Annotated in this window: 102 protein-coding genes (2 of these 102 only partly in view); 39 read left to right on the forward strand and 63 right to left on the reverse strand. The window is 68.5% G+C overall.

The window, feature by feature from the left end; genetic code table 11:
* The 7 genes in view from AC0662_RS25695 to AC0662_RS25725 are tightly spaced (at most 33 nt apart) and all read right to left on the reverse strand, a layout consistent with a single transcriptional unit that may run on beyond the window.
* Positions 1–203 carry the start of a hypothetical protein gene (locus AC0662_RS25695; RefSeq protein WP_478303760.1) on the reverse strand. Its footprint begins 439 nt before the window's first position, so 203 of the gene's 642 nt are visible here — the first part of the coding sequence; it begins with the start codon at positions 201–203; its stop codon lies off the left edge, out of view.
* Positions 200–868, reverse strand: coding sequence for a GNAT family N-acetyltransferase (locus AC0662_RS25700; protein WP_478303762.1), 669 nt, complete (start codon positions 866–868; stop codon positions 200–202). Before AC0662_RS25700 ends, AC0662_RS25695 begins: the two co-directional genes overlap by 4 nt.
* Positions 868–1,797 (reverse strand): GTPase Era, encoded by a 930-nt coding sequence (era, locus tag AC0662_RS25705; RefSeq protein ID WP_452203730.1) that lies wholly within the window; start codon positions 1,795–1,797, stop codon positions 868–870. The genes AC0662_RS25700 and era overlap by 1 nt, the downstream gene beginning before the upstream one ends.
* Positions 1,781–2,125, reverse strand: a complete 345-nt coding sequence (locus tag AC0662_RS25710; protein WP_452203731.1) for a cytidine deaminase — start codon at positions 2,123–2,125, stop codon at positions 1,781–1,783. The genes era and AC0662_RS25710 overlap by 17 nt, the downstream gene beginning before the upstream one ends.
* A gap of 9 nt (positions 2,126–2,134) precedes the next feature.
* A complete protein-coding gene (locus AC0662_RS25715; protein WP_452203732.1) occupies positions 2,135–3,439 on the reverse strand; it encodes a hemolysin family protein in 1,305 nt (434 codons plus the stop codon).
* A 33-nt stretch (positions 3,440–3,472) separates the two neighbouring features.
* Positions 3,473–3,952, reverse strand: a complete 480-nt coding sequence (ybeY, locus tag AC0662_RS25720) for an rRNA maturation RNase YbeY (protein ID WP_387784872.1) — start codon at positions 3,950–3,952, stop codon at positions 3,473–3,475.
* The gene (locus tag AC0662_RS25725) at positions 3,949–4,875 is read right to left on the reverse strand and encodes a PhoH family protein (protein WP_452203740.1); all 927 of its coding nucleotides are present in this window, start codon (positions 4,873–4,875) and stop codon (positions 3,949–3,951) included. Before AC0662_RS25725 ends, ybeY begins: the two co-directional genes overlap by 4 nt.
* A 387-nt stretch (positions 4,876–5,262) precedes the next feature.
* On the opposite strand from AC0662_RS25725, the gene AC0662_RS25730 reads away from it, so the two are divergent.
* Together AC0662_RS25730 and AC0662_RS25735 are read left to right on the forward strand one after the other, a co-directional pair.
* On the forward strand, positions 5,263–5,772 hold the full coding sequence (locus tag AC0662_RS25730) for a SigE family RNA polymerase sigma factor (RefSeq protein WP_452203733.1): 510 nt from the start codon (positions 5,263–5,265) through the stop codon (positions 5,770–5,772).
* A complete protein-coding gene (locus tag AC0662_RS25735; protein WP_478303765.1) occupies positions 5,769–6,938 on the forward strand; it encodes a Gmad2 immunoglobulin-like domain-containing protein in 1,170 nt (389 codons plus the stop codon). Before AC0662_RS25730 ends, AC0662_RS25735 begins: the two co-directional genes overlap by 4 nt.
* A gap of 14 nt (positions 6,939–6,952) precedes the next feature.
* Here the strand turns inward: AC0662_RS25735 and AC0662_RS25740 are convergent, their stop codons facing one another.
* From AC0662_RS25740 to AC0662_RS25765, 6 genes are all read right to left on the reverse strand, one after another.
* Positions 6,953–7,282 carry an ArsR/SmtB family transcription factor gene (locus AC0662_RS25740; RefSeq protein ID WP_478303767.1) on the reverse strand — a complete coding sequence of 110 codons (330 nt, stop codon included), beginning with the start codon at positions 7,280–7,282 and terminating at the stop codon, positions 6,953–6,955.
* A gap of 24 nt (positions 7,283–7,306) precedes the next feature.
* Positions 7,307–8,023, reverse strand: coding sequence for a 16S rRNA (uracil(1498)-N(3))-methyltransferase (locus AC0662_RS25745; RefSeq protein WP_478303769.1), 717 nt, complete (start codon positions 8,021–8,023; stop codon positions 7,307–7,309).
* 316 nt (positions 8,024–8,339) lie between these two features.
* Entirely contained in the window at positions 8,340–9,485 is a 1,146-nt protein-coding gene (dnaJ, locus tag AC0662_RS25750; RefSeq protein WP_452194415.1) for a molecular chaperone DnaJ, read from the reverse strand.
* 25 nt (positions 9,486–9,510) lie between these two features.
* Entirely contained in the window at positions 9,511–10,533 is a 1,023-nt protein-coding gene (hrcA, locus tag AC0662_RS25755) for a heat-inducible transcriptional repressor HrcA (protein WP_452194417.1), read from the reverse strand.
* 104 nt (positions 10,534–10,637) lie between these two features.
* Positions 10,638–11,741 (reverse strand): Gfo/Idh/MocA family protein, encoded by a 1,104-nt coding sequence (locus AC0662_RS25760; protein ID WP_478303772.1) that lies wholly within the window; start codon positions 11,739–11,741, stop codon positions 10,638–10,640.
* Positions 11,726–12,367, reverse strand: coding sequence for a ThuA domain-containing protein (locus AC0662_RS25765; protein WP_452194421.1), 642 nt, complete (start codon positions 12,365–12,367; stop codon positions 11,726–11,728). The genes AC0662_RS25760 and AC0662_RS25765 overlap by 16 nt, the downstream gene beginning before the upstream one ends.
* Before the next feature lie 92 nt (positions 12,368–12,459).
* Here AC0662_RS25765 and AC0662_RS25770 point away from each other — a divergent pair, with 92 nt between their 5' ends.
* The 4 genes from AC0662_RS25770 to AC0662_RS25785 all read left to right on the forward strand — a co-directional run bounded on the left by AC0662_RS25770 (position 12,460) and on the right by AC0662_RS25785 (position 16,101).
* A complete protein-coding gene (locus AC0662_RS25770; protein WP_452194422.1) occupies positions 12,460–12,846 on the forward strand; it encodes an EF-Tu/IF-2/RF-3 family GTPase in 387 nt (128 codons plus the stop codon).
* A gap of 21 nt (positions 12,847–12,867) precedes the next feature.
* Complete coding sequence (locus AC0662_RS25775) at positions 12,868–13,638, forward strand: MBL fold metallo-hydrolase (protein WP_452194423.1); 771 nt, start codon at positions 12,868–12,870, stop codon at positions 13,636–13,638.
* A gap of 93 nt (positions 13,639–13,731) precedes the next feature.
* Complete coding sequence (locus AC0662_RS25780; protein ID WP_478303775.1) at positions 13,732–15,267, forward strand: NCS1 family nucleobase:cation symporter-1; 1,536 nt, start codon at positions 13,732–13,734, stop codon at positions 15,265–15,267.
* 9 nt (positions 15,268–15,276) lie between these two features.
* Complete coding sequence (locus tag AC0662_RS25785) at positions 15,277–16,101, forward strand: DUF3097 domain-containing protein (protein ID WP_452194427.1); 825 nt, start codon at positions 15,277–15,279, stop codon at positions 16,099–16,101.
* Here the strand turns inward: AC0662_RS25785 and AC0662_RS25790 are convergent.
* Positions 16,076–18,670: a DUF3376 domain-containing protein gene (locus AC0662_RS25790; RefSeq protein ID WP_478303777.1), complete on the reverse strand. Its 2,595-nt coding sequence runs from the start codon at positions 18,668–18,670 to the stop codon at positions 16,076–16,078. The two genes, AC0662_RS25785 and AC0662_RS25790, sit on opposite strands and share 26 nt — an antisense overlap.
* Positions 18,671–18,795: 125 nt before the next feature.
* Between AC0662_RS25790 and AC0662_RS25795 the strand changes: the two genes are divergently transcribed.
* Both AC0662_RS25795 and AC0662_RS25800 read left to right on the forward strand, forming a co-directional pair.
* A complete protein-coding gene (locus tag AC0662_RS25795) occupies positions 18,796–19,413 on the forward strand; it encodes a hypothetical protein (protein WP_478303778.1) in 618 nt (205 codons plus the stop codon).
* A gap of 3 nt (positions 19,414–19,416) precedes the next feature.
* Positions 19,417–20,253, forward strand: coding sequence for a hypothetical protein (locus AC0662_RS25800; protein ID WP_452194432.1), 837 nt, complete (start codon positions 19,417–19,419; stop codon positions 20,251–20,253).
* 19 nt (positions 20,254–20,272) lie between these two features.
* Here AC0662_RS25800 and AC0662_RS25805 read toward each other — a convergent pair whose 3' ends face one another.
* From AC0662_RS25805 to AC0662_RS25825, 5 genes are all read right to left on the reverse strand, one after another.
* A complete protein-coding gene (locus AC0662_RS25805; protein ID WP_452194433.1) occupies positions 20,273–21,292 on the reverse strand; it encodes a LacI family DNA-binding transcriptional regulator in 1,020 nt (339 codons plus the stop codon).
* Positions 21,293–21,424: 132 nt separating this feature from the next.
* A complete protein-coding gene (locus AC0662_RS25810) occupies positions 21,425–22,744 on the reverse strand; it encodes an extracellular solute-binding protein (RefSeq protein WP_452194434.1) in 1,320 nt (439 codons plus the stop codon).
* Positions 22,745–22,956: 212 nt separating this feature from the next.
* Positions 22,957–24,057 (reverse strand): LacI family DNA-binding transcriptional regulator, encoded by a 1,101-nt coding sequence (locus tag AC0662_RS25815; RefSeq protein WP_452194436.1) that lies wholly within the window; start codon positions 24,055–24,057, stop codon positions 22,957–22,959.
* Positions 24,017–25,876: a DUF2264 domain-containing protein gene (locus AC0662_RS25820; RefSeq protein ID WP_478303780.1), complete on the reverse strand. Its 1,860-nt coding sequence runs from the start codon at positions 25,874–25,876 to the stop codon at positions 24,017–24,019. The genes AC0662_RS25815 and AC0662_RS25820 overlap by 41 nt, the downstream gene beginning before the upstream one ends.
* A gap of 412 nt (positions 25,877–26,288) precedes the next feature.
* Positions 26,289–27,395, reverse strand: a complete 1,107-nt coding sequence (locus AC0662_RS25825) for a hydroxyacid dehydrogenase (protein ID WP_478303782.1) — start codon at positions 27,393–27,395, stop codon at positions 26,289–26,291.
* 152 nt (positions 27,396–27,547) lie between these two features.
* Here AC0662_RS25825 and AC0662_RS25830 point away from each other — a divergent pair, with 152 nt between their 5' ends.
* The 4 genes from AC0662_RS25830 to AC0662_RS25845 are packed head-to-tail and all read left to right on the forward strand — an operon-like array spanning position 27,548 to position 32,364.
* A complete protein-coding gene (locus AC0662_RS25830) occupies positions 27,548–28,552 on the forward strand; it encodes an ABC transporter permease (protein WP_452194440.1) in 1,005 nt (334 codons plus the stop codon).
* Positions 28,549–29,442, forward strand: a complete 894-nt coding sequence (locus tag AC0662_RS25835; protein WP_478303785.1) for a carbohydrate ABC transporter permease — start codon at positions 28,549–28,551, stop codon at positions 29,440–29,442. Before AC0662_RS25830 ends, AC0662_RS25835 begins: the two co-directional genes overlap by 4 nt.
* A gap of 10 nt (positions 29,443–29,452) precedes the next feature.
* Positions 29,453–31,108 carry a type 2 periplasmic-binding domain-containing protein gene (locus tag AC0662_RS25840; protein WP_478303787.1) on the forward strand — a complete coding sequence of 552 codons (1,656 nt, stop codon included), beginning with the start codon at positions 29,453–29,455 and terminating at the stop codon, positions 31,106–31,108.
* Positions 31,105–32,364 (forward strand): alpha-L-fucosidase, encoded by a 1,260-nt coding sequence (locus AC0662_RS25845; protein WP_478303789.1) that lies wholly within the window; start codon positions 31,105–31,107, stop codon positions 32,362–32,364. The genes AC0662_RS25840 and AC0662_RS25845 overlap by 4 nt, the downstream gene beginning before the upstream one ends.
* Positions 32,365–32,424: 60 nt before the next feature.
* Here the strand turns inward: AC0662_RS25845 and AC0662_RS25850 are convergent, their stop codons facing one another.
* From AC0662_RS25850 to hemW, 3 genes are all read right to left on the reverse strand, one after another.
* On the reverse strand, positions 32,425–33,747 hold the full coding sequence (locus AC0662_RS25850; protein ID WP_478303791.1) for a M60 family metallopeptidase: 1,323 nt from the start codon (positions 33,745–33,747) through the stop codon (positions 32,425–32,427).
* A 102-nt stretch (positions 33,748–33,849) separates the two neighbouring features.
* Positions 33,850–36,213, reverse strand: coding sequence for a polysaccharide lyase 8 family protein (locus AC0662_RS25855; protein ID WP_478303793.1), 2,364 nt, complete (start codon positions 36,211–36,213; stop codon positions 33,850–33,852).
* 118 nt (positions 36,214–36,331) lie between these two features.
* Complete coding sequence (gene hemW, locus AC0662_RS25860) at positions 36,332–37,603, reverse strand: radical SAM family heme chaperone HemW (RefSeq protein WP_452194450.1); 1,272 nt, start codon at positions 37,601–37,603, stop codon at positions 36,332–36,334.
* Positions 37,604–37,804: 201 nt separating this feature from the next.
* Here hemW and AC0662_RS25865 point away from each other — a divergent pair, with 201 nt between their 5' ends.
* From AC0662_RS25865 to AC0662_RS25890, 6 genes are all read left to right on the forward strand, one after another.
* Positions 37,805–39,811, forward strand: a complete 2,007-nt coding sequence (locus AC0662_RS25865) for an MDR family MFS transporter (RefSeq protein ID WP_478303795.1) — start codon at positions 37,805–37,807, stop codon at positions 39,809–39,811.
* Positions 39,812–40,175: 364 nt separating this feature from the next.
* A complete protein-coding gene (locus AC0662_RS25870) occupies positions 40,176–41,717 on the forward strand; it encodes an extracellular solute-binding protein (RefSeq protein WP_478303797.1) in 1,542 nt (513 codons plus the stop codon).
* Between the two features lie 7 nt (positions 41,718–41,724).
* Positions 41,725–42,714: an ABC transporter permease gene (locus AC0662_RS25875; protein WP_478303799.1), complete on the forward strand. Its 990-nt coding sequence runs from the start codon at positions 41,725–41,727 to the stop codon at positions 42,712–42,714.
* Positions 42,714–43,604 carry a carbohydrate ABC transporter permease gene (locus AC0662_RS25880; protein ID WP_452194458.1) on the forward strand — a complete coding sequence of 297 codons (891 nt, stop codon included), beginning with the start codon at positions 42,714–42,716 and terminating at the stop codon, positions 43,602–43,604. The genes AC0662_RS25875 and AC0662_RS25880 overlap by 1 nt, the downstream gene beginning before the upstream one ends.
* A gap of 4 nt (positions 43,605–43,608) precedes the next feature.
* Entirely contained in the window at positions 43,609–44,214 is a 606-nt protein-coding gene (locus AC0662_RS25885; RefSeq protein WP_478303802.1) for a YesL family protein, read from the forward strand.
* A complete protein-coding gene (locus AC0662_RS25890) occupies positions 44,211–44,993 on the forward strand; it encodes a DeoR/GlpR family DNA-binding transcription regulator (RefSeq protein WP_452194462.1) in 783 nt (260 codons plus the stop codon). The genes AC0662_RS25885 and AC0662_RS25890 overlap by 4 nt, the downstream gene beginning before the upstream one ends.
* On the opposite strand, the gene pdxA is transcribed toward AC0662_RS25890, so the two are convergent.
* From pdxA to AC0662_RS25905, 3 genes are read right to left on the reverse strand one after another with little or no spacing between them, the layout of a single operon-like run.
* Positions 44,982–46,010, reverse strand: a complete 1,029-nt coding sequence (pdxA, locus tag AC0662_RS25895) for a 4-hydroxythreonine-4-phosphate dehydrogenase PdxA (protein WP_452194463.1) — start codon at positions 46,008–46,010, stop codon at positions 44,982–44,984. The two genes, AC0662_RS25890 and pdxA, sit on opposite strands and share 12 nt — an antisense overlap.
* The gene (locus AC0662_RS25900) at positions 46,007–47,092 is read right to left on the reverse strand and encodes a four-carbon acid sugar kinase family protein (protein ID WP_452194465.1); all 1,086 of its coding nucleotides are present in this window, start codon (positions 47,090–47,092) and stop codon (positions 46,007–46,009) included. Before AC0662_RS25900 ends, pdxA begins: the two co-directional genes overlap by 4 nt.
* Positions 47,089–47,913 carry a DeoR/GlpR family DNA-binding transcription regulator gene (locus AC0662_RS25905; RefSeq protein WP_452194466.1) on the reverse strand — a complete coding sequence of 275 codons (825 nt, stop codon included), beginning with the start codon at positions 47,911–47,913 and terminating at the stop codon, positions 47,089–47,091. Before AC0662_RS25905 ends, AC0662_RS25900 begins: the two co-directional genes overlap by 4 nt.
* Before the next feature lie 108 nt (positions 47,914–48,021).
* Between AC0662_RS25905 and AC0662_RS25910 the strand changes: the two genes are divergently transcribed.
* The 3 genes from AC0662_RS25910 to AC0662_RS25920 are packed head-to-tail and all read left to right on the forward strand — an operon-like array spanning position 48,022 to position 50,928.
* The gene (locus AC0662_RS25910; RefSeq protein ID WP_452194468.1) at positions 48,022–49,185 is read left to right on the forward strand and encodes a sialidase family protein; all 1,164 of its coding nucleotides are present in this window, start codon (positions 48,022–48,024) and stop codon (positions 49,183–49,185) included.
* Positions 49,182–50,129 (forward strand): aldo/keto reductase, encoded by a 948-nt coding sequence (locus tag AC0662_RS25915; protein ID WP_452194470.1) that lies wholly within the window; start codon positions 49,182–49,184, stop codon positions 50,127–50,129. Before AC0662_RS25910 ends, AC0662_RS25915 begins: the two co-directional genes overlap by 4 nt.
* A 10-nt stretch (positions 50,130–50,139) precedes the next feature.
* Complete coding sequence (locus AC0662_RS25920; RefSeq protein WP_478303807.1) at positions 50,140–50,928, forward strand: HpcH/HpaI aldolase family protein; 789 nt, start codon at positions 50,140–50,142, stop codon at positions 50,926–50,928.
* A gap of 1 nt (position 50,929) precedes the next feature.
* On the opposite strand, the gene AC0662_RS25925 is transcribed toward AC0662_RS25920, so the two are convergent.
* The 6 genes from AC0662_RS25925 to AC0662_RS25950 are packed head-to-tail and all read right to left on the reverse strand — an operon-like array spanning position 50,930 to position 56,923.
* Entirely contained in the window at positions 50,930–51,250 is a 321-nt protein-coding gene (locus tag AC0662_RS25925; RefSeq protein ID WP_478303809.1) for a hypothetical protein, read from the reverse strand.
* A complete protein-coding gene (locus AC0662_RS25930; protein ID WP_452194476.1) occupies positions 51,247–52,086 on the reverse strand; it encodes a carbohydrate ABC transporter permease in 840 nt (279 codons plus the stop codon). The genes AC0662_RS25925 and AC0662_RS25930 overlap by 4 nt, the downstream gene beginning before the upstream one ends.
* Complete coding sequence (locus AC0662_RS25935) at positions 52,076–52,963, reverse strand: carbohydrate ABC transporter permease (protein WP_452194698.1); 888 nt, start codon at positions 52,961–52,963, stop codon at positions 52,076–52,078. The genes AC0662_RS25930 and AC0662_RS25935 overlap by 11 nt, the downstream gene beginning before the upstream one ends.
* Entirely contained in the window at positions 52,963–54,231 is a 1,269-nt protein-coding gene (locus AC0662_RS25940) for an ABC transporter substrate-binding protein (protein WP_478303811.1), read from the reverse strand. The genes AC0662_RS25935 and AC0662_RS25940 overlap by 1 nt, the downstream gene beginning before the upstream one ends.
* Before the next feature lie 41 nt (positions 54,232–54,272).
* Positions 54,273–55,877, reverse strand: coding sequence for an FAD-dependent oxidoreductase (locus tag AC0662_RS25945; RefSeq protein ID WP_452194479.1), 1,605 nt, complete (start codon positions 55,875–55,877; stop codon positions 54,273–54,275).
* Complete coding sequence (locus AC0662_RS25950; protein WP_478303813.1) at positions 55,877–56,923, reverse strand: LacI family DNA-binding transcriptional regulator; 1,047 nt, start codon at positions 56,921–56,923, stop codon at positions 55,877–55,879. The genes AC0662_RS25945 and AC0662_RS25950 overlap by 1 nt, the downstream gene beginning before the upstream one ends.
* A 164-nt stretch (positions 56,924–57,087) precedes the next feature.
* On the opposite strand from AC0662_RS25950, the gene AC0662_RS25955 reads away from it, so the two are divergent.
* Positions 57,088–59,442 carry a hypothetical protein gene (locus AC0662_RS25955; RefSeq protein ID WP_478303815.1) on the forward strand — a complete coding sequence of 785 codons (2,355 nt, stop codon included), beginning with the start codon at positions 57,088–57,090 and terminating at the stop codon, positions 59,440–59,442.
* 30 nt (positions 59,443–59,472) lie between these two features.
* Positions 59,473–60,348, forward strand: a complete 876-nt coding sequence (locus AC0662_RS25960; RefSeq protein ID WP_478303817.1) for an alpha/beta fold hydrolase — start codon at positions 59,473–59,475, stop codon at positions 60,346–60,348.
* Between the two features lie 106 nt (positions 60,349–60,454).
* On the opposite strand, the gene AC0662_RS25965 is transcribed toward AC0662_RS25960, so the two are convergent.
* The 5 genes from AC0662_RS25965 to AC0662_RS25985 form a co-directional block, all read right to left on the reverse strand.
* Positions 60,455–62,290, reverse strand: a complete 1,836-nt coding sequence (locus tag AC0662_RS25965) for an AMP-dependent synthetase/ligase (RefSeq protein ID WP_478303819.1) — start codon at positions 62,288–62,290, stop codon at positions 60,455–60,457.
* Between the two features lie 135 nt (positions 62,291–62,425).
* Positions 62,426–65,122, reverse strand: coding sequence for an AfsR/SARP family transcriptional regulator (locus tag AC0662_RS25970; RefSeq protein ID WP_452194487.1), 2,697 nt, complete (start codon positions 65,120–65,122; stop codon positions 62,426–62,428).
* A gap of 60 nt (positions 65,123–65,182) precedes the next feature.
* Positions 65,183–66,208 (reverse strand): aspartate-semialdehyde dehydrogenase, encoded by a 1,026-nt coding sequence (locus AC0662_RS25975; RefSeq protein ID WP_452194489.1) that lies wholly within the window; start codon positions 66,206–66,208, stop codon positions 65,183–65,185.
* 196 nt (positions 66,209–66,404) lie between these two features.
* Complete coding sequence (locus AC0662_RS25980; protein WP_134118888.1) at positions 66,405–66,590, reverse strand: tautomerase family protein; 186 nt, start codon at positions 66,588–66,590, stop codon at positions 66,405–66,407.
* A gap of 56 nt (positions 66,591–66,646) precedes the next feature.
* Positions 66,647–68,149 carry a sodium:solute symporter family protein gene (locus AC0662_RS25985; protein ID WP_452194491.1) on the reverse strand — a complete coding sequence of 501 codons (1,503 nt, stop codon included), beginning with the start codon at positions 68,147–68,149 and terminating at the stop codon, positions 66,647–66,649.
* A 139-nt stretch (positions 68,150–68,288) separates the two neighbouring features.
* Between AC0662_RS25985 and kduI the strand changes: the two genes are divergently transcribed.
* Genes kduI through AC0662_RS26000 form a run of 3 tightly spaced genes read left to right on the forward strand, consistent with a single transcriptional unit; the run spans position 68,289 to position 70,641 of the window.
* The gene (kduI, locus tag AC0662_RS25990) at positions 68,289–69,113 is read left to right on the forward strand and encodes a 5-dehydro-4-deoxy-D-glucuronate isomerase (RefSeq protein ID WP_452194493.1); all 825 of its coding nucleotides are present in this window, start codon (positions 68,289–68,291) and stop codon (positions 69,111–69,113) included.
* Positions 69,110–69,865, forward strand: a complete 756-nt coding sequence (locus AC0662_RS25995; protein WP_478303824.1) for an SDR family oxidoreductase — start codon at positions 69,110–69,112, stop codon at positions 69,863–69,865. The genes kduI and AC0662_RS25995 overlap by 4 nt, the downstream gene beginning before the upstream one ends.
* A gap of 20 nt (positions 69,866–69,885) precedes the next feature.
* Positions 69,886–70,641, forward strand: coding sequence for an IclR family transcriptional regulator (locus tag AC0662_RS26000; protein WP_452194497.1), 756 nt, complete (start codon positions 69,886–69,888; stop codon positions 70,639–70,641).
* Here the strand turns inward: AC0662_RS26000 and AC0662_RS26005 are convergent.
* The 6 genes from AC0662_RS26005 to lepA all read right to left on the reverse strand — a co-directional run bounded on the left by AC0662_RS26005 (position 70,606) and on the right by lepA (position 77,472).
* A complete protein-coding gene (locus AC0662_RS26005) occupies positions 70,606–71,850 on the reverse strand; it encodes an MFS transporter (RefSeq protein WP_478303826.1) in 1,245 nt (414 codons plus the stop codon). The two genes, AC0662_RS26000 and AC0662_RS26005, sit on opposite strands and share 36 nt — an antisense overlap.
* On the reverse strand, positions 71,847–72,473 hold the full coding sequence (locus AC0662_RS26010; RefSeq protein ID WP_452194500.1) for an MOSC domain-containing protein: 627 nt from the start codon (positions 72,471–72,473) through the stop codon (positions 71,847–71,849). The genes AC0662_RS26005 and AC0662_RS26010 overlap by 4 nt, the downstream gene beginning before the upstream one ends.
* 40 nt (positions 72,474–72,513) lie before the next feature.
* On the reverse strand, positions 72,514–73,875 hold the full coding sequence (locus AC0662_RS26015; RefSeq protein WP_478303828.1) for an MFS transporter: 1,362 nt from the start codon (positions 73,873–73,875) through the stop codon (positions 72,514–72,516).
* 20 nt (positions 73,876–73,895) lie between these two features.
* Positions 73,896–74,462, reverse strand: a complete 567-nt coding sequence (locus AC0662_RS26020; protein WP_478303830.1) for a TetR/AcrR family transcriptional regulator — start codon at positions 74,460–74,462, stop codon at positions 73,896–73,898.
* A 205-nt stretch (positions 74,463–74,667) separates the two neighbouring features.
* On the reverse strand, positions 74,668–75,582 hold the full coding sequence (locus AC0662_RS26025; protein ID WP_452194508.1) for an aminoglycoside phosphotransferase family protein: 915 nt from the start codon (positions 75,580–75,582) through the stop codon (positions 74,668–74,670).
* Complete coding sequence (lepA, locus tag AC0662_RS26030; RefSeq protein WP_452194510.1) at positions 75,583–77,472, reverse strand: translation elongation factor 4; 1,890 nt, start codon at positions 77,470–77,472, stop codon at positions 75,583–75,585.
* A gap of 105 nt (positions 77,473–77,577) precedes the next feature.
* Between lepA and AC0662_RS26035 the strand changes: the two genes are divergently transcribed.
* From AC0662_RS26035 to AC0662_RS26045, 3 genes are read left to right on the forward strand one after another with little or no spacing between them, the layout of a single operon-like run.
* A complete protein-coding gene (locus tag AC0662_RS26035) occupies positions 77,578–78,477 on the forward strand; it encodes a phosphotransferase family protein (RefSeq protein WP_452194512.1) in 900 nt (299 codons plus the stop codon).
* Between the two features lie 36 nt (positions 78,478–78,513).
* Positions 78,514–79,026 (forward strand): RNA polymerase sigma factor, encoded by a 513-nt coding sequence (locus AC0662_RS26040; protein WP_478303833.1) that lies wholly within the window; start codon positions 78,514–78,516, stop codon positions 79,024–79,026.
* Positions 79,023–80,135: a hypothetical protein gene (locus tag AC0662_RS26045; protein ID WP_478303835.1), complete on the forward strand. Its 1,113-nt coding sequence runs from the start codon at positions 79,023–79,025 to the stop codon at positions 80,133–80,135. Before AC0662_RS26040 ends, AC0662_RS26045 begins: the two co-directional genes overlap by 4 nt.
* A 67-nt stretch (positions 80,136–80,202) precedes the next feature.
* Here AC0662_RS26045 and AC0662_RS26050 read toward each other — a convergent pair whose 3' ends face one another.
* Positions 80,203–83,199, reverse strand: coding sequence for a S8 family serine peptidase (locus AC0662_RS26050; protein WP_452194518.1), 2,997 nt, complete (start codon positions 83,197–83,199; stop codon positions 80,203–80,205).
* Between the two features lie 162 nt (positions 83,200–83,361).
* Here AC0662_RS26050 and AC0662_RS26055 point away from each other — a divergent pair, with 162 nt between their 5' ends.
* Positions 83,362–83,820, forward strand: a complete 459-nt coding sequence (locus AC0662_RS26055) for an SRPBCC family protein (RefSeq protein ID WP_478303837.1) — start codon at positions 83,362–83,364, stop codon at positions 83,818–83,820.
* A gap of 156 nt (positions 83,821–83,976) precedes the next feature.
* A complete protein-coding gene (gene rpsT / locus AC0662_RS26060) occupies positions 83,977–84,237 on the forward strand; it encodes a 30S ribosomal protein S20 (RefSeq protein WP_452194522.1) in 261 nt (86 codons plus the stop codon).
* Between the two features lie 167 nt (positions 84,238–84,404).
* Here rpsT and holA read toward each other — a convergent pair whose 3' ends face one another.
* The gene (gene holA / locus AC0662_RS26065) at positions 84,405–85,388 is read right to left on the reverse strand and encodes a DNA polymerase III subunit delta (protein ID WP_452194524.1); all 984 of its coding nucleotides are present in this window, start codon (positions 85,386–85,388) and stop codon (positions 84,405–84,407) included.
* Positions 85,389–85,457: 69 nt separating this feature from the next.
* Here holA and AC0662_RS26070 point away from each other — a divergent pair, with 69 nt between their 5' ends.
* Positions 85,458–86,030 carry an isochorismatase family protein gene (locus AC0662_RS26070; RefSeq protein ID WP_478303840.1) on the forward strand — a complete coding sequence of 191 codons (573 nt, stop codon included), beginning with the start codon at positions 85,458–85,460 and terminating at the stop codon, positions 86,028–86,030.
* Here the strand turns inward: AC0662_RS26070 and AC0662_RS26075 are convergent.
* From AC0662_RS26075 to AC0662_RS26085, 3 genes are all read right to left on the reverse strand, one after another.
* Entirely contained in the window at positions 86,022–88,400 is a 2,379-nt protein-coding gene (locus AC0662_RS26075; RefSeq protein WP_478304214.1) for a ComEC/Rec2 family competence protein, read from the reverse strand. The genes AC0662_RS26070 and AC0662_RS26075 overlap by 9 nt on opposite strands.
* A 136-nt stretch (positions 88,401–88,536) precedes the next feature.
* On the reverse strand, positions 88,537–89,424 hold the full coding sequence (locus AC0662_RS26080; RefSeq protein ID WP_478303842.1) for a ComEA family DNA-binding protein: 888 nt from the start codon (positions 89,422–89,424) through the stop codon (positions 88,537–88,539).
* A 64-nt stretch (positions 89,425–89,488) separates the two neighbouring features.
* Positions 89,489–90,331: a DegV family protein gene (locus tag AC0662_RS26085; protein WP_452194531.1), complete on the reverse strand. Its 843-nt coding sequence runs from the start codon at positions 90,329–90,331 to the stop codon at positions 89,489–89,491.
* 54 nt (positions 90,332–90,385) lie between these two features.
* On the opposite strand from AC0662_RS26085, the gene AC0662_RS26090 reads away from it, so the two are divergent.
* Positions 90,386–90,892, forward strand: a complete 507-nt coding sequence (locus tag AC0662_RS26090) for a pyridoxamine 5'-phosphate oxidase family protein (protein WP_478303844.1) — start codon at positions 90,386–90,388, stop codon at positions 90,890–90,892.
* 710 nt (positions 90,893–91,602) lie between these two features.
* Here the strand turns inward: AC0662_RS26090 and AC0662_RS26095 are convergent.
* The 10 genes from AC0662_RS26095 to AC0662_RS26140 form a co-directional block, all read right to left on the reverse strand.
* Positions 91,603–91,956, reverse strand: coding sequence for a hypothetical protein (locus AC0662_RS26095; protein ID WP_478303846.1), 354 nt, complete (start codon positions 91,954–91,956; stop codon positions 91,603–91,605).
* The gene (locus AC0662_RS26100) at positions 91,919–94,207 is read right to left on the reverse strand and encodes an ATP-binding protein (protein ID WP_478303848.1); all 2,289 of its coding nucleotides are present in this window, start codon (positions 94,205–94,207) and stop codon (positions 91,919–91,921) included. The genes AC0662_RS26095 and AC0662_RS26100 overlap by 38 nt, the downstream gene beginning before the upstream one ends.
* A 171-nt stretch (positions 94,208–94,378) precedes the next feature.
* Complete coding sequence (locus tag AC0662_RS26105) at positions 94,379–94,573, reverse strand: hypothetical protein (protein WP_452194537.1); 195 nt, start codon at positions 94,571–94,573, stop codon at positions 94,379–94,381.
* A 100-nt stretch (positions 94,574–94,673) separates the two neighbouring features.
* Entirely contained in the window at positions 94,674–95,093 is a 420-nt protein-coding gene (locus AC0662_RS26110) for a YjbQ family protein (protein WP_452194538.1), read from the reverse strand.
* A gap of 20 nt (positions 95,094–95,113) precedes the next feature.
* The gene (gene leuS / locus AC0662_RS26115) at positions 95,114–97,594 is read right to left on the reverse strand and encodes a leucine--tRNA ligase (RefSeq protein ID WP_478303850.1); all 2,481 of its coding nucleotides are present in this window, start codon (positions 97,592–97,594) and stop codon (positions 95,114–95,116) included.
* A 188-nt stretch (positions 97,595–97,782) separates the two neighbouring features.
* The gene (locus AC0662_RS26120) at positions 97,783–98,673 is read right to left on the reverse strand and encodes a helix-turn-helix domain-containing protein (protein ID WP_478303852.1); all 891 of its coding nucleotides are present in this window, start codon (positions 98,671–98,673) and stop codon (positions 97,783–97,785) included.
* On the reverse strand, positions 98,670–99,437 hold the full coding sequence (locus tag AC0662_RS26125; protein WP_452194542.1) for a phytanoyl-CoA dioxygenase family protein: 768 nt from the start codon (positions 99,435–99,437) through the stop codon (positions 98,670–98,672). The genes AC0662_RS26120 and AC0662_RS26125 overlap by 4 nt, the downstream gene beginning before the upstream one ends.
* Positions 99,438–99,534: 97 nt before the next feature.
* Positions 99,535–100,389 (reverse strand): hypothetical protein, encoded by an 855-nt coding sequence (locus tag AC0662_RS26130; RefSeq protein WP_478303854.1) that lies wholly within the window; start codon positions 100,387–100,389, stop codon positions 99,535–99,537.
* 65 nt (positions 100,390–100,454) lie between these two features.
* Complete coding sequence (locus AC0662_RS26135; RefSeq protein ID WP_452194546.1) at positions 100,455–100,703, reverse strand: hypothetical protein; 249 nt, start codon at positions 100,701–100,703, stop codon at positions 100,455–100,457.
* Positions 100,704–100,716: 13 nt separating this feature from the next.
* Positions 100,717–102,396 (reverse strand): sodium:solute symporter family protein, encoded by a 1,680-nt coding sequence (locus AC0662_RS26140; RefSeq protein ID WP_478303856.1) that lies wholly within the window; start codon positions 102,394–102,396, stop codon positions 100,717–100,719.
* A 166-nt stretch (positions 102,397–102,562) separates the two neighbouring features.
* Between AC0662_RS26140 and AC0662_RS26145 the strand changes: the two genes are divergently transcribed.
* Genes AC0662_RS26145 through AC0662_RS26155 form a run of 3 tightly spaced genes read left to right on the forward strand, consistent with a single transcriptional unit; the run spans position 102,563 to position 104,818 of the window.
* Positions 102,563–103,048: a hypothetical protein gene (locus AC0662_RS26145; RefSeq protein WP_478303858.1), complete on the forward strand. Its 486-nt coding sequence runs from the start codon at positions 102,563–102,565 to the stop codon at positions 103,046–103,048.
* Positions 103,045–104,184: a sensor histidine kinase gene (locus AC0662_RS26150; protein ID WP_478303860.1), complete on the forward strand. Its 1,140-nt coding sequence runs from the start codon at positions 103,045–103,047 to the stop codon at positions 104,182–104,184. Before AC0662_RS26145 ends, AC0662_RS26150 begins: the two co-directional genes overlap by 4 nt.
* Positions 104,177–104,818 carry a response regulator gene (locus AC0662_RS26155; protein WP_478303862.1) on the forward strand — a complete coding sequence of 214 codons (642 nt, stop codon included), beginning with the start codon at positions 104,177–104,179 and terminating at the stop codon, positions 104,816–104,818. Before AC0662_RS26150 ends, AC0662_RS26155 begins: the two co-directional genes overlap by 8 nt.
* On the opposite strand, the gene AC0662_RS26160 is transcribed toward AC0662_RS26155, so the two are convergent.
* A complete protein-coding gene (locus AC0662_RS26160; RefSeq protein WP_478303864.1) occupies positions 104,807–105,808 on the reverse strand; it encodes an endonuclease/exonuclease/phosphatase family protein in 1,002 nt (333 codons plus the stop codon). The genes AC0662_RS26155 and AC0662_RS26160 overlap by 12 nt on opposite strands.
* A 179-nt stretch (positions 105,809–105,987) precedes the next feature.
* Here AC0662_RS26160 and AC0662_RS26165 point away from each other — a divergent pair, with 179 nt between their 5' ends.
* Positions 105,988–106,602 carry a hypothetical protein gene (locus AC0662_RS26165; protein WP_452194557.1) on the forward strand — a complete coding sequence of 205 codons (615 nt, stop codon included), beginning with the start codon at positions 105,988–105,990 and terminating at the stop codon, positions 106,600–106,602.
* Positions 106,603–106,623: 21 nt separating this feature from the next.
* Positions 106,624–107,064, forward strand: a complete 441-nt coding sequence (locus AC0662_RS26170; RefSeq protein WP_452194559.1) for a carboxymuconolactone decarboxylase family protein — start codon at positions 106,624–106,626, stop codon at positions 107,062–107,064.
* Between the two features lie 339 nt (positions 107,065–107,403).
* On the opposite strand, the gene AC0662_RS26175 is transcribed toward AC0662_RS26170, so the two are convergent.
* From AC0662_RS26175 to AC0662_RS26195, 5 genes are all read right to left on the reverse strand, one after another.
* Positions 107,404–108,417 carry an ABC transporter substrate-binding protein gene (locus tag AC0662_RS26175; protein WP_478303866.1) on the reverse strand — a complete coding sequence of 338 codons (1,014 nt, stop codon included), beginning with the start codon at positions 108,415–108,417 and terminating at the stop codon, positions 107,404–107,406.
* A gap of 26 nt (positions 108,418–108,443) precedes the next feature.
* A complete protein-coding gene (locus AC0662_RS26180; RefSeq protein ID WP_478303869.1) occupies positions 108,444–110,726 on the reverse strand; it encodes a glycoside hydrolase family 95 protein in 2,283 nt (760 codons plus the stop codon).
* Between the two features lie 242 nt (positions 110,727–110,968).
* On the reverse strand, positions 110,969–112,630 hold the full coding sequence (locus AC0662_RS26185; RefSeq protein ID WP_452194563.1) for a type 2 periplasmic-binding domain-containing protein: 1,662 nt from the start codon (positions 112,628–112,630) through the stop codon (positions 110,969–110,971).
* Positions 112,631–112,660: 30 nt separating this feature from the next.
* Positions 112,661–113,611, reverse strand: coding sequence for a carbohydrate ABC transporter permease (locus AC0662_RS26190; protein ID WP_452194564.1), 951 nt, complete (start codon positions 113,609–113,611; stop codon positions 112,661–112,663).
* Positions 113,608–114,609: an ABC transporter permease gene (locus AC0662_RS26195; RefSeq protein WP_478303872.1), complete on the reverse strand. Its 1,002-nt coding sequence runs from the start codon at positions 114,607–114,609 to the stop codon at positions 113,608–113,610. Before AC0662_RS26195 ends, AC0662_RS26190 begins: the two co-directional genes overlap by 4 nt.
* Before the next feature lie 460 nt (positions 114,610–115,069).
* Between AC0662_RS26195 and AC0662_RS26200 the strand changes: the two genes are divergently transcribed.
* A protein-coding gene (locus tag AC0662_RS26200; RefSeq protein WP_478303874.1) for a GNAT family N-acetyltransferase crosses the window boundary here: on the forward strand, positions 115,070–115,343 show its 5' end (the start). It continues 512 nt past the right edge of the window; the window shows 274 of its 786 coding nt (coding positions 1–274); it begins with the start codon at positions 115,070–115,072; the stop codon falls past the right edge of the window.

The following is a 115,343-nucleotide window of genomic DNA, read 5'->3' on the forward strand; positions in this document are numbered from 1 at the left end:
TCGTCCATGTCCATCGCCAGGAACTCGTGCAGGTACGGGCTGTCGGTCGCGGTCGTTCGCGCCGAGTGCTCCCCCATCATCCGGTCCGTGTCGTACAGCCGCAGGCCGAATCGGGCGGCGAGGCGGTTTGCGACTGTTGACTTGCCTCCACCGGTGCCGCCGCCCAGCCAGTGGACGTGGGTGAGGCGGGCGGCGGCTGTCATGCGGGCTCGACGAGGGTGACCTTCATGCGGTTCGAGACGGTGAAACCCATCGACTCGTACAGGCGGATCGCGGCGGTGTTCGTGCCGCCGGTGTGCAGGAACGGGCTGCTGCCGGTTGACGTGATGTGGGCCGCGACAGCTCGGATCAGGCGAGTGGCGAGGCCCTGGCCGCGGGCCGACTCGTGGGTGCAGACGGCGCTGATCTCGGTGTACCCAGGCAGGTTGAACCGCGTGCCGGCCATCGCGATCAGCTCACCCTCACGACGGATCCCCAGGTAAGTGCCGAGCTCAATCGTCCGACTCCGGAACGGACCGGGATCGGTGAGCGCTACCAGCGCGAGCATGTCAGGCACGTCGTCGACGCGCAGCACGACCGCCTCGGGATCATCGGCCGCGAGATCCGCCGGCGCGGTGAACTGCACGAGATCGAACACGCGGTCGAGCTTGAACCCGTCCGGCACCGGGAACTCGGGCCGCATCAACGCGCCGACGGTCCCCTGCCCGAGCAGTACGGCGGCATCCGCCCAGTCCGCCGCCGTCGGCTCGTCCGGAAGACCGAGGAACGGCGCCACCGCGGACGGGTACCGCCGGGCGTTGCCCCGGACCTCGGCGAACGACGCGTGCGGCCCGGTCAACGCGGCGTACACGGGATTCTGCAGGCTCATCAGAAGCCCAGCTTGCGAAGGTTCTTCGCGTCGGTCTGCCAGTTCTTGGCGATCTTGACGTGCAGGTCGAGGTAGACAGGCGTCCCCAGCAGGGCCTCGATCTGCTTCCGTGCGGCCGCGCCGACCTCGCGCAGCCGGGCGCCCTTGTGACCGATCACGATGCCTTTCTGGCTCTCGCGCTCCAGGAAGATGTTCGCGTAGACGTCGAGCAGCGGCTTGTCCTCGGGCCGGTCCTCGCGCAGGTTCATCTCGTCGATGGTGACGGCGATCGAGTGCGGCAGCTCGTCCCGGACACCCTCCAGCGCGGCCTCGCGGATCAGCTCGGCGACCAGCGTCTCCTCGGGCTCGTCGGTGATGTCGCCGTCCGGGTAGAGCGGGAAGCCCTGCGGCAGCAGCTTCACCAGTTCGTCCGCGACCAGGTCCACCTGAAAACCGGACGTCGCCGACACCGGGACGATCGACGCCCACTCGATCCCGACCGACTCGCCGAGCGCCTGGATCTCGGCCAGGTGCTCGACCATCCGGTCCGGCGCGACGAGGTCGGCCTTCGTGGCCAGCGCGACCTTCGGGGTCTTCGCGACCTTCGCCGCCTCGCTCACCAGGAACCGGTCACCGGGACCGATCTTGTCGCTGGCAGGCAGGCAGACCGCGATCACGTCGACCTCGGCCCAGGTCGTCTTGACCAGGTCGTTCAGCCGCTCGCCGAGCAGCGTCCGCGGCTTGTGCAGACCGGGGGTGTCGACCAGGATCAGCTGCGCGTCCGGCCGGTGCACGATGCCGCGCACGGCGTGCCGCGTGGTCTGCGGCTTCGACGAGGTGATCACGATCTTCTTCCCCACCACTGCGTTGGTGAGGGTCGACTTCCCCGCGTTCGGCCGGCCCACGAAGCAGGCGAACCCGGACTTGAAGTTCTCAGGTGTGGACGACATCGCGAACCTCTCCACTTCCTTCGGCCAGGACGACCGGGACGTTCGCCCCGGCGAAGTGGCGTACGACGTTCACGTCGACGGAGTCCCCGGCACCGACCCCGTCACCAACCACCGCGGCGGCCTCCAGCCCCTTCACACCCGACGCCAGCGCCATCGCGACCGCCAGCTGCAACGCGGTCAACTCGACCGTGTCGAGCGCGACGGTGCAGGCAGCGTACGTCCGGCCGTCGGAATCCCGTACGGCGGCGCCCTCAGCAGCCCGGGTACGGGCCCGGGCAGCGCGAGCGAGCGTGACGAGTTTGGCGTCCTCAGCGGAGAGGTCAGGCAACACAGGCTCCTAGGCGTGCTGGTGATTCTGGTCTTGTGGCGCGGGGGTGGGCTCCTCGCGTCGTACCAGAACCGTACCTACCTGGTTGCGGCGACCCGACGGCCGCTCCGCCGTCAGCGACAGACCCTCGAGCGAGACCTCGGCGCCGGGGATCGGCACCTTGCCGAGCAGCTTCGCCATCAGACCGCCGACAGTGTCGACGTCGTCGTCGTCCAGCGGCACGCCGAACAGCTCGCCCAGCTCGTCGATCGGGAGCCGGCTGGAGACCCGGTAGCTCCCGTCCGAGAGCTCCTGCACCGAGTCCGGGTCCTCGTCGTACTCGTCGGTGATCTCGCCGACGATCTCCTCGAGGATGTCCTCGATCGCCACGAGTCCCGCCGTACCGCCGTACTCGTCGACGACGATCGCCAGGTGCATCCGGGCCGCCTGCATCTCGCGCAGTAGCTGGTCGACCGGCTTGGAGTCCGGCACGTACATACACGGCCGCATCACCGACTCGACCCGCTCGGTCGACTCGGCCTGGGCGTTGTCGTAGACGCGACGCATCACGTCCTTGAGGTAGACGACGCCGAGGATGTCGTCCAGCGACTCGCCGATCACCGGGATCCGCGAGTACCCCGAACGCAGGGCCAGCGAGGTGAGCTGGCGGAGTTTCTTGTGCTTCTCGATGTAGACCATGTCGGTCCGCGGCACCATCACCTCGCGGACGATGGTGTCACCGAGCTCGAACACCGAGTGGATCATCTGCCGCTCGCCGGACTCGATCACCGCGGACTTCTCCGCGTAGTCGACCAGCGCGCGCAGCTCGGCCTCGGTCGCGAACGGTCCCTCGGCGAACCCCTTGCCCGGGGTCAGCGCGTTACCGATCAGGATCAGCAGCTTCGGCACCGGCCCGAGGATCCGGGTCAGCGCCATCACCGGACCGGCGGACAGGATCGCGAACCGGTCCGAGTGCTGCCGGCCGAGCGTCCGCGGCGCGACGCCGATGATCACGTACGAGACCAGCACCATCACCACGGCGGTGATCAGGATGTGCTCCCAGGTCACCTCGAAGACGCCGGACAGCGCCTGGGTGACCAGCACGATCGCGGTGATCTCACAGATCAGGCGGAGCAGCAGCAAAGAGTTCAGGTACCGCGGGGCGTCCGACAGCAGGTCGCGCAGCTTGACCGCGCGCAGGTTGCCCTGCTCGACCTGCTCGTTCGCCCGCACCTTCGAGTACGACGACAGCGCCGCCTCCGCGCCGGCGAACAACCCGGCGAGCAGCACGAGCACAGCGGCCACAACCAGCAGAACGAGGTCGTGGTAGGTCATGGGAACGTCACTCCTGACCGGCAGAGGGCGCCATCAGGCACCCTCCAGTCTGTTTCCAGGTGCGCGCCATGCTTCCAGCAGGCGACCCTGAACGTCCCACATCTCGGCTTTCTCGGCGGGTTCAGCATGGTCGTACCCGAGCAGGTGCAGGATGCCGTGCACCGTCAGCAGCTCCAGCTCGGCCCACGTGCCATGCCCGGCCTTCGCGCCCTGCGCGGCCGCGACGGTCGGGCAGAGCGCGATGTCACCGAGGTGGCCGAGCGGCAGCTCGCCGTCGTCCTCCTCGGCCGGCCCCGGCCGCAGCTCGTCCATCGGCCACGACATCACGTCGGTCGGACCCGGCAGGTCCAGGAACTCGACGTGATACCGCGCCATGGTGTCCTCGTCGACCAGCTTGATCGACAACTCACACTCCGGGTGCAGCCGCAGCGACGACATCACGAAGCGGCTCAGCCGCATCAGTCCGTGGGCGTCGATCTCTACTCCGGACTCGTTGTTGACCTCGACGTTCATCGCTGGTGATCAACACTGCCTTCGTAGTTCTCGTACGCGGACACGATCCGGCCGACCAGCTTGTGCCGGACGACGTCGTGCGAGGTCAGCCGGCAGAACGCGAGGTCCTGCACGCCTTCGAGGATTCCCTGGACGACCCGCAGACCCGAGTTCGTGCCGTTCGGCAGGTCGACCTGGGTGACGTCGCCGGTGACGACCATCTTGGAGCCGAACCCGAGCCGGGTGAGGAACATCTTCATCTGCTCCGGCGAGGTGTTCTGCGCCTCGTCCAGAATGATGTAGGCGTCGTTCAGCGTCCGGCCGCGCATGTAGGCCAGCGGCGCGATCTCGATCGTGCCGGCGGTCATCAGCCGCGGGATGGACTCCGGGTCGAGCATGTCGTGCAGGGCGTCGTACAGCGGGCGCAGGTACGGGTCGATCTTCTCCGACAGGGTGCCGGGCAGGAACCCGAGCCGCTCGCCGGCCTCGACGGCCGGCCGGGTCAGGATGATCCGGTTGACCTCCTTGGCCTGCAGCGCCTGGACCGCCTTGGCGACCGCCAGGTAGGTCTTGCCGGTACCGGCGGGGCCGATGCCGAAGACGATGGTGTTCTTGTCGATGGCGTCGACGTACCGCTTCTGGTTCAGCGTCTTCGGCCGGATGGTCCGGCCGCGGCTGGACAGGATGTTCTGGGTGAGCACGTCGGCGGGGCTCTCGACCGTGGCGGCCTTGATCATCGCGATGCTGCGCTCGACCGAGTCGGCGGTCAGGCCGTGCCCGGTGCGGATCACCGCGATCAGCTCGTCGATCAGCCGCTCGGCCAGGGCCAGCTCGGCGGGCTCGCCGATCAGCGTGATCTCGTTGCCGCGGACCATGATGTCGGCGGCGAACTCCTTCTCGACGATGCGGAGGAACTCGTCCCGGGCTCCGAGCAGGGCCACCATGTCGATGCTGTTCGGCACGACGATCTTGTGCGACGCCTGCGTGCTGGTGGCAGCCTCACGAGCGGTGCCGTTCGCGCGCGCCTCCGGTTCGATACTGCGTGGCCTGGACAGGCTCTTCCTCCTGAGTACGGGTGATGTGACTTTCTCCATGCTAGCCGCCTCGTCCGACACCCTCACTCGGAATTCCCCGAGACACGCCTACCCGGGGCGCCGGAGCGCCGTACGAACGGAACCTTCGGTGCTGCGTGACGACCCGGCCACTCCCCGTCAACGCACCTGTCCGTCCGCTGAGAATTGCACTGACCGGGGCCTGCTTGTTGTCAACCTGGGACGCCATCTTCGCGTCGTCTTTTCGTGGCGCAACCGGCTGTGGTGTACGAAGAGTGCGTGACACCTGAGTCCTCGTGGGATGCCGACGAGGCGCTGACGGCTGTGTACACGGCGCACTACACCTCGCTCGTCCGCCTCGGCGCACTGCTGTTGCGCGACACCGGAACGGCGGAGGAGATCGTCCAGGACGCGTTCGTCGCGATGCACGGCCGCTGGAACCGGCTCCGCGACCCTCACAAGGCTCTCGCGTACCTGCGGACCGCGGTGGTGAACCGCTGCCGGTCCCGGCAACGCCACCTGATCGTCGTGGACAAACACACCCCCAAGGCCCTCCCCGACGAGCCGAGCGCCGAACAGGCGGTACTGCGCAGCGCGGAGACGGACCGCGTGATCGAGGCGATGCGGACGCTGCCGGAGAAGCAGCGCACCGTGATGGTGCTCCGGTACTACGGTGACCTGTCGGAAGCCGAGATCGCGGACACGATGGGCATCAGCCGGGGCTCCGTGAAAAGCCATGCCGCGCGCGCGACGAAATCGCTGCGCCAGCTCCTGGAGCAGAACGCATGAACGACAGCACGCCGAACGACCCGTTCGACGACCTGATGCGGCGGGCGTTGCACGACGAGGCCGACCGGATCGAGCCCGCCGACGCCCTGCCGGAGATCCGCGCCCGCGCGCACGCCCAGCGCCGGCCCGTCCACCGGCGCCCCTGGCTCCTGACCACCGGTGTGGCCGCTGTCGGCACCGCGGCGGCGATCGGCGCCTTCACTGTCTTCACCGGCAGCGACAACACCGCCAACGACGGCGACACGGTCGCCGGTTCTGGTACGACGGCCACCGCGTCCGCCGTACCGCAGGGCCGGACCCCGTCGGTCGCGCAACCCTCGCCGGCACCGTCGGTGGTCTCGCCCGAGGCCTCGTCCGAGGCGTCGACCGGGGCGTCGATTGGGGCCACCACCATCCCGCCGTACAAGGCCATTCCGCCGACCACAACCGGCGCGCCCGAGCAGGCCGTCAGCAACGCGCTCGTTCCGGTCTACTGGATGGGTCAGCAGGTCGGCGCCCGGAAGAAGACCGCGACCCGCCTGTACCGCACCTGGGCCAAGGTCAGCGGCCGGCCGGCCGAGGAGGCGGTCCGGATCATGACCACGAAGCGGCCGGACGACCCGGACTACTTCACGGTCTGGCGCGGCGCCGCGGTGAACACCGTGACGCGGTCGAACGGCCTGGTGACGGTCGACTTCAAGCAGCTGCCGAAGACCACGCTGGACGCCGACGTCGCGCAGGTCGCGACGCAGCAGCTGGTGTACACCGTGCAGGGCGCGTTGAAGGACGACCAGACCCCGATCCAGGTCACGCAGGGCGGGCAGTCGGTGCCGAAGCTGTTCGGTCAGGTCGACGCCACGGCGCCGCTCGGGCGCGCGCAGGCGGCGGACGTGCAGGCCTTCGTCTGGATCGAGTCGCCCGCAGAGGCCCAGGTGCTCGGGGAGGACCAGGTCACGGTCCAGGGCGTGGCGAACACGTTCGAGGCGACGGTCAACTACCAGGCGACGAACCTGAAGACCCGCGAGACGAAGAAGAGCTTCACCAGCACGAAGGAAGGCATGAAGTTCTCGCCGTACGCGTTCCAGCTCACGCTCAGCCCGGGCCCGTGGCAGATCAGCGTCTACCTGGTGTCCGCGGCGGACGGCACGATCACCGACACGGATTCCAAGTCGATCCTCGTGAAGTAGGCCTGGTGAAGTAGCTAGTCCGCGCGGTCGATGGTCGCGGCGAGCAGTCCCGGGAAGGCCTGGTCGAACTCGGTCCGGCGGAGCCGGTTGAGGCGGCGGGCGCCTTCGTCGCGCTGCTCGATCAGGCCGGCGGAGCGCAGTACGGAAAAGTGGTGACTGGCCGTTGCCTTCTTCACCGGGAGGTCGAAGGTGCCGCAGGCGCGCGTCCAGTCGTCGTGGACGGCGAGGTCGCGCAGGATCGAGCGGCGGACCGGATCCGCGAGCGCGTCGAGTGCCGTCTGCAACGGCACGTCGACCGGTGCGACGTGCTGCAGGGTTCGCGCTCGCGCTGACTCGACAACCATGGTGTTCGAAGTCTACCTAACAGCTCAACGCCAGCGGGAACGGGCGAGCAGCGCGGCCGCCGCAGCGACGCCCGCGGTCGAAGTACGGAGAACGGTGTCGCCGAGGCGGACGGAGTCGACGTCGAAGCTCTTCAGCTCGGTCGGCGCGATCCCGCCTTCGGGGCCGATCACGATCACAACGTCACCGGCGGGGGGAACCTCCAGGGACGCCAGCGGGGTAGTCGCCTCCTCGTGCAGTACGACGGGCAACGCCGCGCCGGCCAGCAACTCGGCAACCTCGGCCGTGGTCGCGACCGGAGCCACCTCCGCGAACCAGGTACGGCGTGACTGCTTGCTCGCCTCGAACGCCCACGCCCGCCACTTCGCGAGCATCTTCTCGACCCGCTCCGGGTTGGCCCGGAACTGACTCCGCTCCGCGTTCCACGGCACGATCACGTCGACGCCGACCTCGGTCAGCATCTCGACCGCGAGCTCGGCCCGCTCCCCCTTCGGCACAGCCTGCACTACGACGACCCGGGGAGCCGGCGCCGGCTCACTCCCCCGCACGTCGACTGCCACCGTTACGCCGGCCTTGGAAGCGGAAACCACGGCACCCTCGGCCCAGGCGCCCCGCCCGTCCGTCAGCCGAACGCGCTCGCCCGGCCCAATCCGCCGTACGACGGCTGCATGCCGGCCCTCCGGTCCGTCGAGCGTCAGCTCCTCGCCGGCCAGATCGGCACGGAAGAACACCGCGACCCCCATCGTCCCAACACCTCCACCATCCGAGCGTGACCGTCCGAGCGTCCACCGTTTGAGGGGCCGGCCCCTCAAGGGGTGGGTTCTCCCCCCGAATTTCCAGGGGCCTTCCCGCCGTTTGGGGGCCGGCCCCTCAAACGCTGGGTGCGCGACCCGAAATCCCAGGGGCCCTCCCGCCGTTGAGGGGCCGGCCCCTCAAAGGATGGGTCCTCCCCCCCCGAAATCCCAGGGGCCCTCCCGCCGTTTGAGGGGCCGGCCCCTCAAACGGCACCGGGCGCGGAGCGGGCGCGCGGGTGGGTGGGTGGGTGGGTGGAGGTGCGGGTTAGTGGGCGCCGAAGGCGTCGCGGAGGCGGCCGAAGACGCCCTTGTGGGTGGCCTGGACCTGGCCCTGCGGACGCTCCTCGTCGCGGGCGACGGCGAGTTGCCGGAGCAGCTCGGCCTGGTCGTCGTCGAGCTTCGTCGGCGTCTCCACGATCACCTGCACGATCAGGTCGCCGCGCCCCGCGTGCCGCAGCCGCGGTACGCCGCGCGCGGTCAGCGTGACCGCGGTGCCGGACTGCGTGCCGGGGCGGATCTCCAGCGGGGTCGTCTCGCCCTCGAGGGTCGGCAGGTCGATCGTCGTACCGAGCGCGGCCGCCGTCATCGGCAGCGTGACCGTGCAGTGCAGGTCGTCGCCGTTGCGGGTGAAGATCTCGTGCGGCTCGACCTCGATCTCGACGTACAGGTCGCCGGCCGGACCGCCGCCGGGACCGACCTCGCCCTGACCGGACAGCTGCACCCGGGTGCCGCTGTCGACGCCGCCGGGGATCTTGACCGTGACGGTACGCCGGGAGCGGACGCGACCGTCGCCGGAGCACTCGACGCACGGGTTCGGGATCGTGGTGCCGTAGCCGCGGCAGTTCGGGCACGGGCGCATCGTCCGCACCTCGCCGAGGAACGACCGCTGCGTGTGGGTCACCTCGCCGCGCCCGTGGCAGATCTCGCAGGTCACCGGTTCGGAGCCGGCCGCCGCGCCGGATCCGCTACAGGTCGGGCACAGTACGGCGGTGTCTACCTTGAGCTCGCGGGTGGTCCCGAAGGCCGCCTCGGCGAGATCGATCCGGAGCGGGATCAGCGCGTCCTGGCCGCGCCGGGTCCGCGGCCGCGGCCCGCGGGTGGCCCCGCCGGTCTGGCCGAAGAACGCGTCCATGATGTCGGTGAAGGTGAACGCCTGGCCGAAGCCCTGACCACCCGGCCCGCCGGCCCCGGCGGTCGCGAACGGGTCGCCGCCGAGGTCGTGCATCTGCCGCTTCTGCGGGTCGCTGAGCACCTGGAAGGCGCGGCCGATCTCCTGGAACTTCTGGTGCGCGTCCTCGGAGTCGTTCACGTCCGGGTGGTACTGGCGTGCCAGTTTGCGGTACGCCTTCTTGATCTCGTCCGGTGACGCGTCGCGGCTGACACCTAGGACGGCGTAGTAATCGGTGCTCATACTCCAGACCAGTGGTTGTTGTCGTTTAGGAGTCGGCCAGGATCTGGCTGACGTAGCGCGCGACGGCGCGCACGGCGCCCATCGTGCTCGGGTAGTCCATATGGGTCGGGCCGACGATGCCGAGGGTGGCCAGCGCCTCCGACTTCGACCCGTATCCGGTCGCGACCACCGAGGTGGTGGCGAGCTCCTCGAACGGGTTCTCGTGGCCGATCCGGACCGTCAGGGTCTGCGGATTGGTGGCCTCACCGAGCAGTTTGAGCAGGATGACGTGCTCCTCCAGCGCCTCCAGCACCGGCTTGACGTTGCGCTCGAAGTCGTCGCCGTACCGGGTCAGGTTGGCGGCGCCGCCGACCGCGATCCGCTGCTCGCCGACCTCGTCGGTGAACGCCTCGAGCAGCGTGGTGACGATCGACGCGACCAGCGACCGGTCGGCCGGAGCGAACAGCTCCGGGACCCCGGCCAGGGATGTGGTCGCATCGGTCAGGCGCTGGCCGGCCAGCACCGTGTTCAGCCGGGACCGCAGGTCCGCGATCAGCTGCTCCTCGACGTCGTGCGGGTGCTCGACGAGGCGCTGCTCGACGCGGCCGTTGCTGGTGATCAGCACCAGCAGCAACCGCCGCGGGGTCATCGTGACGACCTCGATGTGCCGGACACTCGACCGGTTCAGCGAGGGGTACTGCACGACGGCGACCTGGCGGGTGATCTGCGCGAGCAGCCGGACCGTCCGCCGGACGACGTCGTCCAGGTCGACCGCACCGGCCAGGAACGACGTGATCGCCTTCTTCTCGGCGACCGACAGCGTCTTGACCGTGCTGAGCTTGTCCACGAACAGCCGGTACCCAGCATCGGTCGGAATCCGCCCCGCGCTGGTGTGCGGCTGGGTGATGTACCCCTCCTCCTCCAGCGCGGCCATGTCGTTACGCACAGTGGCCGGGGAGACTCCGAGGTTGTGACGATCCACGAGCGTCTTCGAACCGACCGGCTCGTGGGTCGCCACGTAGTCCTCGACGATGGCGCGGAGCACATCGAGCTTGCGTTCGTCCAGCACGCGCGCACACCCTCTCTCGATCGACACTGGCACTCGAAAGTTCCGAGTGCCAGTCTACCGAGCCGTAGGAGCTCGCACTGACGCGTGGCGGCGTGGGGCGGGTCTCAGGCGGTCTCGGGGGACGCCCCCAACGGTACGGCGGCCGGACGCTCGACCGTACTCGCGACGTCCACGGGCTGGTCCTGGACCGCCGCCTCGAGCAACGACTCGAGTACGTCGAGCACGTGGTACGCCAACGCTCCGTCAGCGCGATGCGGCTCACCGTTACGGAGGGCCCGGGCCATGTCCGCGACGCCGACGCCGCGGCCCGCTCCGGCGTACCCACCGGCGACCGGGACCTCGGTCCAGTCACGCTGCGCGGCCGTCGCGATCTCGACGGTGCCGTCGAAACCGTTCGGGTCCGGCACCGACAGGCTGCCCTCGGTCCCGTGGATCTCGATCCGCGGCAGCCGGGCCGCCCAGACGTCGAAGGACATCAGTACGGTCGTCAGCGCACCGGACTCGTGCTCCAGTACGCCGGTGACGTGCGTCGGCACCTCCACCGGGAACTTGGTGCCGGCCCGCGGACCCGAGTGGATCTCGCGCTCCTGCTTCGACTGGCCGGCCCGTGCGGTGACCCGACGTACCGGACCGAGCAGTGTGACCAGGCTGGTGACGTAGTACGGGCCCATGTCGAGCACCGGGCCGCCACCGGGCTGGTAGTAGAACTCCGGCGCCGGGTGCCACAGCTCGTGGCCGGGAGTGGTGAAGGCAGCAAAGGCTGCATGCGGTACGCCGATGTCGCCACGGTCGATCACTGCTCGGGCGGTCTGGGTACCGGTGCCGAGCACGGTGTCCGGTGCGCAGCCGACCCGGAGGTTGTTCGCGGCGGCGTACTTGAGCAGCGGCTCGGCCTCGGTACGGTCGACGGCGAGCGGCTTCTCGCCGTACACGTGCTTGCCGGCTTCCATCGCGGCCTGGTGCACCGGGGCGTGCGCGGCCGGGATGGTCAGGTTGAGGACGATCTCGACGTCGTCGGCGGCGTACAACTCGGCCGGGGACAGCGCGCGGATGCTCGGGAACTTGTCGGCGATCGCCTGGGCGCGGGAGACGTCCAGGTCGGCGACCGCGACCACGTCGACGCCAGGGAGCTTGCCCAGGTGGTCGAGGTACGTGCCGGAGATGACACCGGTGCCGACGATGCCGATGTTGGTCACTTGCTCGCCCACAGCAGCCCCCGCTCGATGATGGTGCGAACCTCGGGCGTCTCCAGGTCGTCCAGCTTGTGGCCGACGGTGCAGACGAAGACCTTGCCCTCGCCCCAGGTGCGGGTCCAGATGGCCGGCATCACGGCACCCTCGATCCACGGGTAGTCCGGGTGCGCCTCGAACGTCGTGGTGGCGAGGACGTTGTTGGTCGGGTCGGCGTGCACGTAGTACTGCTCGGTGTGTACGTCGAAGTGCTTGATGCCCTCGACGATCGGGTGATCGGCGACCACGTCGACCCGGTAGTCGTTGAAACCGTGCGGGTGCGAGATGAACTGCCCGCCGGTGATGAAGCTGTAGTCGGAGTTCTTCCGGAACGAGTCGACGATGCCGCCGTGCCAGCCGGCGAACCCGGTGCCGCGGCGGATCGCGGCCTCCAGGCCCTTGAAGTGCTCGGGCTCGATGTCGCTCATCGTCACGCACTGCAGCACCAGGTCGACGCCGTCCAGGTCCAGGTACGCCGCGGTGCTGTCGGAGACGGTGACGTCGTAACCGCTCTCCTTCAGGAAGGGGATGAACAGGTCGGTCGCCTCGACCGGGGAGTGACCTTCCCAGCCACCCCTGACCACCACAGCACGTCGTGTCGTCACACCGGCCACCCTTCGAAAGTTTCGGAATTCCGTTCGGAACACTTGCGACTCTAGGTCCGCGGGAGAGCCTTGCCAACCACTACTCTCAAGGGATGGGCTGGAAGTTCTGGAAGCGGACGAACTCGATGGATCCGCAGGAGATGCTGGCGCGCGGGCACTCGCAGCCGAACAGCTTCCCGGAGCCACCGCGGCCGCAGGACACGTTGCCGGTTGGGGCGTTCGGGATGGCGGTCGAGGACGTGTTCTCGATCACCGGGCGCGGCACCGTCGTCACCGGGCGGGTGCAGGCCGGGACGGTGATGGTCGGCGAGCAGGTGCTGATCAGCCGCGCCGGGCAGCCGCTGCTGCAGGTCGAGGTGGCCGGTCTCGAGATGTTCCGCAAGATCGTGCAGACCGCGCAGCCCGGCGACAACGTCGGCGTACTGCTGCGCGGCGTCAAGCGGGACCAGGTCGCGAGGGGCGACGTACTGAGCAAGTAGCGCCCCAGTAGTGTCGGGGCCATGAGTACGTGGACGGAGCTCGGCGACCGCACTTGGGTCCGCCGGTACGACGAGTGGGACCTGAACGTCGGCCTGGTCGTCGGGTCGGACGGCGCCGTGGTGATCGACACCCGGGCCACCACCGAGGAGGCCGAGCAGCTCCGCGAGCACATTCGCGAGCTGACCGACGTACCGGTGAAGTTCGTCGTCAACACGCACGCGCACTTCGACCATGTGGTCGGCAACAGCGTGTTCACCGAGGCCGAGGTCTACCTGCACGAGAACGCGGCCGCCGAGGAGAACCTCGCGGGTACGACGTTCGCGGCGGCCAAGGTGATCGACCTCGGCGACCGCCGCGTCGAGCTGGTGCACGTCGGCAACGCGCACACCTCGGGCGACGCGGTCGTGGTCGTCCCCGACGTCGACGTGTTCTTCGTCGGTGACCTGCTCGAGGAGTCGGCGCCTCCGTCGTACGGCGCGGACTCGTTCCCGCTGGAGTGGCCGGACACGATCCAGGCGGTGGTCGGGATGATGCCGGCGGACGCGAAGATCGTCCCCGGGCACGGCGCCGTCGTGGACCTCGAGTTCGCCCACGACCAGGCGATCGAGCTCGGCAAGGTCGCCAACACGATCTCCACGCTGCACCACGCCGGCACCTCCCTCGACGACGCGCTGAAGCACACCGAGGACTGGCCGTGGCCGGTCGACAAACTCCAGGACGCGATCCGCCGCGGCTACCAGGTCCTCGGTACGCCGCAACGCCCGAGCCTCCCGCTCCTCGGCCCGAGCTGAGCCTGCGTTTCCCTAGTTGTCCGTTGACACGGACAACGGTCGTCGCGCAACTTGTTCGGAACGGACTTCGCCCAACCGGATGAGGTGGGACTTGTGGTCACGACCGAGCAGACCGTGCACTCCGACGGACGTGTCGAGCTAGCTGATCCCGAGGCCCTCGGCGGGAGTCCGTACGCCAACGCCGAGCTCGCTCCGACACGGTTGCCGGAGCGGACCTGGACGACGTACAACTATGCGGCGCTGTGGATGGGGATGGCGCACAACATCCCCAGCTACCTGCTCGCGGCCGGGCTGGTCGCGCTCGGGATGAACTGGCTGCAGGCGTTCCTGACCATCACGCTCGGGAACCTGATCGTGCTGGTCCCGCTGCTGCTGAACAGTCACGCGGGCACGAAGTACGGCATCCCGTTCCCGGTGTTCGCGCGGGCGTTCTACGGCGTCCGCGGCGCGAACTTCCCGGCGTTGCTGCGGGCATTCATCGCCTGCGGCTGGTTCGGGATCCAGACCTGGATCGGCGGCCAGGCGATCTACGTGATCGTCGGCGAACTCTTCGGCAAGGGCTGGACCGACGCGTCGGCGATCGGCGGGCACCCGTGGACGATGTGGCTCAGCTTCTTGTTCTTCTGGGCGCTGCAGATGGTGCTGATCTTCCGCGGCATCGAGGGCCTGCGCCGGTTCGAGAACTGGGCGGCGCCGCTGGTGACGGTCGCGTTCCTGGCGCTGATGGTGGCGGTCCTGGTGAAGGCCGGCGGGTTCGGGCCGATCCTGTCGCAGCCGTCGAAACTCGGCTGGGGCGCCGACTTCTGGAAGATCTTCCCGCCGGCGCTGATGGGCATGATCGCGTTCTGGGCGACGCTGTCGCTGAACATGCCGGACTTCACCCGGTTCGGGAAAGGCCAGCGGGCGCAGGTCTGGGGTCAGGTGATCGGCCTGCCGACCACGATGTCGTTCATCGCGCTGGTCTCGATCATCACCACCTCCGGCACCGTCGTGCTGTACGGCTCGGCGATCTGGGACCCGGTCGAGCTCACCCGCCGGTTCGAGAACCCGGTGGTCGTGACGATCGGTCTGATCATGGCGATCCTCGCGACGATGTCCTGCAACGTGGCGGCCAACGTCGTCAGTCCGTCGTACGACTTCGCGAACGCGTTGCCGCGCTGGCTGAACTTCAAGACCGCGGGACTGCTGACCGGCGTGATCGGCATCGTGATCCAGCCGTGGCGGCTGATCTCGGACCCGTCGATCTACATCTTCGTCTGGCTGTCCTTCTACGGCGGTCTGCTCGCATCCGTGGCCGGCGTCCTGATCGCGGGCTACTGGATGATCGACCGGACCAACCTGTTCCTGGCCGACCTCTACGGGCCGAACGGACGCTACTGGTACGCCGCCGGCTGGAACTGGCGCGGTGTCGTCGCGACCCTGCTCGGCTCGCTGCTCGCGGTCGGCGGCGCGTACTCGAACCCGGGCGCCGGCCCGTTCCCGACCGACGGCCTGATCCCGTTCCTCAAACCCCTGTACGACTACTCGTGGGCCGTCGGTCTCGTCGTCGGGTTCCTCACGTACCTCGTGCTCACACTCACCGCGCCGAGCCGACAGGCAACGGCCACGCATGCGGCTCCCACTTATTAACATTGCCTGGTGGCTGACAGGTATGGGAACGACGTCCTCGCGGGCGACTGGCGGAAGCCGAAAAACGGGCGGACCGTCGAGGTCGAGATCGAGAAGGGCATGGTCGTCGAGGAGCCCAGCTCCGGGTTCGTCGGCGCGATCGTGCGCTGGGAGCACGGCGTGGTCGACCTCGAGGACCGGCACGGCAAGATCCGCACGTACCCACTCGGTCCCGGGTTCTGGCTGGACGGCAAACCGGTCAGCCTGAAACCCCCGAAGAAGGCCGGTCCGGCCAAGAAGACCCGGACGGCGTCCGGCTCGGTGGCCGTCGACAACGTCCGGGCGAAGGTCGCGCGCGCCAGCCGGATCTACGTCGAGGGCCGGCACGACGCCGAACTGGTCGAGAAGGTCTGGGGCGACGACCTGCGGATCGAGGGTGTCGTCGTCGAATACCTCGAGGGTGTCGACGACCTGGTCCCGATCGTCAACCGGTTCCAGCCCGGTCCCGGCCGGCGGCTCGGCGTACTGGTGGACCACCTGGTCGAGGGCTCGAAGGAGTCGAAGATCGCGGCGCAGGTGAGCAACCCGTACGTGCTGGTGGTCGGGCACCCGTTCATCGACATCTGGGAGGCGGTCAAGCCGTCGGCGGTCGGGATCAAGGCCTGGCCGCGGATCCCGCACGGGCAGGACTGGAAGAAGGGCGTGCTGCAGGCGTTCGGCTGGCCGGCCACCGACCAGGCCGACGTGGCCGCGGCCTGGAAGCACATCCTGTCGAAGGTGAACAGCTTCGCGGATCTCGACCCGGCGCTGCTCGGCCGGGTCGAGGAGCTCATCGATTTCGTGACTCTGGACTGATCTCCGGCATCTGCTTCTCCAGCCACGCGCGGATTCGCCGGCGCGCCCGGCGTACGTACCAGGTGACCACGCCGAGTACGGCGCTCAGCGCGAGCACCGCACCGGCGAGGACGGCGGCCAGGACGCGGACCGAGTCGACGAGACCGGAGACGATCAGCAACGCTACGCCCACCGCAGCTGTTGCTGCGGGCAACCATGGCTCGAAGATCGGCGGCCGGTGTGCGGGACTCAGCTTCGCGCCGCGCACCAACCGCTCCCACATCGTCTGCCGGGCAGGCTCCGTGAACCAGCGAGCGGTCCGCAGCAGCCACGCTGTCGGCTTCTCCTTGCGGCCCGCGGATGCCTTCACCCAGTCGCCCACCTGCGGGCCGAGACCGCCCGAGACGTCGACCATCCGGTCCACGATGCCCTGGGTGATCGCCCGGCCTTCCGGCGACACGTTGAGCTCGTTCCGCATCGTCACCAGCGCGCCCATCCCGGCCTCGACCGGGAAGTCGCGCGCCAGCCGTTCGATCCGCTCGGCGACCGCGCCGAGCTCCCAGCCCTCGGCCTGCAGCACCTGACGCTGGGTCTCGCGGATCCAGTCGACGTCCGCGCCGAGCATCGAGCCGAGGTGCGCGACGCAGTGCAGCCGACCCATCAGCCAGTCCCACCGCCGCCAGTCCGCCGCGCCGAACGCGCCGAAGTGCCCGACCTGGCTGCCGTACAGGATCCGTTCGCTGAGCTGGTTCGCGATCGACCCCGCCTCCAGTTCATCGAGTACGGCGAGCGGGATGTCCGGGCCGAGTCGCAGGAACTGGAACGGTGCGCTGCGCTGCTCCGGCGTACGGGCCGACGTACAGCGGGACACGATCTCCACCTCGAGCGCGGTGTCGACGAGCTCCCGGCCGATCACCGCGACCAACTCGGCGAGCGCGTCGCCGAGGGCGCGCTGGATCTGCAACTGCTCGAAGATGTCGTTCAGCCCGACCGCGACCGCGTCCGCGCCACCGGCCGGCCGAAGATCCAGATGAGCCGCAGCCAGTTGTACGTCGAGAGCGTCGCGGACCGCCTGCACCTTCAGCAAGCAGTCACTCGCCGCAGATAGTTGCTTGTCGAGCGCCACCCGATCGTCGCTGGAAGCCGCACTGATCCGGAACCGCAGCGAGCGCAGGATCAAACGCACGACCCGCTCGGCCGCACCGGTCCCCCACAACCAGCTCGGATTGCCGTCGGCGTCGTCCCGCAACGCGGTCGTCGAACCATCCGGATCCGGAACCCACGGATGCTCGGTCGCGAGGATCTCGTCGATCTCCGTCTCCGACAGCGCGGTCGCCGCGTCCAGCACCGTCGACTGGTCGTGGCCGGCGATGGTCACCGCTTCCCACACCCCGCCGGCCGCCCTGCCACGCGAGTAGGCCGGCTGCAACGCCGTCGCGGCGGCCTTCAACCGGGCCCGCTCTTCAGGTTGCTGCAGGCAACGGTCGAAGAGCCGCTGGGCGTCCGACCAGGACGCGTCCGCCTCGAGCAGCAAGCGCTCCAGCAGTTCCACGTCGGAGCGGAAGTCCACCTCGCGCGGGAACTGCACCGCGGACAACGCCGCGACCCGCCAGCTCGGCTCCTTCGCCCCCGCCAGCGCGGTCGACGCGCGACCGATCCCGGCCGAGGGTACGACGTACAGCACGTATCGGGTCGCCTTGCCGTTCACCGGCCGCCGGGCGACCACGTCGAGCACCGGGCCGAACGGTGCGTTGTCGAGGACGCCGCCGTCCACCAGCCACGAGCCGGACTCCGCGGGACCCGGCTGGATCCGCGGCGGCTCCGCGGCGAGCTCCGGTGTCTCCAGCACCGGCCCGAACGCGGCCGGGAACGACGCCGACGCCCGCGCTGCCCGAGCGAGCAGTTCGGTGTCCTTCAGCCCGTTCTTGTCCTCGACCGTGAACGTCCGCGCCTTACCGTCGTACGTCGGCGCGTCCTCACTCGTGAAGCCGTACAGATACCGATGATCGGGTACGACGAACGCTTGCCCCGCCGCGTCCTTCGCCTCGAACTGCTGCACCCCGAGCCCGGACGCCGTCACGAACAGCGTCACCGGCTCCTCGGCGTCATTGTCGCCCGCGTCGGCCACATCTTTCAGCAGCTCCTCGACCTGCTGCAGGAAGTACTTGCCGTCCAGCACCGACGTCGACTTCACGCCCGCGGACGGGACCAGCTTGCCGACGTCGAGCGAGCCGAGGGCGACCCATTTCTGTCGCAGCCACGGGCCGTTGGCACCCTCGGCGCTGTGCGAGCCGTCGGGGTCGAGGGTCGAGCCGTTCGCGATCGCGGTGGCCAGCAGCGATCCGTTGAGGCCGCCCGCGCTCGTTCCCGCGATCACGTCGACGACCACCCGCCGCCGCTCCTCGCCGCGCCGGCACAACTCCCGCCAGCGGTCCGCGAGAACAGCGTCGTACGGCTGTGGGCCGGGCGCATCCGAGGCGCCGGACGCCCGCCGGATCAGGTCCAGCTCGTGTGTCACTCCGCCCATCCAGACCGCCAGGCTGACGCCACCGTTCAGAACCAGCGCGATCCGGATCTCATGGTCGGTCATGAAGCCCCCCTTTCCTTCAGAAATACCACGCGTGTGACCTGAATCGACAGTTGTCGCAGCGGAGCGTGAACAAAAGGTTGTCGCGGTCTGCGCGCGGGGCCATCCTGATGCTGGGGGTGGTCGGTATGCGCGCCTGGGCAGTGACCGTTTCCGTGATCGTCCTGCTGGTCTCGGGATGCTCCGACACGTCTAGCGGGTCGTCACCGCCGGACGCCACCAGCACGGCGGAGAACACCAGCGAGCCGGCGCCGAGCCCGGAACCGACCACTGCGGAGTCGACCCAGCAACAGCAGGCCAAACCGTCGCTCGAGATCGCGTCCCTCCCGATCGGCGGCGTCCCCGACGGTGGATCGAACTGCAACCCGATCAGCTGGCTCGCCGGCGACATCCCCGACGGCGTGACGATCAAACTCGGTACGCCGTTCTTCGACCCGAAAGGAATCTTCGAGGTCGACCAGTCCGGATGCACCGGCAACGAGCAGTCCTGCGAAGGTCTGGAGTGGACGGCGCAGAACCTGCCGCAATGCTGGGTCGGCTTCAAGCAGGTCGCCGACAGCGGCAGCGTCACGCTCGTCATTCCGGCGGTCGCGACCTGCCAGACCCAGCAGCAGTGCGACGATCTGAAGGGCCTCGGCGGCAGCCAGATCGGTCTGACCGCGCAACCTCGCGAGTCATCGCCGACCGAGACAGTGCCGACCGAGACGACGCCGACCGAGACAGCGCCGACGCCCTCTGGCGGATGACCGATGGCGGACGAGCGGTCGCAGGCCGAGCGCTGGGTCAGTTTCGCCGCCGGCATCATCACGCCGGTGACGCTGCTCAGCGCGCTCCTGTTCTACTTCGGCTACGTGTCCGCGCGTTCGCAGTACGAGTACTTCGGGATCGACGTCGACACGATCGGCCTGAGTACGCAGGACTACGTGATGCGCAGCCCCCAACCGCTGCTTGTCCCGCTCCTCGTGATCACACTGCTCGCGGTCGCCGCGCTCCTGCTGCACAACGCGATCCGCCCGACCGCCGTCACCGTACGTCGTGCCGCGCGGGTCACGGTCGTCGTACTCATCCTCGGCGTCGCCGCGCTGCTCGCGTTCCCGCTGCTGCGGCACCTTCCGTACTACGCGCTGATCGTTCCCGCCGTCATCGGTCTGTCCGCGGCGGCGCTCGCGTACCTCACCTACCTTCGCCGCAAGACCGACCCGACGCTCGGTCCGCAACGGATCCTGATCGTGCTGCTCGCGGTCGTGACCGTCACGTGCGCGTTCTGGGGCACCGCGACCACGGCGCAGTACTCCGGGCGCGGTCTCGCGAAGGCCGACGCCCGCGACCTGAACCAGTTCCCGGTCGTCATCCTCGACACCAAGGAGAAACTCGCCCTCCGCTCCCCCGGCATCGAAGAAACGGTGCTTCGCCCCGGCGCCGGCCAATCCTTCAACTACCGCTACCGAGGCCTCCGCCTCCTGGTCGTAGGCCAGAACCGCCTGTTCCTCGTCCCCCAACACTGGAACCCCTCCGACACCACCCTCGTCCTCCCCCTCAACGACACCATCCGAGTCCAGTTCCAATTCCAGAACGACCCGCCGTGAGTTGGGGAGTGCTGTTCGGTCAGGCGCTGTCGCGGATTATTAGTTCGGTGTTGTAGATCTCGGGGGTGGTGAGGTGGGCGCCGGCTATTTTGGCGAGGAGGATTTCGGCGAGGCGGGCGCCTAGTTGCTGTACCGGTTGGCGGACCGTGGTGAGTTTCGGGGTGGTCGTGGTGGCCAGGACCGAGTCGTCGAAGCCGACGACCGCGACGTCGGCGGGGACGCGGCGGCCGCGCTGGGACAGGACGCGGAGGGCGGCGGTTGCCATCAGGTCCGAGGCGACGAACAGTCCGTCGAGATCCGGGTGGTCGTCCAGCAACCGCAGGGTCGCGTGTTCACCACCGTCGGCCGTGAAGTCGCCGTACGCGACCATCTCCGGCAGACCGGCCTCCTTCATCACTTCCTGGTACCCGGTCAACCGGTCGATGCCCGCCGTCATGTCGAGCGGCCCGGCGACGGTGGCGACCTTCCGCCGCCCGATGTCCAGCAGGTGCTGTACGCCGGTCCGCGCCCCGGCCACGTTGTCGACGTCCACGCTGGCGACCGCGACATCGACCCCGAGCGGCCGCGCGCTGAACACGATCGGCAGCGGCAACTGCGCGAGCTCCTGGAGGATGTTGTCGCGCCCGTGGTGGCTGATGATGATCGCCCCGTCCACGTGCCCGCCGCGCAGGTACCGCAGCAGCCGCTGGTCGTCGGCTCCGGTCGGCTCTGAGGCCGGCTCGATCAGCAGCACGAGCTGCGACGACGTCGGCGCGAGCGTCCGGCTGACACCGCTCAGCATGCCCGCGAAGAACGGGTCGGAGAACACCCGGCTGTCCGGCTCCGGCACCACGATCGCGATCGAGTCCGTACGCCGGGTCACCAGCGCGCGGGCCGCTCGGTTCGGGACGTAGCCGAGCTGGCGGATCGCCTGTTCGACCGCGGCGACCGTCTGGGGAAGGACTTTCGGCGAACCGTTCACGACCCTGGAGACGGTGGCCCGCGACACCCCCGCGACGGCGGCGACCTGTTCCAGCGTCGGAGAACCAGACTCGTTCATCGGCCCTCCTCAGTTCTCGATTGGCTCGCGTTCACACCGTAGTACCTCCCCGGTCGATCGCGCGTCAGTCATTGGCCGCCTGAAGGGGCGTGTTGGCAGTTTTCTCCCGCACGCCCGGTTCCGCTCCGGCGCTCAGCTTCCGGCGCGGGTGTTCGCGACCGTGTCCGCCTGGTCGACCGCCTGGTCCCACGCGGAGTCCGGGGACTGCTTGCCGTTGTCGACGCGGGCGAGCGCCGCGCTGAAGATCTGGTTGATCTCGCCGTCGCGCGGACCCTTGTGTTGCTTGAGGATCACGTTCTGCGCCCGGTTCACGAAGATCTTCCCGACCGGCGCGTTGTTGAAGTACGCGTTGACCTGCGAGGTCACCTGCGGATCGTCGTACGCGTCGAGCGTGGACGGGAACGAGCCGATCTTCTTGAACACCTTGATCTGCTGCTCCGGCGCGGTCAGCCAGGCGGCGAGCTTCGCGGCTTCCTCCGGCTCCGGCGACTGCACCGGCACGGTCAGGTACGAGCCGCCCCAGTTCCCGCCGCCGCCGGGGAACACATCCGCGACATCCCATTTGCCCTTGCCGTAGCTGCCCGCGTTGTCCTGGATGACACCGAGCAGCCAGCCCGGGCACGCCATCGTCGCGAACTTGTCGGTCCGGAAGGCAGCGTTCCACGCGTCGCTCCAGGCGGGTAGCCGCGCGGACAGGCCGTCCTTGCTGCCCGCGACCACCTGGTCCCAGGTCTTCCTGAGCAGCGGGTTCTCGTCGCCGAGGAAGCGGTCCTGGTTCGAGTAGTACGCCTGGATCAGCTGGTTGCGCATCGCTTCCCAGGTCAGCACCGCGGAGTCGTACCACGCCGAGCCGGGCACCTTCTGCTTGAACTTCCGCCCGGTGGCGAAGTACGACGGCCAGTCCTGGAAGAGTTTCGCGACCGCGGCGCGATCGGTCGGCAGCCCAGCCTTCGCGAACAGGTCGCGGCGGTAGCAGATCGCTTCCGGCCCGATGTCGGTGCCGTAGCCGATGATCTTCCCGTCGGCCGTGGTGGCGCCGGCGACCTTCCAGTCCAGCCAGCGACTCTTCAGGTCGTCCCCGCCGTACTGGCGCAGGTCGACGAACTTGTCCGCCTTGGCCAGGTACTTGTAGATCCAGCTGACTTCCATCGCCTCGATGTCGGCCAGGCCGGATCCGGAGGCGAGGTTGGCGTCCAGGTTCTTGACGTGGTCGTCGACGGTCTTGGCGTGCTGCTCGACGATATTGATGTTCGGATGCTGCGCCTCGTACTCCGCGTACAGGTCGTCGTACCCGAACTCGTTGAAGGTGGCGATGGTCAGTTCGATCTGCGGCCCGTCGGCGGCCTTGCCGGCACCGTCGGCGCCGGATCCGCCACCGCAGGCGGTGGCGAGCAGGATCGCGGCACAGCCGAGCAGTCCGGCTACGGGGCGATAGCGGACACTGGGCCGCATGGTTCAGGCTCCCTGAAACGTGAGGGGATTGAGAGCGCTCTCGGATCGCGAAAGTGAGCTGAGTCTCAGACGTCCTCACCGGTATGTCAAGCACTCCATCGTCACGCTGAGACACCGGACGCACATGGTCCTGACATAGTGTCACCGCTGATCACGCTGTGAATTGCGCTGGTCACCGAGGGCGGCAGTTCCTGGGAGTTAGCTGTGCGTGATCATCGCGACGCCGGCGGCCCGACCGAGTCGCGGACCACGACGACGGTCCCCAGTGTCGTCATCGGCTGCTGGTGCGCGAACGGGTCCGCGCTCGGCTCCTGACCGGCCAGCCCGGCCCGGACGGCGGCCCGTCCGAGTTCCTCGAGCGGTACCCGAACGGTGGTCAGCGCCGGCTGCAGTTCGGTGGCCACGGGTACGTCGTCGTACCCGGCGACCGAGATGTCCTCGGGGATCCGCAGGCCGCGCTCGCGCAGGGCGACGTACACGCCGGCGGCGACGATGTCGTTGGCGGCGAAAATCGCGGTGAAGTCGAGGCCGTCGTCGAGCGCGCGCAGCGTCTGCTCGTAGCCCCACTGGCGGCCGAACGCACCGGTGCGGATCAGGGCGGGATCGTGCTCGAGCTTGCGGGCGGCGAAAGCCTGCCGGAACCCGGTCAACCGGGCCGTCGTCGTGGAGAGCAAGGTCGGGCCGCCGAGGTACAGGATCTTGGTGTGGCCCGCGCTGAGCAGCAGATCGGTGATCGCCGCGGCGCCGCCGATGTTGTCGTACTCCACCGCGTACGCCGGTACGCCGGTCTCGAGCCCGGGCCGGCCGCAGAGGACCAGGCTCGAACCACTGCTCGCGAGCTGGCGGGCACGCTGGCCGACCGCGGCGAAGTACTCCTTGTCCTCGACCGCGCCGCCGACCAGGATCACCGCGTCGGCACGCTGCTCGAGCAGCAGGTCGACGAACCGCAGCTCGGCGGACTCACCGCCCTGCGTCGAGCAGACCAGGCAGAGCCGGCCGGAGGCGAGCGCCTCGGACTGGACGCCACGGGCAATGTAGGCGAAGAAAGGGTCGACGATCTCGCTGACGACGATGCCGACCACGCGGGTGGTCGAGCCGGCCAGCGCGCGGGCGTGCGCGTTCGCGACGTACCCGAGGTCACGCATCGCACGTTCGACGGCCGCGCGGGTCGAGGCGGCGACCGGATAGTTGCCGTTGACAACGCGGGAGACGGTGGCGGTGGAGACACCGGCCCGGGCGGCCACGTCGCGGATCGTCCGGGCGGCCTCGGGGTCACGCCGGCGCGCCCGCGACCGGGGCTGATCCGCCGCCATCACCCACCTCCTCACCCAGCTGTACGTCGGCCCTCGTGCCGTCGGCGAACCGGATGGTGACGTGCAGCCCGTCCACCGTCACGGCGATGCTCTCGGCCAGCGCCTCCGGCCAGACCGTGTCGCCGGACAGTACCACCGCGGACACCAGCACCTGCGGACCTTCTCCGCGGTGCTGAGCCTCGAGGTACGGCGTGGCGGAGTGCGGGCCGAACGCGTTCGTGTCGAGCCCACGCCGTACGTCGACCCGCTGGTACCCGTGCAGTCCGACCACCACACTCGTCAGCCGATCGATGCGGGTCGCCTGCGCCCATCCGTCGGCGACTGCCTCGGCCGGCATGTCCTCGTGCGCCACCGCATACCCGCCGTGACGCACGATCCCTTCCGGTCCGTCGACCAGCACACAGCGCACCTCGATCCGGCCGTGCACGACGCTCGCGACCTCGATCCGCGCGTCCTCCGTCGTCCACCACGAGGCCGCTCCACTTGCCGCCACGGCGATACGTCTGATCCGCCGTCGGCCGGCGGGCGCGCTGTCGAGGACGATCGAGTTGTCGACTGCGTGGTCGGTGAACTCGGGGCCGGTGCGCGTCGAGTACGCCAGGCGGTTGTAGTGCGGATCGCCTTCGGCGTTGTGGTCGCCGCCGTGGTTGAGGAGGCGGACCAGACCGTCGTGCTGGGTGGACTGGATGAGGAAACCCGGCGCCGGCATCGGGCGGATCTGATCGTGATTGTCGAGCGGGAGCGCCTCCTCGCGGTCGGTCCAGACGGCGTGATCCGCTGGGAGGAGCAGGCCGAGGAAACCTTTCGAGGCCCAGTACGGCGAGCCCGGGCCGGAGTACGGCTGAGTTGTGGGCAGGTAGTGGTGATGCCAGCCTAGATTCAGCAGACCGCGCTCGTCGGGGACGCCGTTGTCGACGAAGTGGCGGAGCGTGCCGGAGCAGAGCCGACGAGTCTGGCCCGGGGTGAGCGGGGTGGCGTCGAGGAGCGCACCCATCCAGTACGGCGCTGCGGTGGCCATCCGGTAGCAGAGTGAACGACCGAAGTGGATCGGCGCGCCATCCGTACCGGTGAGGTGGACGGCGTCTTCGAGGAACCGGTGCAGACGCTCGCGATAGAGCTTCAGCCTGCCATCGGCCGAGGGACCGGCCATGCGGGTCCATAGCCCCGGGTAGAGGTGCATCGCCCACCCGATGTAGTGGTCGAAGTTCTGCCCGGGGCCATCGGAGTACCACCCGTCACCGACGTACCAGTCCTCGATCCGGTCGAGGCCCGCATCGATGTCGTCCTGGGAGTACGGCGCTCCGACCGACGCGAGGAACTGCTCGCCGACCACCTGGAACAGCCGCCAGTTGTTGTCCCACGTCCGCGACCCGACGAACCCGCTCAGCCAGTCGACCACGTGCCCCTGCTCGCGATCGTCCAACCGATCCCACAACCACTCGCGCGATTCGTGGAGCCCGACCGCGATCGCCGCCGCCTCGACCATCTGCTGCGAGCACGGCGTCAACCGCGGCCAGTCCCCCGCCGCACCGGCCACGAGCCCCCGCGCGTACCGCTCGACCAATCGCTCATCGACTTGACCGGCCGCGATCCGGAACGCAGCCAACAGGAACGACCGAGCGAACCCCTCCAGCCCGTCACAGTCCGCCCCCGACCAACTCCCCCGCCCCGGCAACCGCACCTGCGCCCCACTCGCCGAGAACCACGGCACCAAGGAGTCGAGCAGCTGATCAGCCACCTTGAGCCAGGTCTCCCGCGTATACCCCGTCCGCGAAGACACCAGCCGATCCGGCGCCGGCAACCGCATCCCGCCACTCATGCGTCCCCCATCCACAACCAGTCCACCTGCGCCGGCCCCCGCAACCGCTCGGCAGCCCCGCCAGCCAGAACCCTCACGCCCACCTCGTCCCACTCGACGCCCTGCACTCCCACACGCGCCACACGAGGGGTTATCCCCGCCAGTTGGGGGTTCTCCGTTGACATACGGGGGTAGAACCCCTGAAACGAGCGGATAACCCCACGCCGTACGACGCACCGCGCCCCGCGAAGCTCCCGCGCACCGCCGGGGGTTATCCCCTCCAGTCGGGGGTTCTCCACTGGTCTACGAACGCAGAACCCCCGAAACGAGCGGATAACCCCGCGCCGTGCGACACACCGCGCACCGCGAGGCTCGTGCGGACCGCGAGGCTGGTGCGCGCGGGCTGGGGTGGCGCCCTTGGCCGGTTGGTTTTTCATGCGATGCGGTTGAGGTCGTCGCGGGTGATGGCGTGGGCCAGTGGATGGCCGGCCGCTAGGCGCTCGACTTCGGCGGCTGCGGCGTCGCCCAGGCGGGTGGTTTCGTTGCCCATGGCACCTGCGATGTGCGGGGTGATGAAGACGTTGGGCGCGTGGAGGAGCGATGAGTCCGGCGGCAGGGGTTCGGGATCGGTGACGTCGAGTACGGCGTCCAGTCGGCCGGACACGCATTCGCGTTCCAGCGCGGCGTGATCGACCAGCCCACCGCGGGCCGTGTTGATCAGCACACCGCCGTCGGGCATCGACGCGAGCAGCTCCGCCGACACCAGCCCCTCGGTCTCGGGCAGCAAGGGCGCGTGCACTGTCACGATGTCGCTCGCCGCGAACAGGGTCGGAAGGTCGCACCACTCGGCCCCGAGCGCGGCCGCTTCCGACGGGCTCAGGTAGGGATCGCTCACCAGCACCGTCACGTCGAGATCCCGCAACCGCTCGAGTACCAATCGGCCGATCCGCGATGCGCCGAGGACGCCCACCGTCGTACCGAGTGCGCCCAGAACCGGGGCCCCGGGCAACGGTCGTTTGACGCCGGACTCGCGGAACCAGTCGCGGTGCCGGAAGGCGCGTTTGCCCGCGAGCACGATCGCCGCCAGCGTGAACTCGGCGACCGGGATCGCGTTCGCCGCGGCCGCAGACGACACCTCGATCCCGCGCTCGAACACGTCGGCGTCGACGAACGTCTTGATCGTCCCGGCCGCGTGCACGATCGCCCGCAGCTTCGGCGCCGCATCGAGTACGTCGGGAGTGATCCGCGGGCAACCCCACCCGGTCAGGAGCACCTCGGCCTCGGCCAACTCGTCCGCCACTTCAGCAAACGACGACACCAACCGCGGCCGCCCAGCGCCGGCCGAACTCCCGCCGACCGAACTCCCGCCGGCCAGGTTCTCCTCGTCGCAGCCGGCGCAGTCGAGGCCGAGCAACTCGGCGGACGCTTGCAGGCGCTCGCGGGTTGCTGGGGTGAATACCTCCGACCAGGTCTCCGCAGGCATCGCCACGAGGGTGCGCAACCGCGGACGGCTGCCCGGGTCGGTGTCAGGATTCGGCACGACTCACTCCTAGTAAACGGTTACTAGAAACCGTAGGCAGCTCGACGGCCAATGGTCAAGACATGTTCTCCAAGTCCTTGACAGCAAGGCGGTGAACGTTTCATGGTTACTGCCACCCGGGATAGCAACCGTTTACTATCAGGAGGCGCATCATGCATCGCGTCAGCCGATCCTCCGGCCGCGCACCGGACCGCGCCGCGAGTCGCGCAGCGAGCCGTTCCGCCCGCAAGGCCGCCCGTCCGGCCAAGCCCGGCGGCGGGCTGTTGGCGCGGCTGCGGCGTGATCGCGTGATGCTGCTGCTGGTGCTGCCCGGCTTCCTGTTCTTCGTGGTGTTCCACTACGTGCCGCTGCTGGGCAACGTGATCGTCTTCCAGGACTACCAGCCGTACCTCGGGTTCAAGGAGAGTCCGTGGGTCGGCTTCGGCAACTTCGCCGTGTTCGCCGAGCCGGACTTCTACCGCGCGCTGCTGAACACGCTGAAGTTCGCCGTACTCCAGCTGGTGCTGTTCTTCCCGGCCCCGATCGGACTGGCGCTGCTGCTGAACAGCATTGTCAGCCCGAAGATCAGGCGATTCGTGCAGAGCGTCGTGTACCTGCCGCACTTCATCGGCTGGGTGATCCTGATCTCGATCAGCCAGCAGCTGATCGGCGGCACCGGCCTGCTCCCCCAACTGCTCGGCGATCTCGGGCTGCCGCGCGTCGACCTGATGACCAGCTCGGGCTTCTTCCCGTGGCTGGTGACGTTGCAGCTGATCTGGAAGGACGCCGGCTGGGGCACGATCATCTACCTCGCCGCGCTGCTGAACATCGAGACCGAGCACTACGAGGCCGCGGCGATCGACGGCGCGGACCGGTGGCGGCGGCTGTGGCACGTGACGCTGCCGGGCATCGTGCCGGTCACGTTGCTGCTGCTCATCCTCAACCTGGGCAGCATCCTGTCGGTCGGCTTCGAGCAGATCCTGCTCCAGCGTGACGCCGTCGGCGCGGACGCGGCCGAGGTCCTCGACACCTACGTCTACTTCCACGGCGTCCTCGACGGCCAGTGGGGCCCGGCGGCCGCGGTCGGTCTGGTCAAGGGCGTGATCGGCCTGGTGCTCATCCTCGGCGCGAACAAACTCGCCCACCGCTTCGGCCACGAAGGGATCTACAGCCGATGAAGACCTCGCAGCGGCCGCCGTGGATGGAGGCGCCGACGAAGGCCGGGCTCGCGCTCAAGGGTGTGGTGATCGCGGTCGTCTGTCTGCTGGTGCTCTACCCGTTCGTCAACATCCTGGCGACGAGTCTGGCCGGCGAGTCCGAGATCACGCGACGCGGCGGCATCATTCCGCTGTTCCCGAGCGAGCCGACGCTGGCGGCGTACCGGACGATCTTCGCCGGAGGCGTGGTCAGCCATGCGTTGCTGGTCAGCGCGGCCATCACCGTGGTCGGTACGGCGCTCAACATGGTCGTCACGATCGCGCTCGCGTACGGACTCAGCCGGCCGATCGTCGCCGGACGCTTCATCCTCACCGCCGTCCTGTTCACCATGTTGTTCGGCGCCGGCATCATCCCGAACTTCCTGCTGGTCAAGGCGCTCGGGATGTACAACTCGTACACGTCGCTGATCGTCCCGGGCCTGGTCAGCGCCTTCAACTTCCTGGTCCTGCGCAACTTCTTCCAGAACATCCCGGCGGAACTGCTGGACAGCGCCCGGATCGACGGCGCCGGCGACTTCGCGATCCTGATCCGGATCGTGCTGCCGCTGTCCAAGGCGGTCCTCGCGGTCGTCGCACTGTTCTACGCCGTCAGCCACTGGAACGCGTTCTTCAACGCACTGCTCTACCTGAGCGACACCGGCAAGTGGCCGCTGCCGCTCGTCCTTCGCCTCTACGTCCTGCAGGGCCAGCCGGTCGGCGGCGGCACCGAGTCGCCCGGCGAGGCGGTGGCGTCGATCCAGGCCGTGCAGATGGCGGTCGTCGTCGTGGCGCTCGTCCCGATCCTCTGCGTCTACCCGTTCCTGCAGCGCTACTTCACCAAGGGCGTACTCACCGGCGCCATCAAGGGTTAGGAGAAAGACCGTGACCACCCCATCACTCAGTCGCCGCAGCTTCCTGCGGAGCGCCGTAGGTGTCGCCGTGATGAGCGCCACCGGCGTCCCGACGCTGGTTGCCTGCAGCAACGGCAGTACGGCGGCCGGTACCGCGCGCGCCTCCTCGGTGGCGCTGCCAACGTACGTCGCCTTCGAGGGTCCGAAACCGGATCTGGCCGGCACCGCGGACGGCGTACCGCCGGGCTACCGGACGTACCCGAAGGACCTCGTCACCACGGTGAAGTCACCGCCGCTGTCCGGCGGCAAGGTGAGCGTGATGACCGACATCTTCGACCCGCTGCCGCCGGCCAAGGAGAAGAACGCGGCCTGGCAGGCGGTCGAGAAGCAGCTCGGCGGCACGCTCGACCTGACGATCGTTCCGGACAGCGACTGGGCGACGAAGTTCCAGACGGTGCTGGCCGCCAACGAGCTGCCGGATCTCGTCCTGTTGTCCGATTCGAGCCTGGTCAACAATCTGCCCGCCTTCCTGTCGGCGAAGTGCACCGACCTGACGCCGTACCTGTCCGGTGACAAGGTCAAGGACTACCCGAACCTGGCGAACATCCCGCAGGTGATCTGGCAGGCCTGCGTGGTCCAGGACAAGATCTACGGGCTGCCGATCCCGCGCAGCATCACCGGCGGTGCCGGGTTCTACAACCAGCGGCTGTTCGATGCCGCCGGCATCGAGTACCCGGCCACCGCGGAGGACTTCCTGGCCGCCTGCAAGGAGCTCACCAAGCCGCAGCAGGGCCAGTGGGCGATCGTGAACTCCAAGGGCAACACGTTCTTCACGATGGTCCAGCAGATGTTCGGCGTCCCGTACGGCTGGAAGCAGGACAACGGCAAGCTGGTGAAGAGCTTCGAGACCGAGGAGTACAAGGCGGCCCTCGAGTACGCCGTGAACTTGGTCAAGGCCGGCGTCCTGGTCCCCGGCTCGGACGGGATCGACGGCACCGCCCGGAAGAACGCGTTCCGCTCCGGCAAGGGCGCACTGGTGTACGACGGCTTCCCGGCGTACTCCGGCTACGTCAAGGACATGGCCCGCCTGAACCCGAAGAACGACCCGCGGGCATTCGTCCCGATGGCCCCCAAGGGCGGCAAGGCGAACACCTGGTCGGACAACATCCTGTTCGCCTACACGCTGATGAAGAAGTCGGACGACGCGCGGGCGAAGGAGCTGCTCAACGTCGCGAACTTCTTCGCCGCGCCGTTCGGCAGCACCGAGAACCTGCTGCTCAGCTACGGCGTCGAAGGGGTCGACTTCACCCGCGACGCGCAGGGCAACCCGACGCTGACCAGCAAGGGTGAGGCCGAGATGACCGTGCCGTGGAAGTACATCACCGCCCCGCCGCAGGCGCTCTACAACGCGCAGTCCCCGACGTACGTCGACCGCGCGCACGAGGACCTGACCAAGCTGATCGGCCTGGTCGTGAAGGACCCGACGGCCTCGCTGATCTCGCCGACGAACGACAAGTCCGGGAGCGACATCGGGCAGAAGCTGAGCGACGTACGCAACGACGTGATCGCCGGACGCAAGCCGATCAGCGCGTTCGACGCCGCCCTGGCGAAGTGGAAGAAGGACGGCGGCGACAAGATCCGCGGCGAGTTCGAGTCGGCGCTGAGCGGCGGTGCGAGCCCGCGATGAGCTGGTTGACCGAGGCGCGGTTCGGGCTGTTCGTGCACTGGGGCATCTACGCGGCCGCGGCGCGGCACGAGTGGGTGAAGTCGTACGAGCAGCTCACCGACGCCGACTACCAGCCGTACTTCGACCACTTCTCGCCGGACCTGTACGACCCGGTGCGCTGGGCCGACGACGCGTGGAACGCCGGGATGCGCTACCTGGTGATCACCACGAAGCACCACGACGGGTTCTGCCTGTGGGACACCAAGCTGACCGACTACTCCGCGCCGCACACGCCGTGGGGCAAGGACCTGCTCGCGCCGATGGTCGATGCGTTCCGGGCGCGTGGTTTCCGGATCGGGCTCTACCACTCGCTGCTCGACTGGCACCATCCGGAGTTCCCGGTCGACCTGTACCACCCGCAGCGCAAGGACGTCGACTTCATCGACCGTACGGCGGACCGCGACGTCTCGAAGTACGCGGACTATCTGCACGGCCAGGTCCGCGAGCTGCTCACGGAGTACGGGAAGATCGACGTGATGTGGTTCGACTTCTCGTACGCCGATCGCGGGTTCAACGCGAAGGGTCCGGACGAGTGGCGGTCCGAGGAACTGCTCGCGATGGTCCGCGAGTTGCAGCCGGGGATTCTCGTCAACAATCGCCTGGGTCTCGGCTCGGGCGACTTCACCACACCGGAGCAGGTGCAGCCGCCGGGCAGTGAAGTTGCGGCAGGCAACGGTACGCAGGTGCCGTGGGAGGCGTGCCACACGCTGAACGGCAGCTGGGGTTATCACCGGGACAACCACGACTGGAAGTCGCCGGCGTTGCTGATCCGGATGCTCGTCGACGCGGTGTCGAAGGGCGGCAACATGCTGCTCAACGTCGGCCCGAACGGCCGCGGCGCCTGGGAACCCCGGGCTCTCGACGTGCTGACCGGCATCGGCGACTGGATGCACCTGCACGAGCGATCGGTGCGCGAGTGCGGGCCGAGCTCGTACGTTCCGCCGGCCGACTGCAGGTACACGCAGAACGGACGGCGGCTGTATCTGCACATCTTCGCCTGGCCAATGGGGCATCTGCATCTGCCGGGGCTCGGCGACCGGGTCGAGTACGCGCACTTCCTGCACGACGCGTCGGAGGTCAAGCGGGTCACGGTCGACCCGTCGGCGCCCGGCCACACGTACCTGGCCGGACTACCGGAGAACACGCTGACGCTGAAGCTGCCGAACCGCGCCCCCGAGGTCGACAGTGTCGTGATCGAGCTCTTCCTGCGCGACTGAGCTCACCCCGAACGACGAAGGCACCCACCCCGACCCGGTGGGTGCCTTCGTCTTGTTGTCCTACTGGCGGATCGTCGTCGGGTCGACAGCCGGCGGTGTCAGCTGCAGCGCCGCGAGCTGAGCGATCGCCTCGGCGTCGACCGGCACGCCCCATGCGCGGAAGAAGTCGCTGAGGTCGTGACCGGCGACCCGGCTGGACAGCACCACGAGATTCCGCAGCCGCACCGCCTCGTCGGTGTAGTCGCTCGCGTACGGGCGCTCGACGCGGACGAGCTTGTGCAGGTTCGGCCAGAAGCTGTCGCCGAACGCCAGCCGGAGCTGCTCGAACATCACCAGCTTCTCGTACGCGTCGAACGTCGTACCGTAGGTGACTCTCGGCGATCGCAGTTTGCCGGGCGCGCTCTGCCACGGTGTGAGGCCGGTCTTCGCGTCCGGTGCGTGCAGCCGCGGCTGCTGGCCGTACTTCGTTGCGAAGACCGCGTTGACCGCGAGCGAGTAGATGTTGACCGTCACCTCGGTCAACGAGCTGGGTTTGTAGGTGATCTGCTGATGCTGGTGCCCGAGCTCGTGGTAGATCCCCCAGCCGCGCATCCGCAGCCCCTCGACGGTCAGCATCCGGTCCTGGATCGGCGGCGGGAACGACATGTGGCCGTGCGTCGCATACGCGCCGACGCCCGTGATCGCGGACGGATACCCGACGAAGTGGTACGGGTGCACCAACCGCGCGTGCACCGGCGCGGACCCGTCGTACCCGCTGGTGGTGTCCTCGATCCGGATGATGTCCTCGTAGGTGGACAGCAGATCGGTGTGATTCTCGCTGCGGTACGTCAGGGCCGAGGCGCGTTCGACCGTGATCGTCGCGTGCGGCGAGACGAGCTCGACGTACGGCGTGGTGCGCTCGTCGAGCTGGCCCTGGAACTCGGCCTCACCGGTGCGGCCGAGGACGAAGTACGGCATCGGCTGGGCCTGCTCACCGATCGTCACCTTCGCCTGGCCGGAATCGCCGATCAGCTTGAGGTAGACGACACCACCGCCGGCGTCGGTGATCGTGTTGCGGCCCAGTTGGAGCGGGTACTCACGGGACGACTTGAACTCGGCGCGCGCGTCGGCGTCCGGTGCACCGATCACGAGCGTCGGGAGCAGGCTGCCCTGGTGTACGACGACGTTGAGCGCGGTCGCGGACGGGAGATAGAAGCCCGTCGAGCGGAGCTCGGTGGCGCTGAGCGAGTTCTGGGTGCGGTCGAGCTCCGTCGTGCGGGCCGATGGCAGAGCGGGAATCGTGATGGTGTTACCACCGGTCTGCGCGCTGGCCACCGTGGGTACGGCGGCGAGCGCCAGACCGGCGCCGGTGATCTGAAGAACACGTCGCCTGGTGAATTGCATGGGGCGGGCGTGCGGCATCATCGAACAACCTCCTGGTTGAACTTGCCAGCACCCGGCGACCCGGCCGGCGCATGATCGCCGGCCCCGGTTGCTTGCGGAAAATCAGTGGAAGGACGCGGTGTGCGTCGCTCCTCGGGTACCACCGACGGCGATGTCGAGCACCAGCTGCTTGCCGGTCGCGACCACCGTCACGGTGGCGTCCTTGTCGACAACTTCGCCGATCGGCTTGTCGACAATCAGCCTCAGCGTCTGCACCGTGCGGCTCGGATCCGACACCGCGACGGTCGTCGTACGGCCGTCCTTGCCGACCACGACGGACGCGGGCCCGTCGACGGTGAGTTCGCCGACCTGTCCCGCGGCCCAGAAGTTCGCCAGCGTCAGTTGCTCACGGTGTGAGCGGATCGCCTGCACGGCTGAGGTGTTCGCGAGGATGCTCAGGCCCGGATCCGCAGCGCGCTCGGCGGTCTCGCGACTGGTTGCTCCGGGCAACAGGACGTAGGCGTAGCCGCCGGTCGCGGTGCCGTGCTCGACGATCAGCTTCGCGTACCGCCGGGTGTACGGCGTGGTCGAACCGGCCGTGTCGTTGCCGATGTTGATCTCCGACCAGGACGCGGTGCGATCTTCCCGCTCGGTCCGGACCCGTCCGCCCTGCGGGAACACGTAGCCCGCGACGCCCTCCAGATGGGCCCACCGCGGATCGTCGTACGTCCCACTCGCGGTCCGCCCGTCGACGAGCAGCGCAGCGGTGCCGTTCTCGTGAAGGTTCCGGTTGTCGACGACCGTCTCCACCGGATAGCCGTCGGTGCCGACGATTCCGGCGCCGAGGGCAACGACCGAGTCGCGCAGGCAGAACCACGACTTCCGGGCTTGCAAGGTCTTGTCGTAGTTGATCAGGTGCATACCGACGGCACCCGCGATCTTGTTGTACGACGCCCCGCCGACCCACTCGGCGTAGGCCGCGACCGTGCCGGTGCCCGCGCCGCTGCCACCGGGATCGCGCGGTTTCGTGCTCACCGTCGTACCGGGCAGGCGCTCGGCGTCGACCGTCGGCCAGTACGCGTCGTTGAACTGCGCCTGGTCGTCCGTGTACAGGTAGGTCATGCCGTCGCCGACGTACCAACCGCGAAGGTTCTCGCCGTTGCCCCACTCGTACCGGGCCATCCGCTTCGACGACATCGCGATCGCGAACGTCCAGCCCGGGCGCCGGTGCACGACGCGGTCCTGGTTGTAGAACTGGAAGTGCTGCGGAGTCGCCGGCGCCGGCGTCACGGCGGTGTCAGCGAGGAGTGTCTTCGCGCGGGAGATCTGGGGAATGGAAGCGCCGGGAAGGTAGTCGTTCAGGCGGTCACGGGTGATCCAGCCCTTCGCGAGCGCCTTGTAGCGCGAGGCGTACGGTTCGGCGACACCGCTCGCCAGCAGCAGCACGGTCGACGTGGTGCCGTGCCCGTTGCTGTGGTCGCCGGCCTGCTCGCGGGAGATCGCGCGACCGGAGACGCAGTCCATCATCAGGCCGTCGGTCATGAACGGGGCGAAGCTCGCCTCGACCGCGTCCAGCAGTACGGCGCGGTTCGGGTCGGTGATCTCCCATGTGGAGCCGCCGAGCAGCGCGATCAGGTTCGCGACGCCTCCGAGCGCGACGTTGCCGTACGTGCCGACGTACGCGAGATTGCCGTGCTGGACGAAGGAGCCGTCACGGTAGAAGCCGTCGCCGCTCGTGACATAGGTGAAGATGCTGTTCTTGCCGGCCTCGACGACATCACTGAGCGCGTCGCGGGCGGTGGCGAGCTTGTCGGCGGACTTCCCGACGATCCCGCGGAGCGCGACGATCAGCGCCTTGTCGACCCGGTTCGCACCGGTTTCGCGCAGCGACGGGGAGTTCGTCCGGCGGTTCGGGTCCGGGACGAAGTGGTCGACGGCCCGCAGGTACGCCGTGATCTGGTCGGCGGAGAGCACGTCGTACGCGAGGATGCAGGTGTCGAGGAGGGCGCGTGGCGCGCCGATCTCCCAGAACCACCAGTTGCCGGTCTCCTTGAGCGATTCGTTGAAGCTCTTGGCGTTCAGGAAGTCGAGCGCACTGCTCAACTGGTCACCGGCGTCGGTCACCGTGGTGCCACTGGTCGCGCGAGCCATCGCGATCGTCTTCAGTCGCGTGTAGCTGATCGAGAAGTTGCCGCTCGCCGCGCTGAGCGGGAGATCCGGCCAGAGCGCGGTCCGGTCCGCCGCCGTGATCAGCGTGTCGACGAAGCCCTGAGCCTGCTCGCTGAGCGCGGCGAGCGCATCGGCGTACGCGCTGTCCGCGGCGTCGATCGCACCGCCGGTGTTCAGCTCGGCCCAGCGCGCCCGGAGGACGTCGAACTCGTCCTCGGCGAACGCTCGGGTGGGCAGGCTGAGCGCGCTCAGACTGCTCAGAGCGCCGGCGGCCAGCCCGGCCTGGAGCAGCAGGCGGCGACGGATGAAGGGCGGCATCGCGACTCCTCGGAAGGGGTAGTAAACGCTTACCACCAAGCCTGCCGTCTGCGCACAACAGTCGTCAACAGGTCACTGTGATCAGTTCTGATCACTTACGGCAGGGGTCGCGGATCAGTTACGGCAGCAGGTCGCGGACCACCGCGTCCGCCAGCAGCCGACCCTTGTCGGTCAGCACAAGCCGCTCGCCACCCACCGCTCGACCGCTCGCCTTGCGAACCTCGCTCGCCTCGCGCGTCAACGCGCCGTCGGCGATCACGGCGAGGCCGTCGGCGACCACCTGGTCGATCGCGGCTCGGCCCGCGTCGTCGAGGACTTCCAGCGGGAGGCCGGCCGACAACCTGACCTCGAGGAGCACTCGCTCGATCCGACGCGTCTCCTCGTCCAGCGTCTCGCGGGCGTACGCCGGACTCTCGCCCGCACCGATGCGCTCGGCGTACGCGCTCGGGTGCTTCACGTTCCACCAGCGGATCCCACCGACATGGCTGTGCGCGCCCGGCCCAATCCCCCACCAGGTGTCGCCGCGCCAGTACAGCTCGTTGTGCCGGCAGCGCGCCGCGTCGGTCCGCGCCCAGTTGGACACCTCGTACCAGCGCAGTCCCTCGGCCGTGAGCAACTCGTCGGCCAGCACGTATTTGTCAGCGAGATCGTCGTCGTCCGGCATCGGCAGCTCACCGCGCCGGATCCGCCGCGCGAGCTGCGTCCCGTCCTCGACGATCAACGCATAAGCGCTGACGTGATCCGGCTGCACCGACAACGCCGACTCCAGCGACGCCCGCCAGTCGTCGAGCGTCTCCCCCGGCGTCCCGTAGATGAGGTCAAGGTTCACGTGCTCGAAGCCGGCCGCGGCCGCCTCCTTGACCGCCTGCAGCGCCCGGCCCGGGGTGTGCTGCCGATCGAGGATCTTGAGCACGTGCGACGACGCGCTCTGCATCCCGAAACTCACCCGCGTGAACCCCGCCGCCAGCAGACCCTCGAGATACGCCGGGTCCACCGACTCGGGATTCGCCTCGGTCGTCACCTCCGCACCGGGCGCGAGACCGAACTCGTCCCGGACGGCGGCGAGCATCTTCCCGAGATCCGCGGCAGGCAGGAGGGTCGGCGTACCGCCACCGAAGAACACCGTGTCGACGGGCCGGTCCAGGTCTCCGAGCACGCGGCGCGCCTGCCGGACCTCCTCGACCGCGGTGTCGGCGTACGACGCCTGCGAACCACCGCCGCCCAGTTCTTTGGCGGTGTAGGTGTTGAAGTCGCAGTACCCACAGCGTGACGCGCAGAACGGGACGTGCAGGTAGAAGCCCAGCGGCCGCGAACCGGCCTCACGCACAGCGGCATCCGGCAACGCCCCATCCCGGGGCGCAACCTCCCCCTCGGGCAGTGTCGACGGCACCCACCCATCCTACGGAACCCCGACAGCGGCGAACCGAGCAACGGGTAGTGGTCGGTCTGCGCCAGACATTCACGGAGGAACCCAGGCGATCGGAGGCCGGTGAGGCCGACCACTACCCGTTCTTCGGTGCGGCACTATTTCTTGACCGGATCGCAGCGCTGATGCTGTAGCAGAAAGTGCTGAGACGGTTACATTCGGCTTATGGACACCGAGGCTCAGCCAGTCGGACGCGGCACCCGGAACGCGGTCGTCGTCGCGATCATGCTCGGAATGCTGCTCGCGGCCCTCGACCAGACGATCGTCGCGACCGCGTTGCCGACCATCGTGAGTGACCTGGGTGGCGCCAACCATCTGTCCTGGGTGGTCACGTCGTACCTGCTCGCCGAGACGATCATGACCGCGCTGATCGGGAAGTTCGGCGATCTGTACGGGCGGAAGCCGATGTTCCTGCTCAGCGTCGTACTGTTCCTGGCCGGCTCCGCACTCTGCGGGATGGCGGACTCGATGCTGTGGCTGGTCGGGTCCCGCGCGATCCAAGGCCTCGGCGCCGGCGGCCTGATGGTGACCGCGATGGCGGTGATCGCGGACGTCGTACCGCTGGCCGAGCGCGGCCGGTACCAGGGCGTGATGGGATCCGTGTTCGGGGTGTCGACCGTCGCCGGGCCGCTGCTCGGTGGGCTGTTCGTCGACCACCTGAGCTGGCGGTGGGCGTTCTACGTCAACCTGCCGCTCGGCATCCTGGTGCTGATCGTTGCCTCGATCACCCTTCCGTCGGTGAAGGCCGCCGTCGGGCCGAAGATCGACTACCTCGGGATCCTGTTCATAGGCCTCGCGGCGACCGGGTTGACGCTGGTGACGACGTGGGGCGGCAACGAGTACGCGTGGACGTCCACGGTGATCATCGCGATGGCGGTCGGGTCGATCCTCGCGCTCGGGATCTTCGTGCTCGTCGAACAGCGGGCCGCCGAGCCGTTGCTGCCGCTGCGGTTGTTCCGGTCCGGGGTGTTCACGGTGTGCTCGGTGATGAGCTTCATCATCGGGTTCGCGATGCTCGGCGGGGTGACGTATCTGCCGACGTACCTGCAGTTCGTGCACGGCGCGTCGGCGACCGAGTCCGGGCTGCAGATGCTGCCGCTGGTGTGTGGGCTGCTGGTCGCGTCCGTGCTGGTCGGGCAGATCATCAGCAAGACGGGACGGTACCGACTGTTCCCGATCGCCGGCACGGTGCTCATCGGAGTCGGGCTCTTCCTGCTCTCACTCCTCGACAACTCCACGCCGTACGTCGTGACCGCGGCGTACATGATCGTGCTGGGACTGGGCGTCGGGCTCTGCATGCCGGTCCCGACCGTCGTCGTGCAGAGCACGGTCGACTACGCCGATCTCGGGGTGGCGACCTCCGGGGTCAGCTTCCTGCGCACAATGGGCAGTTCCTTCGGCGTCGCGGTGTTCGGCTCGATCTACGCGCACCAGTTGCCCGAGAAGCTGGGCGTCGCGGTCCAGACGGCCCAGGTCGATCCGCGCTTGGCGTCGACCGTCGCGGGCGTCCGCTCGCTCCCTGACGCGGCACGCTCCGTCATCACCGCGGCGTACGCCGACTCTCTGCACGTCGTGTTCCTCTGGGCGGTGCCGGTCGCGGGCTTGGGTTTCCTGACCGCGTTACTGCTGAAGGAGGTGCCGCTGCGTGACACCGCCCGGATGGCGGCCGCCGACGTCGGCGAGAACTTCGCGGCGCCGGCGTCGTTCGACTCCGAGCACGAACTGCAGAAGCTCGCGGCCCTCGTCGTCCGTCACCACAAGCGGAACCCCGCGCCCGAAGTACTCGCGGAGTCCGGGCTCCCGCTCAGCGCCGCCGAGGCCTGGATGATCATGCGCGTCTTCCGCGGCGGCGCCGAGTCCGGCTCCGCCACCCTCGCCGAGATCACCGGCGACCTGCGCGTCCCACCCGGCGCCTTCGAACCGCTCGCCACCCAGTTGGTTGCCGACGGCTACCTCTCCGAGACTCTCGGCCACTACCGCTTCACCACCCTCGGCCTGGAGATGTTCCAGCGCTTCGTCGGCGCCTTCCGCGTCTGGATCCTCAACCACCTGTCCGACTGGGACCCCGACAACACCGACTCCTTCTCCCAAGCAGTAGACCGCCTCGCCGAACAGATGATCGACCAAGGCCAATCTCTCACCACCGGCAAACACGCAGCCCTCACCCACTGAGCAGCTCCCCTCGCGACGGCCGGCCCGTTATTTGAGAAACGGTGGACGGCGGAGGGTTTGGCGGTGATGGATAGGTGCGTGGGGTGCGCAGATTGAGCTATGTGGGGACTTGGGGCGAGCGTCGCGCGCAAATGGGGTGCGAAAGTTGCGCGAGATGAGCAGGAATTGGGGTTCTGGCTGCGCGGAACGCTAGACAGCGCGCGATTCGCGCAGTAGCGTGCTCCGCACAGTCTTCAGCGAGCTGCAGGTGATGGGGGTACGGCAGGAATGCCGTCGGGTGCCGGGGTCGGACGACCTCCGCCGCCGCGTACCCGCCTGCCTTTGAAACGTTCCCAGCGTGTTCCCAGCATGAAGGAGTACCCACATGAGGAAGATCCGGTTCGCCCGTGTTCTCGCCTCGGTCGCGGCCATCGGTCTGGTCGCCGGCGCCTGTTCGGGCCAGAGTGACGAGGGGTCGGGCGGCGGGTCCGACACCCAGTTCAGTTACCGGCTGCCGGACCGGTTCAAGGCTTGGCTCGACGACCTCAACTGGCTGCCGGAGCTGGAGAAACAGTCCGGCGTGAAGGTCGAAACGATCGACGGCGGGCCGGAAGACGGCTACTACCAGCAGCTCGACCTGGCGCTCAGTTCGGGCAAGGTGCAGGACGCGGTGATCGCGAACATCTCGCAGACCGAGGTGTACGGCGAGCAGGGCGCCTTCCAGGACCTCGCGCCGCTGATCTCCAAGGAAGCGCCGAACCTGCAGAAGTACATCGACGCGCACCCGAAGTACAAGCAGCTGATCACCGCCAAGGACGGCAAGATCTACGGGCTGCCGGCCGAGTCGCCGCGGATCTCGCCGGTGACGTTCTACCGCTCCGACATGCTGACCGCGGCCGGGATCACCAAGGCGCCGACCACGACGGCGGAGCTCACCGACGCGCTGCGGGCGCTGAAGAAGAAGTACGCGAGCACCAAGAACTACTTCCCGCTGACCGGCCGGGACGCCTTCCTGCGCTGGGCGTACGCGTACGACGCGGCGTTCCGCGCCGACGAGAGCGGCAAGATCCACGGCATCTACGACGACAAGCTCGGCAACACCGATCTGCAGGCGCCGGGCTTCAAGGACATGATCACCTGGTACCACCAGCTGTACACCGAGGGTCTGGTGGACCCCGAGTGGATCGCCGGTGCGAACACCGAGGACAGCTGGCAGACCAAGATGCTGACCGGTCGCGGCACCGTCTCGGACGACTTCTTCACCCGGCCGAGCTGGTTCCTGGAGAACGGCGGCCCGAAGAACGACCCGAAGTACGCGATCGACGTGATGCCGGCCTTCAAGACCCAGACCGGTGCCCAGGGCAAGGTTCCGGCGAACCAGCAGTGGAACCTGAACCGGGTGTTCGCGATCAGCTCGTCGGCCAAGAACGCCGACGCGATCATGAAGTTCGTCGACAACCTGTACTCCGAGAAGGGCGAGACCGCGATGCACTTCGGCGTCGAGGGTACGTCGTACAAGGTGGTCAGCGGTAAGCCGGCGTACACGCTGGACTTCGCCGTCGAGGGCAACAAGCCGGCCGGCACCAAGGCGTGGAACTTCCTGCAGGACCGGCTCACGTTCCCGGCGCCGGTGGACAACCAGGCGTACTACCAGTGGATGGACAAGAAGACGAAGTCCTTCGCCGGTGACTACTTCAACGCGTACCTGACCGACACTCCGGTGATCAAGTACGACTCCGACCAGCTGAAGAAGCGCACCGATCTGCTGGCCGCGGTGGAGCCGTACGTGCTCGCCGAGGTGACCAAGTTCGTCAACGGCAAGCGGCCGATGAGCGAGTGGGACCAGTTCGTCACGCAGGCGAACCAGAAGGGCTACCAGCAGCTCAACGACATCGAGAACGCCGCCTGGTCCGCGACGAGCAAGTGAGTCGATGATGGCGACGACTGAACTGACCCGCCCGTCCACCCGGCCGGCCGCTTCCCAGCGGCCGGCCGGTGGCCGCGGCCGACTCGCCCGGCTCGGGCGGTCGCTGCGCCGCGACAAGTTGCTGTACCTGATCCTCGTCCCGGGCCTGATCCACCTGGTGGTGTTCAAGTTCGCGCCGGTCGGCGCACTGGTGATCGCGTTCCAGCAGTACAGCCCGTTCCAGGGCATCAGCGGGAGCCACTGGGTCGGGTTCGACCAGTTCCAGCGGTTCCTCAGCGACCCCGGGGTCCTCAAGCTGGTGAAGAACACGGTGCTGCTGGCGTTCGGGACGCTGTTGTTCTCGTTCCCGATCCCGATCATCTTCGCGCTGTTCCTGAACGAAGTACGCACCAAGTGGCTGAAGAAGTCGGTGCAGACGCTCAGCTTCGTGCCGTACTTCATCTCGTCGGCGGTGCTGGTCAGCATCCTCTACACCTTGCTGTCGCCGCAGGGCGGTCTGGTGAACAAGGTGATCGAGGCGTTCGGCGGGCACTCGGTGTTCTTCTTCGCCGAGCCGAACTGGTTCCGCCCGCTCTACATCGGGATGAACGTGTGGCAGACGTTCGGCTACGGCACGATCATCTACATCGCGGCGATGGCCTCGATCTCGCCGGCGCTGTACGAGGCGGCGCAGATCGACGGCGCCGGGCGCTGGAAGCAGATGTGGCACGTCACGCTGCCGTCGATCCGGCCGATGATGATCGTGATGCTGATCCTGGCGATCGGGCAGGTGCTGACGGTCGACCTGGACAAGATCCTGCTGATGTACAACCCGAGCGTGTACGAGACGGCGGACGTGATCCAGACCTACGTCTACCGGCAGGCGTTCGCGTCCCGCGGGTTCCCCAACTACAGCTACGGCGCGGCGGTCGGTCTGATCCAGGGCGTGATCGCGCTGGTGATGGTCGTTGCGGCCAACCGGGCCGCCAAGAAGGTCAACGATTCGGGGTTGTTCTGATGGCTGTCACGTCCCAGCGATCCCGGATCAGCGCGTTCGGCGTGGTCAACACGACGATCCTGGTGATCATCGCGCTGCTGTGCATCTACCCGTTCCTGTACATCATCTCGGTGTCGCTGTCCGACGGCCGGTTCGTCGCCGCCGGGCACGTGTTCGGCTGGCCGCGCGGCCTGAACATCGAGACCTACCGCTACGTCCTCGGGACGCCGCGGCTCGGCATCCTGCGCGGCGTGCTCAACTCCGCGTGGTACACCGCCGCCGGTACGGCGTTCTCGGTCGTGATCACGTTCCTCACCGGGTACGCGCTGTCGAAGAAGCGGCTGGTCGGCGCCGGCGTGATCCTGATGGGGTTCATCGTCACCTGGATCTTCGACGCGGGCATCGTGCCGGCGTACATCGTCAACCAGAAGCTCGGCTTCGTCGACAACTGGCTGGTGATGGTGATCCCGTGGGGGTTCAGCACGTTCCTGCTGATCGTCACGATCTCGTTCCTGCGCACGATCCCGGACGAGCTGGAGGAGTCGGCGTTCGTTGACGGCGCCAACGACCTGCAGGTGATGTGGCGGATCTACCTGCCGCTGTCCCGTCCGGTGATCGCGACCATCGCGATCTTCTACGCGGTGCAGATCTGGAACTCGTTCCTGATCCCGCTGATTTACTTCCGGGACCGCTCGCTCGCCCCGATCCAGCTGGTGCTGTACAACCTGCTGATCGCCGGCGACGCGGACTCGGCGTCGTTCCAGCAGATCCAGTCGCACGGGCACCAGATCTACCCGGTGAACATCCAGGCGGCGACGATGGTGTTCGCGATCGTGCCGATCCTGTGCTTCTACCCTTGGGCCCAGCGCTACTTCAGCAAGGGCATCCTGACCGGCGCGGTCAAGGGGTGACCCGATGATCCGGGTGAACTCGAGTGTCGCGGTGGCCTGTGACTGGATCGCGCGGCTGGCCTGGCTGAACCTGCTCTGGCTCGCCACCACGCTGGCCGGCGGTATCGTCGTCGGCGCGTTCCCGGCCACGGCCGCGATGTACGCCGTACTGCGTCGCTGGCTGACCGATCCGGAGAGCCGGGAGCAGCGGACCGCCCGCCTGTTCTGGACCGAGGTTCGCGCCGACCTGCTGCGCGCGAACCTCCTCGGGTACGCCGTTGTGCTGGTCGGGACGCTCCTGGTCGCGGACGCGATGATCGCCCGCGGTCAGGGCGGCCCGCTCGGCCAGGTGATGTTCGCGCTCGCCGTGGCAGTCGGGGCGATGGTGATCGTCACCGTCGTGCACCTCCCCTACTTCTACGTGCGCGACCGCGGACCGGCCCGGGACACGATCCGGACGGCGTGGTGGTACGCGCTGTCGCACCCGGCCGCGACGTTCCTGATCGTCGCGGTCGCGGTGGTGCTGTCGTTCGTGATGGGCCGATACCCCGCACTGGCCGTATTCTTCGGTGTCAGCGTGGTGGGTGGATTGACGGTGTTCCTCGACGAACGGGGGTTCAGGTCCGCGTGAGGAGACTGCCGGGAGACGAACGCCGGGCGGATATCGTCCGGCGGGCGAAGAGTGTCGGCATCGGAACCGTTGCCGAGTTGGCCGCCGCCTATCAGGTGGCGGCCTCGACGATTCGCCGGGACCTGGCCGAGCTGACCCGCGTGGGTGAGCTGGCCCGCACGTACGGCGGCGCGATCCCCGTGCTCACGTCGCACGAGGCCTCGATGAAACAGCGGCTCGGCGAGGCCTTCGAGGCCAAGCGCGCGATCGCGCACCGGGCCGCGGCCGACATCCAGCCGGGTGAGACCGTGCTCCTCGACGCCGGCTCGACGGTCAGCGCGCTGGCGCACGAACTGCGCGCGAGCGAGGGCGTCACGGTAGTGACCGCCAGTCTTGACGCGATGATGATCCTCGCCGACTCCCCGCAGGTGCACGTGGAGTGCCTGGGCGGGACGCTGCGGCATCTCAGCCACGGACTGGTCGGTCCGTTGACGGAGATCGCGCTCGAGCGGATGACGTTCGACCGGGTGTTCCTCGGCGGTGACGGGATCTCGGCCGTCGACGGGATCAACGAGGCCGATCTGCGGCAGACCCGGGTCAAGGAAGTGATGGCCGCGCAGTCGGCGAAGACCTATGTTCTGGCGCATGCCGCGAAGCTCGGGCATCGCCCGTTCCACGCCTGGGCGCCGCTTCCGAACGGCTGGACCTTGATCACGGACGAGGCCGCCGACCCCGTGGCCGTTGCGGAGTTCCGCAGGCACGGGGTCGACGTACAGATCGCCTCTGTGTCACGCGACTGAGCCGCTGACCACCGCTCGCGACATCTCGGCCGCCTGGCGGAGCGCCTCGATCATGCTGTCCACCGTGACCGTTCCGGTGCCGGCGATGTCGAAGGCCGTCCCGTGGTCGACCGACGTCCGGATCACCGGCAGGCCGACGGTGATGTTCACGCCGGTCTCGATGCCGAGCACCTTCACCGGGCCGTGGCCCTGGTCGTGGTACATCGCGACGATGAGGTCGTAGTCACCCCGACCGGCCAGGAAGAACGCGGTGTCGGCGGGCAGCGGTCCGCGGGCGTCGATCCCGTCGGCGCGGACCACGGTGATGGCGGGCTCGATCTTCTCCGCCTCCTCGCCGTACCCGAACAGGCCGTTCTCGCCGGCGTGCGGGTTGATCGCGCAGACGCCGATCTTCGGTTCGGCGATTCCGGCGCTCTGCATCGCGGCGTACCCACGGCGGATCGTCCGCTCGACCAGGCCCGGCTCGATCCGCGCGACGGCGTCGATCAGGCCGATGTGCGTGGTCACGTGGATCACCTTCACCTTCGGCGTCGACAGCATCATCGACACCTCCTCGGTACCGGTGAGGTCGGCGAGCATCTCGGTGTGGCCCGGATACAGGTGGCCGCCGGCGTGCAGGGCTTCCTTGTTCAACGGCGCCGTACAGATCGCCGAGACCTGGTGAGCCTGGGCGAGCTCGGCCGCGACCCGGACATAGTGGTACGCCGCGTCGCCGGCGACCGCGCTGACGGCACCCCACGGGAGGTCGGCGGGCAGCAGCGCAAGGTCGACGACGTTGATCCGACCGGGGGCGAACTGCGCGTCCTCGACCTTCTCGACGGCGACGATCTCGGCGCTGACACCGAGGATGGTGGCGGCCTGACGGAGCCGTTCCGCGTCACCGATGACGATCGGGCGGCAGAGCTCGGCGACCTCGGGCGCGATCAGCGCGCCGACACAGACTTCCGGACCGACACCGGCGCCGTCGCCCATGGTGACGGCGATCCGGGGCAGTTCCTGAGGGGCTGGGGTTGTCACGATGTGGTGGCCTTCCGGACGGAGTACGGGCGGAGTACGGCGTGGATGGCGGCGAACGAATCGCGTTCGCCGAAGCTCCCGGGACGGGTGACCACTGGCCGACCGTCGCGGGTGTGGGACAGGACCGCGCCGTGATGGATCTCGTCGACGACCGTGAGGTGATCGATGCCGAGACTGTCCAGCACGGTGCGGGCGGTGTGACCACCGGTCAGCACGAGGGCCGGCTGACCGTTGCTCTGGGCAAGAAGCTCGTAGGTGGCGGCGGCGAGCGTGTTGGCGACGACAGCGGCGTCGGACGGCGTGACCGGGGCCTTCAGGATCACGCCGGCGCCGGAGTCCAGCGCTGCGGCCAGCCGGTCCATCGGGAGCAGTTCGTCGAGAGTGACGGTCGCGCACTCAATGTCGGTGCACTCGCGCAGCGCCTGGATCTGCTCGTTGACGACGGGTTCGGCGGTGCCGACGACGTACAGGACGCCGGTCGCAGCGCTAAGCGACGGCGTCGGTGGGGCGCCGGTCGCCAACCGGCGGGCGATCGCGGCGGCCAGCCCGCCGGCGCCGACGTACCGGATGCCGGGGACGTCCCAGGTGGCGTCGACCAGACGGTCGAGGTCCTCGTCCGTGGCCGCGTCGGCGACCGCGATCCCGCTGGGCGCCACCTCGAACGACGGGCCGATCACGGAGGTCGGGAGGTCTGCGAGTACGTCGGACACGTCGATCGAAGCGCGGTCGGGAAGGAGGAGCCGGCCGTTCACGACGCTGCGCCCGGCGGCCGGGAGTGCGGGTGTGAGGACGACCGGGTGCTCGGTCGGGTCGAGCGCGCGCAGGTGGGCGGCGTAGTTACCGCGGAGCATTGAGTCGAGCTTGGTGAAGATCGGGGTGCCGGCGGCGAGCGCCGTACGGGCCGAGCGCTCGGCCTGGTCGGCGGGCAGGTGCCTGGTGTCCAGGTCGATCACGGTCAGGCCGTCGCCGGGTGTCGTGGAATGCAGGTGCAGGGACGTGCCGTGCAGGCTGACGTGGCGGAACAGGGCAGCGGTTTCGGCGGCCCCGGTCAGGTCGTCGGCATGGATGACCAGGGCTGTCATCGGGAGGACTCGCGAGGCACGACCACCAGATCCCGGCCGGCGCGGCGGAACTCCTCGACCACGTCGGCGGGCGCCTCGTCGTCGGTGACGATGGTGAACGGACCGTCCAGCCGCGCCCAGGAGCGGAACGGGCGGTGGTTGAGCTTGGCCGCGTGGACCAGCACATACACCGTGTTCGCCCGGCGGGCCATCAGTTCCTTCAACCGGGTCTGCTCGAGCTCGGCCTCGCAGATCCCGCCGTCACTGGTCACGCCGTCGGCCCCGAGGAACGCGGCATCGAAGCTCATCCGGTCCAGCGCGGCCTCCGTCAGCGGACCGACGAACGCGTCGCTCATCGCGCGCAACCGGCCACCGAGACAGTGCGTGGTGATGTCGTCGCGGCCCTGCACGTGACCGAGCACCGGGATGCTCGCGGTGGTGACCGTCAGGTTCGCGTCGGTCTGGAGCTCGCGCGCGACGAGGGCGACGGTCGTGCCCGCATCGAGCAGGACGGAACTCCCGGGCTCGATCTGCGCCGCGGCCCAGCGGGCGATCGCGCGCTTCGCGGAGTGCGCCTCGGTGTCCCGCTGCGACAGCGACAACTCGGTCCAGCTCGGCACGGCGATGGCGCCGCCGTACGTCCGCGCTAGTCGGCCGCTCTCGCTGAGCCGCGCGAGGTCGCGCCGGATCGTCGACGCGGTCACCCCGAACCACTCGGCCAACTGCTCGACACTGGCCAGCCCGCTCTCGGTCGCCAGCCGGAGGATCTCCTCCCGCCGGTCTCGCGAACGCAGCGGCTTGACGACTTCTGCTGCGGTGTGGCCTGTCCTGGCGTCGACCATGGGTGGCTCCTTTCCTCCGGTAGCACCCACCTTAGCAAAGACTTGCGCGAAAGACGCTGCTAGAGTTGCGCGAAGAGCGCGACTTTTCCGCCGATTCGAGGAGCAGACGTGAGCACTCCGAGTGTCCGGGCCGACGGTGCCGTCCGGCCGAACGCCGCCGATCCCGACCTGTCCGAAGCCCTGATTCCGACGCCCTGCGCCGAGAATCACGCCTCGTTCCTGGCCTGGCTGCCCGATGGATCGCTGGGCTGTGCCTGGTTCGGCGGCTCCACCGAGGGCCGGCCGGACATCTACATCTACTTCTCCCGGCTGCCGGCCGGTGCGGACACCTGGACGCCGCCGGTGCGCGTTTCGCGCGACGATGCGCGTTCCGAGCAGAATCCGGTGCTCGCCACCCTGCCGAACGGCGACCTCTGGGCGCTCTACACCGCGCAGGAGTACGGCGCGCAGGACACCGCGGTCGTCCTGCAGCAGCGGTCCACCGATCTCGGCGCCACCTGGAGCGAGCCGGAGACCCTGTTCGGGACCGTGGGGACGTTCATCCGGCAGGGCGTCGTGCAGCTCGGTGACAAGCACTGGCTGCTGCCGATCTTCCACTGCCACCAACTGCCCGGGCGGCAGTGGCGGGGTGACGCGGACACGAGCGCGGTGGCGATCACCGAGAACGGTGGCGCGTCCTGGTCCGAGGTCGAGGTGCCGGACAGCACCGGCGCCGTCCACATGTGCATCGTTGCTCTGGACAACGGTGAGCTGGCCGGGTTCTTCCGGAGCCGGTGGGCCGACGCGGTGTATCGGTCGACGTCCACGGACGAGGGCAAGACCTGGACAGTGCCTGCGGCGCTCGACGTACCGAACAACAACTCGTCGATCCAGGTCACGAACGCGGGCGGCGGCGTGCTGCTGATGGTCGCGAACCCGATCTCCGCGCCGGCCGAAGCGCCGCTCGGCGACGGTCCGGTGGTCGGCGACAAGCACAAGGTCACCGCGCCGGGCGAGGCAGTGCCGCTGGAGAAGCACGCGGTCTGGGGACAGCCGCGACTTCCGCTGAGCCTGTTCAGCTCGCGCGACGACGGCCTGACCTGGACGAAGGTGCTGGACCTCGAGAACGAAGACACCATCGGCCCGGAGAAGGACCTGCCGCGCAAGCGCCCCGGCGCCGAGATGTCGTACCCGACGGTCGTGGTCGACACCGCCGGTGACGCGCACATCTCGTACTCCTACTACCGGGACGCGATCAAGTACGTCCGCGTGCCGCGCGGGAAGTTCGCATGACGCTGCCGCCGATCGTGCTGGGCACGATGACGTTCGGCGACACCGTGGACGAGCGGGTCGCGGCCGAGATGCTCGACATCGCGCTCGAGCTCGGCGTCACCGCGATCGACACCGCCAACGGGTACGCCGGTGGCGCCAGCGAGTCGATGCTCGGTGAGCTGCTGCGGACGCGGCGCGACCAGGTCGTGCTCGCGACCAAGGCCGGCATCCCGCATCCCGACGCCGGCGATGCGGCACCGCTGTCGAAGGACGGCGTACGGCGGTGTGTCGAGGCGAGCCTGCGACGGTTGCAGACGTCCTCCGTCGATCTGTTCTACCTGCACCAGCCGGACCGGTCGACGCCGTTGGCGGAGACCGTCGGCGTGATCGGCGAACTGCTTGCCGAGGGCAAGATCGCGGCCTGGGGCGTGTCGAACTTCGCCGCCTGGCAGATCGTCGAACTGCGCCGGCTCGCCGCCGCGGCCGGCGTCCCCGACCCGGTCGTCGCGCAGCAGCTGTACAACCTGCTGGCCCGGCGGATCGAGGAGGAGTACGTCGAGTCCGCGCTCGTCGGCGGTCTGCAGACAGTTGTCTACAACCCGCTGGGCGGTGGACTGCTGACCGGTCGGCACCGGTTCGAGCAGCGGCCCGAGCACGGCCGCTTCGGCGACTCCCGGCTCGCCTCGATGTACGCCGACCGGTACTGGAACGCGGACCTCTTCGAAGCCGTCGACGAACTCGGCAAGCTCGCCGAAGCCGAAGGAATCACGCTCGCCGAGCTGTCGATGCGTTGGGTCGCCCATCGACCGGGAGTCAACTCGGTGCTGATCGGCGGCTCGCGGACCGAACACCTCCGCAGCAACATCGCCGCCCTGCGCGCCGGTCCCCTGTCCCCCGCCACGCTCGAGGTCTGCGACGCCGTCGGACTCCGGCTGCGCGGCCCGATGCCGTCGTACAACCGATGAAGGAGAAGCTATGACCGCCAACAACTTCGCCGAACGGCTGCGGGCCCGCGAGCAGCTGATCGGGTACTGGGTCGTGCTGGACGCGCCGGTCGCGACCGAACGGATCGCACGGATCGGGTACGACTACGTGGCGCTCGACGGTCAGCACGGCCTGCTCGGGTACCAGGGCCTGCTCTCCGGCCTGATGGCAGTCGACGCGGGCGCCACGCTGAGCACCGGAGCGGCCGGCGCGGGCGCAGTCGGCCTGGTCCGAGTGGAAGCCAACGACGCGACCCCGATCGGCCGGGCGCTGGATGCCGGCGCGGCCGGTGTCATCGTTCCGTTGGTCGACACTGCCGAGGACGCGGCCCGCGCCGTCGCTGCCGCCAGGTATCCGGGCGCCGGCATCCGGTCCTACGGTCCGATGCGGTCCGGCCTGCGCTTCGGTCCGGTTCCGGCGGAGGCCGACGCGGCAACCGTCGTCCTCGCGATGATCGAGACACCGCAGGGCCTGGCCAACGTCGCCGAGATTTGCGCGACCCCCGGCCTCGACGGGATCTACGTCGGCCCGTCCGACCTGTGCCTCGCGGTCGGCGGACGCTACCCCAACGACCCCGACGTCGCGGACGACTTCGACAACGCCCTGGAAGTCATCGCCAAGGCCGCCGCCGAGGCAGGGGTCGCCGCCGGCATCCACACCCCGGACGGCAAAACCGCCAACCTCCGTCTCACCCAGGGCTACACCTTCGCCACCGTGGCCTCCGACCTCACCCACCTCGAAGCCATCGCCACCGACCACCTGAAGGCCGCGCGGCAATGAGCTAGCCGATCGAGCGGTTCGACAGTTCGGCCAGCTCGGCGAAGAACGCGCGGAACAGCGGCTCGTCGGTCACCGGGATCTCGACGGTGGCCAACGAGCTCACGCTGCTCATCAGGTGCGCGTAGATCGGCTCGTCGAGGTCCACGACGTACGAGAAGTGCAGCATGATGACGCCGCGTTTGCGTAGCTGAGCCCGGACACGCACCCAGCTCAGCGGCGTCCGGTAGGACCTGATCACGGTGGAACGCTCGAACAGCTCGAAGACCCCGTGATCGACGCGCATGTGCACGCGATCGTGCTCGAAGACCAGCGTCCCGGTCATTTGAGCCCCGAGTGCGCCAGGCCTTCGACGAAGTGCCGTTGAGCGACGACGAACACGATCAGGACCGGGAGCACGGTCATCGTGGCGGCGGCGAGTTGAGTGTTCCACATCTCGCCGCCGTACGCGTCGGTGAAGCGGGTCAAGGCTTGCGGCAGGGTGAAGAGCTCCGGTGAGGTCAGGTACACGGTGGGCTCCAGGTAGAGGTTCCACGAGGCGAGGAAGGTCAGGATCGCGACCGCGGACAGCGCCGGCCGGGCCAGCGGCAGGCAGATCCGCCACCACAGTCCCGGTCGGCCGAGTCCGTCCAGGCGCCCGGCTTCTTCCAGCTCCGCAGGCAGCGCGATGAAGAACTGCCGCATGATGAACGTCGCGAGCACGCACGGCGCGGCCAGTGCGGTCACCAGGATCAGTGGCCAGTGGGTGTTGATCATCCCGGCCTGCTTGAAGAGCTGGAACAGCGGCACGATCGTCACCTCACTCGGCACCAGTAATCCGGTCAGCACCACCAGGAACAGCGCGTTCGCACCCGGGAACTTGATCCGCGCGAAGGCGTAGCCGGCGAGGCTCGACACCAGCAACGTGATCAGCGTGACCAGTACGGCGATGTACAGGCTGTTCACGTACTGCCGCGCGAACGGCTGGAAGCTGAACGCCTCGCCGTACGCCGCCAGCGTCGGGTGATCGGTCCACAACGACGGTGGCGACTTGAAGATCTCCGGCAACGGCTTCACCGACGCGGCCACCATCCAGACGGTGGGCACCACGAACGGAACCGCGAGCACGGCGAGTGCTGTCACCAGGAGCGCCCGCCGGAGCACCGATGGTCTACTGCTCATGGAACACCCATCTCTTGCGCAGCTGCCATTGCAGCAGGGTCAGCACCATCACGAAGCTCAGCAGCATCAGCGCGAGCGTCGACCCGTACCCGATGTTGTTGAACTCGAAGGCTTGCTGGAAGACGTAGTACACGAGCACTGTGGTGCTCAGCTCCGGCCCACCACCGGTCAGTACGGCGATCTGCGCGAACGACTGCAGCGCCCCGACCACCGTGATGATCGCGGTCAGCAGCAGCGTCGGCGAGATCATCGGCAGCGTGATCCGGGCGAAGATCGCCCGGCCGCGCGCACCATCGATGCGCGCGGCCTCGTACAGCTCGGACGGCACGCCTTGGAGGGCCGCCAGGAACAGCACCATGTTCACTCCGACGCTGCGGACCACCTGGCTGACGATCACCGACACCATCGCGGTGTCACCGTGCTGCAGCCAGTTCGGCCCGTCGAGCCCGATCGCGCCGAGCAGTCCGTTGATCCCGCCGTTGTCCTGGAGCAGGAATCCCCAGACCAGCGTCCAGGCCACCACCGAGACCACGACCGGCGAGAAGAACAAGGTGCGGAAGAAGGTCGCACCGCGGAACCTCCGGTTGAGCAGGACCGCGATCAGCAGCCCGAGACCGATGTTCAGGACGACGACACCGCCGGAGAACAGAACCGTTGCCAGCAGCACCGAAGGCAGCTGCGGGTCCGACGCCAGCGCGGCCCAGTTGTCGCCGCCGGCGAACGTCTGCCGACCGGTGAAGACGTTCCACTTGTTCAGGCTGTACCAGATCGCCATCGCGACCGGCACCAGCACGAACACCGCCACACCGAGCAGCTGCGGCGCGATGAAGACGTACCCGGTCAGGACGTCCCGACGGCGCGTCGTCCAGTACGCCATCACTTCCCCAGGATCGGTTGGATCGCGGCGCAGACCGAGTTCAGCACGGCAGGAATATCAGCGTCCGGCTTCCACAGGGCGTCCAGCGCCGTCTTGCCCTTCTGGGCGATCTCGGCCGGCTTGGTGTGGTTGGGGAGCGTGACCGCGTTCGGCAGCTGGTCGACCACGACTGCCTGCAGTTGCGCCGCGGACAGCACCTTGTTGTTCGCCGCCAGCTTGGTGCCTGTCAGCAGCGACTTGCGGGGCGGCGGGAAGAACTGGGCCAGCTTCTCCGCGTTCGCCGGATTCGTGAGGTAGGCGAGGAAGTCCGTGGCCTGCTCAGGATGCTTGCTCGCGGCAAGCACGCCGACCCCGGCCTGGCCGAGTACGGCGTACCGGCCGGCCGGCCCGGCGGGCAGTGGATAGAGGCCGAACTTGAACGATCCGGTGAGCAGCGACGCCCGCGAGACCTGGGCGACGGTGAAGGCCGCGTCGCCGGCGAAGAAGTCCGCCTTCGTGCCGGGACCAGGCATCGCCTTGGATTTGAACGCGGCGTCGTGCAGGAACGTGAAGGCCTGCTGCATCTGTGGGCTGCCGAACGTGCAGGTCTTGCCGTCGGGGCTCCAGGCCGCCGCGCCGAAGCCGGTCCAGACCGTGGCCAGCATGTTCCAGGCGTTGTAGTCGAAGTCGCGGATCACGAGGCCGGCCTTACCGCTCTTGGCGTGTACGGCGGCGCCCGCAGCGGCGACCTGGTCCCAGGTCAGCATCTTCGGGTCGATCTTCTGGCCGGCTTTGGCGAGCAGGTCGGTGTTCACGTAGAGGGCGAACGGCGAGTTCGAGAACGGGTACGCGTACAGCGTGCCGTCGCGGCTGAACTCCTTGGTCGCGCTGTCCTCCAGGTCGTCGTACTTCCAGCCGTCGGTCGCCTTCAGTTTGTCGGTCAGACCGACCAGAGCGTCGGCAGCGATCAGGTCCTTGGACAGGTCACCCATCCAGGCCAGGTCGGGCGCGTTGCCGCCGGCGATCTGTGTGGTGAGCGTGGTGTTGTAGTCCGCGAACGGGAGACTCTCGAACGTGATCGAGGAGACCTCCGGGTGCTCCGCACGGTACGCGGCACCGATGGCGTCGAAGAGTTTGAGTTGATCCTCGTTCGAGGTCCAGACCGTCATTCGCAGCTTCACGTCCGTGCTACCCGCCGACGAACCGGCGTCGGACGCACCGCAAGCGGCCGTGACAGCCAGCGCAGTCATCAGCGCCAGGGCGCCGAGCGCCTTCCTTGCTGTGATCATCAGATGGTCCTTCGTACTCGCGGCGCGACAGCGCCTCGGGGCTAGTAGCCGGCGATCTCGGGCCAGTGGAGCTCGACCCCGGCCTCGGTCAGCCGGCTCTGGAATCGCTCGACCAGGGCGTCGTCGGTCGCGATCTGCTGCGGGCTCAGGCCACGCTCGAGGCAGAACGCCACGAGTTCTCCGGCCGATTCGCCGATGTTCCACTCGACCGGATGCAGCCGGTAGGCGCCGTTGGTGATGTGGGTGGTACCAATGTTCTTGGCGGCCGGCACCAGGTTCTGGGTGGCCACCGGGACGAGCGCGCCGAGCGGGATCTCGAACGGCGCGCACTCGACGTCGATGTAGTTGTCGCCGCCGGTCGACGGATGCAGGTCGATCCGGTACATCCCGACTCCGACCGATCCGTCGAACCGGGCCGGACCGTCGTACCCCCGGGCCTTGATCGACACGTCCTGCTCGCGCACCGTCGTGAGGGCCTTGATCCGGCGCGACTCTCGGATGTACGGCGCTTGCGCGAACCCGTCGGCCGTACCGACCAGGTCGCCTCGCAGCCGCAGACCGGGCCAGCCGCGACCGCCGTCCGGACGTGGCGCCTCGGTCTGCAGCCAGTGCACGTATGCACGGGACTGCGCCTTCGCGGCCCGCAGGTGCAGCTCGCGGTCGTCGGTGTCGATGATCGAGCCGCTGACGTAGTCGAGCTGCGGCCAGTTCGCCAGCACGATGTCGCTGTCGTAGAAGCCGTCGGCGAAGTTCTGCCGGGCAGCGATCCGCCGGAACTGCCACAAGTCGCGATCCCCCGCGTCGAAGCGCGGATCCCCCGTGACATCGCCGACCGGGTTGACGTTCATGGTCCGCTCTTCGGGCACGAGCGTCCGCGGGTTCGGAGCGGTGAAGGACAACATGGGCGCACCCCAGAACGGCAGTTCGAACGAGCGCCAGTACTCGTAGTCGTCCGGCCGCGGGATGGTGTGGTCGCCGGCGACGTGGTCGAAGACGAAACACCACGCGATCGACTGCACGTTGCCCGGATCCGCGACCGCGGCCGCGCTCGGCTCGCCGGTGTCGGCGGCCGCCTCCGCTCCGACGACGTACGCCGTCCCCGTGAGCGGAAGCAGGTCGCCGGTTTCGGTCCCGTCCAGGACGAACTCGGCGGCGATCTCGGTCTCCTCGCCGGTCCGCGGATCCGCCACCGTCACGCTGCGCACGACGCCGTCCCGTACGTCGGCCGCGATCGGCACCCGTGGCTGCAGAACGGTCAGCCGCCCGGTCGACCGGTACGGCGCCAGCAGCGCGGTGATGACCGCGTCGGCCACCCGCGGCTCGTGGCACAGCCGGCTGACCCGGCCACGCCCCGGATTGAGCTCGCGGTCGGCGCGAGCCGCGACGGTCAGCGGGTAATGGTCGCGGTAGTAGCCGCGAATCCGGTCCCGCAGCGCGCGGTACCGGGCGGTGACGCCGAACTGCTCGACCCAGATGTGTTCGTCGGGCGGCACTGCCTGCGAGGTCAGCTGCCCACCGAGCCAGGCGTACTCCTCGGTCAGGACCACGCGCCGGCCGCGCTGCAGCAACGCGAGCGCGGCGGCGACAGACCCGAGACCGCCCCCGATGATCGCCACGTCGGTCCTGATCACGGCCCGGCCCGCCATCACGCTTCCTCCGTCCGCGTGACGATCGTGTCGCCCGGCTCGACGTCAGCGACCAGGAACCGCTGCGTTTCCAAACCGGACCACTCCTGTGGATCGGTCGTGATCAGCAACTGCAGGAGGTCGAGGGCCTCCGCCGCCAACTGCTCCCGAGGCACGTGGAAGCCGGCCAGCCGGCGCCCGTCGATGCGATGGCCACGCACCTCGCCGAGCGCGGCCACCGAGATCTCCTCCGGTACGACGACCCCGGCGGCCGTCAGCGCGTGGACGACGTCCTCGGTGAGGAACGCATCCTCCGCGACGATCAGCGTGGCGCCGGTCGCGCGGGCCAGCCGCGGCAGATCGGCAATCCGCTCCTCGCCGACCAAGAGGAAGGCCAAACGCCCGTCGGCAGAGGCGGCCTCGACGGCGCCGCGCCGGTCGCGGGCCGTCGGAGTGTCCCGGCCGCGGTGCACGTAGAGCGCCTGCTGATGTCCCGCGGCGGCGGCCTGATCGATGAGGGCGGTGGTCGGAGTGACGTAGTCGATGGCGACATACGGCACCGCGGCGGCCGTCTCGTCACGGCGCCCGATCGCGACGAACGGGAACTGCTCGGCGACCAGACGCTCCAGCTCAGACGCGACCATCTGCTGTCCGAGCAGGACGCAGCCGTCGGTGAGCCGGAGCCGGGTCTTGCGGTGGAACAGGCTCCGAGTGCCGCTCTCCACCGGTGAGGAGGTGAAGAAGAGCAGGTCCCAGCCGATCCGCTCGGCGGCGCGCTCGATCCCGTTCAGCAACGGGCCGTAGAAGTCCATGCTCTCGGGCGACAGCGCTGCCTCGTACGTGAAGACGCCGATGATCTCGTTGTCGAGTCCGGCCAGCCGGCGCGCGGCGGGATCAGCGACGTACGTCAGCTTCTCGATGGCCTGCTTGACCCGCGCCCGGGTCGCGTCGGGGATCCGCACGTTCGTGCCGTCGCGGTCGTTCAGCACCACCGACACGGTGGTTTGGCTGACGCCGGCGAGCTCGGCGATCTCGCGCTGGGTGACCCGGCGAGGTTTCGATGCCATCGTTCCTCCGTGGTGATAATGCCTATCTTCAGCGATTGCCGGAGACCTTAGTACAGCCGACCCGCCTGTGGCAATGAGCTCTTGACGCAAGGAGATGGTTCTGACAGCGTTCCGCTCACCGAAGTGAAGATAGGCATTATCAACTCGGACGAGGAGCATTGCCGATGACACTCCCCCAGCACGACGGTCCCAGGCTCGGCAGGCGCGGTTTCCTCGGCGCGGCGCTGGCCGCGGGCGTCGTACTCGTCGCCGAGGCGACCCCGACTAGTGCGTTCGCGGCGGCCGGTGACGTGACTCTGACCGCCGGTGGCATCAGCCTGCTGGCCAGCCCCGGTGGCCGGCTCGCGATCCGTGATGCTGGTGGTGTCACGCGATCGGCCGGTTCGAAGTTCCAGGTCAAGGACAGCGTCACCGGGATCCACCTGTCGACCGGCGGTACGCCGGCATTGAGCGTACTCGCGGACGGGACGCCGGCGATCCGGATGGACTACACGTTCGACGCCGCGGCCGGCGCGACGACCGTCACCGGCTGGTTCAGCGTCAGCACCAACCACGCGCGACTGGAGTGGCGGACCAGCGGAGCCGGCACGCTCGTTCCGGACGGGTTCCTGTTCAGCCGCGCGATCCAGGCGCCGACCGCGCCCGACGACTACATCCCGGTCACCGAGTGGGTGCGTGACGCGGGCGGTGGCATTCCGTACGAGGACACCGTCGGCATCGCGCACACCTCCACGTGGGGCGGCCTGCACGGTCTGTTCCTTTTGGAGAGGTCGCGCCAGGCCTGGACGAATGCGACCTGGGTGCACGCGCCCGGCGTACCGGATCCGAGCGGTGGCTGGGTCAGCGAGGCCGACTTCTACTTCTCGGACACCCGTCCGTCGGCCACTGCCACGATCGGCCGGGGGCAGGAGCTCGGCCTCGAACTCACCACGGACCGGGATTTCAATCTGTACGAGTCGGCCGGCGAGACGATGCGGCTGACCGCGCTGGTGGCGAACGGCGGCGCGGCGAAGACGGTCCAGCTCGAGATGGTGATGCGGAGCTTCGACGGCGTACAGCTCGCCGCTTCGACCGTGACCGGCAGTGTCGCGGCGGCCGGCACTTGGCAGTACACCTTCAACCTGACGGCTCCGGCGAGTGGGATCGCGCTGGCCGAGGTGACCGTTCGATCCGGTGCCGACGAGGCTTTCGCGCGCACCAATCTCGCGGTGCTCCCGGCGTACACCTATCAGGCCGGCGCCAACAGCATGTTCGGCATCGCGAACTATCCCTGGCTGCAACGCCCGAGCGCGGGCGCCGTACTGGATCTGTGGGAGCGGGCCGGCATCAACCTGGTCCGGATCGCGTACGACGGTGGTCCAGGGCTACCGCCCGCAGACTTCGACGCCCGCGGGATGCGCCACAACGTCGAACTGCAGCCGTCGCTCGACGCGACTGCAGCGGAGGCGAACGCTTGGGCCGCGGACAAGCTCGCGGTGGCGGCGGCCGCCGGGGCCGGGTACTTCGAGGTGGGCAACGAACTGAACCGGCCGTTCAACACGGGCACCGCCGCGCAGGCCTACCTCGACAAGGCGTTGCGACGGGTGTTCGACCGCCGGGCCGCCACCGGCGACGCCGTCAAACTGATGAACAACGGACTGGCCGGCATGGACAAGCCGTGGGTCGAGAACTTCATCGCGGCCGGCGGCTGGGACCTGATCGACGCCTTCGCCTACCACCCGGGGCGCGGCAACTTCACCCCCGACTACGTGCCGCCGGGCGACGACTGGACCACCGACGGGGACGGCACCTACTGGAACTTCGCCGGTGGCCTGCGGCAGCTCAAGGCACTGATGGCCGTGCACGGCGAGAAGGAGATCTGGCTGACCGAGGCCTACGCGCCGACCAAGCCGAACAGCTGGTGGCACGACACCTATCGGCACGCGGCCGAGAACGTCGTACTCACGCTGGCACTGGCGAAGGCGGAGGGCGTGAAATGTGTTTGCTGGTACCAGTTCCACGACAGCGTGCTCGGGATGCCGCAGGTCGCCGATCCGGACAACGTCGAGTACCACTACGGGCTGATGAACCGGGACCTCAGCCCGAAGCCCTCGCTGCTGGCGTACGCGACGGCCGCGCGGGCGTTCGACCAGGCCACGTTCCGGGGCCGGTTGACGTTCGCCGATCCACTCACCTTCGGTTTGTGGTTCGACACACCGGCCGGACCGAAGGTCGTGCTGTGGAACAGGGCTGACGGGTACCTGCTGAACACCGACGGTCCGCGCACCGACTGGCACTTCCCGGCTCCCGAGGTCTGGGTCGATCCGTGGCCGACGAAGACCGCGATCACGGTCGCGGCCGGCGCCGCCGTACAAGAGCTGGATGCGGTGGGGCAGGTCCGCGAGTTGCCGGTTGCCGACGGCACCGTGACGCTCACGCTGGACGGCGCGCCGCGGATCTACTCCGGTCTGATCCCGCACCCGTCCGGCAAAGGCACCCAGACGCTGGCCGGCAGCCGTCCCGCTCGGCGCCGCGAATGAGCCCGAGACGCGGCGCGTATCCTCGCACGCATGCTGACTGACGGAGTGCGGACGGTTTCCGTGGGCGGGGTCGATCACTGGGTGCGGGTGGCCGGGGCCGGGAACGGTGGGGTGCCGTTGGTGTTGTTGCACGGCGGGCCTGGCGAGAGCTCGTACTCGGTCGAGCAGTCCGTGGGCGACGCGATGGCAAAGGGCGCGCCGGTGGTGTTCTACGACCAGCGAGGCTGCGGCCGGTCCGCGCGGCCCACGGACTCCGGCACCTACACGATGCCGCAGCTCGTCGCCGATCTCGAGGAGCTGCGTACGGCGCTGGGTCTGGAGCGGATCGTCCCGTGGGGCAGGTCGTTCGGTTGCCTGCTGGCCGCGGAGTACGCCGTTGCTCATCGCAACCATGTCGACCGGCTGATCCTGCACGCCCCGCCGATCGCCGATCCGCTCCACCCCGGCCTGTGGACCATGCGCCCGGGCGCCGTCGACCCGTTCCTGACAACCACTGAACGCGCCGCCCTGCGTGGTCAACTGGAGGAGCTCACGGACCCCATGGAGCGCACGATCGCCGCCATCGGCGCGATCGCGCAGAGCGAGAACGCGGCCCAGTTCTTCTATTACGACCCCGCGAACATCCCACCGGCCATCGACGACGCGCCGGAGTCGAACCTCGAGGTGGCGATGGCTTTGGTCGGCAAGGAACGTCCCGATCTCGCCGACGATCTCGCCGCCGTGGACATCCCGACCCTGATCCTCGCCGGCCTCTGGGACCGCCACATCGGCTTCGACATCCCGCGCGACCTGGCCGCCCGCCTCCCCCGCGCCGAACTCGAGATCTTCCCCCGCGCCGCCCACTCCATCGACGAGGAGCAGCCGACGGAGTACGTCGCCGCAATCCACGCTTTCCTGGGCCGGTAGCCGCCGACCGGCGGCACTCACCAACTTAATGTTCAGGTGCGTTGCGCGGCGGGCGCGCGCGAGGCTTGGGGCGGTGAGCTGCGGTTGGTGAGTGTTGTAGGTCCGCCTAGTCGTACATCTTGTCCAGTACGTCGGCGTACTGCGTCTCGACGTACTTGCGTTTGAGTTTGAGGCTCGGGGTCATCTCGCCGGACTCGATCGTGAGGTCGCGGTCGAGGATGGTGAACTTCTTGATCGTCTCCCAGCGGTTCAGGCCGGCGTTGAGTTCGTCGACGTACCCCTGGACCATCGTGTGAGCCGCGTCGGAGGTGACGATCTCGGCGTAGGTCCGGCCGGCCAGATCGTTGGCCGCGGCCCAGCCCTCGATCGCGTCGGGGTCCAGCGTGACGAGGGCGGAGACGAAGTTGCGCAGGTTGCCGTGCACGATGAACTGGCTCGCGTACGGGCAGATCGTCTTGAAGCGGCCCTCGATCACCTGCGGCGCGACGTACTTCCCGCCGGAGGTCTTGAACAGGTCCTTCTTCCGGTCGGTGATGAAGAGGAACTCGTCCTCGAAGTGCCCGATGTCGCCGGTGTGGAACCACCCGTCGGCGTCGAGTACCTCGGCGGTCTGCTCCGGCTGGTTGTGGTACCCGCTCATGACGCCGTCGCCATGGATCAGGATCTCGCCGTCCTCGGCGATCTTGATCTGCGTCCCGGGGAAGGCCGGCCCGACACTGCCGAGTCGGTACCCCGTGGGGCGGTTCAACGTCGACCCCGCCGCGGTCTCGGACAGCCCGTACCCCTCGAGGATCAGCAGCCCGGCCGCGTGGAACCACTCCGCGAGCGACTTGTCCAGCGCCGCCGACCCGGACACGAAGAACCGGATCCGTCCGCCGAACCGGGCCCGGATCTTCGACAGCACCAGCCGGTCGGCCGCCGCGTACTGCGCCCCCAGCAACCCACTCGGCTCCCGACCCTGCTGCCGTACCGCGGACACCTTCGCGCCCACGCCGAACGCCCAGTCGAACAGCTTCGCCTTCACGCCGCCTTCGGACTTGATCATGGTCTGGATCCGCGCGTGTGCCTTCTCGAAGATCCGCGGCGCGGCCGCCATGAAGGTCGGCTGGACGACCGCCGCGTTGTCGACGATCTTGTCGATCCGCCCGTCGACCGCGGTCGCGAACCCGATCTGGAACTGGACAGCGAGCAGCACCTGCCCGAACACGTGCGACAACGGCAACCACAGGAACTGCAGGTCATCCGGTGACAGCACCCGCATGCCTTCGACCGCCGCGCCCTCGTACGTCCACACCGAGTGCGGAAGTCGCACGCCCTTCGGGCGACCCGTCGTACCGGAGGTGTAGATCAGCGTGCAGAGATCGTCCGGCTTGATCGCGGCCAACCGCTCGTCGACCGCGGATGCGTGATCGGCCAGCCACTCGTCCCCGAGGATGTCGAGGTCGCCGAGGCCGATCACCCAGTCGCCGTCGCTCTCCTCCGGCACCCCGTCGATCAGGACGACCTTGCGCAGTGACGGCGTCTCGGAGCGGTGCGCGCGGAGCTTGTCCACCTGCGCGGCGTCCTCGGCGAACACGACCTGTACGTCGGCATCCGCGACGATGAACGCCACGTCGGGCGAGATCGACGACGGGTAGATCGTGGTCGTCGCGGCGGCCGCGAGAACGACGGCCAGGTAGCACTCGATCCACTCGATCCGGGTGCCGGCCGCGATCGCGACCCGCTGCTCGGGTTCGACCCCGAGCGCGATCAGTCCCGCGGCGCGCCGCCGGGTCAGTTCCTCGGTCTCCCGCCAGGTCACCGACCTCCACTGCTCCCCGCGCGGGAACCGGAACGCCTCCCGCGCAGGCGTCGCCGCCACCCGGTCCAAAAACATCTGGGCCATGGTGTCCTTGCGGTTGCTGAGGAGCGCGAGCTGGCCGGAATCGGCGACAGACTTCATAACTGGCCTCCAATGGGGGTCAAGTGACTGGAGGGTAATCGCAACGCCCTACTCATGACCATGGCACTCGCTTGCCCACCTGCACCTTCTCCATTACGTTTCCGCAACATGCGCGCACGGCCGGTGGCCCTTGTCTCACTGTCCGTCCAGGGCACGACGGGCCACCTCGGCGTCAGGATGGTCGAGTTCGTCCAGGATCTCGAGCGCCGCGGACCAGCTGCCCCGCGCCGCTTCGGTGTGTCCGGCCCGGTCCTGCATTTCGGCCAGTGACATCAGGCAGTCCGCCGTGTCATTGCGCCGGCCGAGACCGCGCATGATGTCGGCGGCCGCCGCATAGCTGGCGATCGCCTCATCGAGACGCCCCAGTCCGGCGAGCGCATAGCCGACGGTGTCGCTGACGACGCCGCGCCCGAAGTCGGAGTCCTGCTCCGAGTACAACTTCAACGCCTGCTGCGCATAGTCCAGGCCGGCCTGGTGCTCGCCGAGCTTCGCGTGGTACCAGCCGAGGTTGTTGAGCGCGTTCGCCCGCGCCGACCCGTGACCGGTGCGCTCGTAGATCCGCAGCGCTCGCGAGGTCTTCTCGATCGCCTGCCGATCATCACCGATCCGGGTCAGTACGCGGGCCAGGCTGAGCGAACCGTGCGCGATCGCCGCCTCGTCGCCGATCTCCTCCGCGATCCCGAGCGCGAGCTCATGCTGCCGGATCGCCTCGTCCCACTCGCGCAACGCCATGTGCCCGCGCGCGAGGTCGCGGCGCGTCTGTGCCTGTTTGGACGGGTCACCGATCCGCACCGCCGCCTCGAGCGCGAGCCGCTGCGACTGCATGTACCCGGACCGCCCCCGGAAGTCGAGATAGTCCGCGATCGTCCACACAGACAGCCACAGCAGTACGTCGGCCCGCCCGGCGGCAGCCCGCAGTACGGCGAGACTGTTCGCCTGCTCCGCGTCGAACCAGGCGAACGCCTCGTCCCGCGTCGTCGGTACGGCGAGCTCGACCCTGTCCGGACGATCCGGCAACTCCACCGGCACCCGCCCGGGCGCGAGCAACAGCGCCGCCGCATGACCGGTGTGCACCAAGTACCCGAGCAGGCGCTCGAATGCCGCTCCTGTCTCCTCGTCCGCACACAACTCCTGCCCGTACGCACGCAGCAGATCGTGCAGTACCCAACGGTCCGGCGCGATCTCGATCAGCTGATGATTCGCCACGAGTACGGCGACCATCCGGCGAGCCTCTCGCAGCGGTACGCCGGCCAACGCGGCCGCCGCTCCGAGCGTGATCTCCGCGCCGGGGTGCTGTGTGAGCAGGCGGAACATCCGCGCGAGCTCCGGCCGCAGTTGCCGGTAGGACCAGGAGAAGATCGTCCGCACGTCGACACCGTCGCTGGTGGCGAGCGCGTCGAGCGGACCGTCGCCGAGTGCCGTGACGAAGGACTGCAGCGAACGCCGCGGCCGGAGAGCAATCTGCGCCGCGAGCAGGGACAGCGCCAGCGGCAGTCCGGCGCAGCGTTCGACGAGGGCCTCGACACTCGCCGGGTCCGCGTCGCAGCGTTCCGCGCCAACTCTTGCCACCAGCAACTGTTTCGACTGCGGTGGATCGAGGACGTCGACCCGGACCGGTTCGGCCTGCTCGGTAGCGACCAGGCCGGCGAGCTCGTTGCGACTGGTGACAACCGTGCAGCACCGGGTCCCGGTGGTCGCGAGCGGCCGGACCTGCTCGACCGTGCGGGCGTTGTCGAGGACCACCAGCACGGACCGGTCGGCGAGCAGGCTGCGGTACAACGCGACCTGTTCGTCGACGGTGGACGGCAAGCGTTCGGCCGGGGTGCCGAGTGCGCCGAGGAACCGCGGCAGGACGGCGTGCGGGTCGGCCGACTCGGCCGCGGGCGAGAAGCCGAGCAGGTCGGCGTACAGGATGCCGTCGGGGAAGCGGTCCGCGACGCGTCGGGCCCAGTGGATCGCGAGGGAGGTCTTTCCGACACCGGCTGGGCCGATCACGAGAGCCAGGCTCGCGGTCGGCAGCAGCTCGTCGAGCCGGCGCAGGTGTTCAGTTCGGCCGGTGAAGGCACGGATGGCCGCCGGCAGTTGCCTGGGTACGACGCCTGCCTCGGTGTCGGCCGCGGCGAGGAGTTCGGCGTGCAGGCGCTGGAGCTCAGGACCGGGGTCGGCACCCAGGAGATCGCGCAGCCGGTCGGCGACGACGCCGTACGTCGACAGCGCGAGCGCGGGGCGACCGGAGGCTCGGTGGGCGCGGATGAGCTGCACCCAGAAGCGTTCTCTGATCGGATGGCGTTCGGTGAGCTCGGTGAGTTCCGGGACGAGCTCGCTGGACTCGCCGACGGCCAGGCGCGCGTCGAAGTACAGCTCCTGGGCTTGGAGGTGTTCCTCGTCGAGACGCGGGAGCATCTCGCGAGTGAGGGTGTTGGTGTCGAGGCCCGCGAGCGGTTGGCTGCGCCAGAGGGCCAGCGCTCGGGTCAGCGGTTCGATCCGGGCGGCCGCGTCGTCGAGCTCGGTCGCGCTCCGGACGAGCGACCGGAACACCTCGAGATCGACCTGCGCCGGATCGACGTGCAGCGAATAGCCACCGGAGTCGGTCCGGATCACCGTGCGCTCGCTGTCGCCTAAGGCGGTCCGCAGGCGGGAGACGTAGATCTGCAGCGCCGCCCGCGAGTTGCTCGGCAGATCGTCGGCAGCCCAGATCAGGTCGACCAGTTCGTCGATCCACACGGTCCGCTTGACCCGCAGGACCAGCGCGGCCAGCAGCACGACTGCCCGATGCGACGGCAGCGGTACGACGTCACCGTCGGCGGACCGCACCTCCACAGCGCCCAGCACCCGAAACTCCAGCCCGGCCACCTCCCTCACAGGACACTAGCGGCACGCCGGGCCTGCGGGTCAGCGCTTGGCGAGCAGCTCGGCGATCTGGACCGCGTTCAGGGCCGCGCCCTTGCGGAGGTTGTCGTTCGACACGAACAGCACCAGGCCGCGGTTGCCCGGGACCGACTGGTCCTGGCGGATGCGGCCGACGTACGACGGGTCCTGGCCGGCCGCGAGCAGCGGGGTCGGGAGGTCGGTGACGGCGACACCCGGCGCGGAGCCGAGGATCTCGGTGGCCTGTTCCGGGGTGATCTCGTCGGCGAACTCGGCGTGGATGCTCAGCGAGTGGCCGGTGAAGACCGGGACGCGGACACAGGTGCCGGCCACCGGGAGGTCCGGGAGGTGCAGGATCTTGCGGCTCTCGTTCCGGAGCTTCTGTTCCTCGTCGGTCTCACCGGTGCCGTCGGCAACGATCGAGCCGGCCAGTGCGAGCACGTTGAAGGCGATCGGCCCGGCGTACACCTTGGGCTCGGGGAGCGTGACGCCGTCGGTGCCCCGGGCGAGCTTGCCGCCCACTGCCGCGAGCTCCCGCGCCTGGTCCTCGAGCTCGCTCACGCCGACCCCGCCGGAACCGGACACGGCCTGGTACGTCGAGACCACGAGCCGGGTCAGCGTGGCCGCCCGGTGCAACGGGGCCAGCACCGGCATCGCGGCCATCGTGGTGCAGTTCGGGTTGGCGACGATGCCCTTCGGGAGCGTGTCGAGGTCCTCGGGGTTCACCTCGGAGACGACGAGCGGTACGTCGGGGTCCATCCGCCAGCCGGACGAGTTGTCGACGACGATCGCACCGGCCGCGGCGACCTTCGGGGCGAGCTCCTTGGACGCCGTCTTCCCGTTGGAGAACAGCGCCAGCTCGAGCCCGGCGAAGTCGGCCGTCGCGGAGTCCTCGACGGTGATCTCCCGGTCCCCGAACGGCAGCGTCGTCCCCGCCGAGCGCGCCGAGGCGAAGAACCGCACCTCGTCGACCGGGAAGGAGCGCTCGACGAGCAACTCCCGCATGACCCCGCCGACCTGACCCGTGGCACCGAAAACACCTACTCGCATGCGCCCGAGGGTAGTTGGTCGGCCCGCCCGGCGCCCCGGGGTTTCAGGGAGCGGACCGCCAGCACTCACCAATCGGCGTCCACCGAGCGGTCGCACGCTCAGCACCACCCACCAGGCAGCCGCCGGGCGGGGTTGATGAGTGCTGGAGATCCGGTTCCGGCAGTTCCCGGGGTGAAGCGGGCTGTCGGACGGTCGGTCAGGCGTCGGCGACCAGGGTGCCGCCGTTGGCGACGTCGGTCTTCTCGATCTCGGTGAACACGATCCGGACCGCCTCGCGCTTGGCGCCGAGGATGGCGATCGCGGAGTCGGTGACGGCGGCGACGAACTCGCGGCGCTGGTCGAGGGTCCGGCCGGAGAGGAGTTCGACGGTGATGTTCGGCATGAGGCGGTTCTCCTGTGATTGTCGGTTCCGTGACGTGGGACAGTGTTTCATCTGCGCTAGCCGAGGGCCGGGGCCTTCCGCGTGCTGACATCGCCGGGGTCGGTGTTCAGCGAATCGACCAGCTCGTCGACCTCGGTGCGCTGCTCGGGCGCGAGCAGCCCGAGTCCGACGTACACCACTAGCGAAGTTGCCAGCGGCAACGCGACGACCAGGGTCTGGTCGGTGGATCCGACGCCGTACTTGACGATCACCCACGCGATCAGCCCGATCGCCCAGGACGCCAGCGCGGCGCGCGATCCGCTTCGCCGGAACCACGGCAGCAGGCCGAGCATCAGCGGGATCGCGATCGGCCCCATCGTCGCAGCCACCAGGTCGACGACGATCTTCAGGACGACGCCCTCGCCGTTGGTCGCGATCGCGATCAGCATGCTCCCGGTGACGAACGTGAACGTGACGATCCGCGCCATCTTCAGCGTCGCGGCGTCGGTCATCCGGCGGACGCGCGGCACCAGCACCGGCGCCAGGTCCCGGGTGATCACCGACGAGATCGCGTTCGCGTCGGAGGCCACCATCGCCATCGTGTGCGAGAAGAACCCGGCCAGCACCAGGCCGATCAGTCCGCTCGGCAGCAGCAGTTGTGACAACTCGACGTACGACTGCTCGGGCTTGCCCGGGTGCACGAGCAGCGGGGCCGCGCACATCGGGATGAACAGGATCAGCGGCCAGACCAGCCAGAGGGCCGACGACAGCAACGCGGACCGTTTCGCCTCGGAGCCGGACGGCGCGGCCATGTAGCGCTGCGCCAGGTTCCACATCCCGCCGTTGTACTCGAACGTCTTGATGAACAGGAACGCGATCAGGAAGATCGGCGTGTACGGCCCGTTCAGCGCGTGACCGTGCCCGGCCGGCAGCTCGTCCCACATCTTCCACAACGTCGGTACGCCGTCCAGATGGCCGAGCACCCCGATGAACATCGCAACGCCGGCCCCGAACTGGATCACGAACTGCCCGAAGTCGGTCAGTACGTCGGCCCACAGTCCACCGAGAGTCGCGTACAACATCGTCACCACACCGGTGAGCAGGATCCCCCACCGGATCGGGACCCCGGTGAATCCGTTCAGCAGTACGGCGATCGCGACCCACTTCGACGCGATGTCGACGACCTTCAACGCGGCACCCGAGTACGCGAGGGCCTGCTGCGTCGGCAGGTTGTACCGCCGCGCGAGGTACTCCAGCGGTGAGACGACACCGTGTTTGGCGCGCAGCCGGTTCCATCGGGCCGCGAAGAGGAAGGCGCCGATGCCGACACCGACGCCGATCGTCATCGCCCACCAGACGTAGACGGTGATGCCGTAGCTGTAGGCAACAGCGGCGAAGGCGACGAACATGACGGCGCTGTAGCCCGACATGTGGTGCGAGATGCCGGACAACCACCAAGGGATCCGGCCGCCGGTCGTGAAGTAGTCCACGACGGTCTTGATCTTGGTGCGCGACCAGACTCCGATCAGCACCATCAGTACGAAATAGCCGACCAGGACTGTCCAGTCCAGAGCGGTCATAGCGGTCCTCCCAGGGGCGTGGGGTGAGTGCTTGAGAGGTTCCATTGAACAGAACCAGGTGTCAAGACACGGAACTTGGAACATTCGCGGGATGTGTTCCAGCGTTGACAGGGTGTTCTGCTGAGTAGAACCTAGTTCCGTGACTCTGCAGATCAGGCATGCCACCCATCCCGAGCAGCTGCCCGGCCTCGACACCGCCGCGCTGCGCCGCCACTACCTGGTGGACGACCTCTTCGTCCCGGACGCCGTTACCGCGGTGCTCACCCACCACGACCGGATCGTGCTCGCCGGCGCCCGCCCGGCGAACGGGCCGCTGACGCTGGACACCTACCCCGAACTGCGCAGCGAGTACTTCCTCGAGCGCCGCGAAGCCGGCATCGTCAACGTCGGTGGACCCGGCACGATCACCGCCGACGGCACGAAGTACGAGCTCACCACCGGCGCCTGCCTGTACGTCGGACGCGGCGTCCGCGAGGTGATCTTCGAGGGTTCGGAGTCGGCGTTCTACCTGTTCTCCGCGCCCGCGCACACGACGTACCCGACCGCGCAGATCAACCCGGGTGAGGGCAACCGGCTCGAGCTCGGTGACCAGCAGACCGCGAACCGGCGGACCATCGACCAGTTCATCCACGCCGACGGCGTCCAGAGCTGCCAGGTCGTGCTCGGTGTCACCACGTTGCACGCCGGCAGCACCTGGAACACCATGCCCGCGCACACCCACGACCGCCGCACCGAGTGCTACCTGTACTTCGGCCTCCCGGAGACCGAGCGCATCGTGCACCTGCTGGGCGAACCGGACGAGACCCGGCACCTGATCGTCGCGGACCGGCAGGCGATCATCTCCCCCAGCTGGTCGATCCACTCCGGCTGCGGTACGTCGTCGTACAGCTTCGTCTGGGCGATGGCTGGCGAGAACCAGGCGTTCGGCGACATGGACGGTGTCGACGTACAGGATCTGCGGTGACGTCCTTCAGCCTCGAAGGACGTACGGCGCTCGTCACCGGGGCCCGGCGCGGCATCGGCGCGGCGATCGCGGCCGGGTACGCCGCGGCCGGCGCCGAGCTGATCGTGATGGCCCGGGACGCGGCGCTCGAGGACACTCTCGAAGCGATCAAGCAGAACGGCGGCGGTGACGCGACAGTGGTCATCGCCGACTTCGCCGACCCGGCCGCGGTCGAGACGGCGGCCACCGAGCTGGTGAAGTCCCGCAGGATCGACATCCTGGTCAACAACGCCGGCACGATCCGGCGCGCGCCGGCGGCCGAGACCACGACCGCGGACTGGCAGCACGTGATCGACGTGAACCTCAACTCGACGTGGGCGGTGACCCGCCCGATCGGCGCCGCGATGGCGGAGCGCGGTACCGGGAAGATCGTCACAATCGCGTCGCTGCTCAGCTTCCAGGGCGGGATCAGGGTCCCCGCCTACACTGCCAGCAAGCATGCGGTGGCGGGACTGACCCGGGCGCTGGCCAACGAGTGGGGACCGGCCGGGGTGCAGGTGAACGCGATCGCGCCCGGATACATCAGCACCGACAACACCACCGAGCTGCGCGCGGACCCGGACCGCGAGGCGGCGATCCGGGAGCGGATCCCAGCCGGTCGGTGGGGGCGGTCGGAGGATGTGGTCGGCGCGGCGGTGTTCCTGGCGTCGTCCGCGGCGGACTACGTGAACGGGCATGTGCTGGCCGTCGACGGTGGCTGGCTGGCGAGATAAGGAGTGGCAGGATGTCCGACATGAGTTCGCCCTCGGCCATCGACAAGACGTTGATGGTGTTGGACGCCGTACTGGAGCATTCGCGGTTCACCGACGTGGTGAACGCGACCGGCCTGGCCAAGTCGACGGTGCACCGGATCATGGCGTCGCTGGTCGAGCACGAGTTCGTCACGCAGTCCGAGGACGGGTCGTACCACCCGGGTCCGAAGGCGCTGCGGTTGGCGGGGCACGCGCTCACCAACGTCGACCTCGCCACGGTCGCGCGCCCCGTACTCGCCGACCTGGTCGCACAGACGCGTTGCACGGTGCACGTCGGCCTGCTGAACGGTGACGAGGCGATCTACGTCGCGCGACTCGACGGCCCGAAGCCGTACCGGATGCCGTCGCGCGTCGGCAAGGCGATCTGGTTGCACTGCACCGGCATCGGCAAGGCGTTGCTCGCGGAGGAGGACGAAGACGCCCTCGACGTCCACATCACCCGCACCGGCCTGCCCGCCCGTACGCCGCTCACGCACACGACGGCCGCCGCGCTCAAGACCGATCTCGCGCAGGTCCGCGCCCGCGGGTACGCGCTCGACGACGAGGAGAACGAGCCCGGGATCCGCTGTGTCGCAGCGGTCATCCACGACCACACCGGCGCCGCGGTCGCCGCGGTCAGCATCTCCACGTTGTCGCTCGAGCAGTCGATCGCGCAGGTCGCGCTGATGGCCCCGGCCGCGATCGAGGCGGCCCGCAAGATCTCAGCTGCTCTGGGGTACCGCGAGCCGGTCGGCTGACCGCGCCGCCGCCCAGCGCACCACCGGCACGAACAGCACGCCGATCACCGCGAACCAGACGCCCAGGATGATCCAGCCGGGTACGCCGAGTCCCAGCGGCAGCAGTGCGAGAACGGTCGGGGCGAGCATCGTGCTGATCGACATACTCGTGTTCCACACGCCCTGGTACTGACCCTGCGCGTGATCAGCCGCCAGGTCGAAGCTCAACAGGAACGAGCCGGACGACTGCAGCAGCTCGCCGATCACCTGGACGAGTGCACCCACCGCGAGCAGCCCGATCGCGATCGCGGCGTTGCCCCACGTCGCGCCGGCCATCAGGACCATCGCGGCCAGCAGCAGCAAACCCGCCGTACGCGTGGCTCGGGCCGCGGCGGTCGGATCGGCGATGCCGCGGGACGAGCGGACCTGGAACAGCGAGACCACCACGGTGTTGATGATCAGCAGCAGCGCGACCGTCCAGCGCGGGGCGTCGGTGTGGTCGACCACCCAGAGCGGGATCGCCACGTCGAGTACGGCGTAGTGAATGCTCATGCCCGCATTGAGCGCGGCCACCGCGAGGTACCCGCGATCGCGCAGCGCGACCCACACCGGCCCCTCGTCGTCGTGCGGCTGCGGCGCCACCCGCGGGATCGCCAGTACGACGAACGCCGCGATGCTGCTCAGTACGGCGTCCAGCACGAACATCACGCGGTACGCCGTACCGGTGTCGAAATGCAGCGCGAACGCACCGATGGCTGCGCCGACCGTGATGCCGATGTTGGTGACCGCCCGCAGGTACGCCCGCGCCGCGACGCGGCCCGCACCGGTCGTGACGGCGGCGATCAACGCGGCCCGGACGGCCCCCGCGCCGCGGTCGATCATCGTCAGCACGATGCTCACGACCAGGAACTGCCAGAAGTTCTGCACCACCAGGTAGACGAGCGACATCGCACACACCATCAGGCTCAGCACGACGAACAGGCCGCGCGGCCCGCGCCGGTCCGCCAGGTGGCCGAGCGGTACGGCGGACAGCAGCCCGAACAGTCCGGCGACGGTCAGGCCGAGCCCGACCTGCGCGATCGACAGGCCGATGATGCGGTTGAAATAGAGGACGCTGACCGTCATCAGCAGGCCGTTGCCGACTCGGCTCAGCAGGGTGGCGAGGGCGAGTGGGCGCAACGGTCCCGGGGCCGGCAGGATCCCCCGGCCGGTCGATGCCGGCGCGCTCATCCGCGGGTCACGACGCGCTGCGCGATCTCGCGGAGCTCCTCCATCAGGTCGACGTTCGAGTCGAGCATCCCGCGCATCTTGATCGGGTCCTGCGCGCCGAACATCTCCGCGACCGTCACCTCGTGGTCGGGGCGGCTGACGATCTCGATCGGGTCGCCGGCGCCGATCGTGCCCGCGTGCAGCACCTTCAGGTAGGCGCCGGATCGACCCGCCTGGTGGAAGCGTTTGACCCAGCGCGGTTCCTGCATGCGGTGCTGGAAGGTGATGCACGGGATGCGCGGTGCGCGGACCATCACCTCGACCTCGTCACCGATCCGCCAGACCTCGCCGAGCAAAGCCCCGTTCACGTCGAGTCCCTCGGTCCGGAGGTTCTCGCCGAACAAACCGGTCGGGATGTCGCGGCCGAGCTCGCCGGACCACCAGCGCGCGTCCTCGTCGGCGTACGCGTAAAGAGCCTGGTCGGGACCACCGTGGTTCTTGGTGTCGCAGACGCGGTCACCGGCGAGACCGAGCTCGCCGACCTGGACGCGGCCGGACTGCGGACGCTTGTCGATGGCGGTGAGTCCCGTCTCCTTCGGACCCGGAATCAGCTTCTCCACCACATTGACCGTCAGCAACCGCATGGCGGCATCCTCTCCCGAGCGCTCAGGCGGTTCCACCGGTTTATCGGGACTTGAGCGGCAGTATGGCGATGATCACCAGGGTCACCGCTGTCGCCACCACGCCGATCCAGGCCGCGACGGCGTACCCGGACTCGCTCGGGTAGACGCCGGTCGTGTGGGCGGCGAGGATCAGGCCGCCGAGGGCGCTTCCGGTGGAGAAGCCGACGCTGCGGACGACCGCGTTCACGCTCATCGCGCTGGCGGTCTCCGCGGCGGGCGTCACCGCGAGGATCACCGCGGGCATCGCGGCGGAGAACGCGCCGACGCCGAAGCCGAGGATGCCGATCGCGATGATCGGCAGGAGCAGGGGTGAGCGGGCGAGCGCGAAGAGTAGGAACGAGGCGAGCACCACCGACGTACTTGCCCCGAGCAACAACCGGGCACCGAGCCGCGTCCGCCAGGCGGGGACCAGTCGGCCGGCGACAAAGCCGAGCACCGAGAACGGGACCAGAACGAGCCCAGCCTCGAAGGTGTTCAGACCGAAGCCATATCCGGCGGCCTCGGGGGTCTGCACATAGCGGGTGATCAGGCTGAACAGCAGATACATGCCAACGCCGCCGGTGAGCATCACGAGGTTGGCCGCACCGACGGCTGGATGCGTGAGCAGCCGTACGTCGACCAGCGGTTGGTCGGTGCGAGCTTCGAGGAAGGTCCACCCGATGAGGATCAGGAGCGCGGCCGCGAGGATCGTGATCGCCAGCGCGGTGTGGTCGCGCCAGAGGCTCGTCTCGCCGATGACCAGGAGTAGGGCGGGAAGGGCGATCGCGAGCAGGATCGCGCCCCGGACGTCGAGGCGGGTCGATGGCCGGTCCGGCGCGGTCGGGAGCACGAAGACGGCGGCGAGGAATGCCGCCGCGGTGATGGTGAGCCCGAGTCCGTACGCGGCGCGGACGCCGGCGAGGTCGGTGAGCAGGCCTGACAGCGGGTAGCCGATGCCGATGCCGGCGGTCGAGGCGACGGACAGCAACGCGATCGTCCGCGCGGCGCGCTGCTCGTCGAGATGGTCGCGGGCGACGCCCATCAACAAGACGATGAGGCCGATCCCAGTGCCTTGCAGCGCCCGGCCGACCAGCAGTACGGCGAACGGCGACGGGAGCACCGTCAGCAGACTGCCGACGACTTCCACGCCCAGCATCACGAGCACGACGGTCCGCCGGTGCGGGCCTGATCCGAGCCGGCCCAGCACCGGCGTTGCGACCGAACCCGCGAGGAGCGCGAGCGTGAGCGTCCATTGCGAGGCGGCGAGCGAAACGCCGTACGCCTCGGAGACCGCGGTGATCAAGGGAGCGCCGAGGCTCCCGATCACCGCGGTGGTCAAGCCGACGAAGATCAGGAACCTGACCAGTAGCTGAGGCGACCGCACCGGGGCGGCGACTCCCGAGGTCATTGGTTGGTCTCGGTGTTGATGTGGTTGAAGAGGCCGGGTTTGATCCGGGTCCGGACCTGGTGGGACCACGGCTCGTCGACCTGCGGGAGGTCGAGCGCCGCGTTCGTGTTGAGAAGCATGCCGAAGGCAAGGAACGCCTTGACGGTCACCGGGTCCACGTCCGCAGTCTCGGCGACCGCCTGCCAGAGCCGGGCGAAGCTCGCGCGGACGGCGTCCCGTACCTCACCGTCGCCCGCCGCGGCCGCGGCGGTGCCCTGCAGTTGGAGCAGCAGCGTGGTGCGATCGGCGAGCATGTCGTTGTACTCCTGCCCCATCGCGGTCAGCGCCTCGATCCCCCGCGCCCCGCCCGCCGCCGCGAGCATCGCCGTCGCCATCCGCCCGAACGCGGCATCCACGCACTCCACGAACAGCTGCTTCTTCGTCCCGAACAACCGGAACACGTAGGCCTGCGTGATCTCCGCGCGACGGGCGATCGTCTCCGTCGAGGCGCCGTACAGCCCCGCCGTCGCGAACTCCTGCTCCGCGATCCCGAGAATCTGCTCCCGCCGCTGCTGCTGGGTCATCCGCGCCACCATGACCCCGAAGTTAGTAGGTAGTAACTACTAACTACAACAGAATGTCTGCCACCTCACGCCCGACCGGAGCGGTCTGAGATGGCGCGATCGGGGGCTGAAGACAGGAACTGGTGGGTGGAGACCTGTTATTGCCTGTGCTCACCCACCAGATCCTGTGTTCACCCACCACGCCCGCCCGGGCCAGCTGGTGGAGTCAGTCCTGGATGGCTTTGACGATGGCGATGTTGCGGGTGAGCCAGTCCTGGGGCAGAGACTCGTCCGTACTGGCGCTCTCCAGCGTCCACAGGACGTTGAGCATCTGGCGGACGATCACCCAGTTGCGGGCCCGCTCCTCCTCGAAGCCGGCCGCGTCGATCGTGGTCCAGAACCGTTGCCGGACGGCGAAGCGGAGGTCGTGCGCGGCCGTCACCTCGTCCCAGCGGTTCCAGACCAGCGGCGCGACCTCGAAATGCGGGTCACCGGACAGCGGCTTCGGGTCGATCACCAGCCACGGTTCACGGTCGGCGGCGAGCATGTTCTCGTAGTGCAGGTCGGTGTGGATCAGCGTGCCGTCGGTGGCCGGATCCGCGATGAAGTCCTCGGACAGCGAGATCGCCTGCTCGACGTACCGATGCGGGACCGGCGCGGACGCGGGCAGCTTGCGGAACCGCTCCACCCACCGGGCCAGCTCCCCGGACAGGGTCCGGAACTGCGGTCCCGCCGGGACATGCAACCGCTTGTAGGTGCCGCCAACGATCTCGCACGCGTCCAGCGTGTCGATCGTGGTCAGGTCCCGCGGCTGCAACCGCTCGAGCAGCATCGCGAACCGGCGCGGATCCGCTCGCAGCAGCTGGACCGCGCCGTTGCCGGCCCAGGTCCGCAGCGCGAGGTGCTCGGTCTCCGCCTCCCAGTGCGGGAACTGCACCTTCAGCACCGCCCGCTCGCCGTCACGCGTCAGCACCGGCACGACCAGCGCACAGTTCCCGTACGCCGACGCGCCGTCGACCCGCAACTCCCACTCGTCGAGCAGGTCACGCGTCACCCGCGGCAACCGGTCGAGCCAGTCGGCCCAGTCCTGACCGCGCGACCCGACGACCAGCAGGCCCTCGGGGATCGCGACGGCGGACACCTACTTCTTGCCGGCCTTCTCGGCGGTGTCGGACGTCCGGAGGGCGGCGATGAAGGCCTCCTGGGGGACCTCGACGCGGCCGACCATCTTCATCCGCTTCTTGCCTTCCTTCTGCTTCTCGAGCAGCTTGCGCTTCCGGGTGATGTCACCGCCGTAGCACTTGGCCAGCACGTCCTTGCGGATCGCGCGGATCGACTCGCGGGCGATGATCCGGGACCCGATCGCAGCCTGGATCGGCACCTCGAACTGCTGCCGCGGGATCAGGTCCTTCAGCTTGCCGGCCAGCGCGACGCCGTACGAGTACGCATTGTCGCGGTGCACGATCGCCGAGAACGCGTCGACGGTCTCGCCCTGCAGCAGGATGTCCACCTTGACCAGCTGAGCCGCCTGCTCACCGGTCGGCTCGTAGTCCAGCGACGCGTACCCCTTGGTCTTGGACTTCAGCTGGTCGAAGAAGTCGAAGACGATCTCGGCCAGCGGCAGCGTGTAGCGGAGCTCGACCCGGTCCTCGGACAGGTACTCCATGCCCTGCAGGTTGCCCCGCTTGGTCTGGCACAGCTCCATGATGACGCCGATGTAGTCCTTCGGGCTGAGGATCGTCGCCTTCACGACCGGCTCGTAGATGTCGGCGATCTTGCCTTCGGGGAACTCGCTCGGGTTGGTGACGACGTGCTCCTTGCCGTCCTCCATCTCGATCCGGTAGACGACGTTCGGCGCGGTCGAGATCAGGTCCAGGTCGAACTCGCGCTCGAGCCGCTCCCGGACGATCTCCATGTGCAGCAGGCCGAGGAAGCCGCAGCGGAAGCCGAACCCGAGCGCGCCCGAGGTCTCCGGCTCGTACTGCAGCGCCGCGTCGTTCAACTGCAGTCGCTCCAGCGCGTCACGCAGCGTCGGGTAGTCGTCACCGTCGATCGGGAACAGCCCGGAGTACACCATCGGTTGCGGGTGCTTGTAGCCGCCGAGCGGTTCGGTCGCGCCGTGCACGGCCGCGGTAACGGTGTCACCGACCCGGGACTGGCGGACGTCCTTCACGCCGGTGATCAGGTAGCCGACCTCGCCGACCCCGATGCTCGGCGACTTCGCCGGCTCCGGCGAGATGACGCCCACCTCGAGCATCTCGTGCACCGCGCCGGTCGACATCATCTTGATCCGGTCCCGGTGGGTCAGCTCGCCGTCGACGACCCGGACGTAGGTGACCACGCCGCGGTAGGTGTCGTAGACGGAGTCGAAGATCAGAGCCCGCGGCGGCGCGTCCTTGACACCCTTCGGCGGGTCGACCTGGGCGACGATCTCACTCAGCAGCTCCTCGACCCCCTCGCCGGTCTTGGCCGAGACCTTCAGCACGTCCGACGGGTCGCAGCCGATGATGTGCGCCAGCTCGGCGGCGTACTTCTCCGGCTGCGCGCTCGGCAGGTCGATCTTGTTCAGCACCGGGATGATGTGCAGGTCCGCGTTCAGCGCGAGGTACAGGTTCGCCAGCGTCTGCGCTTCGATCCCCTGCGCGGCGTCGACCAGCAGGACGGCACCCTCACACGCCTCCAGCGACCGCGAGACCTCGTACGTGAAGTCGACGTGCCCGGGCGTGTCGATCATGTTCAGGATGTACGTCGTACCGTCCGGGGCGAGCAGGCCGCCCGGGGTGTCGGGGCCCGGCGTGAACGGCAGCCGGACCGCCTGCGACTTGATCGTGATCCCGCGCTCACGCTCGATGTCCATCCGGTCCAGGTACTGCGCCCGCATCGAGCGGTCGTCGACCACCCCGGTGATCTGCAGCATCCGGTCGGCCAGCGTCGACTTGCCGTGGTCGATGTGGGCGATGATGCAGAAGTTCCGGATCAGCGACGGGTCGGTACGACCCGGCTGCGGCACTGTCGTGGGGCCAACGGGCACGGAGTGATCCAAATCTGGTCTGGTACGTGGGTATCTGATCAATCATCCCATGGGGGTCCAGCGGATTCGAAAATCACTGGCGCGGGACCGCTAGCGTGGTGACGCATGGCGCATGCTGCTGGGGTCCGGTTGCCGTATGAGGAGTTGCCCGCCGCCGTGCGGGCCTGGGTGGAACGCACGCTCGGTTCGGTCGTGATCTCGGCCGACAACCAGCAGGGCGGCTTCTCCCCCGGCACGGCCGCCCGCCTCGTCACCGCGTCCGGTCGCCGAGCCTTCGTCAAGGCCGCCGGTACGCCGCTGAACCCGAAGACCCCGGAGCTGTTCCGCCAGGAGATCACCGCGATGCGCGCGATCGGCCCGCTCCCGATGGCCCCGCAGATGTACGACGTGTACGACGACGGCGAGTGGGTCGGGCTGCTGTTCGAGGACATCTCCGGTCACCTGCCCCGGCACCCGTGGTCGCAGGTGGAGGCGGACCGGGTACTCGGCGCGCTGGACGAGCTGACCGACGCCCTGGACCCGTCACCGTGGTCAGAGGCGCCGGTGATCGCCGTTCGGAGCCACGACTTCCTGAGCCGGTGGGAGAACGTGCTGGCGGACGGTCTCGCCGTACCGTCCTGGGTGGATCCAGAGGAGTTCGCCGAGCTGGCGCGAACGGGGCTGCGGGCGCTGGCCGAGGGCAAGGCGCTGGCGCACTACGACCTGCGGGCGGACAACATCATCCTGACCGACGACCGGGTGGTGTTCATCGACTGGGCGCACCCGGGGCTGGCGCCACGCTGGACGGACACGGTGATCCTGCAGGCGGAGATGCGCGAGTCGGTGACCCTGCCGGAGCTGCCCGACGATCCCGGGATCACGGGGCTCATCGCGGCGATCGCAGGCGGGATGTGGTGGGGTGCGGCGCAGCCGGCGCCACCTGGGTTGCCGACGGTCCGCCAGTGGCAGCGCCAGAGCGCACTGGTCCACCTCGACTGGGTCCGCGAACGAATGCAGCGTTTCTGAACGCCGCGCGTCTGTAGAGGTGTGACGAATCCCTTGGTGAGCATCAGACCCCCGGCGCAGGTGCATGCGCGCGTGGCGGTGTCGGCGCTGTACCAACAGCATTGGGTCGGGCTGCTCCGGCTGGCGGTGCTGATGGTGGACGACCGGCCGGCGGCGGAGGACGTCGTACAGGAGGCTTTCGCCGAGCTGTATCGGCGCTGGCCGCTGCGCGGGTCCGATGCGGCGCTCGCCTACCTGCGAACCGCCGTGGTGAACCGGAGCCGGTCGGTACTGCGACGGCGCAAGGTGGCGCGGCTCTACATCCCACCGCATCAGGCGCCTGGTGACTCCGCCGAGAGCGACGTCGTACTGGGCGAGGCGCGGTCGGAGGTCCAGCGAGCGCTCCAGGCGCTCCCTCGGCGGACACGCGAGGTGCTCGTCCTCCGGTATTACCTCGATCTCGCCTTCGCCGAGATCGCCCAGATTCTCGGGATCAGCGAATCCTCCGCACGCGCCACCTCGTCGCGCGGCATCGCGGTCCTGACCGAACGCCTGAAGGAGCTCCGATGACCGACACCGAGACGCGGCTCCGCGACTACCTGAGCGCCGAGGCCGCCACCGTCCCCGACGACGCCGAAGGCCCCGGCCTGGACCTGACCCGCCGGCGCCGCCACTGGCCGGTCCTCGCGGCCGCCGCCGCGGTCGTTGTGATCGCTGTGATCGCCGCCTCCTTGCTGACCCGGTCCGGTGACAACAGCGCGCCGGCGCGCCAGCCGGCACCTCCCGTGTCCGGGGCCGCGCCCGAGCTCCCGTACATGAACCCGGCGACGTCGACGCTGTACGACGGCACGCAGAAGGTGAAGCTGCCGAAGGGTTTCGGCAACTCGTACTTCCAGCGCGTGGCCGGCGGCTGGATGGGCATCCGGATGGCCAAGATCGGTGCGTTCGAGACCGGCATCCTGCGGCCGAACGGTACGTTCCAGCAGCTCGGTCCGGAGCGGTCCGACCAGAACACCCTGTCGCCTGACCGCAAGCAGGTCGCGATGTGGCACTACCTGTCCAATACCAAGGGCCAGGTCATCGTCGTCGACGTCCAGTCCGGCCGGCAGGTCGCAAAGCTGCCCGCTGGGTCCTGGCACCCGGACATCGTCGGCTGGAACCAGGACGGGGTCTGGATGACCACCGGCAAAGCCGAGCTGATCGTCTGGAAACCGTCGACGGGCGCGAAGCGCACCGTGGCGATTCCTGGTTTCGACGGCAGCGCATCGGTTCCCAAGGGCGCCGGGACCATCGCTGTGTCGACCCAGGCCGGCGGCAAGCGGTGCATCAACGCCGGCGTGCTGCGGGAGGAGAGCTTCAAGGTGCTGCGCGAATACTGCGACCAGGGCTCGGAGCACCTGTATCCGGTGCTGTCCCCTGACGGCCGGACGATGGTCCAGGGTGCACTGGGCGTGGCGATCGACGTGAACACCGGTCAGGTCACCAAGCTCCAAGTGCCGGGTCGCATGTGGGACGTGCTGCCGGAGCCGGCCTTCGAGAACGGGACGCAACTCCTGACGCTCAACGAGGCCAAGGACGGCAGCCAGATCCGCAACGAGCTGTACCGCTGCGACGTCACGTCCGGTTCGTGCAAGCTGCTCATCAAGGAGGCGGACAGCTTCACTTTCCTGCAGCAGTGAAAACGCGGAAGGGCGGCCCGGTGGTGTGCCGGGCCGCCCTTCTGCGTTGTTCAGCTGTCGGCGTTGTTCAGCTGTCTACGCGGACGATGGTGGAGCCGGAGCCGTCGGCGCCGTCGGAGAAGTGCAGTTGGCCCAGGTACCTCGTGCCTGCGGTCAGACCGGTCCAGGACGCGGTCACGCTGGTCAGGCCGGCGACCGTCACCTGCTGGCTGGCCGGTGTGGCGGTCAGATTGCCTTCAGCCTTCTGCAGCTCCCAGTGGTCGAGTTTGACCACCTGCTCGCTCGCTCCGGCGTACAGGTCGACGTACACGTCCACTTGGCCGCCTGCGGGCTGGGCGAGGTTTACCTGTTCCTCTGCTGACCCGCCGGTGCTGCTGCCGAGCAGAGACGTCGTACCGGCCTTGTAGACGAAGACATCCAGGTCGGTGCCGGCCGGGTAGTCCGCGTCGAACGTGGAGAACCGGGCGTACGTCGTACCCGCCGGGACGTTCACGGTGAACTTCGCGACGTGGTCGTTGGCTTTGGGTGCCGTCGTCGGGAACGACACGCCGCCCGGGTCCTTCAGCGTCGCGTCGTTCACGGTCGCCGGGGTCAGGCCCACTGCGGTGGTGTTGAGCGTCCCGGCGTACCCGGAGGTGATCGGGACGTCGACGGAGCCGGCCGTGCCGGTGCCGTTGACCTGGACCGGGGCCTTCACCGTGAGCGGCTTGATCGCGAGGGTGCTGGCGACCGAGTGCTGCGCCGACTTCCAGACCAGGCGACCGAACGAGTACTGCTCCAGCGGGGCGCCGTCGTTCTCGACCGTGACCTTGTACGTCGTGCTGTGGCCGGGCAGCGTGATCAGGATCCGCGGCGAGACCGTCACCTTGAGACCCTTCAGGCCCTCGACCTTCGGGAAGTAGACCTCGGGGGTCTTGCCGACGTTCGTCACGGTCCGGGTCACGGTCTGCTTGCCGGCCAGATCACCGATCGCGATCGTCGGGTAGTTGAGGTCGCTCAGGTCGATCTTGCCTCCTGCGCACAGCTCGTGCGTGCTCGGCACCTGACCGGACCCGCAGATGAACTTCGTCCAGTCGGTGTACGTCGAGTCGTAGACCAGGCCCGGGTCCATCCCGAGCTTCGGCTGCACCTCGCCGGCGCCGTACCCGAACGGGTTCGCGGGCGAGCCGGAGTCGTTCTGGATCGGCTTGCCGCTGGTGTCCCTGTCGGTGGCGGTCGTCATCATCGCGGACTTGATCGCCATCGGGGACCAGGTCGGGTGCTTGCTCTTGAGGACCGCCGCGATCCCGGAGATGTGCGGCGTGGACATCGACGTACCGCTCATGAACGCGTACTCGCCACCGGCCGCGCTGAACGCGGTCGTCGCGGCCAGCACGTTCGTGCCCGGCGCCATGATGTCCGGCTTCAGCAGGTCGCCGTTGCCGGCCGGGGACGGACCACGGCTCGACGAGGCCGCGACCTTCGGCGCGGTGACGCGGACCGGCGTACCGGCGCTGATCGTCGCGGTCGCGTTGGCGGTGCCGCCGACGTACGCCTTGACCTCCGGCGCTTTGGTGTCGTCGAGGTGGACGGTCGGGACCGAGTGCAGGTCGGAGTCGAGGGTGCCCGGAGTGATGTTGAGCAGGATCATGCCGACGCCGCCGGCGTTCTCCACCTGCAGGCTCTTGTCGACGCGGGCGTTGACGCCGCGGTCGCAGACCACGATCTTGCCCTTGACCTTCGCCGGGTCGAGCGTGTTCGCCTGGCAGAGCACGAGGTTGGCCGGGTCGGCTCCGTCCAGGCCTGCGTCCTTGGCGAGGACCACCGGCGCCTGCGGTACACCGGCACCGATACCCGCGCCGGTGTAGGACTTGCCGTTGCCCAACGTGACCGTGGTCTGGATGTCGCGGTCATGGGTGCCGTTGGCAACCGACGTGACCCAGGGGTACGTCTTGCCGACCGTCGCGTCACCCGGACCGGTGTTGCCCGCGCTGGTCGCGACGAACACGCCCGCCTTGGCAGCCCGCAGGAACGCGAGCCCGGTGGCGTTCACGTACGTCGACCCGCTGCCGGAGATCGAGTAGTTGATGACGTCCACGCCGTCGGAGACCGCGGCGTCGATCGCGGCCACGATGTCGGCGTCCGTACCGCTGCCGCCGCCGGTCGCGTCGACGGCCCACAGCGCCTTGTAGATCGCGAGACGGGCGTGCGGCGCCATACCGGAGCCCTTGCCGTAGTCGCGGCCCATCACGGTCATATCGACGCCGTAGTTGCCGGCCGCCGTACTCGCGGTGTGCGTGCCGTGGCCGCCGTAGTCACGCGGAGACTTGAACTCCTCCGGGATCGGGCGGTTGCCGATGCCCTTGTCGAAGTACCGGGCGCCGATCACCTTGTTGTTGCAGGTGACGGGCGCCTCCTCGCCGGCCTGGCAGGTGCCCTTCCACTTCTTCGCGATCAGCGCGTCCGACTGCTTGGAGGTCTTGATCGGTGCGAAGCTCGCGCGCTCCGGGACGTAGCCGGAGTCGATCATCCCGATGATCACGCCGTCGCCGGCCTTGTCGACACCACCCGCCTGCTGCCAGGCGCCGCCCTTGCCGGACAGGCCGAGGAAGCGCGGCGTGTCGACGGTGTCGGCGTGCTCGATCTCGCTCGGCTCAACACTCTTCACGCCCGACGACTTGGCCAGCTTGACCGCGTCGTCGTACGACATCTCGGCGGAGAAGCCGGCGTACGTGTAGCTGTAGTCGTACAGCTTCTTGACGGCCGGGACCTCGGCGAGGACGCCGTCGCGCTCGGCGGCGAGATGCTTCACGTAGTCGACGACCGGCGCGGCGGTCTTCAGCAGCTTGGCGCCGGGCAGGACCTTGGTGGCGGCCAGGCCGGCGATGTCACCGTCGTACTCCGCGACCGGGGAATCGTCGAGCTGGACGATGTACGAGCCGGTCTCGGAGCGTTTCACCGCCGGGTCGGCGGTGGTCGCCGCCGCGGGCTGGTTGGCGTGGGCGGCACTGACCAGGACGGGGACACCGGCCATGGCAGCGATCAGCGCGGAGGCGACGAGAATCGCCTGGCGTTTGCGGGGCAAGGGAGTTCCTCCAGGGCTTGGACGGAGCGATGGTGGAGCTTTGGCTCGCGGACATCCCGACACCGCGGTGATCGGCGTCACGGGGCCCCGAGTATGCCGTCACGTCCCCGGCGATGTCACGCTCAGCACAACAGCTGACTGCCGACAGCAAGGGAAATCCCGATGCCCGATCTGGCCGAGTCCATCACAGTGCAGTCGAGCGCTGACGCACTGTATCGATTGGTCAGCGATCTACCCCGCATGGGCGAGTGGAGCCCCGAATGCACCAAGGTGACCTGGTCGTCTGCTGGTAGGCCCGCGCTAGGTGCCCGGTTCGTCGGGCACAACCGCGTCGGGGTCGTGCGCTGGTTCACCTTCGGGAAGGTGGTGGCCGCGGACCCGGGCCGCCGCTTCGCCTTCGAGATCACCTTCGGCCCGATCCCGATCTCGCTGTGGGACTACTCCTTCACCCCGACCGCGGACCGCTGCACAGTCACCGAGTCCTGGACCGACCACCGTCCCGCGGCCCTGAAACTCCTGTTCCGCCCACTCTTCGGCAACCGCACCCCACGCAACGCCCACGGCATCCACACCACACTCGCGAGGCTGAAGTCCGCCGCCGAGACCACCGCACGCGCGTGAACCGGCGGCTCCCGGCTGGAGTTAGTCCGGTGGCTGGTTTGGTGATGGCTGAGGGTTGTTGGTAATCTGGCTCTTCGCGCGCCAACGGGTGGTGTTCAGCCGTGCGCGCAACACCATCCTGTATTGACCGCACAAACCTGATCGAGGCACTGCTCCGTGGCGAACATCAAGTCCCAGATCAAGCGCAACCGCCAGAACGAGGCGGCGCGACTTCGCAACAAGTCGGTGAAGTCGACCCTCAAGACGGCGGTTCGTCGCTTCCACGAGGCCGTCGAGGCCGGCGAGGCCGACAAGGCCCAGGAGACCGCGCGTAGCGCCGGCCGCCTGCTCGACAAGGCCGTCAGCAAGGGCGTCATCCACGCCAACCAGGCTGCCAACCGGAAGTCGGCCATCTTCAAGAAGGCCGCTTCCCTCTGACACCTGGGGCGCGTCTCTGACGCGACCCAACAACGATCGGCCCGTCCCCAAAGGGCGGCCGATCGTTTTTGCATGCCTGAAAACGAGCGCCAGCTCCCCACCCAGGCAGCCGCCGACCTACCAGCTCCCCCGAATGCTCATTCAGCAGCGGGCCGTTGGCTTGGGTGTTAGCGGCGGCCGTGGGCTCGGGTGACGGTGAGGACCATGCGTTCGAGGGCGTAGCCCGCGTCGCCTGAGGCGCCTTTGACGTCCGCGTCGGCTTGGGCGACCGCCTTGATCGCCGTCGCCAGGCCGCCGGGGGTCCAGCCGCGGACCTGCTGCTTGAGCTGCTTCAGCTTCCACGGCGGCACCCCGACCTCCCGCGCCAGGTCCGCGTCCCGCATCCCGCTCGCAGCACTCGCGTACTTCGCCAGCCCGCGCAAACCACCCGCCATCGCGCTCGTCACGAGCACCGGCGCCACGCCGCAGTCCAGCGCCCAGCGCAGCTGCTCCAGCGCCGGCTCGGTCCGACCGGCGATCGCCGCGTCCGCGACCGCGAAACTCGTGACCTCGGCGCGCCCTCCGAAGTACTGCCCGATCAGGTCGGTCGTCACCGCCTGGCCGCCCGAGTCGGACACCAGCTGCGAGCACGCGCCGGCCAGCGCCCGGAGATCGTGCCCGACCGCGTCGACCAGCGCAGAGGCCGCGCCCTCGTCGACCGTCCCGCCGTGCAACCGGATCTCGCCAGCCACGAACTGCGGCAACTCCCACGCCTTCGGTGCCGTCGCGACGACCTCGTTGACAGATGCCTTCCGCAACTTGTCGAGGACGCCCTTGCCCTTCTGCCCGCCAGAGTGCACGAGCACGACGAGTACGTCGTCGGCCGGCGACCCGGCGTACTCGATCAGGTGCGGCGCCATCTCGCTCGGCAGGTTCTCCAGCGCGCGCAGCACCAGCACCCGCTCGGTCGCGAACAGCGACGGGCCGGTCAGCTCCGCGAAAACACCGACGTCCAGCGTGACCGCCTCGAGGTCCGTCACCTCGACCCCGGAGTTGTTCTTGGACACCGCCGCGATCGCCGATCGCACCGCTCGATCCGCGAGGAACGACTCGGATCCGGTCACCAGCAGTACGTCACCGAGCTTCGGTGCAGAACCCCTACGAGCAGCCACCCGGTCAGCATCCCACGCCGGACGGACAATCCCGGTGCGGGCCCTCGGCAAACCCGCGAGGATAGCGCCATGACGTCATCCCCAGCGCCGACCGACGCACTGATCGTGGTGGACATGCAGACCGCCTTCGTCTCGGGCGACGAGGCAGTTCCGGGCGCGGCGCAACTTCTGGATCGGGTCGGCGGCCTGCTGGACCGCGCGCGGGAGGCAGGCGCTGTCGTCGTACACCTGCAGAACGACGGACCGCCCGGTGCGGACGACGAACCGGAGACGCCGGGCTGGGAGCTGTACCTGCCGGTGAAGCCCGGGCCGCGCGAGCACGTGATCCGGAAGCCCCGGGACGACGGTTTCGACGCGACTCCGCTCGGCGAGGTTCTCGTCTCGGCGGGCGTGCGGTCGATCGCGATCTGCGGCGTGATGTCGGAGATGTGCGTGCACGCGACATCGAAGACTGCCCTTGCGCGGGGCTACCGCGTCGTCCTTCCGTACGACGCGCACGGTACCTATGACGTCCCCGCCGTCGAGGGCGTCGCCGACGTCATCCCGGCGCACATCGTCTCGCGCGTGGCCGCTTGGTCGCTCGGTGATCAGCCCGAGAACACAGTCCCGGCCGAGGTCGTGAGCTTCGCGCCGTCACGGTGAGGGATCGGTAGTGAGCGCCAGATGGTTGCGCTCGTTGGTCACGACGAGCGGGCCGCTGACATTGGTTGTGGCCGTACGGATCGCGTTGTGGGACAGCAACTCCAGGGTTCTCGGGGCTGGGTGGCCGTAGTCGTTGTCGCGGCCGGCGGAGATCACGGCCAGGCGCGCATTCGTCGCCGCGATGAAGCCGGGATCCTGCTGCGCCGAACCATGGTGCGGAACCTTCAGTACGTCGGCCCGTAGGTCGGCGCCGGTGGCGACGACGGCTCGCTGCGACTCGGGTTCCAGATCGCCGGTGAGCAGGATCCGGAGACCGGCGAGCTCGACCATCATCGCGATGCTGGCGTTGTTCTCCGGCGAGCCCTCATCGGTCGAGGTCGCGGACGACGTACCGGGTGGCGGCAGCGCCGGGACCTTGGCGGGCCAGAGCGTTGTCCAGCTCACCGCGCCGACCGTTCGGGTCTCGCGGAACGCGACCGTCCGGAGGGCGACCCGATGCTGTGCCGCGAGGTCGCTCACGCGGTCGTACTCGGCGCGCGGCGAGAAGTACGGTGTCACCTCGATCTCGTCGACGCGGCGACCGTTCAGCACTCCCGCCAGACCACCCACGTGGTCGGCGTGGAAGTGGCTGAGCACGACGACCGGGATGTGCTTGACGCCGAGGTTCTTCAGGCAGCGGTCCATCGGTTCCGGATCGGGGCCGGTGTCGACGACAACCGCCGTACCCTCGCCGGCGCGCAGGACCAGACCGTCTCCTTGCCCGACGTCGCAGACCACGAAGAGCCAGTCGTCCGGCGGCCAGCCGAACCGGCCGACCGGTCGCAGGATGACGACAGCCAGCAGGATCACTGCGAGGACCATCGCGATCGGGCGAGCGAGGATTCGGTGCAGGCCGAGCACGAGCGCGACGCAGAGCAGGGTCAGGACCACGATGCCGACGACAGTCGCCGGCCACGTGCTCGCCGCACCCGGGAGGTCGGCGCCCTGCTCAGCGACAAGGATGATCCAGCGCGCCGGCCAGCCGGCTGCCCAGCCGAGGAGGTGCGCCGCTCCGCTGCTGATCAAGGCGACTCCGGCCGCGACGAATCCGAGGATCGTCGTCGGCCCGACTGCTGGTCCCGCCAGCAGGTTGGCGCCGACCGCCACCAGCGAGACCTGACCCGAGAGCCAGGCGACGACCGGCGTACAGGCGATCTGCGCGGCCAGCGGACACGAGATCGCTTCGGCCAACCACCCCGGCATCCACTTCGCCAGCGCGTCACGCCATCCCGGCCCGAGCAGGACGATGCCCGCTGTCGCGAGCACCGACAACGCGAACCCGGCCGAGCGCGCGAGCGATGTGTCCAGCAGAAGCAGCATGATCACTGCCGCCGAGAGACTCCGTACCGCGCGCCGCCGCCCTCCCCCGCCGGTCATCGCCGCGAGAGCGATCAGTCCCATAGCGGCCGCTCGGAGAACGCTCGGTTGTGGTCTCGCGAGGACGATGAACACGACGACGGTCAGCAAGCCGACCACGGTCAGCCCGCGGGCTCGAACGCCTGAGACCCGTGCGAGTGGGAGGAGGAAGGCGAGCAGCAGCGTCAGGTTGGTGCCGGAGACCGCGGAGAGATGGGTGAGGCCGGTTGTCCGGAAGTCGGCGTCGAGCTCGGGCGACACCCGGGAGACGTCGCCCATGACGAGGGCAGGTACGAGTCCGCGGACGTCGTCGGGCTCGCCCGCTACGGCGTCACGGAGTCCTGCTCGTACCTTCTCGGCTGCTCGTAACCACCATGGCGGTGCGTCGACCGCCCGCGGCGGTGACCGGGTCGAGAGCATTGCGGCGACGTCTGATCCGTTGTCGACCCGTTCGAGTCTCCCGGTCGCGTCGACTGGCTCGCCGTACCTGACGGTCTGCCATTTGGTGGTGCCCACGACGAGGACCGGGGTGCGTACCCGGATTGTTCGCAGGTGGTCGGCGCCGGCTCGGGTGTGTACCTCCTCGATGGTTGCTTTGAGCACGACGTACGGCGGGCGGCGGCTGGTGGTGCTCTGGCGGACGGAGGGATCGCTGTCGATCTTCAGTCGGACGGTGACGGAGGTCGAACCATCTGCGAGTCCGCGCACCGGGCCGGCCCGAAGCGTCGCCGACTGCAGCGCCGCCGCGAGCGCCAGTCCGCCGACGACCACCAAAGCTCCTGCCGTTGCCCAGCCGACGTTCTTCGACCGGTGGTTCAGCTGGCGCCGTCGCAAGAGCACTGCGAGGGTGGTTGCCGCGACCAGAGCGAGCACTCCGACGAGCACGCCGGCGTGCGGCGATCGGCCAACCAGCACCACCGCCGCCAGCCACCCAGCCGCAGCCGGAACGAGCAGTCGAGCATCCAAAGCCTCCACAACAGGCGAGTCCGAAGCAGGCTCCCCCGGAGCAGGTGCGTTGGGAGCGGGCGTGTTGGGGGCGGGCGCGTTGGGCGAAGGCGCGTCCGGTGCGGACGCGTCCGGTGCGGACGCGTCCGGAGCGGGCGTGGCGGGGTCAGAGGTGGACATGGGGTTTTAGGGAGTCGAACTTTTTGGGGCCTACGCCGGGGACCTCCTGGAGTTGGTCGATGGTGGTGAAGGGGCCGTTCTGGGTGCGGAAGTCGAGGATTCGCTGGGCGAGGACGGGGCCTACTCCGGGGAGGGCGTCCAACTGGTCGAGGGTTGCGGTGTTGAGGTTGACGGAGGCGTTCGCGGCGTTGGACGGCGAGGACGAGGTCGCGGCTGATGGGTTGGTGGGTGCGGGTTGGTTGAGTTGACCAACGAGGATTTGTTCGCCGTCGGTGACCTGGCGGGCGAGGTTGAGGGTGGTCAGGTCTACGCCGCGGAGTGCGCCGCCGGCCAGGGTCAGTACGTCGGCGACGCGGGAGCCTGCCGGTGCGCGGATCAGGCCGGGACGGCGCACCTTGCCGGCGACGTGCACGACGACTACTGCTTGACCTGGGGTGGTGGCAGCACCCGGTGGCTGGTTGGTGCCTGCGGGCTGGGTCTGGCCCGATCCAAGTGAGCCGGTTTGGAGCTCCTTAGGGGTGACGGGTGAACCGGTGGCTGCGGTGCTCGGGCGGGTGTCGGGGAGGGCTTCGGGGCGGGCTCGGAACAAGGACCAGCCGGCCCAGGTCAAGCCGACTGCAAGTAGAACCACGAGGACGACGACGTGCCGTGGGGTGAGGGTCCAGCGCGCGTCACGTAGCCGCTCGGGCCGGACCTGTTCGGGAATCCATCCACCGCGCACCTGTTCATCACGCTCCTCCGGTTCGTCCTCCTGGGGTTCGCCGTGAAGGTGACCGTCGGCGGCAGGCGTGGCCGGCCGCACGCCCAGGCGGGACAGGGCGCGGGCCCGGGCGTCGTCGGGGCTGGGGTTGGGGACGCGACGGAGAACCTTCACGCCCGGAGAAGGTACGAGTTCGCGAGCCCCGCGAACCGACGAATCGAAACCTGTGGAGAACTACCTAGCGCGGACTGACGACAACCGCGATCAAGCCGGGGCCGACGTGGGCACCGATGACGGCGCCGACCTCGCGGAGGACGACCTCATCGGCCGCGGGCAGGCGGTTGGACAGGTCGTCGGCGAGCGTCTGCGCCTTCTCGAGATTGGCCAGGTGATGGACGGCCAACTGGACAGGAGCCTCACCGGCCCGCTGGACGGCGATGTCGGCCAGCCGGGCGATGGCGCGGCTCGAGGTTCGGACCTTCTCGAGCGGGACGATTCGCCCGCCGCTGATCGTCAGCAGTGGCTTGACCGCGAGCGCCGTACCGAGGAGGGCTTGGGCGGCGCCGATGCGGCCGCCGCGGCGGAGGTACTCGAGGGTGTCGACGTAGAAGTACGCCGAGGTGGACTTCATCCGGGCCCGCGCGGCCGCCTCGACGGAGGCCGCGTCGGCACCGGCGGCGGCCGCCGTGGCCGCGGCGAGGACCGGGAAGCCCAGGCCCATCCCGAGGGAGCGCGAGTCGACCACGCGGACCGGGATCGGGGACTCCTTGGCGCCGATCATCGCGGCCTCGAACGTGCCCGACATGTCGCCGGACAGGTGGATCGACACCACCGCCTCGGCGCCGTCCGCGGCGCGGGCGGCGTACGTGTCGGCGAAGGTCTGCGGCGCCGGGCGGCTGGTCGAGACGGGGGTGAACGTCTTCAGCGCCTCCGCGACCGCGTCGGCCGAGGTGGCGCCGTCGTCGTACGACGTCCCGCCGATCACGACCTGCAGCGGTACGACGGTCAGCGGGTGGCGGAGCACCTCGTGCGTGGACAGGCCAGCCGTGGAGTCGGTGACGACGTGCACGCGGGCTGACATGCAGCGAGGTTACCGGACAGTCATATGTCGGCGCTCGGTGCCAGAGTGCTGAAGATGAGGGAAACAGCAGCGGAAGTCACCGAGTTGCAAGCGCTGATGGACGCCGTCTACCCGACGACGACCGAGCACCTGCGCACCATCATCAAGGACCAGCGGCAGCTCAGCGCCGACGTGCTGGTCCAGGTCCTGACCGGGATGTGCACGTTGTCGCTGGCCACGGTCACCGCGCACGGCGAGCCGCGGATCAGTGCGGTCGACGGCCATTTCCTGCACGCCAGGTGGGTGTTCACGACGTCCGGATCGGCGGCGAAGGCGCGGCACCTGAGAGCACGGCCGGCAGCGAGCGTGGCGTATATCGACGGCGAACGGATCGGCGTGTTCACCCATGGACAGGTCGAGTTCCTGACCCCCGAGCACTCCGACTTCGCGGAGATCGAGGAGTACCTGGTCGGCCACTACGGTAGCTCACCGTCGAGCTGGGGCGACGACATCGTCTACTGCCGTCTCAGACCCACCTGGGTGGTCGGGTACGGCGACGCACGCCAACTGCTCGCCCCGTGAAAGAGGACCGCGCGGCGGGGGGCGGAAGAGGGGCGCCGCGCGGTGGCTTCTGGACAAAACGTCAGCGAGGTGAAGGCACCCCTCCCGGGCCTTCACCTCGCTCCGGACAACGGCCGGGCCAATGGCGTCCCCTCGTGCGCCACAGACACGACCTAGTCCTGCTGACTCCCCCTGGCTGTCAGCGGAAGCAGGTGGGTCCTCGGCGAGCTACTCCCCGTATCCGGTTCCGTGAGAACCGGCCTGACCGCGAGCTCGACGAGGTCCCGGGAGGTCCCAGCGGCCGGCCCGCCGGTGGGTGACCAAACCCACCGGTTGATCGGCGCCAGCCGGGTCGTGGCACTCGTCCCCTGTGTCGTGTGCCTGACCCTGTGCTGGGACCCCGCCCCGGAAGCAGTGCCCTGACGGTGCACCGCGTCCGGTTCAGGCAGGACAGATCCGCACTGCACAGCACCCCGGAGCTCTCGGCAGCCGCTCGGCGCCCCCACCAACCAGCCGCCGGATGCCCTCCGCGTCGCCGCCGCCGCGCGCTTCGGCAGTTCAGCGGTGTGCCATGGCCTCTTCATGGTTCACCGCTCCTTCGCTGCCGCTGCCGCCCGGTGCCGGACTCTGCTTTGTGGAACCTGCCCTACGGCTGTAATTCTTCGTCCGGCACGTATGTCGGGACGAGGCAGAACAACCGGCAGTTACCCGGCAGCTTCAGCGGATCGGCGTCACGAAAGAGCGGCGAGGACGTCGTTGGCCAGCCGCTGCACCGCGGCCGCCGGATCCGGCTCGGGCCACCCGTCGGCGACCGATGCGCTCTCGCAGGACTCCTGGAGCACGGCCCACGCGGTCGGCAGCATCGGCGGGTCCATCGACTGTTGCCACGCCAGCAGCTGACCGCACAGCCGGTCGCCCGCCTCGGATCGACCCAGCGCGTGCAGCACGGCCACGGCCTCCGGCAGTACTTCGAGCAGGTACACGACCCGCCCCTCGAGCAGCAGCCGGTTCAGTGCGTCCAGCACAGCTGCGCGCGCCTGCTCCACCTCACCGGCAGCGCGGGCCAGCCGGGACCGGTACAGCATCACCAGGTAGTCGAAGTACCCGCGGTGCCCGCGGATGTCCGCGGATGTCCGCGTCCGCCTGGTCGAGCAGCGTCCGAGCTTCGTCGTACCGGCCGTCGTGGTACTCGACCATCGCCAGGCAGCCGGCCACCTTGGTGCGCTCCGGGTCGTCCGACGCCTGGCTGTCGCGGGCGAGCTGTGCCCAGTGGCGGGCGCCGGCGAGGTTGCCCAGCTCGAGGTCGACGCGGCTGAGCGCCATGTACGCGATCTCGTCCGGGTAGACGCCCGGATTGACCAGCGCGGCCTCCCACGCGAGCAGGAGTTCCTTTGCCTCCACCAAACGGCCCCACCGCAGCAGAGCGAGCCCGCAGATCGCCTGCACGGTCGCGGACCGCTGTACGTCGCCGTGCTTGCGCGCATCCTCCACGAGCGCCGGCACCTCGGCCAGGCTCTGGGTGTCGAGCAAGTGCGAGCCGGAGGAGACCCAGCCACCCCGCGCGACCAGACCCATCTCGGTCTCACCCGGGATCAGCGTGCGCGCCTCCCCGTAGTGCCGGCGCGCGCCACGGATGTCACCGGTCAGGCTGGACAGCCGCCCCGCGATCGCGAGCAGCCGGCCGCTGGTCTCCTTGTCGGCCACGTTCGCCGCGCACAACGTCGCCCAGCGGATCCCGCTCTCGGCCACGCTCGCCTGGTACTGCCAGGCGATCCGGAACCCCAGGACGATCCGCGCCGCGACGTCCCACTCTCCCAGCTCGGCCGCCCGCTCCAGCGCGACCTCGAACAGCGCCGAGTTCGCGTGCGCGGCCCGGTACCGGCGGTCGCGGTCCGGCGACGACCACGCGCCTTCGAGCCCCGACACGTACGTCGAGCACCACGCGACCGCCCGGTCCCGGAACTCGGTCAGATCGTCCCCCTGCGACGACAGACCGGCGTACGCGTGCTCCCGGATCGTCTCCAGCTGCTTGTACCGCGCGCCGTACAGCTGCTCGAACTCGTGCACCGGCTGCAGCAGCGACTTCTCCACGAGCTCGGCCAGCAGCATCGGTACGTCGATCTCGTCGATCGGCGTTCCCGTGCAGACTCCGGCCACTGCTTCGAGCGTGAACGGCGAGCCGAGCACCGAGGCGCGGTAGAGCAACTGCCGCGCCGCATCCGACAGCGCGTCGACGCTCCAGGTGATCGTGTCGGCCAGCGTCCGCTGATGCGGTGCACCGAACCTCCGCGGCCCGGACAGCAACCGGAACCGGTCGTCCAGCGCGGCGAGGATCGCGTCCACCGTCAGCGACCCGGCCCGCGCCGCCGCGAGCTCCAGAGCGAGCGGCAGACCGTCCAGCCGGCGGCACAGCCGGGCGACCGTGGGCGCGTTCTCGGGTGTCAGCGCGAAGCCCGGACGGACCCGCGCCACCCGCCGGGTGAACATCTCCACCGCCGGGCTGGCCGCGATCTCCTCGAAGTTCTCGTCGTTCGCCGGTACGCCGAGCACCTGTACCCGGCGTACCACCTCATCCGGGAGACCCAGCGGGATCCGCGACGTGACCAGCACACCGACGCCTGGGAAGCTCCGGACCATCCGGTTGGCCACCGTCGCCACCCCGTCGAGGACGTGCTCGGCGTTGTCCTCGACGATGACCAGATCGCCGGGCTGCCGACCGGACAGGACGGCGTCGAGGTCCGCCGTACCCGGTGCGGTGCCGAAGGCGTCGAGGATGGCCGACGGTACGGCGGCGTCGCGCTGCACCGTGGTGAGGTCGACGACCACGACGGTCGTGTCGGCGCCGGAAAACCGGTCGGCCGCGGCCAGCGCGAGCTCGGTCTTGCCGACACCACCCGGACCGACGAGGGTGACGAGCCGGTTCTGCCGGAGCAGGCCCTCGAGCTCGAACAGTTCCTGCTCGCGGCCGACGAGACCGTCCGGGATCGGTCGGGTGCCACGCCAGCGCAGACCGGCCGGCGCGGGGTCAGCGACGGAGACGACCTCCGGTGCGGCGGCAACCGTGCGGACGACGACAGGGCGCGCGGAACCGTGGCCTGCGGTCGCGAGGAAATGGTCGGTGTCGCCGTCCCGCAGCCCGAGCGCGGAGGCGAGCAGCCGGACTGAGTCCTTGCGCGGACGCGCGACGCGTCCGGCCTCCATCTCCCGGATCGACCGGACGCTGAGCCCGGCGCGATCCGCCAACTCCTCCTGGGAAAGGCCTGCCTGGACCCTCAAGCCGAGCAACAGGCCGGCGAAACCTCGCCGACCGTCCGCCCGGCCATCCGTGTCCGACACAGCCCCGTCACCCCTCTGAAGGCCACACGTTCCTGTCACAACATAGCGTGACGAGCGTGTCCGTGCCGCGCCGATCCGACGCGCGGGATGCGGCCTGGGTCACACAATTCGTTGACCGTGGCAACGGCTTTCCGCCGTGCGGGAAATGCTGCGGTATCAGAATTGCTTGTTTCAAGCAGTCGCCCGGACCGCGCGGGATTCATTTTCCACGGCGTACAGAGAAAGCACACCGGCCCAGTCGTCGATCCGTGCCTGGGTGTCGGCACGGCCGGAATCGGCATTCAGCAGGCTGCCGTCGGAAATCCCCCGGGTCGCGCGAACCAGGAGCTCGACAGTGACGTCGCGGAGCGTGTCCAGGGCAGCCATGCGGCAATTCAAGCGGAGTAGTGTTTCGCAAACGTAACGCGATCGGCAACATCACGATAAGTCACCAAGATGCTGGAAAATATTGTTACCCGGTGGTCCGTTAACCGGCCAGCCAGGAAAGCCGGACCTGGCGCTGTGGATTGTCCACATTGGTGTCGATCAGGCAGATCGATTGCCAGGTGCCGAGCATCATCTGCCCGTCCAGCACCGGAATCGACGCGTACGGCGGGATCAGGGCGGGCAGCACGTGGTCGCGACCGTGTCCGGGCGTACCGTGCGTGTGCCGCCAGCCGAACTCGCGCGGCAACAGCTCCTCGAGCACGGCCAGCAGATCCGTGTCGCTGCCGGCTCCGGTCTCGAGGATCGCGATACCGGCCGTCGCGTGCGGGACGAAGACGTGCAGCAGCCCGTCGCCGTGGGCCTGATGGGCCTGGGCGGCGACGAACTGCTCGCACCTGCTCGTGAGGTCGAAGACGATCTCGGTCCCGCCGGTCGCGATGTCGATCAGCTCTGAGCGCATCGCTGCAGCGTAGCTCGTGGTCAGGCGGGAACGATGTTGACCAGCTTCGGCGCCCGCACAATCACCTTGCGGGTGCCTCGGCCGTCCAGGGCCTTCTGAATCGCCTCGGAAGACAGCGCCAGCTTCTCCAGCTCGGCCTCGGAGATGTCCGGCGCGACCTCCAGCCGGTCCTTCACCTTGCCGGCCACCTGGACCACACACGTCACGGTCTCCTGCACCAGCAGCGCCGCGTCGACCTTCGGCCAGCCCGCCTTCGCGACGGTCGGCTGGTGGCCCAGCTCCTCCCACATCTCCTCGGCCGTGTACGGCGCGACCAGGCTCAGCACGATCGCCACCGTCTCGACCGCTTCCCGGACCGCCGGGTCGGCCGCACCGGGACCGGAGTCGATCGCCTTGCGGGTGGCGTTCACCAGCTCCATGACCCGGGCGACCATGACGTTGAACCGGTGCGAGTCGATCAGCTCGGCCGCGTCGGCCACCGTCCGGTGGGTCAGCTTGCGCAGCTCGACGTCACCGGTGGACGGGTCCGCACCGACCGGGGACTCGACCGCTCCGGCCAGCCGCCAAGCGCGCTGCAGGAACTTCAGCGACCCACCCGGCGACATGTCGGCCCAGTCGATGTCGTCCGCGGGCGGACCGGCGAACACCATGGTCAGCCGGACCGCGTCCACGCCGTACTCGTCGATCTGGTCGCCCAGGTTCACGCCGTTGCCCAGGGACTTGCTCATCGCCTTGCCCTGGTTGATGACCTGGCCCTGGTTCAGCAGCCGGGTGAACGGCTCCACCGCGTTCAGCAGGCCCATGTCGTGCAGCGCCTTGACGAAGAACCGTGCGTACAGCAGGTGCAGTACGGCGTGCTCCTTGCCGCCGACGTACTGGTAGACCGACATCCAGCGGTCCGCCGTCTCCTGGTCGAACGGGCCGTCGGTGTACTCCGGCGACAGGTAGCGCAGGAAGTACCAGGACGAGTCGACGAAGGTGTCCATCGTGTCGGTGTCCCGCTCGGCCGGGCCGCCGCACTTCGGGCACTCGACCTCGACCCAGTCGCGGGCCGCGGCCAGCGGGGACACGCCCTTCGGCCGCAGGTCCTCGCCGCGCAGGTCGGGCAGCTCCATCGGCAGCTGGTCGTCCGGGACCGGCACCTCGCCACAGGACGGGCAGTGGATGATCGGGATCGGGCAACCCCAGTAGCGCTGGCGGCTCAGCAGCCAGTCGCGCAGCCGGTAGTTGATCGTCCGCTCGCCCAGGCCCTTGGCCTGTAGCCAGTCGATGATCCGCGACTTCGCCTCGGCGACCTCCAGCCCGTCCAGGCTGATCTCGTCGTTGGCACTGTTGATCGCTGGTCCGTCACCGGTGAACGCCTTGCCGTCGAAGTCCGGAGCCGGCTGCACGGTGCGGACGATCGGCAGGTCGAACTTCTCCGCGAACTCCCAGTCCCGGGTGTCCTGGCCGGGGACCGCCATGATCGCGCCGGTGCCGTAGTCGGCCAGCACGTAGTCGGCGGCCCAGATCGGGATCCGCTTCCCGGTCACCGGGTTGACGGCGTACGAGCCCAGGAAGACACCGGTCTTCTCGCGCTCGGTGCTCTGCCGCTCGATCTCGGTGGTCGCCTTCACCTTGGTCAGGTACTCGTCGAACGCGGCCTGCTGGTCCGGCGTGACCAGTTCGGCGGCCAGCTTCGCGTCCGGCGCGACCACCATGAAGGTGGCGCCGAACAGCGTGTCCGGCCGGGTGGTGAACACCTTGATCGGCTCGTCGCGACCCTCGACCTCGAAGTTCGCGAACGCGCCCTCGGAGCGGCCGATCCAGTTGCGCTGCATCAGCAGGATCTCTTCCGGCCACTGCAGCAGCTCCATGTCGTCCAGCAGCCGCTGGGCGTACTCGGTGGTCTTGAAGTACCACTGCGTCAGCTCGCGCTTGGTGACCTCGTGGCCGCAGCGCTCACAGCGGCCCTGGACCACCTGCTCGTTCGCCAGCACGGTCTGGTCGTGCGGGCACCAGTTGACGTACGACGCCTTGCGGTACGCCAGGCCGCGCTCGTACAGCCGCAGGAACAGCCACTGCGTCCAGCGGTAGTACTCCGGGTCGGACGTGTGCAGACGCCGGGACCAGTCGAAGCTGATCGCGTACCGGCGGATCGACTCCGCCTGCGTCTCGATGTTGGCGTAGGTGAACGTCGCCGGGTGCTCGTTGCGCTTGATCGCGGCGTTCTCGGCCGGCAGCCCGAACGAGTCCCAGCCGATCGGGTTGAGCACGTCGTACCCCTGCTGGAACCAGTAGCGGGCCAGGACGTCGTGCAGCGCGAACACCTCGGCGTGACCCATGTGCAGGTCGCCGGAGGGGTAGGAGAACATCGTGAGCGCGTAACGCCGCTCGGCCGAGCCGTCGTCCTTGGCCTTGAACGGGTCCAGCTGCTCCCACACCGGACGCCACTTGGCCTGCATGGCGTTGAAGTCGTAGCCACCCCGGTCGACGGGGGTGTCCTCCACCTGCTCGCTCACGGTCCTACTCCATACTTCGTGTCTTTGGTCGAGCCTAAATGTGCCAGACGGCACTCCCTGGACATAAAAAAGGCCCCTCACACAGGAGGGGACGCCGCACTGACCGGCGCTTCTCGGCGCCTGATTGCCAGCACGGCTAACTAAGGAGCAGGCTCACTCGCATAGCTGAAGACTACCACTGCCCGTCACTACAGGAACTCGGTCCCGCCGGTACGGCGATGGTCGCCGGGTGTTCGCCCGTACTTGCGTTTGAACGCTGTCGAGAACGGGCGTACGTCGGAGTACCCGCAGGCTCGCGCCACCTCGGTGACGGACAGCGTGTGATCCAGCAACAGTTGCGCGGCTAGTTCGAGGCGGAGGCGACGCAGCGTCGACATGATGGACGCGCCGGTCTGCTGCGTGAAGAGACGCTCCGCATGACGTTCCGACAGGTGTACGACGGCCGCGACATCCCGGACCGTGATGGGGCGCGAGAGGTTGTCGCGGAGGTGGCGCTGCATGGCTTCCACGACCAGCGGACCGCGATCGCGCCGGATTGGTTCCACTGCCAGGTCGGCGCTCAGGGCGAAGGCGCGAGCTGTTTCGACGATCAGACTGCTGCCGAGAGCGGCGAGCGTGGTGGTGTAGCCGGAAACGGGTGCTGCGGCCTCCGCTGCCAGCGCGCTGATCAGTGCGGGCAGCATGCCGACTCGATCGGAAATGACGGGACCGTCGGCGCGTGTCAGCCCGGACCACCAACCGGGCTCGACAGAACCCGGGCGGAAGGTGAAGCCCCAGAAGGCGATGCCCAGCGGGGACGTCTCGCTGGACTCGATCTCGTGGATGTCCCCCGGCCGCGCGAGGAACACCGACCCCGGTACGACGTCGTACCGCACGGAACCGTTGTCGAAGCGGCCCTCGCCGGAGTACGCGAGGCAGACCTCGTGGAAGGAGTGGGTGTGCCAGTAGTTGCGCCAGTACTCCGGCCGGTAGTGGCCCCAGCTGAGGAAGTCCGCGTGGAAGCCGTCGACCTCGCACGACTCGAGCAGTCCCGCGAGGTCGACGAACCGATCCGCCGTGGCGACGGACTCCAGGCTCAAACAGCGCTCCTACCGGTGGGGTCGACTCCTCGCAGCATCATGCCCTGACCGAGCGACCACTCGTGCGTCTTGACGGTCGGCGGGTCCGACGGGTCGCGGTACTGGATCAGCCAGGTGGTGCGCGGCTCCTCGCTGACGTTCACGCCCGACCCGTGCACGGTCAGGTAGGTGAAGAACAGCACGTCACCGGCCTCGGCCGGCTGCGGGGTCGCGGCGTCGAACGACGGCTCGAGCAGGTGGTACGAGCCCTCGGGGCTGTGCTCACGCGGCCCGTCCTTGTGGCTGCCCGGGATCACCCGCACGCAGCCCTTCTCCTCCGGCGCGTCGTCGAAGTGGAAGATCGCCGCCCCGACCCGGTGGTAGGTGTGCGGGAAGAACGGGTGGTCCTGGTGCAGCGGGAACGGCGAACCGTTCTCCGGCGGCTTCACGAACAGCTTGGTGTGATGCAGCTGGACGTCGTCCACGCCCATCACCGCGGCGGCCACGTCGGTGAACCGCGGGTCCACCAGCAGCTTCGAGAACTCGGCGTCGTAGAACTGCGCGTCGTGCAGGTGCTGCAGTTTCGTCGGCGCCTCGGTCATGTCCCGCGCGGCACCCCAGGTGGGGTCGTCGGAGCGGTTCAGGCGCGCCAGGAGATCGTGGCTGCGCTGCCGGTAGTGCGCCGCTTCTTCCTTGCTGAGCAGGCCTTTCACCAGGACGAAGCCGTCCTCGGCGTACTGCTGCGCGAGCGTCGAGAGCTCGGGCTTGTCAGAGGTGATCGTCATCTCGAAGTTCCTCCTGATCGGGTACTTCGAGCCTACGAACGCCGGCGTCCGGACGGGAGGATCCGACCGGACGCCGATGTTCGTCAAACGGACATGCCTACAGCACAGCTGTCCAGTCACGCACCTTCCGACGGCCCTGGTAGTAGCCGATGAAGTCGTCCCAGCCCTCGACCGTTCGCGAGACCTTGTCGTAGATCGCCGAGTCGCCGTACGCACCGAACGTGGCGAACTCGATCAACGCGCCGCCGACGAAGGTGAGCAGCTCGGCCACCGACTCCTTCAACGGCTCCGGCAGTCGCACGTCGAGCAGCGCGACCAGGTCGGCGTCGGTCCTCTCGATGAGCTCGAACGCGCGTGCCTTCTCGGCGTACGACAGCCGGGCGAACGGCGACAGGTGCGGCCCGTTCACCGCGAGCGGGTTCACCTGGGTCGCCATCAGGTTCAGAAGGCCGGCGATCGGGAACGACAGCGGCAGCGCCTCGTCACTGCGCAGGTACGCCGCGAGCGCCTCGTCGAGCGTGTGCAGGCGGACCGGGGGCACGTCGAGACCGGGCAGCTCGATCCTCGAGTCGGCGAGGCCGGTCACCAGGGCGGCCCCGATCGGCTGGGCGATCTCGTCCGGGAACGGCACGAAGTTGTCGAGCGAGTCGATGATGAAGTCGGTCGCACCGGCCTCGATCGCACCGGGCGTCGAACTCGGCGTGCCCTGGGTCCGCGAGTACGCGTCCGGACCGGGCATCGCGAACACCGTCAGCCCGTTCAACGTGTCCCGCGCGAGGTCCGCGAGGAGCGGCCGGATCAGGTCGACGGCCGGCGGCAGGACCGGGTTGGCCGCCGCGTCGGCGGGGGCGAGCAGACTGCGCGCAAGGAGCCCGCCGCCCCCGGCCGCCGCTCCCAGGATGCCGACCCGAGCCAGGAAGGCCCGTCTGGAGAGGGTTCCCGGCCTGACCATGCGACGTCCTTTGTTGTGGGACCAGTAGGTCTATTGGTCCCACAACGAGGCGTCGGTGGCTGGGGTTACTGCTCCGCCTGCTCGTCCTCGGTGGGTACGGCGATCGGACGCAGGCGGGTCCACGTGACGAACAGGGCGGCGAAGACCAGCATTCCGATGCCGCCCCAGAGGTTGATGTTGATCCCGGCGGCCTTGTCGATCTCGGCCTGCTTCTCGACGATGCCGAGGATCGTCAGCACCAGCCCGTAGATCCCGACCAGGGCCGCGATCACGATCCGGATGTCGAACGCTCCGGCCTTCTTGTTGTCTGCCATGGAGAGCTCCTAGTCAGGCGAAGATGATGTTGAGGACGACGGTCAGCGCCAGCGAGATCCCGGCCAGCAGGACCGGCTTGCGGTACCAGCCGCCGTCGCCGGCGACGGCCACCTCGGTGCGCTGCTCCTTGGGCGTCAGCGACCACACCAGCCCGATCAGCTCGGTATCCCGCTTCGGGATCGTCACCAGACTGACCAGCACGCTCACCACGATGTCGACCACGAACGCGGCCCCGGCGCCGACGAAGCTCGCGCCCTGACCGGGCAGGTTGACGACGCCGTTCTCGGACAGGATGAAGACCGTGATCGCGGTCGCCGTACCGCTGACCAGGCCGATCCAGCCGGCCGTCGCGGTCATCCGCTTCCAGAACATACCGAGGATGAACGTGGCGAACAGCGGTGCGTTGAAGAACGAGAACAGCTGCTGCAGGTAGTCCATCAGGTTGCTGTAACCGGAGGCGATCGCCGCGGTGCCGATCGCGATCAGCGTGCCGGCCACGGTCACCCAGCGCCCGGTCCGCAGGTAGAAGTCGTCCGGCCGGTCCTTGACGACGTAGCGCTCGATGATGTCGTACGACATGACCGTGTTGAACGAGCTCAGGTTGGCCGCCATACCGGCCATGAACGACGCCAGCAAACCGGTGATCGCCAGCCCGAGCATGCCGTTCGGCAGCAGGTCACGCATCAGGAGCAACAGCGCGTCGTTGTAGTCGACCTCGCCGCTCCCGTTGGCCTTGAACTGCGCCAGCTCCGGTACGACGACCGCGGCGATGATGCCCGGGATGATCACGATGAACGGGATGAACATCTTCGGGAACGACCCGATGATCGGCGTCCGCCGGGCCGCGGACATGTTCTTCGACGCCATCGCGCGCTGGACCTCGACGAAGTTCGTCGTCCAGTAGCCGAACGAGAGCACGAAACCGAGACCGAAGACCAGGCCGATCACGGACAGGAAGCTGTTGTTGAAGCCGCTCAGCGCATTGCCGGGCCAGGCCGACATCTGCTCGCCGCCGCCCGGCGACGCGGTCACCTTGTCGACCAGGCCCTGCCAGCCGCCGACCTTGTGCAGGCCGACCAGGGTCAGCGGTAGCAGCGCGGCGACGATCACGAAGAACTGCAGCACCTCGTTGTAGATGGCCGCCGACAGGCCGCCGAGCGTGATGTAGCTGAGCACGATGGCCGCGGCGACGATCACCGACACCCAGATCGGCCACCCGAGCAGCACATTCACGATGGTGGCCAGCAGGAACAGGTTCACGCCGGCGATCAGCACCTGGGCGAGGGCGAAGCTGACCGCGTTCACCAGGTGCGCGGGCTTCCCGAACCGGCGCAGCATGAACTCCGGCACGCTGCGGACCTTGGAGCCGTAGTAGAACGGCATCATCACGACGCCGAGGAACAGCATCGCCGGGATCGCGCCGATCCAGAAGTAGTGCACGGTCGGCATGCCGTACTGCGCCCCGTTCGCCGACATGCCCATGATCTCGATCGCGCCCAGGTTGGCCGAGATGAACGCCAGCCCGGTGACCCAGGCCGGCAGCGACCGGCCGGACAGGAAGAAGTCCAGGCTGCTCGAGACCGCGCGTCTGGCCAGGTACCCGATGCCGAGGACGAAGACGAAGTACAGGGCGATGATGACGTAGTCGATCGCCGTGGCATCCAGTCTGAGGATGGATTCTTGCGGAAGCATGCGCCCTCCGGATCGCCTGATCATTATGACAGATCGTGTTGTTACCGGTCAGGAAGGTTACTCCCTCTTTCAACCATCTGAGCGGCGACCCGGCGAACCGTCTCCACCTGGATCTCCACCCGTGGTCGGTCCTCACCGAGGGTGCGCCGGACCTACCGTCCGTGACATGAGCTTCGGAACCGTGCCCAACGCAGTCGTCGTGATCGCCGTCGTGGTCGTCGTCCTCGCCCGGCGGCTGTCCTGGTCCGAGCTGGAGAACTCCGACACCGACGTCTGGCGCGGTCCGGTCGTGCTGATCGGAGTCGGGGTCTACCAGCTGTACGACCGGCACACCGGCCTCGGCGTGGTCGACGTCGTCCTGCTGGTGATCGGCGCCGCGATCGCCCTGGTCGCCGGGGTCGCCTCCGGCCGGGTCGCTCAAGTGGAGCGGCGCGCCGGGAAGGTGTTCTTCCGGCTCGGGATGCCCGGACTCGGCATCATGGTGGCCTACCTGGTCATCCGGCTCGGACTGGCCGGCGTCGGCCACCTGCTCGGGGCGTCGGTCTCCGGCGGCGGCGCACTGCTGGTCTCGTTGGGTGCGAACCTGTTGACGCAGTCACTGATCATCCAGAGCAAGGCGCACCGCGACGCAGAGGAGTACAGCACCCAGTGAGCCCGCTGACGAAGCTGGTGTCAGTCCTCCCCTCCCGGCCGCACGGAGAGAGCGGTTGGGTCGGCCGGGTGCTGACCGGCGGAGTGGCGGTCGCGGTGCTGGCGACAGCGCGTCCCGCTGACGTCTGGGTGTGGGTCGTACTGTGCACCGGGTTCGTGGTCTTCGCTATCGGGTCGGTGCTGATGGCAGAACGCCCGTACCTCTCGCTGGTGCTGCTGACGACTGTCGCGACCGGTAGCGCGTTGATCGCTGGGTACCCGCAGTCGAACGCGCTGGTGCTGGTGCTGGTCGCGATCACCGACATCGCTGTCCTGGAGTTCCGCAGGCACGGCAATCGGCCGATCATCGCGGCCGGTGTGTGCGTGGCAGCCGCTTATGCGGTGTCGGCCTGGCTGTTCGACCAATCCGACACCTGGTACTTCACCCAGCTGTTGTGGACCGCAGTACTGGTCGCATTCGGGTTGAACCGGCGGCAGTACGAGGTACAGGCGCGGCAGACAGAGCAGTTGCTGGAGCAGACCAGACTGGCGCAGAGCGAGCACACCCGCGCCGCCGCGCTGGAGGAGCGTGGGCGGATCGCACGGGATCTCCACGACGTACTGGCGCACTCGCTGGGCGCACTGAGCGTTCAGCTCGAAGTAGCCGAGGCGCTACTGGAGGAGCGTGGTGACACGGCCGGTGCGCTCGAGCGGGTACGTCGTTCGCGCAGACTCGCCGTACAGGGCCTGGCGGAGTCGCGGAACGCCGTCGCCGCGCTACGGGCAGATGTGGCTCCGGCCCTGCCCGAGGCGATCGCTGCACTCGCGGAGCAGCACGAGAAGGACCACAGCACGGCTGTTCGGCTCACTGTCACCGGTCCGGTTGTGAAGCTTGAGTCCGGTGTCACGGTCGCTGTGCTCGGTGCAGTGCGCGAGGCGCTGACCAATGCGGCCAAGCACGCGCCCGGTCAGGCAGTGGAGATGCAGTTGACGTACGAGAACGGCGTACGGGCGTCGGTCCGGAACAAGGGTGCGACTGACGGGGAAGGGTTCGGGCTGGCCGGGATGCGGGAGCGGCTGGCCCTCGTCGACGGCACACTGACGGCCGGGCCGGACGGGGACGACTGGCTGGTGGTTGCGGAGGTTCGTGATGAGTGAAGCGATCCGGGTGATCGTGGCGGATGACCAGCAGGTGGTGCGCGAAGGGTTGGTCGCGCTGCTCGAGCTGATCGACGGCGTCCAGGTCGCCGGCGCGGCCGCGAACGGTGTCGAGGCCGTCGACCTGGTTGCCCGGGGCAACGTGGACGTCGTGTTGATGGACCTGCGGATGCCGGTCCTCGACGGAATCCAGGCGACCGCGAAGATCACCGCCGACTTCCCCGACGTCGCGGTGCTGGTGCTGACGACGTACGCCGACGACGCGTCGATCGCGAACGCGCTCCGCGCCGGGGCGCGCGGTTACCTCACCAAGGACGCCGGCCGCGCCGAGATCGGCGCCGCGCTGCGGTCCACCGCGGCCGGGCAGTCCACGTTCGATCCCGAGGTGTCCAAACGGCTGGTGGCCGGCCTGACGACACCCGAACAGGAGACCGCCGGCCTGACCGCCCGGGAGACCGAGGTACTGCGCTTGATCGCGCGCGGACTGAGCAACCAGGAGATCGCCGAGCAGCTGTTCATCGGCGAGGCGACCGTGAAGACGCACATCAACAACACGTTCGCGAAGATCGGCGCCCGGCACCGCGCGGAAGCGGTCCGGTACGCCTACCGCAAGGGGATCGCGTCAGATTCGTAGCTCGGCGACGACCGGGCGGTGGTCGCTGCCGGTCGGGCTCAGCACCCACGCCTTCGTCGGGGTGACGCCGCGCACCAGGATGTGGTCGATCCGCGCCATCGGGAACTTCGACGGCCAGGTGAACCCGAACCCGGTACCGGCCGCGCCCTGCGCCGACCGGAGACCGGCGGTCAACGGGGCGAGACTGCGGTCGTTCGCCGTACCGTTGAAGTCGCCCATCACGATCACGCCGGCCAGCTTCTCGTTCGCGATCTGCCGGCCGAGCGCCTTGATCGTGTCGTTGCGCTGATCCGACGTGAACCCGCTGGTGCCGACCCGGACCGAGGCGAGATGCGCGACGTACACGGCCACCTTGCCTTCCGGCGTACTGACCTCGGCACGCAGCGCCCGCGTCCACTTGAACCCGACGTCGACCGACTTGGTCTCCACCACCGGGTACTTCGACCACAGGGCGACCGTGTCGCGGGACACCTCGTACGGGTACTTCTTCGCGAATGCGGCCTTGTAGACCTTCAGATCCGCTGACGTGAGTTCCTCGAGCGCCATCACGTCCGCATTCGCGGCGAGCAGGTCCTGCGCGGTGGTCTTCGGGGCCGGGTTGGCCGCGTCGACGTTGTGGGTCAGCACCCGCAGGTCGTACGCGCCACCGCCGCCCTTGCCCGGGACCAGCAGGTCGCCGAACATCAGGCTCCACACTAGCAGCGGGACCAGCAGCGCGACGCCGGCGATCGCGGATCGACGTACCAGCGCGGCCACTCCGAGCACCGGCACCGCGAGACCGACCCAGGGCAGGAACGTGTCGAGCAGGCTGCCGAGGTTGCCGACCGAGTTCGGAACGTAACGGTGGAACATCAGCGGCAGCGCCGACAGGATCGCCAGCACCGCGATCACCCGCCCACGCCGCCACGCCCCACCCTTCCTACGGCGCCGCGAACCCGTCCGCGACGGCGCGGCTTTACGGGTGGCGACAGCGGTCTGGCGGTCCGGCATGCAGCGATTGTTGCGGACACCCGGCCCGGACCAAAGCCCGTGCCCGGTCAAGTACCGCGATTTCATCCGTACGAACGACCGGCCGGACCGGAATGATGAGGCCGCGGTGATGCGGACGGCGTGATGAGGATGGCGTGAGAGGGCTGGTGCCTGCGGGTGACACCAACCACAATGCGGGTATGGCGTCCGCGCAGATCACCGAACCGTTCGTCGTCAAGAGCCGCGGCCTTGGCACGACGCGGACCGCGCTCGCGCTCGGCACGGTGATCTTCGCGTTGATGGTGGCGCTCACGCTCGGCATCGTGATCGTTCAGACACTGCGCGGCGCGTCGATCCGGGAACCACTCGAAGCGGTCTGGCTGGCGTGGGGCGGTACCCCGCTGATCTTCGCGGTCGGTCTCCCGATCCTGCTCCTGGTCGGGGCGATCACGGCGCTCGAGGAGCGGCGTGAGGACGACAACGACGACGTACTGCTGACCGTCGACGACGACGGGATCTACCTCGGCGGCGAGCAACCACGCACGATCCCCTGGGGCGAGATCCGCGGCGTCTGCCGACTGGAACGCCAGGGCGTGAACGGCGAGGGCGAGGAGACGTGGGAGCCGCGTCTCGTCGTGATGCTGCTCGACGAGGAGGCGCTCCCCCGCAGTACCAAGGCCTGGGGCCCGTCCTGCCCGTGGCCCGGCACGCATGAGGTCCTCGGCCGCACCCTCCCGTACGACGAGCTCGTCACCGCCGTCACGCAGCACGCACCCCACGTCCCCGTCACCAATCGCGGACGGGTCACGGACTGATCGGGGGTTAGCGTCGGGTGCATGACGGCTCCCGACATCAACAGCCCTGAAGAACAGGCCCGGTACCAGCGCGGGCACGAGGTCCTCTCCAGCATCGACGGCGGCGGCGCGCCGGCCGTCATGGACAGCCTCGCCGACATCGCCCCGGCCCTCGCCCACCACATCGTCGCCTTCGGCTTCGGCGACCTCTACTCACGCCCGGCCCTCGAACCCCAGCAACGCCAACTCATCACCCTCGGCATCCTGGCCGGCCTCGGCGGCTGCGAACGCGAGCTAGAGGTCCACATCCAAACGTCCCTGAACGTCGGCCTGACCCCCGAACAAATCGTCGAAACCTTCATCCACACCGCCGGCTACGCAGGCTTCCCCCGAGCCATCAACGCGATCGCCGTAGCCAAACAAATCTTCACCACCAAAGGCCTACTCCCCCTAACCCCTGACCCCACCGCCGCCGAGTCGTGAGCCAAGGCTGCAATCCACCAACCAAACCCCACGACTCGAAGCCCGCCCCACCAACCACCCACCACGACTCGACAACCAACGACCCCGCTCCCACGGCTGATCCCCGAGACGAGTCCCGCGACCAATGTCCCCGCCGACCGCAGCCTCCTCGAGCGCGTCGCACAAAGGCGGACCGCCAGCACTCACAATGGTTCTTGGTTCCCGCCTGCGCGGTCCTTTCTGAGCGTGGGTGACGACTTGTCGGTCGCCTTGGTGAGTGGCGGGGTCCGCGGTCGAGCCGGCGCCAAGCCAGCAGGCGGCGTACTGCGGGAGTTGGCGCGCGTGACGCTGCGTGCGGTGTTAGCTCTGCGCGGCGAGGAGTTTTTCGAGGTCGTCGAGGACTGCCATGGCGCCGATGGGGCCGAGGCCGAGGAACCAGACTTCGTCGTCCACGCGGGCGGACTTGCCGGACTTGACCGCGGGGAGGGTCTTCCACAGGTTGCCGTTGACAACCTTGTTCTCGTCCGTGGTGTCGGGCTTGCCGTAGCTGGAGTAGAAGATCCAGTCGCCGACGGCCTGGCCGATGTTCTCCTGGGAGACCTCGACGGCGAGGTCCTGGACGTCCTGGACCTTCGGCCGCGGCAGCCCGATGTCCTTCAAGATGACCCCGATGAAGGAGAGGTTGCCGTACAGCCGGATCTCGCCCGGACGGAACCGGACCAGCGAGATCGTCGGCGATCCCTGGACCTTCGACTTCACCTCGTCGGCGCGCTTCTGGTAGTCGTTCAGCAGCCCGGTGGCCTTGTCTTCCTCACCGACCGAGTCGGCGACCAGCAGGAAGTTCTCCTTCCACGGGAACCCGGGCCGGATGCTGAACACCGTCGGCGCGATCGCGCTGAGCTTGTCGTAGAGGTCGTTGGCGCGCAGCTTGCTGCCGAGGATCAGGTCCGGCTTGAGGGCGGCGATCGCCTCGAGGTTCAGCTCGCTGATCCCACCGACGGTCTTGATCCCCTGCGCCTTGTCCGCGAGGTACGACGGTACGCCGCTCTGTCCCGCGGTCGTCGCCATCCCGACCGGCGTGATCCCGAGCGCGAGCACGTCGTCCAGCTCGCCGCTGTCGAGTACGACCACCCGCGAGGGCTTCTTCTCCAGCTTGGTCTCGCCGAGCGCGTGCTTCACCGTCCGCGGGAACGCACCGGACGCGGCGTCCGAGCCGAGTTTCGCGGTCTCGGCGTCGGCGGTGGAGAACAGCCGCCCGCCGGTCGCGACCTCCTTGTCCCCCACCCCGGTGTCCGCGTTCTTGGCGTCTCCGCCACCACACCCGGCCAGCACCAGTACGGCGGCCGACACGACGATCCCGATCAGCTTCTTCACGGAGGTTGACCCTACAACAACTTTGGTTAGGCAGTCCTAACCAGGTCCACCTGCTGATCGGCCGCCAACTCGACGGTGTGCTCTCCTGAGGGCAGCGCGATCCGGTACGTCCCCGCGACCGACGCCCGTACGACGGCCTCGGTGAGTGCACCGTCACGCCAGGAGACGTCGAACACCAGCCCGCCACGGGCCCGCAAGCCGCGGAACGCCCCGTCCGGCCACTCCGAAGGCAGCGCGGGCAGCACCCGGATCACGTCGGTGTGGCTCTGCAACAGCAGTTCCGGGATGCACCCGGTGATCCCGAAGTTCGCGTCGATTTGGAAGATGTCACCGTCGCGCGACATCAGGTTGTCCGATACCAACCGGCTCAGATAGTCCTGGATCACCGCGACCGCGCGAGCAGGCTCGAAGAGCCGCGCCCACAGCGCCACCAACCACGCGGCCGTCCAACCACCGTTCACAGCACCATCGGTCCGCGTCTCCAACGAGGTACGGGCGGCCGCGGCCCACTCCGGCGTACGCAACGGATCGATCTCCGCACCGGGATACAGGCCGTACAGATGCGACTGGTGACGATGATGGATCTCGGACGGCTCCCAGTCCGTCGGCCACTCATGCAGCCGCCCGTCCGGAGTTACCCGCACCCGCGGCAGCCGCTCCCGCGCCGCCGCCGCACGTTCTGCCAGCGACGACGAGAGCCCCAGCACGCGTTCCGCCTCGGCCAAGTTCGCGAGGAGCTCACGGATCAGCCAGATGTCGTACGTCGACGTGAGATCGACGGATGCCTTCTCGCCGGAGGGCAACACGAAATGATGCTCCGGCGCGGTCGACGGAATGAACTGCAGCACGCCATCGTCGTCCTCCACCAGCATCGCCAGCACGAACTCACCCGCGCCCGCGATCACCGGATAGGCCCGCTCCCGCAGAAAGTCCGCATCCAGCGTGAATCGGTAATGCTCCATCAGGTGCGCCGTCAGCCACACCCCACACGTCGCACACATCGCCCAGACCGGATCGTCCCCACCCTCACCGACGGGCCACGTCGCGCGCCAAATGTCGGAGTTGTGGTGCGAGACCCAGCCCGGCGCGTCGTACAGGATCCGCGCCGTCTCGGCGCCCGACTCGGCCAGACCCTCGAGCAGATCGGTCAGCGGTTCGAAGCACTCGCTCAGCCCGGTGAGGTCGGCGAGCCAGTAGTTCATCTGGGTGTTGATGTTGTTGGTCCAGTCGCTGGCCCACATCGGCCGGCGGTCCTGGTTCCAGATGCCCTGCAGATTGGCCGCCTGCGTCCCCGGGCGGGAGGACGCGATCAACAGGTAGCGACCGAGGTTGAACGCCAGCGCGACGAGATCCGGATCGTTGCCACCGGCAGCGACCGCCTTGATCCGCTCGCCGGTCGGCAGATGCACGGGTACGCCGAGTTCCAGCGCGGCCCGCCCGTACAGCGCGGCGTGGTCCTCGACGTGCCGCTCCCGAAGCCTGTCCACGGCGACCGCATCCAGGATCGCGACCGCCTCGCCGAGCGCCACCAACGGTTCCCGGCCGGGCGGCACGGACCACCCGGCGAAGGTGCTCGCCGCCGCCAGCGTCACGGTGACCCGCGAAGCCCCGCGGACCGCGACACCGGCGGCGGACGTCGTGACCGACCCGCCGTCGGAGAACGCTCGGAGCGCGACACCGAAGCCGATGCCACGCCCCTGCTCGTAGCGGATCGGGTCCGGGCTGTCCCGGTACTCGATCGTCAGGTCGGACGGCGCGTGCCCGACGACACCATAGGTGCCATCGGCAACTTCCACACGCACCGGATGCTGACTCTCCAGCCCGAGATCGAGGTCGATCGCCCCGGGCCGGTCGGAGGTGATCGTCCAGACCAGCACCTGGTCCGGCGCGGACACGAAGGTCTCGCGCCGGAACAGGGTGCCGTCCACTGTGTATTCCACACCGGCGATACCGGTCGTGAGATCCAGCCCGCGACGGTAATCAGTCGCCGTACCCACCGACCGGATCACCAGATCGGCCAGCGGCTGGTACGACTCGACCAGCGGCCCCTGCAACGCCCGGGTCCGCTCGGTCGCCGCGAGCTGATCCCGGTCCGCCAGCAGCAACCGCCGTACGTCGGCCAGCACCGCCGGACCGTCCGTGACGGTCAGCTGCCGTGGACCGTCTCCCGACCAGACGTCGTCGAGGTTGAGCGCGATCCGCTCGTCGGCGACCCGGCCGTACACCTTGGCGCCGAGGTGCCCGTTGCCCAGCGGCAACGCCTCGAACCAGTCCGGTGCGGGAGTGCGGAACCACAGGTCGTCGGTCATGGGGCCTCCCGGCCTGGACCGAGGAGCGGAGGGAGCCCGGTCGCGGGGTCCCCGGTCTGGACTGAGGAGCGCAGGGAGCGCAGCGACCGGAGCGACGAGGGAAGACCGGGAACCAGACCCCGCGACCTGCCGCGCGCCAGCGCGGCATCCAACGCAGCGACCGGAGCGACGAGGGAAGGCCGGGAGTTACAGCCCCATGACCCGCCGCGCCGGAGGCGTGGCATCGGTACAGACATGGAGAGTTACTTGCTCCCGCTCTTGTACTTGTCGTAGGCCTGCTGGTTGATCTCCAGGTACCGCGGCATCCCGGTGCTCTCCAGACCCTTCACGTACGCGTCCCAGTCGGTGTCGATGTTCTTCGACCCGGTGATGAACGCCAGCTGGTTCTGGTTCACGTAGTTGCTCAGGTTGGTCTGCAGCGTCGCGAGCTCACCGCTCAGGCTCGGGTCCGGCCAGACCGACGTACCCGGGAACCACTGCGCCTTGTCCTCGTGACCCTCGTACTGCTTGGTGGCCTCGAACAGCCGCCGCTCCAGTCCGGCGCCGGTGTAGATGTCCTTCGGCACGACCTGCGCGTTCCGGTAGGCCAGCGTGTTGTTGTACTGACCGAGAGCACCCCAGCTGATGTTCTTCGGCGCGTCCTGCTTCGGCTTGTACATCGCTTTGGTGTTCGCGTCGAGGGCGATGTCACCGGCGGCGGGCTTGGTCCAGCCAACGTTCTCCGGACCCATGTTCGAGATCATCTGGCCCTCGTCGCTGAAGATCCAGTCCAGCATCTTGATCGCCGCGACCTGAGCCTCCTTGCTGGCCTTGTTCGTCAGCATGAACGTGTACCCGGTGGAGGTCGGGTGGTTGTAGCCGGTGTAGCTCTTACCTTCCGGACCGGTCAGCGGCGGTACGGCGTCGTACTGCTTGTCGCGCCCGTCCTTCGAGTCCAGCTGCACGAAGATGCCCGGCCACAGCACCGGCACCGAGCCCAGTACAACGGCCTTCGGGTTGTTGCCCTGGGCCTGCAGCGCCTGCGCGTTCTGGGTGAACGCGGCCTGGTCGATCAGCCCGTCCTTGTACAGCCCGTGGATGTACTTCAGGCCTTCCTTCCACTGGTCCGAGGTGACCGGCGTGACGACCTTGTCGCTGTTCAGCGTGATCAGCGACCGGACGCCGTTGTTCGCACCGACCGGGTCGTAGGCGAACGCGTTCATCAGGTACGCGATCAGGCTGCTGTCCTGGACGTCGGTGGTCATCGGGATCTCGTCGGCCTTGCCGTTCCCGTTCGGGTCCTTGGTCTTGAACGCCTCGAGGACCTTACGCAGGTCGTCGGTGGTCTTCGGCACCTGCAGACCGAGCTTCTTCAACCAGGTGCTGTTGATCCACAGCTTGTCCGGGTAGGTGCAGTGGAAGCAGTCCGCCCACTGCGGCAGCGCGTAGATGTGACCGTCGGGCGCGGTCGACATCTCCTTGTACTCCTTGTTGGAGTCCAGCGCCTTCTGGATGTTCGGCGCGTTCTCCTTGATCAGGTCCTCGAGCGGCACCGCGACGCCCTGCTGACCGAGCTTCAGCACCTCCGCCTGGGTGAACGCGTCGACCCACGGGATCAGGAAGAACAGGTCCGGGTAGTCGCCACTGGCCAGCGAGATCTGCCGCTTCTCCTTGGCCGGACCGGCGTCGTACGTCGTGGTCTGCCAGCGGAACTGGATCTTGAACTTGTCGCTGATGATCTTGGTCACCTGGTTGGTGTCCATGTTGGTGCTCTGGTCGGACGGTGTGAAGGTGTCGATGACGACCTTCCCGTCGGCCGACGTCTCGTTCGCCGCACCCTTGGACCCTTTGTCCGAGCTGCAGGCGGCCAGGGCCAGGGCGCCGGCGGCTGCCAGCGCGACGACCTTGCTCACGGATGAGCGCATTGCGGTGTTCCTCTCTGAAATGGGCTGCGTTCAGCCCTTGACCGCGCCGACCATCACGCCCTTGGTGAAGTGGCGGGCGACGAACGGGTAGATGACCAGTACGGGCAGGCTCGAGATCACGATCAGCGCGTACTTGAGGACGTTGGCCAGCTGTTGCTGTTCGAGCTGCTGCGCCAGGCTCGTCGTGGTGGTGGACCCGGTAAGGGTGTTCAGGATCAGTACGTTCCGCAGCACGATCTGCAGCGGGTACAGACCCGGGTCCTTGAGGTAGATGAGGGCGTCGAAGTAGCTGTTCCACTGGAAGATCGCGTACATCAGCGCGATCACGGCGATCACCGGCTTGGACAGCGGCAGCACGATCGACCACAGGAACCGCAGGTCGCCGGCGCCGTCGATGGTCGCGGCCTCGTAGAGCTCGTCCGGGATCGTCGAGCGGAAGAACGTCCGCGCGATGATCACCTGCCAGACCCCGATCGCGCTCGGGATCACCATCGCCCAGCGGGTGTTCAGCATCCCGAGGTCCTGGACCACCAGATACGTCGGGATCAGACCGCCGGAGAACAGCATCGTGAAGATCAGCACGCTCATGATCACGTTCCGGCCGAAGAACGTCCGGCGCGACAGCGGGTACGCGATCGCGATCGTCAGCGTGACGCTGATCAGGGTCCCGCCGATCGCGTAGATGAACGAGTTCAGGTAGCCCTTCATGATCAACGGATCGCTGAAGGCCTCTTTGTACGCGCGGATACTCGGCTCGATCGGCCAGAGCAGCACGCGGCCGGCGCTCACCGCCGACGGGCTGCTGAACGAGTTCGCGACGATGTAGATCAGCGGTACGGCGACCACGATCAGCGCCAGCCAGAGCATGATCTTCACGCCGACGAGGAAGATCTTGTCCGCGCGCGTCTCCTCGATCGTCGTGCGCTGCGATTCGTGCTTGCGCGCCGCCGTACGCCGGAATCCTTGCAGTGTCACGCTCATGACCAGAGTCCGTTTCCGGTGATGCGCTTGGCGGCGAAGTTCACGCCGAGCAGCAGGAAGAGGTTGATCACCGAGTTGAAGAGCCCGATGGCGGTCGCCATGCTGAAGTCGGCGTTCAGCAGACCGGTCTTGTAGACGTAGGTCGCGATGATCTCCGACTGTGCGGTGTTCAGCGGGTTCTGCAGCAGGAACGCCTTCTCGAAGCCGATCGACATGATGTTGCCGACGCCGAGCACCAGGATGATCACCGCGGTCGGCATGATCCCGGGCAGGTCGACGTGCCGGATCCGCTGCAGCCGGCTGGCGCCGTCGATCCGCGCCGACTCGTGCAGCGCCGGGTCGATCCCGGCGAGCGCGGCCAGGTAGATCACCGCGGAGTACCCGGTGGTCTGCCAGACGTCGGACCAGACGTAGATGTGCCGGAAGTAGTCCGGCCGGCCGAGGAAGTCGATCTGCGGTACGCCGAACAGGCCGATCGCGTCGTTCACGAACCCGAGCCGCGGCGACAGCACCAGGATCGTCATCGACACCACCACGACGGTGGAGATGAAGTACGGCGCGTACGTCACCAGCTGCACGAGCTTCTTGAACCGCCCGTTGCGGATCTCGTTCAGCGCGATCGCCAGGATGATCGGGATCGGGAAGCTCGCCAGGACGGTGTAGACCGACAACAGGAAGGTGTTCTTCACCAGGGTCCAGAACACCGGGTTGGCGAAGAACAGCTCGAAGTTGCGGAAGCCGACCCAGTCACTGCCCCACGGGCCCTTGACCGGGCTGTAGTTCTTGAACGCGATCACCGCGTTCGCGATCGGGATGTACTTGAAGATCACGAAGTACGCGAGCGGTACGACGACCAGCAGGTACAGCTGCCAGTGCCGTCGCAGACTGCGCCGGGCCTGGGTCCGGCGACTCGTTCGCGGTGGTCTCCGGACGGCCTCGTCCGCCGCCCGCGGCGCCGGTGCCGACGGCGCCGGTTTCACCTCGAAGGTTGCGCTCACTCCGCATCCTTCCCCTCACGCGCTGGAGTGGAACCGATATCCGATAGGATCTCGGGTTTCGCTATCCCGGAGAATGACACAGATCCCAGGACAGCGGAAGACTTACCGCGCCGGTCGATACCGGACGGTGACCGAGACGCCCAGATCCCTTGCAGACAAGGGCTTTCCGGCGTTGCCCCCAGCAACTACCGGATCCCCGAACGCCGAATGATCCGGTGGCTGACCACCGGATCCGGGCATACCTCGACCTAGCCCGGAGTCGCTCTGAGCCACCGACACCGGACCGATCCACAATTTATTTCTGCCGTTAACTATATGGCAGTCAACCCGCCCACAACGCCTTATGTCAAGACCTGATCTCGGCCGGCTGCGCCCGGGCGTCGTCCTCGTGCGGTCGTCCCGGGACGAACCGCGTGACCGCCCACGAACGCGCCATCGTGTCAGCTTGGGATAGTGAGGCATGGGGCTTGTGGTGCGGGATGGGCGGGTGGTTGTTGGTGGGGTTGAGGTTGGGTGGACCGGGATGCGGTGGTGGGACGAGGCGGACGGCACTCGGCTGTATCTACTGACGGGCGGTGTCGCGCCGGAGTACCAGGGGCGCGGACATGGGCGGCGGATCCTGGCGTGGCAGGAGGAGCAGGCTCGCGAGCATGCGTCCGGATACCCGGGTACGCCGATGTTCGGGACCAACCCCGTCTCGGACCGGGACGTGGCGCTCGTGCTGGCGGCCGGTT

The sequence above is a fragment of the Kribbella sp. NPDC043289 genome (genome assembly GCF_056436705.1).

Excerpts from the sequence above, each read along its gene's own strand:
- AC0662_RS25700 (WP_478303762.1), bottom strand. The coding sequence starts at position 868 with ATGAGCCTGCAGAATCCCGTGTACGCCGCGTTGACCGGGCCGCACGCG.
- era (WP_452203730.1), bottom strand. The coding sequence starts at position 1,797 with ATGTCGTCCACACCTGAGAACTTCAAGTCCGGGTTCGCCTGCTTCGTG.
- AC0662_RS25715 (WP_452203732.1), bottom strand. The coding sequence starts at position 3,439 with ATGACCTACCACGACCTCGTTCTGCTGGTTGTGGCCGCTGTGCTCGTG.
- ybeY (WP_387784872.1), bottom strand. The coding sequence starts at position 3,952 with ATGAACGTCGAGGTCAACAACGAGTCCGGAGTAGAGATCGACGCCCAC.
- AC0662_RS25725 (WP_452203740.1), bottom strand. The coding sequence starts at position 4,875 with ATGGTGGCCCTGCTCGGAGCCCGGGACGAGTTCCTCCGCATCGTCGAG.
- AC0662_RS25735 (WP_478303765.1), top strand. The coding sequence starts at position 5,769 with ATGAACGACAGCACGCCGAACGACCCGTTCGACGACCTGATGCGGCGG.
- AC0662_RS25740 (WP_478303767.1), bottom strand. The coding sequence starts at position 7,282 with ATGGTTGTCGAGTCAGCGCGAGCGCGAACCCTGCAGCACGTCGCACCG.
- AC0662_RS25745 (WP_478303769.1), bottom strand. The coding sequence starts at position 8,023 with ATGGGGGTCGCGGTGTTCTTCCGTGCCGATCTGGCCGGCGAGGAGCTG.
- dnaJ (WP_452194415.1), bottom strand. The coding sequence starts at position 9,485 with ATGAGCACCGATTACTACGCCGTCCTAGGTGTCAGCCGCGACGCGTCA.
- AC0662_RS25770 (WP_452194422.1), top strand. The coding sequence starts at position 12,460 with ATGGGCTGGAAGTTCTGGAAGCGGACGAACTCGATGGATCCGCAGGAG.
- AC0662_RS25775 (WP_452194423.1), top strand. The coding sequence starts at position 12,868 with ATGAGTACGTGGACGGAGCTCGGCGACCGCACTTGGGTCCGCCGGTAC.
- AC0662_RS25790 (WP_478303777.1), bottom strand. The coding sequence starts at position 18,670 with ATGACCGACCATGAGATCCGGATCGCGCTGGTTCTGAACGGTGGCGTC.
- AC0662_RS25795 (WP_478303778.1), top strand. The coding sequence starts at position 18,796 with ATGCGCGCCTGGGCAGTGACCGTTTCCGTGATCGTCCTGCTGGTCTCG.
- AC0662_RS25800 (WP_452194432.1), top strand. The coding sequence starts at position 19,417 with ATGGCGGACGAGCGGTCGCAGGCCGAGCGCTGGGTCAGTTTCGCCGCC.
- AC0662_RS25805 (WP_452194433.1), bottom strand. The coding sequence starts at position 21,292 with ATGAACGAGTCTGGTTCTCCGACGCTGGAACAGGTCGCCGCCGTCGCG.
- AC0662_RS25810 (WP_452194434.1), bottom strand. The coding sequence starts at position 22,744 with ATGCGGCCCAGTGTCCGCTATCGCCCCGTAGCCGGACTGCTCGGCTGT.
- AC0662_RS25815 (WP_452194436.1), bottom strand. The coding sequence starts at position 24,057 with ATGGCGGCGGATCAGCCCCGGTCGCGGGCGCGCCGGCGTGACCCCGAG.
- AC0662_RS25820 (WP_478303780.1), bottom strand. The coding sequence starts at position 25,876 with ATGAGTGGCGGGATGCGGTTGCCGGCGCCGGATCGGCTGGTGTCTTCG.
- AC0662_RS25830 (WP_452194440.1), top strand. The coding sequence starts at position 27,548 with ATGCATCGCGTCAGCCGATCCTCCGGCCGCGCACCGGACCGCGCCGCG.
- AC0662_RS25835 (WP_478303785.1), top strand. The coding sequence starts at position 28,549 with ATGAAGACCTCGCAGCGGCCGCCGTGGATGGAGGCGCCGACGAAGGCC.
- AC0662_RS25845 (WP_478303789.1), top strand. The coding sequence starts at position 31,105 with ATGAGCTGGTTGACCGAGGCGCGGTTCGGGCTGTTCGTGCACTGGGGC.
- AC0662_RS25850 (WP_478303791.1), bottom strand. The coding sequence starts at position 33,747 with ATGCAATTCACCAGGCGACGTGTTCTTCAGATCACCGGCGCCGGTCTG.
- AC0662_RS25855 (WP_478303793.1), bottom strand. The coding sequence starts at position 36,213 with ATGCCGCCCTTCATCCGTCGCCGCCTGCTGCTCCAGGCCGGGCTGGCC.
- AC0662_RS25865 (WP_478303795.1), top strand. The coding sequence starts at position 37,805 with ATGGACACCGAGGCTCAGCCAGTCGGACGCGGCACCCGGAACGCGGTC.
- AC0662_RS25870 (WP_478303797.1), top strand. The coding sequence starts at position 40,176 with ATGAGGAAGATCCGGTTCGCCCGTGTTCTCGCCTCGGTCGCGGCCATC.
- AC0662_RS25875 (WP_478303799.1), top strand. The coding sequence starts at position 41,725 with ATGGCGACGACTGAACTGACCCGCCCGTCCACCCGGCCGGCCGCTTCC.
- AC0662_RS25880 (WP_452194458.1), top strand. The coding sequence starts at position 42,714 with ATGGCTGTCACGTCCCAGCGATCCCGGATCAGCGCGTTCGGCGTGGTC.
- AC0662_RS25885 (WP_478303802.1), top strand. The coding sequence starts at position 43,609 with ATGATCCGGGTGAACTCGAGTGTCGCGGTGGCCTGTGACTGGATCGCG.
- AC0662_RS25900 (WP_452194465.1), bottom strand. The coding sequence starts at position 47,092 with ATGACAGCCCTGGTCATCCATGCCGACGACCTGACCGGGGCCGCCGAA.
- AC0662_RS25905 (WP_452194466.1), bottom strand. The coding sequence starts at position 47,913 with ATGGTCGACGCCAGGACAGGCCACACCGCAGCAGAAGTCGTCAAGCCG.
- AC0662_RS25915 (WP_452194470.1), top strand. The coding sequence starts at position 49,182 with ATGACGCTGCCGCCGATCGTGCTGGGCACGATGACGTTCGGCGACACC.
- AC0662_RS25920 (WP_478303807.1), top strand. The coding sequence starts at position 50,140 with ATGACCGCCAACAACTTCGCCGAACGGCTGCGGGCCCGCGAGCAGCTG.
- AC0662_RS25925 (WP_478303809.1), bottom strand. The coding sequence starts at position 51,250 with ATGACCGGGACGCTGGTCTTCGAGCACGATCGCGTGCACATGCGCGTC.
- AC0662_RS25930 (WP_452194476.1), bottom strand. The coding sequence starts at position 52,086 with ATGAGCAGTAGACCATCGGTGCTCCGGCGGGCGCTCCTGGTGACAGCA.
- AC0662_RS25935 (WP_452194698.1), bottom strand. The coding sequence starts at position 52,963 with ATGGCGTACTGGACGACGCGCCGTCGGGACGTCCTGACCGGGTACGTC.
- AC0662_RS25940 (WP_478303811.1), bottom strand. The coding sequence starts at position 54,231 with ATGATCACAGCAAGGAAGGCGCTCGGCGCCCTGGCGCTGATGACTGCG.
- AC0662_RS25945 (WP_452194479.1), bottom strand. The coding sequence starts at position 55,877 with ATGGCGGGCCGGGCCGTGATCAGGACCGACGTGGCGATCATCGGGGGC.
- AC0662_RS25950 (WP_478303813.1), bottom strand. The coding sequence starts at position 56,923 with ATGGCATCGAAACCTCGCCGGGTCACCCAGCGCGAGATCGCCGAGCTC.
- AC0662_RS25955 (WP_478303815.1), top strand. The coding sequence starts at position 57,088 with ATGACACTCCCCCAGCACGACGGTCCCAGGCTCGGCAGGCGCGGTTTC.
- AC0662_RS25960 (WP_478303817.1), top strand. The coding sequence starts at position 59,473 with ATGCTGACTGACGGAGTGCGGACGGTTTCCGTGGGCGGGGTCGATCAC.
- AC0662_RS25965 (WP_478303819.1), bottom strand. The coding sequence starts at position 62,290 with ATGAAGTCTGTCGCCGATTCCGGCCAGCTCGCGCTCCTCAGCAACCGC.
- AC0662_RS25975 (WP_452194489.1), bottom strand. The coding sequence starts at position 66,208 with ATGCGAGTAGGTGTTTTCGGTGCCACGGGTCAGGTCGGCGGGGTCATG.
- AC0662_RS25980 (WP_134118888.1), bottom strand. The coding sequence starts at position 66,590 with ATGCCGAACATCACCGTCGAACTCCTCTCCGGCCGGACCCTCGACCAG.
- AC0662_RS25985 (WP_452194491.1), bottom strand. The coding sequence starts at position 68,149 with ATGACCGCTCTGGACTGGACAGTCCTGGTCGGCTATTTCGTACTGATG.
- AC0662_RS26000 (WP_452194497.1), top strand. The coding sequence starts at position 69,886 with ATGAGTTCGCCCTCGGCCATCGACAAGACGTTGATGGTGTTGGACGCC.
- AC0662_RS26005 (WP_478303826.1), bottom strand. The coding sequence starts at position 71,850 with ATGAGCGCGCCGGCATCGACCGGCCGGGGGATCCTGCCGGCCCCGGGA.
- AC0662_RS26010 (WP_452194500.1), bottom strand. The coding sequence starts at position 72,473 with ATGCGGTTGCTGACGGTCAATGTGGTGGAGAAGCTGATTCCGGGTCCG.
- AC0662_RS26020 (WP_478303830.1), bottom strand. The coding sequence starts at position 74,462 with ATGACCCAGCAGCAGCGGCGGGAGCAGATTCTCGGGATCGCGGAGCAG.
- AC0662_RS26035 (WP_452194512.1), top strand. The coding sequence starts at position 77,578 with ATGGCGCATGCTGCTGGGGTCCGGTTGCCGTATGAGGAGTTGCCCGCC.
- AC0662_RS26045 (WP_478303835.1), top strand. The coding sequence starts at position 79,023 with ATGACCGACACCGAGACGCGGCTCCGCGACTACCTGAGCGCCGAGGCC.
- AC0662_RS26055 (WP_478303837.1), top strand. The coding sequence starts at position 83,362 with ATGCCCGATCTGGCCGAGTCCATCACAGTGCAGTCGAGCGCTGACGCA.
- AC0662_RS26070 (WP_478303840.1), top strand. The coding sequence starts at position 85,458 with ATGACGTCATCCCCAGCGCCGACCGACGCACTGATCGTGGTGGACATG.
- AC0662_RS26085 (WP_452194531.1), bottom strand. The coding sequence starts at position 90,331 with ATGTCAGCCCGCGTGCACGTCGTCACCGACTCCACGGCTGGCCTGTCC.
- AC0662_RS26090 (WP_478303844.1), top strand. The coding sequence starts at position 90,386 with ATGAGGGAAACAGCAGCGGAAGTCACCGAGTTGCAAGCGCTGATGGAC.
- AC0662_RS26095 (WP_478303846.1), bottom strand. The coding sequence starts at position 91,956 with ATGCTGTACCGGTCCCGGCTGGCCCGCGCTGCCGGTGAGGTGGAGCAG.
- AC0662_RS26105 (WP_452194537.1), bottom strand. The coding sequence starts at position 94,573 with ATGGCTGCCCTGGACACGCTCCGCGACGTCACTGTCGAGCTCCTGGTT.
- AC0662_RS26110 (WP_452194538.1), bottom strand. The coding sequence starts at position 95,093 with ATGCGCTCAGAGCTGATCGACATCGCGACCGGCGGGACCGAGATCGTC.
- AC0662_RS26125 (WP_452194542.1), bottom strand. The coding sequence starts at position 99,437 with ATGACGATCACCTCTGACAAGCCCGAGCTCTCGACGCTCGCGCAGCAG.
- AC0662_RS26130 (WP_478303854.1), bottom strand. The coding sequence starts at position 100,389 with ATGGTCAGGCCGGGAACCCTCTCCAGACGGGCCTTCCTGGCTCGGGTC.
- AC0662_RS26135 (WP_452194546.1), bottom strand. The coding sequence starts at position 100,703 with ATGGCAGACAACAAGAAGGCCGGAGCGTTCGACATCCGGATCGTGATC.
- AC0662_RS26140 (WP_478303856.1), bottom strand. The coding sequence starts at position 102,396 with ATGCTTCCGCAAGAATCCATCCTCAGACTGGATGCCACGGCGATCGAC.
- AC0662_RS26145 (WP_478303858.1), top strand. The coding sequence starts at position 102,563 with ATGAGCTTCGGAACCGTGCCCAACGCAGTCGTCGTGATCGCCGTCGTG.
- AC0662_RS26155 (WP_478303862.1), top strand. The coding sequence starts at position 104,177 with ATGAGTGAAGCGATCCGGGTGATCGTGGCGGATGACCAGCAGGTGGTG.
- AC0662_RS26160 (WP_478303864.1), bottom strand. The coding sequence starts at position 105,808 with ATGCCGGACCGCCAGACCGCTGTCGCCACCCGTAAAGCCGCGCCGTCG.
- AC0662_RS26165 (WP_452194557.1), top strand. The coding sequence starts at position 105,988 with ATGGCGTCCGCGCAGATCACCGAACCGTTCGTCGTCAAGAGCCGCGGC.
- AC0662_RS26170 (WP_452194559.1), top strand. The coding sequence starts at position 106,624 with ATGACGGCTCCCGACATCAACAGCCCTGAAGAACAGGCCCGGTACCAG.
- AC0662_RS26180 (WP_478303869.1), bottom strand. The coding sequence starts at position 110,726 with ATGACCGACGACCTGTGGTTCCGCACTCCCGCACCGGACTGGTTCGAG.
- AC0662_RS26185 (WP_452194563.1), bottom strand. The coding sequence starts at position 112,630 with ATGCGCTCATCCGTGAGCAAGGTCGTCGCGCTGGCAGCCGCCGGCGCC.
- AC0662_RS26190 (WP_452194564.1), bottom strand. The coding sequence starts at position 113,611 with ATGAGCGTGACACTGCAAGGATTCCGGCGTACGGCGGCGCGCAAGCAC.